Raw genomic sequence first — 115,343 nt, forward strand, 5'->3', positions numbered from 1 at the left:
ATGCGAGAACTCCTATTACGTAAGAAACAGAAAGAGCTAAGTGAATATAAAGCGATGTACATAATTAAGGATTATTTTTCACTTTTTTACCAAGCATTACACAAAAACACCCAAGAATTATCAAAGGTTCTCCTTCGTCTGTTTAACCTCCTACAGCACAACGGACGAAAATCTCATCGATACGAGAAAAAGACAGTCTTTGATATTTTGGGTGTTGTTTATGAGTATACCACTTCTACTCATCAGGTAGCATAGTAAAAAATTGAAACCCGTCAGGGTTTATTTGATATGCCCGCTTTTATAAAATCTACAAAAGATAATAAAAAACTATATGGAAAGACCGCATTTTGTTTAAAAATATACCTTAAGTTGATGGATGTGTGGTGCTATCCCATTGCTATTAAGGTAAGAATTTAAGTGTAATATCATTTAAGGTAATACTTAAGATACAAATAAAATATCTTTTCCATGTCGCACTGTTTTATTGAAGTCTATCCCGAGTTGTAGCTAGTTCAATGCGACTGTAAATTCGGAGTTCGGTGCGCCAGCAAATACAACGGTTCCGTTCTCTGGTAGTTTCACTTTGTTATTATCACTAACGACGGTAAAATTGACGCATACTCCATTCTCATCATACACCGCGAATGAACTTCCTGATGACAACTCCACATTCATCGTTTTCCCTGCTGCCTCTTGCGGGACCGTAAACCATTTCGCATGCCCATTTTTTTGCAATGTAACTTTCGATAATTGACCTGTATCAAGGGGTTTTACGTTAGATTCACTGACGTATAAAAAGCTGGACATCTCCATATATTCAGTACCATCCTCTGTATAGAAATGGGCTTCCTTTGTATCCCGCCCATTCATCACAGGAATTTGAATTTGATGCGTCGCCGTATTCGGACCTGTAATTTTTTTGCCGTCCCAATATCCATCCTTGATCGTAATTTGTGTGTTAAGAGGCATTAGTTGTCCTAGATAGTTCATAGAATTAAATTTTTCGTTAACGAGATAGAACTTGCCACCCTCGCGCTTCGCCCATGCAGCAGCTGTTTTCTTCGGTAACACATTGTTTTCTAATTTCTGGGCTAAATAGTGAGTCAGCACATTTTGCCCCAATCCCGGTGATAATTCATATGTGCTCTCTCTCAAATAAACTTTTCCATTCTTCTCTGTGACGAAATTAAGCTTGGAAGTACCCTTCTCATTTATAAAGCTCCCATCCGCCGTATATACATATTTTTCTTCCGGTTTAGTTGGTAAAAACAGTTCTCCCTTCTTCGTAATTTCTATTTTGAAATGGCTATAGCTATTTCCATAAAATCCTGCTTTTTTTACCACGTCTTGAGGCACTTTAGCCTTGTCGGGCTTGCCGAAGGATTTATCTGGCTTTATATCCTTAATTGTCCCTTTCTCTTTAAGCCTAGCTAGCAGTAATTTATTTGCCAACAGTTGATTTGTCATGCTGCTGCCGCCGGAGGACAATACAGCTGCTGCCATCTTCTGTTCTGGAAGCACGACCAATGTAGCATGTTGCAGTATCGTATCCCCACCCTTAGTCAACGCTTTTATCCCATATTCACTGAATGGGTATAGTTTCACACTATCCCAGCCAAGTCCATAGTTGAACACATTTCCGCTATCTTCCGGCCACATTCCTTTTTTATATTCTTCTTGTTCCATCGCCTTGACTGCTTTATTAGAGAGAATTTCTTTCCCCTGTCCCATAAATATTTGTGAGAATCGCACCACATCTTCTGCAGTAGAAGAGATTCCTCCCGTACCAATTAGATTCACCATTTCACTTGGTAGCTGTCCCTGGTATGTCGGAGAATACAGTCCAGCCCGCTTTTCGTCTTCCCATTTGTCTTGCGATGTTATCGTATGATTCAGTTTTAATGGCTCTGTAAACTTTTGATGTAGAAATTCAGTAAAACTCATACCGCTGACTCTTTCTACCAAGATCTCAGCCAGTGTAAAACCGTCATTACAGTATACTGAGAACGCACCAGGGTCTGCCTTCAAGTTTTGGTTGGACAATTGTTGCAACAAGATATCATGGGCATAAGCATCATTATCTTTAAATAAAAATGCATTATTGAACGTCGAACCTTGCAAACCCGAGGAGTGATTCAACAGCATACGCGGTGTAATACGCTTATATCGTTTATCTTTCATTTTGAAATCAGGAATATAGCGGGCAACAGGAGCATCCAAATCAACTTTTCCTTCGTCTACCAGTTTCATAACAGCCGCAGCTGTATATACTTTACTGGTTGAACCAATTCCGTATAGAGTATCTTTAGTTAGTGGCTCTTTCCCTTCTATGTCGTTCTTACCTGTCTGACCCGACAAAATAAATTTACCATTATCAATCAGCGCATACTGTACACTAGTCGTCTCATAGGACTTCGTGAGCAGTGCAGCGTTCTCTGCAGCAATCTTCTCCAAATCTTTGCTAGCAACTTCTTGGCTAGATACAACCGGAGTCTTACTGCTAGAAGACGCTATCGCTCCTGTTGGTAGACTCATCGTTAGAGCTAAGGTAGCGGCTAACACTCCAGATAATTTATTTTCCATAAGAAAAATTCCTCCTTAGATAAATGATCGATTTCATCTTTTATTTGTTCAATTACAAACATCACATAAACTACTATTCTGGCTTTATCCCTACTGTTGTAACAAACGGTAAAACCTCTCTTTTTCACATGTATGTTAGTACCATAAATGATTTTTTTATTTAGAATGCTCTTATTACTAGTTTGTTTTTCGTATAAATGTATCCTATTTACCCTCCCTCTTTTACGCTTCTCTATATTTGTATCCTACACAATAAAAATTTCTTTTTTCTTATCCATTTCTTACAATTTCCTTACGTTCAAATCACTTCTATAATTAGATAGGTTTTATTTTAAAATCTCCAGGATAATAAGTGCATATATAATCCCACGATTTTATAGAAGATGGATTAATAACCTTTCATGCACATCTCTGATATTCCCTTAGATTCCACCCTCAACCTTTACCACAGTTCCAACTGGCATCAACACTTCTTCACATTCTTATAAGTGGAAGTCATTATTTCATATTCATCATTGTAAAAAGATAAAACGAGAACTGAAACAGCCCCTAATATAATTGACGTTGTATGAGCTTAGATTGATAGCGACGGGGTACCGCCAGTATTTCGGAAAAAACCACACTAAGGGTATACAAGGTTTTATACAGTTTTTCAGTTAATCCAATAACAGACAAGAACCCTAAAACCGCACCAGGATAGGAAAGTATAAAAAATGCATAGATCCATAGAACAAAAAAAAGACGATTCCCTTGTAAAATTAGGGAACCGTCTTTTTCTTCGCTATCGATAACAAAAATCAAGTACGTAATATTTTATTTGTCGATATTTTTTCAATCTTCATTATCGATTTCTATTGTACCCGTTCTAGCACTAACCTTTAAAATATTTAACAGATTATTAGGTGTCTTAATTTCCACTTCATATTCAAATTTTGATTGTGCTAAGTTGTCATCTTCTAATTCAAATTCTTTTTTCACATTAATAATTTCTCCATTTGTATGAGCTAAAGAAATTTCACGAACTTGTTTCTCTGTGTAGTTTTCATTCTTTTTTGCATAATTGTAACCCATACCATAATATCCACCAATAATAGCAATACCACTTACTAAAATAGCAATTACACTTATAATTATTTTCTTTTTATGTTTTAACATTTTCATCCACTCCTTATTGATTAATCCTCTATTCCAAATCTTGCTTCAAGTGCCTTTTCTGCTTGTTCTAATTGATCTTCCAGTATATCGTATTCTTTTTCTTGCGCTTTATATTGTTCAATCGTTATCGTTCCAGCGTGATAATCTGCTTCTAGCCGATTATCAGATAGATCTATCTTGTCATCCAATTGGTCAATTTCTTTTTTTACTGCTAAGTACGTATTTAATTTTTCTTCTTTTGCTCCAACTGGTTTCGTGTTATTGGCCTTTTCTACAATAGATGTGACTTCGTTTTTGAAATCTTGTGTTTGCTTCGTATCATTCGTAGCGGGCCCTATTTTGTTTGGTTCTTGTTGTAGTTGAGCAACTTCTTTTTGTAATTTATCATTTTCCACTTTCAGTTGTTGCACTTCTGTATTGTTATCAGCTTGAGTAGAACAAGCTGTTAACAATACACAAGATATCGCTCCAATCAGCATCCATTTTCGCATTCTGTTTTCCTCCCTTTACATGTGCACCTTATCCTTGCCTTTATATTACTGAACAAACATTAAAGGAAGATTAATGTACAAAAAATAAAGTGAAGACTTTTACGGGTAGCCCGACTTCCCCTAACTCCCTCGCATTCGCCGAATTTTGAAGGAGGAGTCTTACTGTCCGTTAATGCTGGATAAAATGATATAATTAAATCGTTTCTAATCTTTCTTTAATGTTTTTGAATTATAGTGATACATATTAATAAGAAGAAAAGGAGAATGTTAATGCGAGTTCTTATTGTCGAAGATGAACAAGACTTACAAAATATATTGGTGAAACGATTAAATGCAGAACATTATAGTGTCGATGCATGTGGGAATGGAGAAGATGCCTTGGATTATATAAACATGGCTACCTACGATTTGATTGTCCTTGACATTATGATTCCCGGAATAGATGGTTTACGCGTATTACAAAGATTACGCGCGGACAATAATGCAACTCCTGTCTTGCTTCTTACAGCTAAAGATACAATTGATGATCGCGTAACAGGACTCGACTTAGGTGCGGATGATTATTTAGTAAAGCCGTTTGCTTTTGATGAACTGTTAGCAAGAATTCGAGTGTTAATGCGAAGAAAAACAGGAAATACATCTAATGTGTTTGAAATCGCTGACCTAGTGGTAGATTGCAATATGCATAAAGTAACAAGAGGAGACCAAGTTATCACTCTTTCCAGTAAAGAATTTGCTATTTTAGAATATATGATTCGTAATAAAGAAGTTGTGCTGACACGAGATAAAATTGAGCAACATGTGTGGAATTACGATTATGAAGGTGGCTCGAATATTATTGATGTTTACGTCCGCTATCTTCGTAAAAAAATTGATAGCCAGTTTGAAACGAAGTTAATTCATACAGTGCGAGGAACTGGTTACGTATTGCGAGTAGAATCATGAAAAGACTATCAATAAAAATGAGAGTAACCCTGTGGTATACGGGGCTAATTGTAATTATTATGGCACTCGTGTTAGCTTTTATTTTAACTTCTTCAGATAAAGTTTTGCTTTTTAATATGAAAGATAAATTGAAGAGCACAGTAAAAGAAAGCATGGAAGATATCGAATATAAGCATGGACACTTAAAGATGGACGATGATTTTGAAGCCTTAGAAGATGGCGTAAATATAAGTATTTATAATAAACAAGGTGAGCTGCTAGCAGGAAATAGTCCTACAAACTTTAATAAAAAGGTATCGCTTAAATCCGATGAAATACAAACCATTAAAGACGGTAATAAAGAATGGATTGTATATGATTTTCTCCATAATGGAGGCGACGATGAGCAAGTCTGGATTCGTGGAATAATGACCATGAGCCAATTATCTTCAACGATGAATACACTTATTGTCATAACACTCATCTCATTCCCATTACTTATTCTCATTGCGGCAGCGGGAGGATATTTTATTACGCAAAGAGCGTTTCGACCTGTGCAACAAATGAGTGATTCAGCTAGTAAAATTGGTGATGGTAAAGACCTTTCGAAAAGAATTCATTTACAAGGTTCACCAAAAGATGAAATGTATCATTTAGCCCAAACCTTTGACAAAATGTTCGAGCGATTGGAGACATCATTTGAAAGTGAAAAACAATTTACATCTGACGCATCTCATGAATTAAGAACACCAACATCTGTTATTATTTCGCAATGCGAATACGCTTTATCACAGAGGAATAATCCGAAAGAAATGGAAGAATCGTTAGAAGTCATTTTGAAGCAATCACGTAAAATGTCCGCTCTACTCTCCCAACTCTTATTATTAGCAAGAGCTGACCAAGGAAAACATAATACTTTCCAATTTGAATGTATCAATATGAGTGAATTAACGGAAATCGTCGTAGAAGAGCTCTCATTAATGGTGCAAGAGGCTTCGATTGATATAACAACTCATATAGAGGAAAACCTGTTTATAAAAGCAGATCAAACATTGATGATGCGTTTATTAATGAATTTACTAACGAATGCAATTGCATATAGCAAAGCGAGTGGAACTGTGAATATGCAACTATTCCGTGATGAAACCAACATAATAGGTAAAGTCTCTGATAATGGTATAGGCATCAGCGAGCAACATATTACTAAAATATGGGACCGCTTCTATCGAGTTGACGCAGCACGAACATCTTCAAACATCGGAAACACAGGTTTAGGATTGTCTATGGTAAAATGGATTGTCGAACTACATGGAGGAGAAATTACAGTTGAAAGTGAATTAGGAGAAGGCAGTACTTTTACATTTAAACTACCAATTGAAAAAAGAGCATAATTCATGCGCGTCTGTCGCTTCAAAATAAAGATTGATATTTAAAGGCTCTCTACAATCCTTATGTAAAAATAACTGACGCATTTTAAACATCATCGATTTTATCATTTTGGACAACCTATTCTGTTAAATTGATATACATGCGAAAAAACTATCGAAATAAAACCCCAGAAATCCAACGGTCTCTGGGGCTCCATTATATATTTAGCTCTTTTTGCTTTTTGTTTTGTTTATGTCTATACAGCAATTTTCGGCTTATTAGAGAAATCACTAATAAGGTCAGAATTAATAAAATAAGTTGCATAAATGATAGATCAAAATATTTAGCACCTGTAACGATTAAAAGTGTAGAAATTGTGCCTTTTACAACGAAAAAAATAATAACCCATAATCCGCCTTTTTTCCAGTTCATTTTATATTACCCTTTCCTACATTTAAATTCTTAAAAGATTTAATGATAGTTCTTAAATGTGACAACTTAATAGAAATCTATTATATTAACAAAAAATTCATGTCTAATTAAATGCGACGATTCTATATTAAGTGAAAATGATATTCATTGTCAATTTTATTGACTATTTGAATACTTATTCTTAACCTCTTCCTACTTTGTTTCTTATAAGCAATACACTCTTGTATTCAAACAAAAACACCTCCATTGCATTTGCACACTTAGTATGCGAATGCAAGAGGTGTTTTTTCATATACCATCAGGTAAGATTTCCTGCTTTGTTTATTTCTTGATACGTAGCTATTTTTTAGTACACGATAACTGGATCATAAGTGTTCAAACTATCATATACAGTTTTTGCAACATTAGGAAGAAGGTTCACACATCCACCTGATCCTCCTGTTAAATAAGCGTTATTTCCCCAGTCTTTTCGCCAGCCAGCATCGTGGAATCCTTGACCACTATTTGTGAATGGAACCCAGTAATCTACTTTAACCGCATAATCAGCTTTTCCTACTGCGCTACCTCTTAGCGTGTATGGTGTTCGTTTATATAGAACGTACCACACACCTGGTGATGTATCTTCACCAGTACTATGTTTACCAGTTACTACATTTGTTGTAACAACTAATTTTCCATCTTTGTAAATCCAAATTTGTTGCTCTGCAATTGAAACTTCTGCATACGTGTCTCCGATGCCATTATTCGATGTTGTTTTATAACCGATACCTTCCTTCTCCCAACCATTTCCGTGAATATTAGAAGCAGAAAGCGATTTTTCGCCTTTCTCAAAGGCTTGTTGAACTTGTTTAGTTTCTTTTTCAACATCTAGTGCCCAGCCGTATCCTTGTCCTTTTACTGATATGACTGAACCGGAATGAGTTTTAAATGAGAAATCTTTATTTAATGTTGATTTGGCATTATTAATTTCAGTAATTTTCTTCTTAATGTCACTCGCATCAATTGTAACTTTCATATCCTTTGACATAGAGGCATTTTGAATTAAATCTTTTGCTTTTAAAGGATAAACTTCATCCTGCACTTTATACTCAACAGACTGCCCAAGAAGATTCTGTAGTGCTTTCTCCTCTTTTTTGACAATCGGATCGTCTTCTTTAATAGGTTTTATGTATGCAGACTTCAGATGAATTTCGCTTTTATATTTTTGCTTATCATAATCTTTCAGTAGACTAGTAACATCATACTGTTTTCCTTCCACACTTTTCGAAATAACAATTTTCCCTTGTTCTAGCTTCGCCATAGCATCTTGAGGCGCTTTTAATTTCTCATTCATAGAGATGAGCTTTTCTTCCACAAGTTTTTTCATCGTTTCACTACGATACTGATCTGCCTTCTCTGGTAGCAATGAATAATTTTTCCCCTTTGAAGAAGGGAAAAATGTCCACTGGCTTTTTAATAGTTTCTTAATTTGAGGCAAATCTTTTTCCGTAAGTTCCGTTTTTGTATCTTTTTCATCTAAAATTTGTTGTTGATCAACATAGACTTTGTTTGCTAGTCCAGATGTCTTTAATTTTTGTATTGCTTGATCAGCGCTCAGACCACCAACTTTTGTGTCATTAATTGTAACATTCGAATTGAAGTGAGTTGCCTGGTAATAACTCATTCCCCCAATAAGAAGTGCAATTACACCAATACCCGCTGCGATAAACTTCCAATTTGTATAACGTTTGTTTGATCTTACTCGTTTTTGATCAATTTCTTCAACTGATTCATTTGTTGTATTGTTGTTCATCAATCTTTCCCCCGTATGTATTAACGTCAAACGATTTTCAATTAAAATCATAGACTAGTGTACCTTATTTTTCCTAAAATTTCATTATTTCCGACCACATTTTATCGCAATTTAATGATTAAATTTAGATTTTTTAATAGTACGATGCATTGCACAGCCCTTTACAAGTTATAAAATGAAATTTCAATCAACCGTTATACCAAGGGAATTAACTACATCTTCTTTGGAAAACTTTTTCTCTTTACGTAAAATACGAATTATATTATCCGTTTTATGAACATCACCTCCTAATTTTGTCAAAAAAAAAAAAAAACGATAGTCCTTCTATCTAAAATGTAGAAGGACTATCGTTTTTTCAGTTAGAGTATTTGTATAATCGTTTAACTTTTTATTTCCTGAAGGTCAAACTTGATGAAGATGATGAAATTTCATCTCATAGCCTTTAAATGAAAACATTATGTTTTTTATGGCAACCAAGTTTATTTTCTTAGCTTGATGTCCCCCACATATCCAGCAGCCTAAGATTAAGTAAGAGTCTGTTCAACTAGATTTTTTCTAATATTTTTAGGAGCATCTTATTTCACCTTGTCATATTTCACTAATTAAATTTAAAACACATCCATATGCTATTTAGTAAAATTTACGATTCGAGACGTAATTATTGCAGTAATCAAGATAATAATAGCGGTTATCAAGCCAGATTCTCCAATCCAAATCTCAGTTTGATATCCTGTACTTGCACGTGCGAAAGGTCCTTGGATAATGGCATTCCAAGTGGTATGGATGATAACCGAAGGCCAAACGCTACCTGTGATAAGTCGTAAATAAGCTGTAATATAACTGAATGGCACAATACATAAATAGATGCCAAGTACTGAGAGAAAGACAGATGATCCCTCTACATACAGACCAGCGATAACAATTGGAACATGCCACGTTGCCCAAATCAATCCACTAATAAGGATGGGGCGTGAAAACTCTGCATCGATTAGCCTTATAAGCATGTAACCTCGCCACCCCATTTCTTCTCCAAAAACTGGGATTAAGTTAAGCAAACTTCCTAAAATGCCGCTCAATACTACTAGATAAATGAAACTGAATGGTGCCGTTACATACTGAAGTCCAAGTATATTGTAGATTGGTTCTAACATACCACCTTCGGGATGCCGAAACCTCGCAATTCCGCTCAACCAGGCTATAGAATAAGTAATTCCACAAATAATCATAGGTATTAACAGAGCAAAACCAATCCCCTTCCATACCTTTAAGTTACCGAGACTAAAAGATACATCTTTAAACCCTTCTTTCAGTATTATGCGAGTCAAAATAGAAGAAAATGCTGGGGTAAACATATATACCACAATAAGCGGCATACTGTTAGTAACCATTACTACTACATTTAGGATAATGGAAGTAATGGTTAAGATACTTAGAAAGAGTTGAATTCCTATTTTAGCACGTTGGATTTTATCTTTATTATGGAATGCTTCTCCGTGTAACAACATTGTAATCCGCCCTTCCCCTTTTATTCATTTGTTTATTAAATTTACTTCCTGTCATTTCAACAGCTACAACTTAGAATAAAAATATTTTGGCATACAGATTCATTCATCTTTACAATCCCTCCCAAATTCATAATCTAATCTTACTTGCGGCTCAACAATGTAATTATTATTTATAAGGTGTCATAGCCGATAGTACAAAAGTGTAATGATTAGCCTATGACTTGTGTCAATTAACCTTATGACAATATGTAACTAGAAAATATGATATGGAATAAATAAGAATTGAATTAAGGCAATTAATTCGTGTAAGTACATGAATCAATCTTGCTTTTACAAATAATTCAATTGAGGTGAGCAAAAATGAATAAGAAAAAAATGATTGCAATGGTTAGTACAGCTTTATTAGTCACAGGATGTGGGGAAGTAGGAAACGCTCAAACTGTAGCAGTCGAAAACTCAGGTCAATCAATCCAAAAAAATATAGTTAAATCAATACAATCACAGGCTAACCCATTAAAAACGATAGAACCGTCAAAACCATTTGAAGATTTAAAACCACTTAAGAAAATGATTGGGAGCGCACAATATGTAGGATTAGGAGAGAATACTCATGGAAGCTCTGAAATTTTCACTATGAAGTTTCGCCTTGTGAAATATTTGGTTACTGAGATGGGCTTTACAAATTTCACAATGGAAGAAGATTGGGGAAACGGCTTAAAGCTAAATGAATATATCCAAACAGGAAAAGGAAACCCTAGGGAATTTTTAAATTTGTTATATCCTACTGATGAAATTATAGCCATGATTGAGTGGATGAAAGATTATAATGCTGATCCATCCAATAAAAAGAAGATCCAATTTATTGGAATCGACTTAAAAACGTTGGACCAAGGTAGCTTTAATAAAGTAATTGATTATGTAAGGGTACATCGACCAAATTTGCTTGCAGAAGTAGAAGAAAATTATAAAGAATTATCGTCTTTTACTGGAAGTATACAAGAATATATGAAACTTACTCCTGAATTGAAAGAGAAGTTCAAAGCAAACGCTGAGAGAGTAGCCCGATTACTAAATGATGAGAATGAGCAAGCCAACACAGAAATAGTTTCACCTGAGTACATGTGGGTAAAAGCAACGGCAAGTGCAATAGAGAAATTTACCACAATGCTACTTCCTAACGACTATCCAAGTATAATAAAGCTACATGAGCAATACTTGGCCGATCATGCAATGTGGGCACAAGAGACATTTGGTGGTAAAACGATGGTATGGGGACACAATATTCATATTGCTAAAGGAATTATCGATGAGAAATTATACCCTTATGTTGCGGGGAAATTTTTGAAGGAACGTTTAGACAATAATTATGTCACAATTGGTAGTACAACTACGAAGGGGAATTTCACCTTATACAGCGAATATGATCCTTCTACTGGAGGTAAGATTACAACGCGTGCGATTCCACAAAATGTAAATAGTTTTAACTATACCCTCGGAAAAGTACCATATAACATGTTTTTATTGGATAACCGTCACCTTAAAGGACAAGCAGAGAAATGGGTTAAAGCCAAAAGACCATTACTAAGTATAGGGGGACAAATATTCCCAAACGAATCGACATACTTTGATAAATCATTGCTTGAGCAATTTGATATTATTTTTCATATTCGAAAAACAAGTCCATCTCATATTAAATAAAAGTACAAAAAAACCGTTCTTGCAGATGCAAAAACGGTTTTTTTGTGGAGGATTAATAAAGTGAAACTTTAATCAGTCGGGATTTTATTCATCCCCCACCTAACTTATTTGCTTCCACTGAATTTTGAGGTGGGGGTCTTACTGCCCGGCAAATAGCGGGATAAAAGGATCTTTTTTAACTAGAAGTAAGCTGTTCTCCCCCCTTTTCAATCTCATTTAAAACTGTCATATGACACTTTTACACTAGTGAGAATGACAAAAAAAGCAGTATGATTCGGTTATTACATAGATAGGAGCGATGAACTTTATGAAATCAAGATTCATCCAGAATGGTTATTTTTTATTGCTAACTTTCGTTACAGGATTATTTTATTTTTGTTTTTATCTAATAGCTCTGCTATTCAGTTTTACCCTTTCATTTACGGTAATTGGGATTCCACTAGTTATACGCGTACTACAGACTACGACACCTTTTATCCAATTCGAGCGCATACAGACGAAAATTTATACTGATATTTCGACCGACTCTTACGATAAAAGTATAAAAATGGCTACATCAAACTGGACTCAGGTGAAATTAGTGCTTACAGATCGTCGCACTTGGTCTGCTGTCTTTTGGTTAATGCAGAAATTAGTGATTGGCATTTTCAGTCTCATTAGTGCAATCATTTTTTATGTAATGCCACTTATGTTCCTGTTGGCACCACTACTGTATCGATACATCGATATGAATATTATATTCATACAGATAGATACTTTTGCCAAATCACTCTTTGTAATGTTTATGGGTATAGTATTTACCGCCATAAGTATTAGAATAGTAGATGGTTTGACAAAGAAAATCGGGGGCTATACACGTAGTATGATTCGGCAACTAAATCAATAGAGGTTTACAGTCTGTGAGTAGTATCACAGTTTTAAATTAAAAAGTATAATAAGACATGAAAGATTAAATTATAATATAGGAAGTAAAAAGGCAGGCTATTTAGGGGGTAAATGACTTGTTAGATATGGTTAAGTATTGGTTTTGGTATGATTGGATTATGTTAGGGATTCGTCTACTTACTAGTGTATCTATCATCCTAGCTACATTAAATTTTCAAAATGGTTTAACATTACCACTTTGGATTATTATTCTTTGGGAAATTATTGCCTTCTCAATTCCATGGGTAGCCTTACTATTCAATTATAAATATTATTTGTTCACAGAAATACTGCTATATGGTGGACTATGTATATATTTAACCTCATTATTTCCGGAAGCTTACAACACATTTCTTATATCGGTGTTTCTAATTGCTGCAAATAGTAAGCATTTGTCCTATTATTGGACAGCTCCAATAACAGTTTTTATAACGACTGGAATTTTCTATGCGGTTGCGCCAAGTAATAGCTATTGGGTTATGGTCACCTATTATGGATTCGCATATGTAATGGGCTTCGCTTTTCATTTATTAATCGTCAATCATAAGCAAAATGAATCAATTCGTAAACAAAACGCGGTACTTGAGCAATATATGTCTCAGATTGAACGCATTACACTGGCGGAAGAACGAAACAGACTGTCGAGTGAGCTTCATGATACAGTTGGTCACGCTTATACTTCTATTATTATGGGAATGGAAACGTTGCGCACCGAACTTGCTACTGAAATGGGTATACAGAGGCTAGATTCTCTGCTTGAAATGGGACGTAAAAGCATCGAGGACGTGAGAGGTTACCTACATCAAATGGAGTCTCCGTGTCAATCGCCTTCCTTAATTCAATCTCTCCAAAATCTTGGAGTCGAATTTCAGGAGCACGCTCAAGTTAATGTAAGTTTTCGGGCATACGGAGAGGAATATGAATTGTCTCGGCAAGCGAAGATAGCGTTCATTCGTTGCTTACAAGAGTCCCTTACAAATGCAGTACGTCATGGTCAAGGAACTGAAATTATAGTTTCATTGCAGTTTGAACAACAATATACGAGATTAGAAGTTCAAGATAATGGAAAAGGAAATGTAGAATGGCAGGAAGGCTTCGGTATGAATGCGATGAAAGAACGAGCAATGAATTTGCAAGGTCAATTGTCTGTATATACAAAGCCGGATGAAGGAATGCTTGTTACATGTACCGTACCGCGACAAACTGAAATAAAAGATGGACTTATTCGTTTGTTAATTGTAGACGACCAGCCGTTTGTTCGAGAAAGTTTGAGGACACTACTCGATAGATATGAAGATTTAAATGTAGTGGGTTTGGCCGAGAATGGCAATCAAGCCATAGATTTGTGCGGGCGCCTTCAACCCCATGTTATCCTTATGGATTTAGATATGCAGCAAATGGATGGAGTCGAAGCAACCAAAAAGATTAAGCAACAATGGCCACATATCCGCATATTGATTTTTACAACGTTTCAAGATACCAAACAGGCGTTGGAATCGCTTCGCAACGGTGCGGATGGTTTTTTACTCAAATCTATTGAAACGTTGGAGCTAGCTAATACGATCCGACTTATTCACAAAGGTGGGACACTGATTGATCAGGGAATGTCTCAAAAAATATTTGAGAAGTTTGATAAGCAAAAAGAGACACCACAAGTAACCGCTTATGAGCTAACAGCTAGAGAGATAGAAATATTACAGCTAGTAGCAAAGGGACTTCGATACACTACCATAGCATCAAGGTTATATTTGTCAAATGGTACGGTCAGAAATTATGCTTCTACAGCTTATACAAAGCTAGGAGTCCGTAACAAAGAAGAAGCTGTTCAAAAGGCTCTAGAAATTGGAATTATTGAATAAGAAAAATGTTTTTTGTTTCTCTATAGCAAGGTAAAATGTAATTACAAGATACAGTAAAGGATAAAGTGAAACTTTAATCAGCCCTCACCAATCGGTTTTTTACGGGCAGCCCGCCCCCACCTAACTTCTTTGCTTCCGCTGAATTTTGAGGTGGGGGGCTTACTGTCCGGCAAATAGCATCATTACATTAATCTTTTTTCGGGAGTACTATTCCTTTATATAATTGAACTGTAGTTAAGTACTAAATCGAGTAAATTACTACAAAAATAACAAGTGGTAACCAAATGCGAGAGTACGGATCGATTAAAAGAGGGCTAAACATGTTCATACCAACTGATATATGAGTAATCCCTATAATTGCTGGGAATAAAAATATGAAGAATAACTCTTTATAGATTGATTTTGTTAATAATTCTCGGCGGACAACAATTTTACGAAGCATTTGATAACGAGCCACATCTTTTGATGCTCCCGACAGAACTTTAAACATTAAGCAACTTGCCATTATTGCTAAAAATGCAATTCCAACGAAGAACACCATAAACATTAATCCGCTAGCAAAATCATGACTCACAATATTGTGACGAAAAACCGGGAAAATAATAATAACTAGTTACTATTATTATTTATTTGTCACTTTTAAAGCATCTAACACTATCTTGGTTGCTTCTGCAATAAGCTTATCATCGTATTTAGCATCCTCTTTATCATGATTAGAAAGTATCGCAAGAACAATTGGCTTTTTATTTGGTGGCCAAATAATTGCGATATCATTTCTGGTTCCATAAGATCCCGAGCCCGTCTTATCAGCTACTTCCCATCCTCCTGGAACTCCAGCACGAATTAAGTTGTCTCCGGTAGTATTCCTTTTCATCCAATCTATTAATAAATCCCGTTTCTCAGTTGAAAGTACATCTCCTAACGCAAAAGCCTGAAGACTAGTAGCTAATGCCTTTGGGGTACTAGTATCATGTACGTCTCCTGGATGCACTTCGTTTAACTCTGGTTCAAAACGTTCAGGATTTGTAACGGTATCTCCTATTTCTCTCAGTGATTTTTTGAATTCACTAGGTCCACCTAATTGTTTAAGAATAAGATTTTGTGCAGTATTATCACTATATCGAAGGGAAGCATCTGCAAGCTCTTTCAGAGTCATGCCCCTATCAACATACTTTTCTGTAATTGGATTGTAATTAACAAGATCTTCACGAGTATACAAAACTCTTTGATTTAGATCTTCTATTGATTTCTTTTGTAAAAGTACTCCCACAGCTAAAGCTTTGTGGGTAGATGCGTATGCAAACCGTTTATCTGATTGATACGTAACGGTTTGATTCGTATCAGTGTCCAATGCATAAATACCAAGTTTAGCATCAAATTCTTTTTCAAGTTTAGCAAATGAATCATTACCAGTAGTTTCTTGTTTGATTTGATTTGTTTGTTTCGTTTGTTTAAGTGATTCAGATTGAGTATTACCATCGGAACAGCCTATAAGCGTTGCACATGAAAGAAATACTACAGGTACCATCTTTTTGTAATGTAAAATGTTAAAAAACTTGTTTAAGACTATCATACATTTTCAACCTCTTTCAAGAATATATAGTTTTTCTAGGTGTTATACATACCGACACAATGAAAAAGTCTATCGGATATCACTCTCTTGCATCTCACTTTTCATAAAATGAGTGAACTATCATGAACCCCTGTTTTATACGTATACTTAATAGACAACCTAAATAACAAGTTTGTTCCATTTTTATCAGTAGTCGTATCTAGAAACCTAAAAAAGTCCATTTAGAAAATCTAAATGGACTTTTTCACTCATATAATCCTATCTATAGTTAAACGAATAAGATTAAATAAATTTAATTTTTCTTATTTTATCTAATAAACTGTTTAGGCATTTCTTTAACGTGCTTATCATCATCACGCCAATCATAGGTTTCTTTCTGTGAAATATCTAAAGTTTGATCTCCAATTCTAACAATATTCTTATTTACCCATTCAATATATGGATCGGTATCTGGATAATTCCAATATATATTTTTCTCTGAATCTGTATCAAGGTTAACTAATTCACCCCTAACAGCATCCGCACTTAATGATCCTGCATTATGAAAATAAGTCTTGATGAGATATTTTCCATCTGGAGATTTCACTGTTCGAATGAATTCCCCTTTTGGAACACCTTGCAAACTAAAAAATTTCCAATATCCAAACCCAATTATAATTACTAACATAGTAATTATAGTTAGTAATACTTTTCTTTTTGTTTTTTTAATTTCACCTTTTGTATTTATAATACTCATTCAACTCCATTCCATAGAACTAATACCATATTATACCATTAAGTAAATGGTATAATATATCAAAAATAAAAATCCTCCCGTAATAGTATTATAAAAAGGGCATGTGATGGTCTCCCTATTTATAAAGTGAAACTTTAATCCCACTCACCAATCGGGCTACCCGTTAATGCGGGATAAACATGAAAATTCCCCTTTAAGAAAAATATAAAAAATCAGACAGTATACTTGAATTGCTCTTCGCAAGAGAATATACTAATAAAGCAGGCTATGACGTTCCTTCCTTCTAACTTCTTTGGCGAAATAGGGATGTTACTTTCCTGCTAAACACATAGGCTATGACAATTCTTCCTTCTTTTCCAGAAATTTCAAATTGTTTTAGAGTTGTCAATTTCCTATGAAAACAATTAGACTATAAAACCTCTTTCTTCTTTGGGATTGAATAAACTTTAGTTTATCAACCAACCATTGATGTAGAGGTTTTCTTTTCTTAATTAACAAATTACCACTTAACAACTAAATGTTATACCCCTAATTTTCCACTAAAAAATAGCTATGTACCCTCAGTGCATTTCTCTATAATTAGTGTGTTTATGCATGTAAAAATAAAAATCTACCACTGAAAGGAGGACAGTCAGACTATTCCCCTCTTTTATAAGGAGTGAATAGCTGGCGTTCTCATGAAAAATTCTATTTACATAAGAAGAAGTTTGAAAGTAATTATAAAAAGAGAAGAAAATAAACTACCGAACATTTATTTAGCCACTGTTTTAAAAAACTTGGAAAGTTTAGGATTTACTTTTTCCGAGCCTTTAATAGAAGAGTTGCAAACACTTTCGGTTGATACATTCACATCGTTTTACAAAGAGTTGGTAAAACATTTAAAAGAAATGGTTGGTGCACATATTCAGTTTACTCCTATGTATCCAAACTTTCCGCAACAAATGATGGATTTAAGTGACGCTGATTTATACATTAATGCTATTATTCATTATGTGACGTTGCGCCTACCTGTATCAAAAGTAGAAGAACGACTTCCTCTTTTAGATAGCGTTGATTTGAAAGTTATTAACTTAGGAAGTGAAGAAGATTTCAATCAAATGATTTCTCAATTGATTAGTGCAAACAGCTCTATTTCCTCAACTGATAAGACAGATGTAGAATGGGCTATTACACACACTGAAGATGTTTCCTGTTTTCTACCTAATGTAATTCCTCATAAGGAAAATATGTCTTTTATAATTGGAGTTTTATTAATAAACAGAAAAATATCAGCCGATGCTGCTGCAAAGTATTTTAAAACAGCAACTGATGTTCTTCGCCTTGCAGTTGCTTTATCTGAAGGCGATGTGAGTTTAGCATCTTCCGTTCGATTCAAGAAGTTTAACCGAGCAGAAAGACGCTTCCTTTTAGGATTGTTAGAGCAATGCGGAAACATTACCGAAGATATGCTTCGATACAAAAAACGTTGGATTCGTTTAGGTGAAATTCTTCATCCAGCAGAATATCATACTCGTTTCCCAAAAACCCACCGAGCATTTGAGATTCTTCGCAATAACATTAAAGTTGAAACATTTAATGGGAAAATAGAAGCAGCTTTGTTGAATCGTGATATCATGACAGCGAAAAATCTTTTAAAAACTCGCCCAGGGGAATTTGCCAGACGCTTGGATCATTTAATCCGTTTATGTAGTGATAAGTCAACAGATGTTTTCAATATTCTCGAAGATTTTCTAAGTATAATAGGAAACGTTTCTACTCCTGTATTACTTCAACTCACGGCTCATTTTAAGCATCGAAATGATAAAAATGAATTTCGCACCTTTTTTCCAAAGGGAAATGTAGCAAAAGCTATAGGTATTGAAAATACACTTCCATTTATCTCAGAGGATATTTGTTTAATGATTGTAAAAATGTGTGAAGATACTTTAAAAAATTGCTTCGCAGAACTTCCAAGTCTCGGAAAAGTATTTTTGGATGAACAGTTAAAAAATCACTTAGTTCCCTTCTCTCAACGTTCAGCCAGCAAAGCGCTTCGCACATTATCTCGAGGAAGTAAAATAGATTTGCCAGAAGGAGATACGATTCGTTTTTTCCTATGGTGGAAAGAAGGCTATGTGAATGGACAACATACAGGACGCGTTGACATTGATTTATCTGCTGCAATGTACGACGAAGATTGGCAATACAAAGAACATGTATCCTTCACGAACTTACGTTCAAAAAATTTCAAAGCCTACCATAGCGGAGATATTACTTCTGCACCAAAGGGCGCATCTGAATTCATTGATTTCGATATTCCGTCTGTGCTGAAATATGGTGCACGCTATGTAGTCATGACTTTGCTTTCTTACACAGACCAACCGTATAAAGATTTACCAGAATGCTTTACTGGTTGGATGGTTCGTCAATATCCTGGTTCAGGTGAAATATTTGAACCTTCTACTGTTCAAGATAAAGTGGATATTACTGCCGACACCCAAATCTCTATTCCAGTTATTTTAGACTTAAAGGAACGAAAATTGATTTGGACAGATTTGTCTCTTACAAGAGATCTAACTTATGATAATACCATCGAGGCTAATCAAAAAGGTATGATACTAGTTGGAAAGGCTTTAACTAATTTAGTTAAACCGAATTTATATGACTTGTTCCGATTACATATTGAAGCTAGAGGTGAACTCGTTCAAGACATCGAAGAAGCAGAAAGCATTTTTTCTTTGGATAAAGGAATTACTCCTTTCGATATCGAAAAAATAATATCTGATTTTATGGCTGATCCACAAGGCTAACTACATTACAAACATTGATAATGTGTGGAAAATATCCATGTATAATGTCTATGTGAAACAGGACCTGATAGATGCATATCAGGTCCTGTTTTTTATTTAGTAGATACTAAATAGTCCGGTTAATCACTATTCATCTAAATACACTATACTAATAAATTGAAATTTATTCGAAAGAATTTCATTAGTTAATATGTATCTAATTAAGAAACATTCATATACCAGCCCAAACATCTTTTCCATATCGCCCTTCATCTTGCACACGATCCAACCAATTTCTTGCTTCTTGTTCACTGACTTCATGAATTTCTTGATATGCTTGACAAAGGGTATCTTCTACATCCGGAGCCATTTTACTTCCATCACCACATATATAAAGGTGAGCTCCATTATCTAATAACGAAATTAAATTGATTCTATCTTGTTTTATTAAATGCTGTACATATGTTTTTGGATGTCCCTCTAGACGAGAAAAAGCTGTGTGTAAAGAGATTAATCCATCTCTTTCATCATTTTCTAGTTCTGTACGATAAAGATAATCTTTTTCAGGATGACGACAACCAAAATATAGATGCGCTTGTCCTAAGTTCATACCTTTTTGCTTTTGAACACGACGCGCTTGCAAGAATCCACAAAATGGTGCAATTCCAGTACCTGGCCCAACCATAATAATTGGTGTTTCTGGATCTTTAGGTAATTCAAAGTTTGATTGTGGCGTTCGAATGAAACAGATAATCTCATCTTTATTATGACGCTGAGCTAAGTAATTAGAAGCGACTCCTTCATATGTCCCTTCCCCACTCCATGCAGGCGCATTAACAACACCGACCGTAATGCTCAGACGATTGTGTGCAACGAGTGGAGAGCTTGAAATAGAATAGTAACGCGGTTTGAGCGCAGGAAGAAGTTCTAAAAAGCGTTCAAATCGGATTTCACAAGCCTCATACTTTTCAAGAAGGTCCAACATTGAAATCCGTTTCTTTAATATTTGTTCATGGTAAACTCCTTCTTCTAACAATGCTTCCAATTCTTTTTTATGAGGAGGACATGCTGTGAATGTTACCATTTCTCGTATTTGTGCACGAGTGGCTGCTTCTTGAACTTCGACACTATAACTAAGAAGGTCCAATAAACTAACAGGACTGTCTAAAGGTATGTGATTTATACTTCGTCCACTTGCACTCAGTATAACTTGATCCTTCCCATTTAATCCAAAGCGTCTTAAAATTCGGTTGATATTTTTCTCGCTATTAACTGGCAGCACTCCAAGGTGGTCTCCTTCTTTATATGTAGCGCCTTCTGGCAAGGATACCTCGATATGTCGTGTACTTCTATCACTGCTGGATGATTGGAGTTCACGATTTTCTAGTATAGACGCATAAACTGCTTCATATGTTCGCGCAAGAGGAGATCCTCCAAGACGACTGACAAATTGCAGACTCAACGTACTGCGCTCTTTTTCCATATTTTTGTTGAGCTCCAATCCAAATGCCTTCATCGCATCAGACCACATGCTTTGTTTCCATTGCTCGAGCTGTTCCTCGAAATCACCACTTGCATCTGCTTCTCCGCGTTTAGAAAATCTTGTTGCTCCTTTTTGAGCCATCTGCTCATCAATATATCTTGGAATCCGTTGATAGGTACTAGCCCAATTATGATCTCCACAACCAAAAACTGCGTATTGAACCCCTTTTAGCTCATCCGGTTTTAGTTCCTCCAACCATTGCACAAACTGCCCTGCATTACTTGGCGGTTTTCCATTATAAGAAGAAGTCACAATAAGTACCGCTCCTTCTTTTGGCAAACTTCCAATTCGATCGTTAAGAGCTACCACTTCCGTTTGAACTCCTTCTAAACTAGCTGTATCCGCTAATTCTCTTGCAATACCTTCTGCTACCCCTGTATCCGAGCCGTACAGAACAAGAAGTGAAAGATTATCGGCCCCAATAATAGAAGGTGTCTTCTGGACGTGCTGCTTAATTTCATGGTTTTTCAGCTTGTCCTCTGTAGGTGCAAGAGCAGTAGGATGGCTTATAGTTTGTTTTCGGGGTAGAATCCTAATCTTAAAATCACCGGGCTTTAGCGTTAATGTTTGTTTTACGTCCAGCTGATAGTTTTGATAATCGATTAATTCAAAATGTTGAAGAAGCATTCCCATTACAAGAGTGGCTTCATGAAGTGCAAATTGCATACCGATACATGCTCTCTGGCCATTTCCAAATGGCTTATAAGCATGATGAGGAACCTTATCCAGCTCTTCAAATCGTTCAGGTTGGAATTCTTCCACATTGTCTCCCCATGCATCTTTATCCCTATGTAGCTGTGGAATAAGAACAGAAATACGATCTTCTCCTTTCTTAATTGGGTATTTCCCGCCAATCACTGTATCTTCTTTTGCATAGAGACTGAATGCTGGAGCGGTAGGCCATAGACGTAGCGATTCATTTAAAATCATCCGTATATACTTCAGTTTCATAACTTGTTGGTATGTTGGAGTGGGATCTGTCAAAACACGGTCTACTTCTTTATAGGCTTTTTTCAACTTATCCGGATTCTTTAATAAAAAGTAAATTGCAAACGATAACAATCCACTTGTTGTCTCATGCCCAGCTATTAAAAAAGTGATAATTTGGAAACGAATGTTTTCATCATCTAATTTTTCACCAGTTTCCGGATCCTGAACATTTAACATACGGGAAAGTAAATCATTTTCTTCCTGATCTCCACTACTTTTACGTTCAGCAATAATATTATCTACTAAAGAAAACATAGATTGGATATCATGCTGAAATTGACGTTTCGTTCTCCACATGAGTTTGTCTTCTATATCCAGCCGCTGCAATTGGTGCATCGCCTCATCTAGAGCACGGCTCATGCTAGTGATAAAAGGATGAGGGGTCTCACGATAAAAGCTATTAAATCGGTAATTAAAACCACATAGACCAATTGTATCTAATGTAAGGCGAGTCATATCCTCCGGAACATCTACGTTTTCATTCGGGTTAAGCCGTGCCCATTTTTGAACGAGTTGTACAGCAAGATCGACCATCATGGCATGGTAATCTTTCATTGCCCGTTGGCTAAATGTAGGCATCAAAATATTATGAGCTTTTTTCCAGTTAGGCTCGTGAGTCTCGCTAGTAAATAATCCGTCTCCAGCAAAGGCACGAACCTTTGCCAAAGCACCCTCTATGCTTTTATCGAACCGCGTTTCGTCACAAACTTCTGCTACCAGTTCATGTCCAGAAACGACAATTATGGCATCACTTAAAGTTTGAATTCGAAAAATGGGACCATACTCTTCCGCCAGCTTAATAAACGATAGAGTCGGTTTATCTTTATTGATTAATGGGAGATTACCCAGCGGTCCATATGTTTTCGGCTGGGGAATGGCAGATACTTTTTTTTCCATTTAAAACACCCTTTCAAAAAAGCATGAAATAAAGTGAAACTTTAATCAGTGGGGATTTTGTTCATCCCCCACTGATTATTAGTTGAACCAATCGGGCTTTTACGGGCAGTTGGTCCCCCACCTAACTTCTTTGCTTCCGCTAAATTTTGAGGTGGGGGTCTTACTGCCCGTTAATGCGGGATAGCATATCCCATTTAATAAAGAGGAAATAGCAACTAATTGCCTGGGATACAGATATGTAATTGATTACCTTATTTTATCTTTTCCCTAACTATTCATGATTATGATATTGAGTATAAGCTTGGCAATTAGATTTATAACTTGTAGAAAAATACTAAATTAAAATGAAGCGAATAAATATAATTAGAGCCTTTTAATGTTGGTGTTAAAAGATAATCTAAAATTATAATGTTTATGAGAAATTGCAAACGGATCTCATCTCTTGTATTTGTTTATAAAAACGATTATTTTGATTCATTTTCTTATAAAACACCCCAAAATAGAAAAGTTGACGAGCTTAAGATTGTAATCAGTAGTCTAGTTAAACCAATATGATAAGCAAGTATACTGTGTTACTAATGAAAGAGGACCTGATATGAACATCAGGTCCTCTTTCACTATATAATTATTTCACTGCTTCTTTCAGCTCTTTTCCAGCTTTAAATATCGGCGCCTTAGCAGCAAAAAAACTTGTAGGAATCATTATCTAGCGTTTTATTCTTCTCTATCGATTTAACTTCTCGACAGCTTCCGCACTTGTATCTACACGTTTAACGAAAAAAACTAATAGTAGTGCAACAACATTCATGCCAAGCGCTACATAGAATGAATATTGAATTCCGGATAATAAAGCCTTCTGAGTTAACATTGCCTTCGTAGCCTCTGTGAAGGTTGTTGGATCTACATCAGCCATTAGACTTTCAGCTTTTGTTTTTGTTACAGAATTCATAATCGTAACAAGAATAGCAGTACCAATCGAACCGGACACTTGTTGAGCTGTATTATTAACAGCTGTACCGTGCGGATTTAAGCGCGTTGGCAATTGATTGAGGCCATTTGTCATAAGTGGCATCATCACCATCGCCATCCCAAACATCCGCAATGTGTAAATAAGAATAATATGTGTGTGACTAGAATCGATTTGCAGGTTTGCCAGCATATAAGTTGAAACAGCTGTAATGGAAAGTCCTACTATACCAAGAATCCGAGGGCCATATTTATCAAATAGTTTACCTGTAATTGGTGACATAACCCCCATTATTACCGCACCTGGAAGCATCATCAGCCCAGAGCTCAGCGGTGAAATACCGCGGACGTTTTGTACATAAGCTGGTGTTAAAATCATCCCCGAAAACATGGCCACTGCGTTGACAATTGCAATTACAGACGCAAGCGCAAACATTGGGTACTTGTAAACACGTAAATCCAATAACGGCTCATCCATTTTTAATTGTCGAATAATGAAAGCAATTAGGGCAATAGCGCCTATGATTAAGGCTGTTAAGACAACTTTATTCGTCCAACCATCGGAGCTTGCAGAACTGAATCCATATAACAAACCGCCAAAACCGACAGAAGATAATAGTAATGAGATATAATCAAGTTTTGCATTTTCATTTTGTCTCATGACATTCTCCGATTTCCAAATCCCTAACAGTAAGCTAATGATTGCTAACGGTAAAATCATTTCAAAAAGCAAACGCCAGTCATAATACTCTACAATATAACCTGATAGTGTCGGCCCAATTGCTGGAGCTGTAATCATAACTAGTCCAAAAATCCCCATTGCTGTTCCCCTTTTTTCTCTTGGAAAGCTTACTAGCATAATATTCATTAACAAAGGTCCCATAACTGAAGAGCCTGCCGCTTGAACCATCCGACCAGTAAGTAATAAACCAAAGTTAGGTGCTACAGCCGCTAAGGCAGTACCAAGAATAAAAATCACCATAGATGTAATAAATAGGCTCCTATTGGAGAAACGCGTTATTAAAAATGCTGAGGCCGGAATTAATATACCACTTACAAGCATATACCCTGTAGAAAGCCACTGGATCGTTGAATAATCTTGAATGTTTAAATCTTTCATTATTGATGGCAAGGCTACATTTAAAAGGGAGTTATTTAGAAATGAAACAAATGCCCCAATAAAAAGGATTACAAGCATTACATATGGTGGTTTTCTTTTATGTAATGTTTCACTCATATATTTAATTGCCCCTTCATTATAAATTTCATTGATTCGTTTAAATCGTTTACATATTTGCACAAGAAAATATTACCCTTGCAGTATTTTGCCAAACTCTTCGAATGGATATTCTTTTTTTAGCAATTCCACTTGCTCAACATACCATTTTAAAATCTTTTTGTTGATTAAACCTTTATAAAAATGTTTGTTAACGGAATTTAAATTAGGCTGAAATACACAAAATAAGCAACTGAAAATCCCCTTCTAAAATAAAGTGAAGCTTTAAATAAATGAGAATTTTACAGGGAGCGAGAAAAATCAAAAAGACCACGCACCCATTCCTTTAAATACAGGCTTGTAGATCTAGTTATGTAACCATCCATAAAAAGGAATATTACATAGGCTAAGTCTAACATTACATTTTTAAAGTGAGGAGAATAAGCGTATGGACCAATATTGGTATTTGAATTCAAAGGGAAATGGGCAACAATATAATAACCAAATTTCATTATATTCACAGCCCGAAATAACTACATCTGAGGTAATGAATGATTTGAAGATTCCTGAGAATTGGAGTTACCGAGTCGATCCAGTTAGTTGGGATTCATCAGCCAATTATACGGGGTTCAATCCCCACCCCCCTCTCTTCTCTTGGGGGCAGCCAATTAATTATGCAGGGATAATGCCCCAAGGTCAGCCTGCTAATTGGACTCCATTACCAAGTCATGCAGGTTTTAATTTTCAAAAACCTCCCTTCCCCTGGGCGCAACCATTCAGTCATACAGGGATGTTCGCACAAGGTCATCTTGCAGCTTTACTATCGCCGCCAGCTAAGCCTTTTCATTTCAATACCAATAACTCGGGTGTTTTTGGAAATCCTCCAGGATGGGGTGGTCCGTGGGCCCCAATGGGATGGGGAAATAACGGAGGTAACGGTCAGCTAGGAATGCTTGGAAACTTACTTACAGCAGGAAAAGGCACCATGAGTGGAATAGGAATGATCAGTAGTCTAATCGGGATGGGGAAGTTCTTCTTTTAGTTAATTAGAACAGGAGAATGTGGCTGTAGCTTTAATCAGCCACATTTAAGGACAGTAATCTCCCACCTAACTTCCTAGCATAGCATTCGCGGAAATTTTATGTAGATATGTATTGTTACAAGTTACTGTTTTACTTTGAGTGCTCCTTTACTTTCTTATCAAGTGCCTTACTATAAGCATCTTTGTTTTCCTGTGATAACTCATAAATTGCTTTTTTCCAATGCTCTCCGTCTACACCTGATAAAAATTCAGTACCTTTCATTGTAGCTTCTTGAATCTTCTGTTTATCTTCTTTACCAGCATCCTTAATTAACTTCGTTGCTTTTCTTGCCTCTGTTACCCCTTCTTGTATGGATTTGTGAATGTCTTTGTATGTATCAGGTACTTTTATGTGTTCCATATTGTCTAAAATTTTATCTATCTCGTTTGATGTTTTTAAAACAGCTTTTGCTTTTGCTTTTTCTTTGCCCTTTAAGGATTCTCCTAAGTTTAGTAATAGTTCATCCTTCTTAAATTGGAACTCTACCACTTGCTCACATATGTAGTACGGATACTGTTGTTCAGAAATTACTGTTTTCGTTATTACTTTACTAGTTTGCTCAGTCTTATGAGTAGAATCTTTATCTCCTACCTCGCATCCGACTAACAGCATAAATGGAACTGCTAACGTTACTAGTTTCTTTGCTCTCATTATGTATTCTCCTTGTAGAAAGTATTGTAAGTAATTAACATATCAAACTATAACATACATTACATTATGGTTCACTTCCATTACGCTTTTAAAATGTAAAATAAGAATACACCCCATAAGCCACAAATAAGATTAATAGAATAGAAATGCCGAGTACCGTATATATAATCCATTTTAAATTTGAATTCATATCATCCTCCTACCTCTCGATAATTCCAGTATATAACAAAAAAGCATTGGATACCCAATGCTTTTTACACTTACACAAATAAAGAAGTATTCGCATATAAAGCTGGTGAACCACCTGAATGTACGAATAAAATATTGTCTTCCTTATTAAATTTACCTTTTCTAATTAAGTCGATTAATCCCGCTACCGCCTTACCTGTATACACTGGATCAAGTAAAATACCTTCTGTTTTCGCAAGTAACTGAACTGCCTCTACCATTTCCGGCGTTGGTAACGCATAGCCGGGCCCTACATATTCATCAAAGCACGTAACAGCGTCGCGCGAGATAAAGTTTGGAATACCAACGTGTGCTGAAGTTTCATCTACAAGTTTTGCTACTTTCTCTTCTTGCTCAGCTTTTCCTCTACTTACGTTAATCCCGATTACAGGAATATGGTTTTGTGTTCCAGAAAAACCAGTAATTAAACCAGCATGCATACCGCCGCTACCACTTACACAAACAACTGAACTGAAATCAATTCCTTGCTCAAATGATTGCGCCATAATTTCTTGCGCACAAGCAACGTATCCCATTGCGCCCGTAGGATTTGATCCACCAACTGGAATTACATATGGTGTATTACCTTTTTCACTTACTTCTTGTGCTACTTTATGCATTTCTTCCATAAGATCTGCTCCGTTCGGTACAACAATTACATTTTCAGCACCTAATAAGTGATATAAGAAATAGTTCCCGTTAAAGTCTCTCTCCTCTTCTGTCTCAAGCCCTTCCTCTAATACAAGGATACATTTCATTTTTTCTTTTACCGCAGCAGCAAGTGTCAGGCGGCAATGATTTGACTGAATACCACCAGCTGTAATTAACGTATCTGCACCCTTTTCCTGTGCATCTGCAACTAGAAATTCTAACTTTCTCGTCTTATTGCCACCGGCTGTTAAACCAAGTAAATCATCTCTTTTAAAATAAATAGTCGGACCACCAAGTGCTTCAGAAAAATTGTTTAACTTTTCAATTGGTGTATATGATTCTGTATATTTTTTTCTCGGGAATTTAGCTAAATTCATTGTAACGCTCCTTTTGTACTTCTTTCACAATATATGTAACGTTACTATTATTACACGTAAAAATGGTGAAGTCATCTTTCTCGGTTAAAAATGTATTAGAATTTCGTTTTGATAAGTAAAACCGTATTAATGATTTTAACTTAATTACGGTACATGAAATTTATATCAACGATTTTTTAAATATATCGTTCATTCCTTACAATATATCAACGATTTTTCAAATATATCTATCGTAACTTGCAATATATCAACGATTTTCTTAATATATCGATCTATCGACAAAAAACGACAGACAGGCAACCCCTTTCTCATCAACAAAAAAAGAGCCCACACATTCAAATGTGGGCTCCCTCCAATCACTTATTTACCGAAAAACGAAGTAAGTGTGTTAATCCCGGCTCTAAATTCATTTCACCTTTATGGCGTACGTATACGACTTTATCTCCATCAAATTTCGGAGGATTTGCTTTACTATACGTATGCCACTCATTCGTTCCTTCTATAGAATACTCCATATATTCAGTTGCACCAACAATTATATTTTTACGATCATCTGCCGTTACATTTGGTGCCATCTGCGCAATTTTTGAATCACTAATTAATAACTTCTTTATATCCTTATCACGTTTGTAATCGTAAGCTGTCACAATTACATCGTTACCATATGCTTTCACTTGTAACCCTTGTTTAAATGAATAGCCATCTGGAGCAGTTTTCTCTCCTCCATTTGGCCCTGCTGACATCCAGCCTGTTTCAATACCGCCCGTATTTACAACAGTGAAACCTTTTTCATCTCCACCTTTAATTTTCTTTTTACCAGCCCAGTCAGGTAAGTTTAAATCCCAATGCGTATGGCTCGTGAAGAAAACAACTTGCGGATAGTCTTTTAATATATCGTACAATTTATCCACGTTTAAATAATCTTGTAAATATGGTGATTGTCTTGATCCAGATACTGTATCAGGTAAAACGTGATGAGAGAAAATGAAGATTGGCTTATTTTTATCTTTTTGACTGTACTCTTCTAAATTTTGTTTTAACCAACCTAATTGCTCATCACTCATATATACTTCATCCCACATTTTTGAATCGTGGTATTTCATATATTTTTCAGTTCCTAAAAATAGAAGCGGATAACCGTCTAATTCTTTTTTATGATATACCTTTTCTTGTCCACTAAATTTCAGATAGCGGTTAAATAAAGTTTCCTCAGTTACACCATTTGGCCATGTACTTTGAGAGAGTTTCCCATCTGCTGTCCATTTACCAGCATAAAACTCATGATTCCCAACAGTAGACCATATATTTTCTGGATGCTTATTTTTATTTAACACACGCATTACATCATCATATTGTGACTGTTGTCCAGTCGGCGTTATATCCCCATTCATAATAAGCGCTCTAGAAAGTGGCGTTACTTTATTCATATCTTTTAATACGTGATCAAAATCTCCTAAATCACCTTGAATGTCACTAATAACATTAAAAGTTGTAGCTGATTTTCGAACTTTCCCTTTCCCTTCCGCATGCACTGAAAAAGTCGGTAATAATGCCGCCATAACTGCTAACGAAGCAACTGTCTTTTTCATACAAATTCTCCCCCTAATAATAGAATGTACAAACTGACATGTTCTGCTCTGTCTTAGGTGCTTGTCCAATTCACATTATAGGAGGAGATTGTAAAGATTGATGGAATGAAAAATTAAGTGTTTTTTAAGAGATTTTGTCTTTTTTCACACTCCACAATTAGCAATTCGCGCCAATCTAGCTTTCTAGTCTTTAACATTACATAAATGTAAATGAATATGATGAATCTCTTAGTTTAATATGTTGTCTTTTTAATCTCTGTTATATAACCGCCACAAAATATGCTATCTTTTCAAGTTCTTTTTCTTTAATAAACGTTACTCCTCTTTTAATTAGCCTTAAAATTGTAAAGTGGCTTAATAATATGTTTAATATCAATTGTTTCTTTTGTATTCTCAATAATTTCATCCATTGGCTTATATACCATTGGTGCTTCATCTAAAGTACTTTCTGCAACAGATGTAGTCCAAACCTCTGTCATTGTATTTTGAAAATCCTCTAAGTTAAGTACTTCTTTCGCCTTCTTACGGCTCATAATACGCCCTGCTCCATGAGGGCCAGAAAAGTTCCAATCTGGATTTCCTTTACCAAATGCAATGATTGAACCATCTCTCATATTGATTGGAATGATTACTCGTTCATCTTTCTGAGCTGAAATAGCACCTTTTCTTAGAATCATATTGTCCATATCGATGTAGTTATGGATTGTAGTGAATTGATCTGTTACTTTCCAATCCATTGTAGTGACGATTTCATCAATCATTGCTTTACGATTTAACTCCGCATATTTTTGTGCAATTTTCATATCATTCATGTAATCTTTAAATCCTTGTCCTTCTAAATAAGCTAATTCTATACGAATCACCGGTTTCTTAATTTCACGTAAAGCTTCATGTATTTCTTGTTGTCTGCCTTCTTTCGTTAAACGCTCAATCATTTCTTCTTTAATAGATTTAACGTTTATAAGTTGCTCGTAAGCAAAGTTTTGATAATACTCTGCTACTTGTTTCCCTAAATTACGCGAACCACTATGAATAACAATGTATACATTTCCTTCATCATCCTCATTCAGTTCGACAAAATGATTCCCCCCGCCAAGTGTACCAATACTTTTTTGAGCACGTTGCAATGTAAACGGGGCTCTTACACTATCAAAATCAATCATTTTTGAAAATCTATGTTCCTTATCTCGAATACGAAAACCACTTGGGACAAATTTACGTATCGTTTCGTCTAAGTAATCGAAGTTGATTTCCTCTTTTTTCTTATTAATTATAACAACCTCCATGCCACAACCAATATCGTACTTACCTCCCAGTTTCCTGAAAGTGTGGACTATACCTTCTCTACAGTCATCGAGATATGCAGTCTCTACTGTAGGCTCACCGTATTAATTATTCCTCTTCAACTCAAAATGGATGAGGAATAATTCTGTACCTTAGTCTGCTAACATGGTACAAGTCTCTGAACCATTCGATTATGTCACCATAACCACTGGCTGCTGATTGCCCTCGCCTTTTATCGTTAGGGTTCCCAGTCAATTGAGTGAGTAGTTTAAAGTCTGAGCCGATTAGTTAACCCCGACTAAATTAGGAACAATCTTATCTTGAATTGTCATTGTTGTCCCAATCGTGCAACCTGCACCCGCATGTGTATCTGGCATAATACGAATCTTGCTATCCTTTACGAATTCTTGGTTACAAAGATCAATAATTTGACCTGCTGCCGTTTCTTCTACATTCGTAGTATATACTTTTGCTTCATTGTATTTTCCTCGTAATTTCAACATCTTCTATTTCCCCTTTCCTTTAGTTTCTACAAAACATTAATTTATATATATTTATAATTATATTTTCCACCACTACAGCTCATTTCCTTTTTTATAAAAAAAGACACAGAGATTCCTCCCCATGCCTACTAATTTCCTACCTCTTCACCGCATGCACATAATGCACCGTCTCAAAAGCTTCTAAATAATCATTTCTTCCTTCAAAATACAATGTATTTATATCCTCTGGTGATAAATGCTCATAAATAAGTAAGCCCGCCTTCTCTAACAGTGCTTCCATTTCGGCATAAGAATAACATGATTTCATCGGTTCTCCGCCTACCGCAGCCATTTTCACCATGTTTTCAACTCGATTGGATAGTCCTTTTTTCGTAAATAAGTTTTCATCGGGATAATCGAAAACGATAGAACTCCCTACTGGAACTATCTCGAACAAGCACTCTATTAAACTAGCAAGCTCCTTTTTCGTTAAATAGTACGTAACACCTAAAAGGCTAAAGAAAGTCTTTTTATGTTCAAATCCTTCAGTCTGTAACTGTTCATAGGAAATTCCTTTCGTAAAATCCATCGAAACAAAATGAAGGTGATTTGGAACTTCAAGTTCTACTTCTTTTATTCTTTCCTTCTTAAACGCCTGCGTAGAAGGATGATCCACTTCAAATATTTCTATTTTATTTTCTAATTCTCGGTGTCTAAAACTGAACGTATCTAAGCCTGCACCGAGTATGACGTATTGTTTCGCTCCTAATGTAATTTCACGTAGTAATACTCTTTCACAATATGCGGCACGTACTAAAGGTGTTGGTGATAACTGAACTTGCGTAATCCATTTTAATATTTCTTTTGGATTGTCTTGAAACTGCTCTGCAATGTCTGTATTGAAAAAGTGAATCCCTTGAACCATGTTCGTTTCAATATTGTTACGTTCTTTTTGTGAAATGAAATCTTTAGCTACATAATCATCAAAGATTTTAGGATTATCAAATTCACTATGATACGCCCTTCCGAAAGCTGATACTAACGACGTTACACTTGCTTCACCTTGTTTCACGCACATACACTCTCCTTCATTTTCACAACAAAAATAGGGTTCCCCTGGCCAGGAGAACCCTATTATACACCATATTTTTAAATTGTTGAATTATAGCATAAATAAGTTTTTTTGTCAAGTTTTCACCCTACTAATGCTCCAACAATTTGTGTAATCTCTAGCAGGAAGATTTCGATCTACACCGAATATTCCAGTTCATAACAATACAAATGGAGGGCGTCATGAAAAGATTAGTCATCATTAGAGTTGGAAAAACACACAGTGGAAAAACTACATTTGCAAGAGCATTAGAAAAAGAGTTACCCCACTCTTTCGTTATGGATCAAGATAATCAAGCTGAATTTATTAACACGCATTACGAAAAATTACAGCCGGCTAAAGGCCCTAATACATTTAAGCACGGTCTTTCAAAATTCATTGTTGATTATGCGAAAGAACATTCAAATTTACACCTTATTATTAGTAACTCCAATCGCAGTAAAAATGGAAGGTTATATTTACTAAACGAATTATTTCCACAGAATGAATATGTACGCATACTCGTTCATTTTGATATTCCAGATGATGTCCTTTACGAAAGAGTAGCTCGAAGCACACGAAGTACGAATATTTTTAGAGGTGGTTATTCTAATTTCAAAGAAGTACTCGATCGACAACGGGCTGAATCGCAACATGAAGATGTTGTCGATCCGATAGAAAACGAGGCTGATTATTTGTTCGTTATTCGTAATAGTAAGGATGTAAACTCTACTATAAAAGAAATTGTTCATCTAGCTAAAGTTTTGTCCCCTACTCCAAAATAAGAGACTATAAGAATTCCATAATGATAGATTATTATGCAAATACTTCCTCTAGACATCGTACATGGTATATAATGATAAGATAATCTACTTCTATATGCTCAATTTTACACAAAACAGCTCATGCATATGAAAGAAAAGAGGTACAAAAATATGAAAACAAAACAAACAATCGCTGCGTCTACACTAGCTTTAGCAATGATTGCTGGCGCAAACTCTGCTCATGCGGAAGTAAATGATGCTACTCCTCAGCAAAGTACGGGAGATCGATTAGCTGAAATTAAGCAACATAAACAAGAGTTAGATGCGAAATTGCAGCAACACAAAGAAAACGTGGATCAAACATTCAATGAACTTAACAAGGTTAAGGAAAATGTTGATACGAAGGTGAATGAACTACATGAACGTAAACAAGTTGCTGATGAAAAAATTAACGAGATTAAACAACATAAACAAGAGTTAGATGCAAAACTTCAGCAAGACAAACAAATCGCCGAAGATAAAATCGCGGAAATAAAAGAGCATAAAAAACAAGTAGAAGATAAAGTTGCTGAAGTAAAAGAACATAAGCAAAATATCGATAATAAGGTTAATGAGATTAAAGAACATAAACAAACTGTCGATGAAAAAGTGAATAAAATGAAGCAACATAAAGAGAACATCGATCAAAAGGTTAATGAACTTAAGGAAGTAAAAAAACAAGTAGATGAAAAATTAGCTGAGTTAAAGAAAGCGAAACAAACTGCTGAGGACAAACTTGCTGAGTTAAAAGAAAACAAGCCGAATACTGGTAACACGTTAGAGGAACTTAAGAAAATTAAAGGCAATTTAGACAGTCTTTCCGCTAACTTAGAACTAGCTAAACAAGATGTGAAAAACAAACTAGCTGCATTACAAGAAGCTAGACAAGATTTAATCAATAAAATTAACGAAATTAAACAATCAAAACAAACTGTTTCAGACGATTTATCAAAGAAAAAACAAGACTTAGATATTAAAATCAACGACTTTAAACACACTGAGAAAAAAATTGATGACAAATTAGCTGAGATACATACAACGAAGCAAAATGTTGATAACAAGATTAATGAAGTATCACAGTCTAAACAAACGCAAGCAGATAATGGTACTAAAAACAATAACGCTAAAGAACTTCCTAACGCTGGTAGCGAGCAATCAAACAATATGGCTCTAGGAATGCTATCTGTATTAGGCGGTGTTTTATTACTTACTCGTAATAAAATTAAAACGTTATTCTCTAAATAAATCCATTAAAAAAAAAGGAAACCCGCACATACATGTACGGTTTTCCTTTTTTATATTAACTGTCCATCTCTTAGCGTCAATATACGATCACATACATCAAGCATTCTTTCATCGTGCGTAATCATAATGGCTGCTTTTTGGCTCTCTTTCACTTCACGTTTCATCATTTCTACAACTTCACGTGCACGTTTTGAATCTAAGCTAGCCGTTGGTTCATCCGCTAATATTAAATCCGGATTGTTCATAAACGCGCGAGCGATTGCTACCCTTTGTTTTTCTCCGCCAGACAGTTGATTTGGATAATGATTTTTTCTTTCCCCTAATCCAAATGCTGCTAATAAATGATCCGCACGCTTTTCCGATTCTCGTTTGTTTTCTTTTTTTAGCTTTGCAATGTAAAGCAATTGTTCTTTTACATTTAAATATGGAACAAGATTTGCGAACTGGAAAATGAAGCCGATTTTTTTCAAACGAATGTCTGTCATTTCCTTTTCTGATAGCTTCGTAATATTTTGCTCACGAATGTAAATATCCCCTTTTGACGGTGATAATAAAGCTCCCGCGATTGATAATAACGTACTTTTCCCCGATCCAGAAGGACCGACGATTCCGATAAATTCTCCAGCTTTCACATCAAGCGATATCGGATGAAGGGCTATTACTTCCGTATTCCCTTCTCCGTACACTTTACTTACTTTGTCTAATTTTAATAATGAAGTCATTACATCCCGCCTCCAATTGCTTCTAGCGCATCAACTTTTAATACTTGATATAATGAAATAAGTGTTCCTAAAATACTAATGACGATAAAGATTGCTGCATATTGTGTAATCATCGGTGCTGTTAATAAGAACGGCATACCTGCTGGTAAAATTTTCTCTAACCCTTGTACAAGAACGATGCTAATTATCATCGCAACGACTGATAAGAATAACGCCTGCACGACTAAGCTATTTGCTAAATATGAGTCCTTTGTACCAATCGCTTTTAATACGCCTAATTGCTGTGTTTTTTGCAATGTAATGACGTAGAAGAATACACCGATTAATAACGCAGCGATTACAAGTAAGAATGCAATGATCATCGTTAACGTTCCTTGCTCTTCTTTAAACCCTGGAATACTTTGTAGTACTTCTTTTTTATCAATAACGTGAGCATTTTTAATTTCTTTATCTGTATTCAGCGCAATTGCACTATAATCTTTTTGGTTTGGTTGGGAAATAGCACCCCATACGTCTTCATTTACATAAACGACTGGTGTATGGCTAAACATTTGGTCTTTCGTAAATCCAACGATTTTAAATTCTTTTTTTGAAACAGGATCGATAATTGTATCTCCAATATCGATTCCCTTCTCTTTAATCGATTCGTCAGCAACCATTTCGTTATTTGCTGTGCCTAATTTCTCACCTTTTACAATGTTCGGCTCTAAAAATGAATCGCGCTCACTTGAGAAAATAGCGATATCAACCTTTTTCGAACTATCTTTCTTTTCATACGTTGAAACTTTTACACGAAACGGAACAGCCTCTTTCTCGCCTACTTGATTTACTACGTTATCAACATCGTCTTTCTTAATTTGTGAACGAAGTAATTTATTTTCCGCATCATCTGCTAAAACGAACTTATTTGCCTCCATATTTTGAATCGATGAAGCATTATCATATGATAGTCCATTTGCCAATCCTGAAATAACAAGAACTAAAAATGATAATAACACCATAATAAGTCCGATTAATCCATATCTTAATTTTGATTGTTTTAATTCACGCAGAGCTAAAAACATTTCGCTCGCTCCTTCCTCTTTCTTTCTATGCACTTATCATAAAAAAGAATTATGAACGGAATATGAACAGAAGATTACAGAGGATAAGATTTAATTTTCAGAAAGTATTGAAAATAATTGAAATCCTTGATACAATTCAGTCAAATAATCTTGACCGAGTAATTTCATTTAAGGAGTTGATCATTTTGAAGCCCATGTTCACACTAACTACTTATAGCCAACTAAAAGCAATGAGCGATCCACTACGTGTCGAAATGATGATGCGTCTATGCGAACGTCCTTATACAGGACAATTACTATCTGAGAAATTCGGCATTTCAAGGGCGAAAATTCATTATCATTTAAAAGAATTAGAAAAGAACGGTTTTATAGAAATCGTTTATACAGAAGAGAAAAATGGCATCGTTCAAAAGTTTTATCAATCTGTCGCGAAAGGCTTCACCCCTGCCTCAGAACTATTACCTCATTTAGAAATATTAAGCGAATCAGGTCGCCAAATCTTTTTACAAATGACGGAAAGAACGAAAAGCCATATTCTCGCTGCACCAGAAGAAGCCTTTACATTACGAAAAGAAAGCGAAGATCCAGCTGAGTGGAATTACGTTTCATCTTGCTGGGAGTTTGATGCCACGCCAGAACAATTTCAAGTGTGGGTGAAAAAGTTTTATGAATTGATGGGTGAATTAAACGAGATCACAAAAGACGCGGATAAAGATCCAAATAGTAAATCTTACTACATTTCTACTACTGCCCTACAAATCGAAGAACGAGCAATGCAGCGATTTGTGAAAAAAGAAGAAAAATCGTAATACGATTTTTTTTATACAAACGGTCAAATTTATTTTACCGAATAAATTTATTATAAAGGAGTAGATTAAATGGACGTATTAAAAAACCGGAATTTCCTCTTATTGTTTTTAGGGAGAATTTTTACAAACATAGGAGATAGCTTATACTATGTAGCCGCGATGTGGCTCGTATATAAGCTAAGTGGTAATCCTTTCTATTCTGGATTGGCTGGTTTTCTTACGTTATTACCTTCTGCACTTCAATTTCTTACCGGTCCATTCGTCGATAGATGGTCAATCAAAAACACCCTCGTCATCACACAAGTTCTGCAATGCATTCTTATATTAATCATTCCTATTACACACTACTTCGATCTATTAACAGTTCAACTACTACTCATCATCATGCCCATCGTAGCCTTTATCGAACAATTCGCCTATCCCGCACAATCAAAAGCTTTACCACTTCTACTGCATAAAACACAATTATTAAAAGGAAATTCACTCTTTTCATTTGCATATCAAGGCATCGATTTAATTTGTACGACGCTTTCTGGCATATTAGTAGCACTATTTGGCGCAATCACTTTATATGTAATCGACTCTTTTACATTCGCGATTACTGCCCTTTTGTTCTTTTCACTAAAAATGCCAAAGCAAACAGAAACCAATACATCGCTATCAACTAAACAATATTTCACTGATTTAAAAGAAGGTTTTTCGATCGTCTTTCGTTCATTAATGGGCGTATTCTTAATCGGTTCAGTAGTCGCTAATTTTTCAATCGGTATGACGATGGCGATACTCCCTTCTTTCGCTGATTCTTTAGGAGGTGTGAAATCATATGGGTTCTTCTTAGCTGCTATATCAGCAGGTAGTCTTATCGGTGCATTATTCAGTTCATGGGTTGGCAAACGTAATGTTGGCCGTGTCTCCATTATTAGCTTTGCGACCGGCGCTATCTTTTGGTTTCTCTCTACGATTGTACCGTTTCAATGGCTATCTATTTTCTTATTCAGCCTAGCCTGGATTCCAATTGGTGCGACCAACATATTATTTGCGACAATTAGTCAAATTTTAATTCCAAATCAATATATCGGGCGCATCAATTCAGTCATGCGAAGTATGGGCACAATTGCTATGCCGTTCGGTTCTTTAATTGGTGGATATGCTGCAAATGTATTTAGTAGCCAACTCATTTTCGCGCTCGCTAGCATCGGAATTTTATTTATTTCTCTCGTATGGCTGCTTCATCCGAAATTACGAGCATTGCCAAAAGCTGATGAAATTACTGCGGATACTTTTGGGGTTCGGTTTAAAGTAGAACGTGGGAAAGGTGCGGCTTTATAGCTGCAGTGAGAGGGTACGTGAAATTTATATCGGCGATTTTTCGATTATATCGACTTACCGACAAAAAAAGAGGCCGTTCCGAAAACAGCCTCTTTCATCTATTTAGGAAGCTCAACCCGAACGGTCGTCCCTTCTCCCTTCGTACTATACACTGAAACGTTTCCATGATGCAGTTCAACAATCTTCTGCACGATCGATAACCCTAAACCGCTACCTTCTACATTTCTTGCCCTTGCTGTATCTACCTTATAAAAACGATCAAAAATACGCTCCATTTCTTCTTTTTCCATGCCGATTCCGTTATCGGATATAGAGATTATAACGCTAGACTCTAACTCTTCGACAAAAAACTCAATGGTCCCACCATCGTTTGAAAACTTAATACTATTCGTAAAGATATTACTCCATACTTGATGAAGTAAGTTTTCATCACCTTTTATAGTGATATCCGGCACATCAAATTCAACGGCAATATCTTTCTCGCGCCATTTCCACTCAAGCATAAAAATGACGTCTTTAATTTGCTTCTGCAGATTGAATTCTCTTATTTGTAGAACCTTTTCCTCTTTATCTAATGAAGCGAGCGTAAGTAACTGTTTACATAAACTAGACATTCGCTTGCTTTCACCCTCAATAATTTGTAAGTAATGATTTCTTTCTTCCTCACTCATCTTTTCTGTTTGCAACGTTTTTGAAAAACCTTGTATGGAAGAAAGTGGCGACTGAAATTCATGTGAAACGTTCGAAACGAATTCTTGTCTCATTTCATCTAGTTCTTTAATACTCTTCGTCATCTTTTGGAAGCTTGTAGATAACGTTCCTATTTCATCTTTTCGTTTTACATCTAATTCAATTTCATATTCCCCACTCGCAATTTTTTGCGTAGCCTTCGTAAATTTACGGATTGGGCGAACGATATAACCTGCTGCAATCGCTATAAAGATAATACTTAATAGTACGATAAACCCAAGTAATACCGCTAAGAAAATTCGCATCTCGCCAAATTGGTTCTGAATGTCAGGACGAATAAATAACGCGTACTGTTTATCACCGTGCTTTACCGGTACACCAACACTATTTATTAATTCATTATCGAAAAATCCTGTAATAAAAAGACGCGTTGGATACGTAGAAACACCATTAAACGTTTCTCCTTGCAATACTTTATGAACAGTAGCATCGCTAATAGACGTCTTACGAAACGCATTACCAATACGCTTCCCATTCTTTTGATCATCGACAATATAAATTTCATACCCTAACTTTGCAATAGAATGCAAATACGTCTCTTGATTTTCTTCACTTTGCTTTTCATATAACGATTTAACTTCTTCCGCATACTTTAAAATCTTTTCACTATTATACGGTTTTAACTTCACTTGATAATATACGTTCGTTAATAAAAAGCCGATAATACTACTAAGTAGCATAATGCCGACCGTCATAAATACAAATCTAGAATATAGTGATTTCATCTTATTTCAACTCCAACTTATACCCGAGGCCGCGCACTGTCGTAATTTGAAAATCATCCGTTCGTTTTGAGAAACGATCTCGGAGCCTTTTCACATGAACATCAACTGTTCGTTCATCTCCTTCAAAATCCATTCCCCATACTAATTCAATTAATTCTTCTCTTGAAAATGTTCTTCCAGGATAACTAGCTAATTGTGATAATAACTCAAATTCCTTTAAAGGAAGTAAAATTGTTTGACCGTTACACTTTACTTCTACACCTTTTCGATCAATTGTCGTTCCGTGCAACGTAATAATATCTGCACTCAGCATTTGATAACGGCGTAATAAAGCTTTCATACGGAAAATCACTTCAGCTGGTTCAAATGGTTTTACGATATAATCATCTGTACCAGAAATGAATCCTTTTTCTTTATCCACTAACTGGTCTTTCGCAGTTAATAAAATAACCGGTATATCATGATACTTCCGGATTTCTTCACATAACGTATAGCCATCAACGAACGGCATCATAATGTCTACGATCGCAAGATGAATATTTTCCTTCTCTAAAACGTCTTGCGCTACCTTTCCATCTTCTGCTTCAAAAACTTTAAACCCCTCTTTTTGCAAATGGTAATGCAACAACTCTCTAATATGCTTATCATCATCAGCTAATAAAATATGTATCATCTTCATTAAACCCTCTCTTGTTCATCCTTCTACATCCTTACCTTAAGAAACAATTGAATTTTTTGCAAGAAAAAGAAAAAGAATCTATTTTGAAAAAAGATGATTCAAAATAGATTCTTACGTTTTAGTATTAAGATTATTTTAATAAAAAATAAGTTCTAAGCTTTAGAAATATCAACGAATCCTTCTCCAAATACGTCACGAACATCATGTATAGCGATGAATGCAGCCGGATCTGTAGTTTGAACAATCCTCTTTAGCTTCACTACTTCTTGCTTATTGATAACAACATAAAGAATTTCCTTCGGAGTTTTCGTGTAATAGCCATGACCTGAATACACGGTAACCCCTCTGCCCATTAACGTAGTTACCTTCCCGGCAATTTCATTCGGGTTATCAGAAATAATTGTAATGGCTTTCTTCGGATTTAAACCTTCAATTACAAACTCCATCACTTTCGTTGCTACATATAGCATAATAATTGTTATCATCAGTTTTTCTGCACCAATGATGAAATAAGATGAAAACGCAACGATTAAATCGAAGAACAGTAGACCGTAGCTAATGCTCCATCCTAAATACTTATGCGTCATCCTTGCTAAGATGGTAGTACCTGCAGTTGTTCCGCCAACGCGAATGATAAGACCAATCCCGCATCCAATAAATATTCCTCCGAAAATGGCATTTACGAGCATTTCATCCGAAGCAATCGTCCATCCTTCTGTCAAATGAAGGAATAGCGAGTTCGTAACTACAGCGATAATCGTATAAATTGTTGTTATCTTATTTAAAAATTTATAACCGGCTATTAACAAAATTGCATTTAAAATTAAGTTAACTAAGCCCGGTGACCATTCAAATAAATAGTACGTAATAATCGTGATACCTGTTACCCCACCCTCACCAAACTCGTTCGGGATAACAAACAAATTGACACCTAACGCAAAAAGAAATGCACCAATAATAATAAAAATAATGTCTGTCGTTCTTTTTTTCATACAGTACCTCACTTCTTATGTAAATATTTATTCTGCCATAAACTCTCACCATTATATCGTGGAATATTCAAATCGAACAGTGGTTTGTTTTTATTTTAATATAAGATAAAAAATCAACATTATTTATTATGTACTGCAAATAAAGTTTTGATTTCAACCGTAATTTACTCTTAAAAAGAAATGCTAAACATTGACTTACACAAATTTCAAATAAAAAAGTACCCATCTAATTGTCATACGCAATGAGAATTAGATGGGTACTGCATGATACATTTAGTTTTTACATGTATTGTTTAGAGAAAATTGCAAATAACGACCTATACTCGCCTTATTAAGACCAAATCCATACATCATCATTATTTTCAGCGTTCGTCTTTGCTTCATGAACTTTTTCAATATGATCAACTGTGTTCCAGTTAATAGAAATACCGCCCCAGCCTACATACTTCATATCAATTTTTACTTTCTCACCCACATTAAATACTTGTCCCTTTGTTAAGAAAACATCAATAATCACTTTCTTCCCGTTTAGCGATGGATACTCCACTACGACATATTTAGTAGCACCGTCTCCCTCATCTTCCATCGTTCCTACTTTTGATACTTCCCCAATCACATAATCAGGAGAGCCATCTTCTTTCTTGTGCATGCCTAACTTGTTTGTTGTATTTTCAATTGCAGTTGCAACCATATATTCTGTAAAATTACGCATCATAGATCCAGTAGCTTTAACCTCATCTCCTACTTTCACATTTGAGAAAGTATCCATGTATACACTAACAGGCTCCTCATATTGCTTAGATTTTACGACAATTACACCGTTATCTACTTCTACTACTCGTCCTTCTAACGTCGAGAAATTCGATTCAATAGAAGCGGCACTCGCTTTTGTTAGTTCTAACCCTGGTACATTTGTTCCTGATAATGCTGCGATACCTAAAGCACCTGCTAAAATTATTTTTTTCATACCCATATGTAACATCTCCATTCATGATGATTGTATTTGTTTGATTGGTATCGACCAACCTGTAATCATTATAGTTACAAGCCATAAAAATAACAACCGTTTTCCTCATGCAATGTTGCATACTGTAATTTTCAAATGTAAATTGATTATTCCTATATTCAACACTAAGACTGAATTCTTGAATCCCAGCAGGTAAACGGATTAATGATGAAGAAACTAATTTCATACATCATGTTTTTCAATGATACAGTTTGTATAATCGTAGTCCATTACATTATGTAGCAGCGGAGTTAACATGTTAATAAAACCAAAGAGGTTACAAGCAGGAGATATCCTGGCGACAGTAAGTCCTTCATGAGGAGGCGCAGGTGATTCTGAGATAAGATAACGATATGACAGGGCTCAAATAAATAAAAACACCCCTATAAGATATGACTGTGAATTAGTACTTTTCAAATGATAAAGGGGGATTTACATGTATGGAAGTAACATTTACAGTAAGTAAATGGGATGAAAAACCAATCGATGATACTAAAAAAGATTTCCCTATTAATATTGCACATGTCGAATATGATATTGATGGTGAATTAAAAGGAAAAGCTTTTATTGAATACTTCTTATATTATTTAGACTCAAATATAAATGATGGTCACTTAGCTACTTCTAAAATTTCTGGATTTTTACACTTTGAAGGAATTTATAAGGGGCAACAAGGGACATTTACAGCTATAGAGCAAGAAATATTTGATAAAGAAAATTTAGATTCCCCAGGAACAATTATTAAAGCTACCGGTAACTTAGAAAATCTAAAAGGATCCTATAATTATCAATTTACAGGTCAAACCAGTAAACTAATTTTAGAGTTTGAATGTTAGCAAAATATCCTATAATTTAGTGGAAAGGACACTTCTTGTAATACTAGGAATGTCCTTTTTGTTGACGAGCTTATTCAAGTTAAAAATGAACAGAGTATATTATCAATATACAGCAATGCATATCATTTTCGTTATGGTGGAATTAAAAACCTAAGCCCGAGTGACGTGGCCCCCACCTATTCATTACTTTTTCTACTAACTAAAGAATAATCCCAGAAAAACTCCCCTTCATAACTTCCTTTTCAAGTTTATTCCTACATATAAACATCGCAGTAATATTTGTACGATTTTTTTCATCGGGTTCAAATTGTTCAATGGTTACGTCACAACGAATTGTGTCACCACTAAACACAGGACGTAAAAATTCAAAATCTATCTTGCAAGCTAGTACGTTATAATCACCGCCAATTTTTGTAGGTAGTGTTGATGTTAAAAGCCCTTGTACAACAAATCTCCCCTGCTCATCTGGTGTAACATGATGAACACCTTCATCTTTCGATACTTCCGTAAATAACGCAACATCTTCTTTTGTAAACGTTCGTTCAAAGGTGATTTTTTCGCCTACTTGTAATTTCATCCCATGCCCCTCCTCAAAAACTCTTTTAAAATAAGAAAAACCGAAACTATAATCATTTCGGTTTTTCAAAACTGTAGAAGTCTATATTTACTTTAAAGAATGTACAAACAACCCGCTGCGCAGTTTCGGTTCAAACCACGTTGATTTTGGCGGCATAACTTCTCCAGCGCCTGCGATTGCTAATAACGATTCCATTGATGTCGGATATAGTGAGAACGCTGCTTTATATTCACCGCTATTTACAAGGCGTTCTAGTTCTTCTAACCCGCGGATTCCTCCGACAAAATCAACGCGTGAATCAGATCGCGGATCGTGTATTTCAAGTACTTGGCTTAATAAATGATCTTGCAGAATAGATACATCCAAACCTTTCACGAGATCATTCGCATCAAACGTTTCCTCTTTCACTGTAAGCTTATACCACTTCTCATTTACATACATTCCAAATGTTTTTGGCTCATTTGGTTTATACGGAGAAACAGCCGCTTCTTCTACATAAAAGTATTGCGCTATTTGTTTTAAAAACTGTTCTTCTGATAAACCATTTAAATCTTTTACAACTCGGTTATAGTCCCAAATGGATAACTCATCGTGTGGGAATAAAACAGATAAGAAGAAATTAAATTCCTCTTCTCCTGTGTAATTCGGATATTGTTCTCTTCGCATGATCCCTACTTTTGCAGCTGATGCAGAGCGGTGATGTCCATCTGCAATGTACAGGTTAGGAATATCTTCAAATAAGTTTACTAAACTTGCAATTACTTCTTCATCAGCTATTTTCCAAGCAACGTGCCTAACGCCGTCTTCTGCTGTAAATGTATAGATTGGCGCATGTTCTTCTTTCCAGCTGGCAATGAAATGCTTTATCTCTTCTTTTGTACGATACGTTAAAAAGATAGGACCCGTATTTGCATCACACACATCTACGTGACGAATACGATCTAGCTCTTTTTCATGACGCGTTCTCTCATGTTTTTTAATTGTATCATCTTCATACTCATCAATAGATGTACAAACGACAAGGCCTGACTGCGTTCTTCCCTGCATCGTCAGTTCATAAATGTATAACGCTGGCTCTTCGTCTTGAATGAACACTTCTTCTCGTATAAATCGATTTAAATTTTCACCCGCTTTTTCATATACACGATCATCGTACGGTGAAAGTGCCGGGTCTAAATCAATTTCTGCTTTATCAACATGCAAGAAAGAATATGGATTCCCTTTTACAACTTCCCTTGCCTCTTCACTATTTAATACGTCATACGGTAAAGCTGCCACTTGTGCCGCTTTTTCCTCTACTGGACGAATGGCCCGAAACGGTCGTATTTTTGCCACATTCCTCTCTCCTTTACACAATCATTCGAACGGCTACAACACCTGTAATTTTGCTTATATTTTCTACAATATTCTCTTTTATTATATCATCAATTCCGTTATCGATATCAATCATTGTGTATGCCCAAGAATGTTTACTACGATTAATCATATCGGCAATATTAATATGATGTTCCGCTAAGCATCCTGTAATTTGCCCTACCATATTCGGGACGTTTTGATGCATAATTGTAATTCGTTTCTTTCCGATATACGGTAATTCTACGTTTGGATAGTTTACTGAATTACGAATATTTCCTGTCTCTAAATATTCACGTAATTGGCGCGCTGCCATTACTGCACAATTTTCTTCTGATTCAGACGTAGATGCACCGAGGTGAGGCGTCGCTGTTACGTTTTTCATTTTAATCACATTTTCATTCGGGAAGTCAGTTACGTAATGCGCAATAACATCTTCTTCTAACGCTTTTTGAAGAACTTTTTCATCTACAAGTTCTCCTCTTGAGAAATTGAATAAACGCATTCCTTTTTTCATCTTCTCTATAGCGTGTTCACCAATAAGCCCCTTCGTTTGATTGGTAAGAGGAATATGCAGTGTAATATAATCACACGTTGCAAAAATTTCATCAAGGCTAAATGCTCTTTGCACATGTGTAGAAAGGCGCCAAGCTGTTTCAACTGAAATATAAGGATCATATCCAATAACGTCCATCCCTAACGCTAACGCATCGTTCGCAACTAAAGCACCGATTGCGCCAAGGCCAATTACACCTAGACGTTTTCCTGCAATTTCTGATCCAACGAATTGTTTTTTTCCTGATTCAACAAGCTGCGGTACTTCTTCACCCTCTAAATTTTTCGTCCAGCTTACACCGTTAATAATGTTACGTGAAGACATAATAAGGCTGGCGATAATAAGTTCCTTTACTGCATTGGCATTCGCTCCTGGTGTATTAAATACTACAATCCCTTTTTCTGTACATCGCTCGACAGGAATATTATTTACACCAGCACCAGCTCTTGCAATCGCCTTTAAGTCTTTTAAAAAATCTTCTTGATGTAAAGAATAGCTGCGAAGTAAAATACCATCTGGGTGATCCATTCTCTCCCCTACTTCATAACGCTCTCCGCTAAGAACTTGTAAACCTTTTTCCGCAATTTGATTTAACGTTTGAACACGAAACATATCCCCATCTCCCTATCTATTCTCAAGCTCAAATTCCTTCATATAATTTACTAATTGCTGTACGCCTTGTACTGGCATCGCATTGTAAATACTAGCTCGCATACCACCGACTGAGCGATGTCCTTTTAGCGTAACAAGACCGCGTTCTTTCGCTTTTTGTAAAAACTCATTGTTCAGATCTTCTGACGGTGTTGTAAACGGAATGTTCATAAGTGATCGATACGTAGGATCAACTGGTGAAGTAAACAATGTTGATTCATCTAAGAAATTGTAAAGAAGTGAAGATTTCATTCTATTCTGTTCTTCAATCGCAGATACCCCGCCCTGTTCTTTCAGCCACTCTAGTACAAGTTTCGTTACGTAAATACTAAAGGACGGCGGTGTATTATATAAGGAGTTATTTTTGCTGTAAGTTTCATAGTTTAACATCGTAGGACAAGAGCGATCTGCTCCTCCAATTAAATCTCTTTTTATAATTGCAATCGTTAAGCCCGCTGGCCCTAAATTCTTTTGCGCTCCCGCATATATAAGGCCAAACTTCGTAACATCATATTGTTCTGATAAAATATTTGAGGACATATCCGCAACGAGCGGTACTTTATCTAAATGTGGAACTTCTACATATTTCGTCCCCTCAATTGTATTATTCGTTGTAATATGTACATAATCTAGTTTTTCATCGCTCAGTAAACCATCCAATTTAGGAATTGTAGTAAACTTCTCTTTTTCAGAAGAAGCAATCACTTGTACTTCCCCTACTTTTTCAGCTTCTTGCATCGCCTTTTTTGACCATGAGCCAGTCAATACGTACCCTGCTTTTTTATACGTATTCATTACATTTAACGGTATCATAGAGAATTGTAATGACGCACCGCCTTGTAAAAACAATACATCATATTCATTAGGAATGTTCATTAATTCACGAAGTAGGTTACTCGCTTCATCTATAATACTTTGAAAATATGAAGATCGATGACTCATTTCCATAATAGACATGCCTGTCCCGTTATAATTTACAAGCTCCTTTTGCACTTTTTCTAAAACTGGCAAAGGGAGTATTGATGGTCCTGCTGAAAAATTATACACTCTCTCCATCACCATGATAACCCCCCTATTTCTCATTTTTATTAATTTTTAAACTTTCTGAATTATAACCTAAAATATAATATACGGTCAATTTGTTTTCCACTATTATGGCGTAAGACGCAATGGAATCGCTTGCAAGTGCAAACCTTTTTTTTATAAACATACAAAAAAGTGTTAAGTACATAATCGTACTTAACACTCTAGTAATGAAAGAATAATAGCTAATTGTCCGTAAAGAACCGATCAAAAATTTGATAAATTGCAGAAAGACCAATGAGCCAATAAATAGTGTCCACAAGCGCCGGCATAGAACCAAACCATTTCTCAACTACATTGTAATCTAACGCTACAAACAACCAATTCAAACCGCCGAGAATCACCAAAATTACTGTAAGGTAAGACAAAAATTTCATTATGATTGCCCCCTAGGTGATAAGATGGTGAAAGGCCTTTCACTAGAAATATATGTAGTAAACTTTAAAACTTACCTATTTTATAAAATTTATTTTCGGTACCACCCGCTAATAACTGCCTCTGCTTCTTTACTATGTATTTGATACGCATGTGTACTATCATTAGAGCCAATAAACCAAATTGAAAAACCTTTAAAATATGGTTTCGGTTCTAATACATCGCGGTAAGCACGCCATCCGTTTAATTGTACGTCTTTTGAAAACACATTAGAAACATCTGGATTCCACGGATTTTGCAGTCCAAGTTCACGCGCTGGAACGTTAAATCCACCAAAATAAACAGGCTTTCCTGTTGCTTTATGTAATTGTTCTAGTTGCTGAACAACATTTTGCCCACGATTATATACTGTCGTCGCAAATAAACTTTGCTTCACTTCTTCGTATGATGGATTTCTTTTTCCTGAAACTTCAAACCAACTGTCTATGCTAACAATATCCACCTTTTTTAAATACGGGCGATTGATTTTCTCTTTAAACTTCGCTTCATAAGAAGGGTCCCAGCTTGCTGTTAACCACCAGTTCATTTGATACAAAATATTTCCTTTATACTGATTACGAACAAAATCAATTGTATCGCTCCAGTATCCTTCTGCATACTCCATATTCACGAAATTAGAAGCAATCTTTAGTCCATACACATTGTATTTACTTGTAATGGAATTAAAAATATCTTGCAGAATAACCGTCTTCCAATTCCAGAAGAAATCATTAATGTTACTTGGGTTCCATTCTGTCTCTCCAACATTCCCCTGCTGAATATACGGGAACGGTTCCACTATAACTTGAATATTACGCTTTAATAATTCTTGAATTAAAATAATAGCTTGTTGCTTTTGCGCTTGATTAATTACCATGTTAGTAGAAGTCACATTTGGGATATCTACTTGAATCGGTACATTTACTGTATTTAAATTTAAGCGCTCCACATCCGCTAATACTTTCGCTACATTTCCAACTTCCCATACTGTTACGTTTCCTGATTTGATTTTTCCAGATTGAACAGTATTTACATCTGCCTGTACATTTCCTTGAAAACAAAAAGAAAACAACATAATAAACACTCCTAAAAAACTTATTAAACTCTTATTTTTCTTCACAACTTTCCCCCTATAATTTTTGGCTTTCTTGATTATTTTATACAACGTTTCATATATATTCCACAAAAAATCCAATAAATTTTTATTGATAAAAATGCTATTCATCCTTTATTCACATCTTACTCATACTAAGCTCCTAAAAATATTAAGATAAATAAAAAAGGAACGGATTTCCGCTCCTTTTTTATCTTTTTACAATTATCAATCCATTTCCCTTTTAGGCTCTACCAACATGATATGAGATTCCTTTTCAGTGAAAGGTTTATGCTCAACGCCTCTCGGGACAATAAACATCTCGCCTTTAGAAATTTTCACCTGTCCATCACGAAAATCGATGAACATCTCCCCTTCAAGCACAATAAATAGCTTATCCGTATTAGGGTGCTCATGCCATATAAAATCTCCATTAGCTTTAAAAAGCTGAATTTGATCGTCATTCATTTCACCAATCACTTGTGGATACCAATAATCGTTAATTTTAGATAACTCGTCATTTAGTTTAATAGGTTGGTAATGGATAATAATCCCTCCTCACTTTCAAATTCCACCATATTACAGTAATATAAGTAAAAAAGTCGTTATTACGCTTAAAAAGAAAATGCTCCGGCCAGAACTTTTCATTCAGATAGTACAAAGGAGTGATTTCAATGAAAGTACTTTCAATCCAATGTTTCCTTTAACTCTCCATAAGTATAGAACAGTGATTTTCAAATAAGAATGGACCCCTGTTGACATTAGTATGGATTATTGATGAACTTCTCGCGATATTTAGTAGGCGAAATGCCAACTCGCTTCTTGAAAACTCTACTAAAATAAAAAGGGTCTGCGATTCCAACAGCCTGCGCAATTTGTTGTACAGGCACATCACTTGTACATAACATTTTTTGAGCCATCTTTATACGATAGTTCAATAAATATTCTGTTGCCCCCATACCTGCATGCTTTCTAAACACGTAAGAAAGACGATTTCGATTAACATTATTTTGTTCTGTAAGCGTATGAATTGTAATATCTTTATAATAATATTTACGAACGTAACTAGATATTCGTTCGAATAAAGTATGCGACTCATAATTGCTTTCTCTATTGAAAACACTTAATAAAGCTTCATTCAACGCTTCGCGAAACAGCATTTCGGTCTGAAACATCGAAATGCCTCCACGCTGATTATATACATCCCAAAGACGCATAAGTAATTCGACAAGACGAGGAGATTGTCCTGTTAATAATTCAAAATGCTGATGAGTAAAGCCAGAGTCTTCTCGTTCTGAATTGCTTATCTGATATAAAACAAGAATATATTCCCAGTTCATTTCACCAAGCATTTTATGGGCTAATGTCATTTTTGCACCCCCATGTATAACTTTTCCTGGGGAAAGAGTATACGGCGTACCATTAAATTGAAATTGCGTCTTCCCTGTAATTGGAAATACAAATCCTGGGAAAGAATCTGTAGACTCAGCAAAAGGCACACCTGGATTTTTAGCATAACGATATACTCCTTCTACTCGGAAAGGAGTATTGGCAAGATACTCTGCTAACTCATTCACGTCCAACTTCACAATACACGCCTCATTTCAATAATAGTTTTCTTGTAATTCGCGAGATTAATTGGTGTACATTCTGGGAAACGCTAAACTAAAAATAGTACATACAACTTAACAAGATCTGGTTATTAACCTATAAATATATTATTTTTCATTTATTGACCAAAGTATCCTCCCTATATTATTGATAATGATTTTCATTGTAGTTTGATAAAAAAACATTTGTCAAGTTGGCTGGCCTAGAAAAATGATGAAACAAGGGGGATAGAGGAACAGTTCTGTTGCAAATAATACCTAGTCTTTGTTAACTAATTCCCCTCAAAACTGGAATGATCATGTTAATAGTTGTAATGACTTTATTAGTTACAGCACTTGCAGCATGTGGAAATAATCGTAATCCTGAAGAAGTTGCTACAGCGTATTTCGAAGATGGAAACAGCCTACTATCAAATTAAATGATAGTAGGCTGGCTGTTAAAATTATTTAAGAACTGGGTTATGTTCTAAATGATAAGCTTTCATTATCAAAAAGAGTATTACTAGTTCCCTCCACAAACAAAAACACCCTATCACTTCGGTTCTAAATTTAGCACCTTCCCCTCTATCCCCTCCGTATTCAATGTAGTCGTATGATACGTACCATTTACCCAATCATCTATTTGATCATGATACCAATCGCTTCTAAAATGTCCCGACTGTCCTGGTCCTACGATATGATAACCGTTTGACATATCTTTCGTATCAATAATGAATCTCCAAGACGCTCCATGATTGACAATGCCGTTCTCGCCGTAACTCGCTGCTTGGACGGTAACTTGACTTCCTCCAATTGGAACTGGTTTCTCACGATTAAAAGCGAGTAATGCTAACATACTCGATGATTTCGAAATTGGATGTGTAAAAGCGAGTTGATGATAATCGCCCCACTTCCAGCCCCCAACATCGGGTCCATATTCCTTCTGCAATTTCTTCATTACATTCTCGTACGATGTATGTACAACTTTTGTTAACCCTCCGTACTTCGTAAACCAAGCGCTATTTTCTCCCGCTACTTCTTTTCGAATCAATTCATCAACAACTTGTGACTTCCCTTCAAATAACTCCATTACATCTTTCGGTATTTCTTTTGAAAATAACGTATTTGAAATCTCTTTCATTAACAAATGGAATATTAATGGTGCCGCTTCATCTTTACTATCGTAAAAATTCCACTTTGTTAATTGGTTTACGCCTTCTTCCTCTACCTCATTTAAAGATGCTTTATTTAACTCTTTTAAAAATATAGGAGTAAACTCTTTCCCGTATAAATTCTTTTGATCCATCTGTAACTCTTCTAAATCTTTCACCGTATACTTTTCCTTCTCGTGCAAAAATTCTTGAATACGCATTTGCCTATATGGCTGCGCCCACGTATTGCTAATATGATACGGATAATCATCATCAACAATTTTATTATTCGCAGTTGAAATAAACCCTTGTTTTGGATTGATTACTTTTGGAAGTTGATCAAACGGGATATACCCTTCCCATTCATATTCATCTGTCCATCCTGGAACAGGTAAGCTACCATCACCTTTTTTACGCACTGGTATATTTCCATTCGCTTTATAAGCAATTGTGCCGTCGTTTGATGCAAACACAAAGTTTTGGGTTGGTGTATGAAAATCTTGAAGAGCGGTTTCAAACTCATTCCAGTCTTTCGCTTTGTTCATATTTAATACAGCTTTTAACTCAGCTGACGGTTCTAAAGCTGTCCACTTTAAAGAGAATACTGTTTTCGTTTTCTCCTTCCCCTTATCCGCAAACTCTGAAATTACTGGTCCATGCCTCGTAATCGTAACGTTATAAGGAATTGTCTTCCTGCCTTTTACTTTAATCGACTCGTCTACAACGGTAGCTTTCTCCCATTTATCGTTATACAGAAATTCATTTTCATTATTAGGATTTCTCTTCTCAATATATAAATCTTGCACATCAGGCCCCGTATTCGTAACGCCCCACGCTATTTTGTCATTGTGTCCTAATATAACACCTGGTACTCCGGCAAAAATAACGCCACTCACATTCAAACCTTTCATTTCAAGTCTCGTTTGATACCAAATAGAAGGCGTCGCAAGAGATAAATGAGGATCATCTGCTAAAATTGGCTTACCTGACGCACTCTTCTCACCGCTCACAACCCAGTTATTACTACCGTTAAACTCCGGCGGAATTATCGTTTTTGAAAAACTTTGTGCTACGTCCACATTTGTATTTTTCAGTTCAGTTAGCAATCTAGGGGCATCTTTCGGATATGCAGGAAATAGCTCATTCGCTTGCTCTTTCGGAAGATTTTTCAGCGCCCAATATCGAAATGCCTGTCCGTGCCAATGTCCTCCTAAGTCAAACGCCATATACTTCCCGATTGTTAAAGTATCAACAATTGACCACTCAGCAGGTTCATAACCTAATATAGTAAACTCAACTGGTAATTTCTTTTCCTTTTTCGCCTCACGTATAAAAGCGTTCACCCCATCAGCAAATGACTGGAGGGCATATTTCGCTTCTCCATCATATTGACCAACTGAAGCTTCGGCCGCTCGCCGTAAACCGAGTGTTCGAAACAATTTATCTCGATCAACAGCTGCTTCCCCAACGACTTCACTTAACATACCAGACGCTTGTCTTCTACTTAAATCCATTTGAAACAAACGATCTTGCGCTTGCACATATCCTTGTGAAAAATATAAATCATGTGCATTTTCCGATTTAATATGCGGTACACCTTTACTATCACGCTTCACCGTAACAGCCTGTTGTAAACCCTCTAGCTTTATCGTTCCATCTATCTTTGGCATAGATTTCAGCGTATATATGTTCAAAAAAATCACAGCGGAAATAACTAACAAAAGAACGATACTACTAGCCCAAATAAAAATTCTTTTTCCCTTTTTTCGTTTCTTCTTTATAACGACTTCCATATAACCACCCCTTTCTCACACAATTCGCTTCTTTTTGAGAAAGAACCTTTTAAAGACATTGAAAAACCCCCTTCATTTTCCTACCAATGAAGGGGGTTTTTCTTATCGTTCGCTACGCCAACTTTCATTATGCCCAAGATTTGAATCTGTCGCTACTTGCACATCATATAACATTTCACTAAAGAAGCGTTTATCTACTTCTTTTGGTACAATGCGTCTTTCATCATCAATCTCATCGTATTCATATGAACCACGATTCACTGTACCTGCTTTATAAAATTGAATGTCAAATACACATACATCTTCTTCATCTTCATAACCAATCGGCGCTCCGCTAAATGACAATTGCACGCCTAATCCGGTACGAGTATCTTCTTTGTAAAATGTATAATACACACCGCCATCTTGAACAGACCCACGGATCCATCCAAGCTTCGTCATCTTACCGAATAACGAACGACCATTTAGTAAAATACCGCCAAATCTCTCAATAGCACTCTCATCATTCTCTTCTACTACAAACACTGGACGCTCAATTTGTAGGAACGGCTGAACAATTCCCGCACTTTCTAATTGCTCTTTCCATAATTCCTTCTCCGCCTCAGGCAATTCTAACGGATGAACGAAACCAATAACAGTGCCAGATGAAAGTTCATAACTCTTCCCGTCAATTGTACAGAACACGCCACCTTCTGCATAACGGAATGCCTTCAGCAACTTCCCTTCCTTATACTCACCCCAAATGAGTGAAATAGAAAATTGCTTCATAATTGGATTATCCATAAATACAGACTTCCATGCATTATGTGACCAATAACGCTTTAATGAAAGTGCCGTTTCCAATCGTTGTTTTTGCATGGAAAGAGTATTTCGGAGTTCCTTCTTTAAAGAGGCTAATTCTTTTTTAGCCTCTTCAGCCTTTTCTACATCATCTTTTGCATTCGGCTTTGGAAGTGACTTCATACGTTTTCCTTCTTCTGTCTCTAATTCAATTTTTGACTCTGTAGTTAAAATGGCAGTAAAACTTCGATTCCCGAAATCAATTATTTTTTCACCATGTATAGTAAAGCCGAGGTCCGGCACCAATTGATCTTCCAGCTCTTCCTCTGTTATACCACGTGTTTTCGCAGCAAGACTTAGCGCTTCTTTTGCTGCATTACGTACTTGCTTATGTTTATATTTAAATGCTATTGCATGAATAGACATAAGTGCAAGCTTAGATGAAGACAAACCTAAAGCACGAACGGCATCCGCTGCTATCTTTCCTCTCATTTGAAGCACCCATTCATCAATTTGCTTTATAAGTATGTCGACCATTTTGTCGTCACTATACATTCCGTATAACGAAAGAATTCCACGCTTCTTCACATCTGCGTCTTGAGAAATCCATATTTGATATATTGTTTGCACACATTCTTTTAAGTCCTCTTCATTTAAAGCTCTACCAATTACTTCTGCCGTTTCTTTCTTCTCAATAACAGCATCTGAAATATACTGTTGTAAATAGGCTAACGGAATTGCAGCATCAGCAATTTCATCCGAGTCACGTAAACGGATTTGTGGCTCATCCCCAATCAATTGCAGAAGTGAATTTCTTGTTTGTTCAGTTAAAATACGTGCACATAGTTCTTCTATTTTTTCTTCCTCCGTTTGGAATAATAATGAGAATTTTCCTGCGAAAGATTCATTTTTACTTTCTTGCAAAGCTTCCTGTACAAGTTTCGTATATTTTTCAATCTTATACTCTATAAGTATTTTCATCACATTTTCACGAACAACTTTCTTTTTATTATGAAGTTCAACTGCTACATCTGCTGCAGCTTCCACATCTTTTGAAAGCAGTTTAACTACAGACTCACGCATTTTTTTAGATGAATCTCCTAAGCTTTTAATTAAAATTGGACGCATTTTAATCATGTTATCCTTTGCTAACTCTTCTAAAATATATGCTTTGGCCACAGCAGAATACTCATCAAATCTTTCAATGATGTACGCTTGTTCTTTTACAATTACACAAACAAGCGCTTCCTTCGCCTTATTTCTCTCTTCACTGTAGCATGCAGCTTCTTCAACTGCATAAGCGATAAGCTTTTCCTTACTTAACCCATACGAAAGCAGATCTTCTAATACTTGTTTCGGTTCTACTCCTCTGACAGAACATTCGTAAAGAAGTTCGTATAAATTAACACTATCATCATCTCCAAACTGTAGTGTAAGTACAGCTTCCCTCTTCGCTACATCATCTATATCCCAAAGAAGCGCAACCTCTAACACCGGCATACCCCAATACATACTCCTATATTTCGGATTTTTAAGTATTTGCTTCATATCCTCAAGTGACAATTTCCCTTGTAAATAATCACGATATGTATCCCGCACTGTAGACAATTTTATTTGCAAAGCAGCAACAAAAAATTCTTCTCGCATTTTCCCTATATTTAGCTCATATCCTTTTTCAGCTAACGTTCGTGCGATGATGAGATAATTCATTTTACTTACATATTGCAAAGTATTTTGAATAAATTCAGGATCTTCCTCCAACATAAAGCATAGCAATTCATATTCATACGTCTTACAAAAATCCTCACTATTTAAATCATGTTGCCTTAGACGATGCGCAAAAAATCTTTCCTTAGAAATCCAAAACTGTGTACAAAAACTTTGAATTTCTTCATATGTTTCTCTATTTACACTACCAGTTTTTTTGTAGTTTTGAGACTGACCGAGAGTGTGACACATATAACGTGTTGCATAGTTTATAAAACCCCAAACATTTTTCTTCGCCAATATTTCAATATATCGCCTCGCAACATTCGAATATTTATGAACACAAAATAATAGCCGCCAAATATGTTCCGGTAAATTCCCACCTATAAATACTTCACTATCATCTTCACCTTTTAAATACCGTTTAACTGCTTCAACCTTTTCCTTTTCCCCTAGCAGTTTCAATATAAATTCTGTATGTTCTTCTAACCTTTCATTCAATAAAGAACTATATGTACGAAACTTTTCATAATCTACATCAAACATTATGAGAAGTAATGGTACTTGCTGCTTAGTTGGTAAAGTATGTAATTGTCCCTCTATATAGTTCAGACTCTCTTTTGTTAACTCTCTAAGAAAAACATCTGCTTCATTTACATAACTTGAAATACTGGATAAATATTTACATGCGATTGCTACAAGTTTGTCCAAAGGAAGTGCACTTTTTTCTAAATAAATCTTCATTTTAGAAAAACTGACATGCGCAAAACGGACTACTAGAACATTTAATAAATGCTCCTCGAGTATATGGTAAAATAATCGAAAAAAATCCGGATCTTGTTTATGCACTTTCCTAAAATCGTTTATAAATCGCTCCGCAAAATCACTTCTTTTTTGATCGCGAATTGTCGTTAGTTGAATATTTTTTAAAATCTCTTCTTCTTTTGTCTGTAAATATCGTTGTGATAATTGTTTCTGTTCTTCTGTCATAATAATATATTGAAACAACTCAGATGTACTAGTAGTCAAACTTTGTACCCCCCGCATCTTTTTATCTATTATAAAAATACCCTTATTTAATGGTAGTATAGCATAAAACCCACGAAAACGAACATACATTCTATATTAAATTAATGTAAATTAAAATACACTACTCAACATACATGTCCTTCTCTCTAAACTTCCCATTACAGACTTCTCCCCACTAAAATCCTTTAACTTTTTGCTACACCAATTCCTCAAAATCCCCTTCACATAAGCTAACGTTTTCTTATTATTTTCAAACGCAATTTTAAGTGCCTCTAACACTTTCTCTCCAGAAAGTCTTTGTATCCAATTCTTCAATTCCTTCACAATATATGGGGATAAACTACTAATATTTTGTTCATAAAACTTATAAACTTCACTATTTGGAACGTCCTCTTCTATGGTTTCCACCTCTATCTCTTCCGCTTCTTCTTTCTCTTCAATAACTACTTGTGAACTACTATTATCCTCTTCTTTTGGCATACCAAAATGCTGCAATAATAATGGAATCTTGTATTCTTCTTCAAGGCATTTACGTAAAAATATATGTATGGACTCATTACTTTTTATAGTCTTTAACTCACGTAATACGCACTTCTCCACATTCGTATTTGAAATAGGGTTATAGTGTAACCAGTTTATTATGAATACCTCTTTCGTTTCCGTATCATATAGAATCTTTCCATACTCAACAAACCTGTTTAGCAACTTCTCAACAGTCTCCATACTATAACCTGTTTCAAGCTCTGCCACACGCTTCGGTAATATATAAATACCACATTGCTTCGTTTTCGTACCAGTTAACAAATATATGTAAAAATAACGCTCCTCTGGCGTTAAATCTAATATGAATTCATCTTGCCAAAAGTTCACCTGCACATTACGGTATACTGCCATATGTTTCCCTCCACTCTTTGCTAGTAAATAGGAAAATTTTAATTCTTCATTATAAAGATAGGACTGCGGGAATGGTTTTGGCATTCGAATTACAATTTTTTTACTACTACAACGCCGGTTTCATTTTTTCGCGCTTGTTTTGTTCTTGTAGTTGTTTTTGTTTTTGTTTTTTCTTAGTGATTTATTACTTGGTAGGGGCTTATGAGGGGCTTGGAAGGGCATTCTACATTACAATCTATCAAATACAATTGTTCTTCCTACTAAATAGGAGCTATTCCAAATTATTATTTTGGATAGCTCCTTTCAAATTCTTCTTATTTTTTTACTTCTACCAATGTCAGCTTCTACATACAATTTCTTCTGCTATTTGTGGGCAGTAACACTCTCATTTCAAAATTTGGTGAATAAACTGCTTGATTGCAATGCGAGTGGCCCTCACTGATTAAAGTTTCATTTTATTTTTGCATTGAATCTAACATCTTCACAATAAAGGCAGCCGCCTGACCACGAGTTGCTGTGCCTCGAGGATCAAACTCATTATTTCCAATACCATTAACTACCTTTAGACTGTATAATCGTTGAACCGATTCTTTGTATGTTATTAAATGCTTATCTGTAAATGGTAATGCTACTAACTCACCTGTAATTCCTTTATATCGTAATGCTTTGTCAATCATAATAGATACTTCTTCACGAGTAATTGGTGAGTTAGGATCAAAAATCCCTTCACCACGACCATTAATAATTCCTGCACTTGCACAACGTTTAATACCGTCATGAAGTGATGGATGTGCCTCATTGATATCTACAAATGACTTATTTCCCTCTGGTAGTTTAAGAGCATTCGAGATTAATTTCGCAAACTCCGCTCTCGTTACATTTCGATATGGAGCAAATACACCATTGCCTTCGCCTTGCATAATACCTAGACTGTTTAATTTACGAATATGCCCTTCAAACCATCCACCTGTAATATCATCTTTTGGTTTTTGTACTTCTTCCTTAGGTACATTGTAGTTAATTTTAATCCAACTTGGGTCATAGAAAATCCATTCTCCATTACCTACTTTATACCAACCATTTTTAACCGCTAATACTTTGTAACGATCTCCGTTTGAAGCTTTACGTACAACACGATGTTCAATACCCGCATCACTACGTACATTGATGCCACTACCATTTACCACTAGTTCCATGCTAGGTTCAGCTGGATTATTTTCATTTGGATTAAATGAGTCATTTTTATCTTGTAAAGGCGTATCAATCTGCGCATTTATATTTGCATACCACTGAATTCCTTGTACGAAACCAGCCCAATTACCACGTGAAATTAAAATGTCAGGACATTTTTTCCCGCTCCATTGTTGATGCTTGTAAATATGATCTGCACCAATTCCTTCTTTGTTCATTAAATAACCTGCAAGTCGTTTTGCATTTTCTAATGCTTTATTGTAATCACCATCTTGGTTAACCGCGATCTCGATACCGATAGATTCCCTGTTTCCTGATCCATCTCCATCTCCTGCATGCCAACCATTTTCGTTTGTTGGTAAGTGTTGATAAATTTGTTTATCGTCTACAGTAAAATGCCATGAAGCTATTCGGAAAGTGCCTTCAGTTGCTTGCTTGTATAAATATTTCGCATGATTTTCAGCATTAGCACCAGCGGCTGTATTTGCGGTCTCATGAATTGTAATGTAACGTGCTTTCATCGGATTTGCAGGACGAATATCAGGATTTCCTGCTGGAACAATCCACTCCACAAATGGAACTCCTGCAAGTGTTCCATATTTCTTCGTACTCTGTGCGCTATATTGAATACCTCTTGGCTTTGCAACAGGTTTCATTTGACGATCAGACCCATCATTTCGACCATCTACAGATTCAAATGCCTTTTCAATGTTTGAAATAGCTTCCTTTTCTGCTACTTGTCCCTTCTTAGCATCTTGCATTTTGTTTAATTCTTCTGTTTCATCATGTTTATGCTTATATTCTTCTAAAAGCATTTTTTCATTTTCAGATACTTCTGCTTCGTTAATTTGTACATGATTAGGAACTTCCAACTTGAAATTAGAATAATTTAATCCGCTCGATCCGTGTTCTCCTTGGGCAATATTAAGTTGATCAGTTTGAGAGTTGTTTATCTCTTCTGCTGATACTGATAAAGGTACGCTCCCTAAAATCACTAGACTTGTTGATAGTGCGATTACTTGTTGTTTGATTGTCTTATTCATTATTATAATAGATACATACACATTCCCGCCGTGTATGTATCTCAACCTCCCTTTATTGTCACATTAATTTTTTAAAATATGAATCTACTATGTACTTCTAATACATTTTCTTTTTATTTATATATTTAAATTATTATATTTTATACCCATTAAGAAAATATTTATATGTCATCCCTACAGATGAATTTCATCTAACATACTTTTTACAAATTTCGTCAACAAACATTATTTTACAACTAATTACAAATACCGTCAAAATAATCAATTTAAACTTAGGCAAATAACTGACATACAATTTCATAATAAGAGATCCTATACTATCGAAATACATCTATTACAAATTCCCTTTAACGTTTTCAACAATTTCGTTTATCGTATTTCGATCAAACTTATCACTAATTTCGTATGGCTCACGATCTCCTACGAATTGCACGCCTACGATATCATTGCGATCCTTACCGTATTGCACTTCAATAATAAATCCACGCTCTATTTGTTTCCAAATGAGGCCTGCTTCATCTTTATTATCTAAAATAATGCAGTCTTCAATATTTTCGTCAATCCCAATTAACTTATTATCATCCATATATCCAATCTCGTATTGTTGCCGTTCTTTCGCTTTGCCACTTACTAATATACCTTTGCTACCATATGAATAATCCATATAGTCCTTTTTCTCCGTTTGTACCGCTTTCGGCTTTTGTGCTTCAGTTTTTTCAGTAGTCCCACAACCTGTAATAAGACTGATTGGCATAACCACTATTAATACTAACCTAGTGAATTTCTTTATCATTTGTAACCAACCTCATATATTTAATGTAAAACTCCATTTATTACTCTATTAAAGAATAACATGATACTAAGTAAACAGAACGAAAGATAACATATTATTTACATACCCACACTTTAATGAAGGAACAGGCCATTTAAACCTAGTCCTCCATAACTTTAACTTTGCTTCACATACTTAATTGTATGAAATGACGTCTCATTAAATAATTGCAAGTTTTCCCCATCATAATCTTGAACTTTATATGCTATTTTCTTTTTTTGAATTGTATCTTCTACACCGTCTACTAAACGTTTATTGAGATGTAAATAGATTGTAAAAGCTTCCTTATCATATTCCCAAGTGCCTTCAATATAATTCTTTTTATTTGGATACTCACCTTTACCATACGTTTCAAATGTCTTATCACCTTTTAAAATAAGTGACATAATGAAACCGTCTGTTCCTTTGAATCCCCAATTACCAATTAATTCCGTACCATCCTTCACATTCTTCATAACGTTATCCGTATTAATTCCAGCTTTCTTATCTAACTCTTTCAAATCTTTCACAGATACTGTACCGTCACCGATTTTAATATCCCCTTCAAGGTCTTTGAATGCCTTAAGCCAGTAAATATCTCCTTCTTTCACTAACTTTTCGGATTTCTCCATTAACTCTTTATCAGTCTTATCGCCTTTTTCTCTTTTTTCTTTTCGGGTGAATACTTCATTGATTAAAGAAAAAGACTCTCTAAAATAACTAATTGCTTTTTCAAAATCCTTTTGTTGATTTACATACTCTGCAGGGGGATCTATCGACTCGAATTTATCTAACGTTTTATTTAATTCTTTCACACTATCTACTATATCTGATTTCTTTTTCTTACCGTCAAAAACCTCTCTTGTAATATTGTTATGCTCCGCAAACAACTTATCAAACTCTATCCCTAATTTATACACTTTATTAGGATAGTCTTCCTTTGAAACTTTTTCTTTCTTACTATTAGACTTCGATTCTTTTACTTTAGACTCTTCTGTTTTCTCCTGTTTAGAAGTGTTCGTTTTCTCAGAAACTCCACAACCAAATAACAACATGACCGGAACTGCTACCCCTAGTAGTTTCTTTGTATTCATGACTGATTTCTCCTTTTACTTGAATAGATTACTCTTGCTATACCCATCCTCTTTTTTTATCTTGTAATTAAAGTTACAATCGCAATAACTCCTAGAATCGGTCCCCAATATTCCATTTTTATAAAAAATAATGAGTGCTTTTTGTTAAACATAACTTTTTCACCAGTTTCGGTATCTATATAAACTTTCCCATCTGGCTTATTAATATATTTACCTAAATACCAAGACATAACCCCTGATATAATAAACATTACCGCCATTGGCCAACTATGATCTTGAAAATATGTAGCGTCCCCCGTTATAGATCCAAAGATAGCCTTACCCAAAAGAGTATTAATAATTACAATAATTGCGACTAAAAAACCCCAACCAGACCAAATAATCATTTATTTCTCCTCCTAAAGCGTACAACTTTGTACTTTATGTTAATTTGAACTGCAAACGAAAATGTTTAAAAAACCGAATATTCAGACGTTAATAATTATATTTAGCTTACATTCGATTCTAACTTTAATGTTCTAAATGCAAATGAACCAGATATAATTTGTAAAATTGTCGGAATAAGTAAAAAGAATAATGACATAAATAACATAACTATAGGAATCACAATCATTCAAACTCCATAAACTTTATTATTAACCTTGTTTACTAAACACGATAAAATGAACAACCCTATTTGAACCGTTAAAATAATAGAGTAATAAGCTAAAAGTTCGTAATCAACCCCTTCCATAATATTAAACGCTACAACTATTAATATTATGGAAATAATAATTCCCAAAATGCCACCAATTAAACCTAATACAAATTCAGGCGTTCTTTTCAATTCAATCCCCCTTTTATGAACCACTAACTGCTTGTATATTTTTTCCATTCACCATCATACCAAATATTCATTGGAAAAACTATACATACTTTTCATTCTTCCTTACCTTACAGTGACCTTCTTACCATTATAGATAGCTTGTAGCAGTCACAAAATCAAAACCTTCAAAATTACTAACCGGTTTCGATACTTTTAGAAAGTAGACATACCCCTTGAATACAATTAGTATTAACACATGAAATACGAAAGGCTTAAAAAGGCTTTCACATGAAGAAAGGAAGTTGCACAACTATGGATTTTAAAACAGTTATGCAAGAACTTGAATCTCTAGGTAAGGAACGAACGAAAAAAATATACATATCTAACGGTGCGCATGAGCCAGTATTCGGAGTAGCTACAGGTGCTATGAAACCAATCGCTAAAAAAATAAAATTAAATCAAGAATTAGCTGAAGAACTTTATGCCACAGGCAACTACGATGCTATGTACTTTGCAGGTATTATTGCCGATCCAAAAGCTATGAGTGAGTCTGATTTTGATCGCTGGATAGACGGGGCATATTTTTATATGCTATCCGATTATGTAGTGGCAGTAACTTTATCAGAGTCAAATATCGCACAAGATGTTGCTGATAAATGGATTGCAAGTGGGGACGAGCTTAAAATGTCTGCAGGCTGGAGTTGCTACTGTTGGCTTTTAGGAAATCGCAAAGACAATGAATTTTCCGAAAGTAAAATTTCCGATATGCTTGAAATGGTGAAAGATACAATTCATCATTCTCCAGAACGAACAAAATCCGCTATGAATAATTTCCTAAACACTGTGGCAATCTCATATGTACCACTACATGAAAAAGCAGTCGAGACTGCAAAAGAAGTTGGTATAGTTGAAGTCAAACGTGATAATAAAAAAAGCAATTTGTTAAATGCTTCTGAAAGTATTCAGAAAGAACTTGATAGAGGAAGACTTGGTTTCAAGCGTAAGTATGTAAGGTGTTAAAAGTATGAAGGTGTCAATGTAGGAGAGATTGACACCTTTTTTGTGGACATTACTAGACTAACGGAGCTGCAAGTTAAAGGGAACCAATCATTCATCTCCCGCTATACATCTCAAACTTCTTCTTTCAATTTATATACCCTATCTCTTTTCTCATCATCTTTGATAAAAATAAGTTTTCCTTCTGTAACAAAACCTTCTAATAGTAAACATACTTGTCCATATGCTTTAGGCTTATTCGTAGTAAATCTTTCATCGGGTATTTTACCAGATCGTATTAATCGTTCACATAGCTCAAGCGCACTTATTTCTTCAGAATCAATTAATTCTAAAATATCTTTTTGTAATGGTGATAAAGGGGCTGGTACCTTACATACCTCAGCTACCTCCACCTTTTCTTTTTCTTCTTCAAATAAATCTTCAAATGAAATTTGATTCATTACATCTGTTCCTTTCTAACGATTGATTTGTATAATATGAACTGAATCCTATAGCGTATTTATTATTATGTATTACTTACCTTTTTTCATAAATCTCAAACTCATGTACATCGTTTCATATAGTATGTTTTGATTATACCAAATATACGTTCTGTTTTCTATTGTAGAATTTTCATAACAGAAATGAAAGTAATAGTAAACATTTCTCTTCTCGTTAGTTATATAGAAAACTATGTAAAAAGTTTACATAATAAAATTATAGTGATCTGTTAAATTTCTATGCAAAAAAGAAGCACTTGTTGCCTCAAGTAGACAATCAAGTGCTTTAAGTTCATATGTTTTTAAGTAGCATTAATCTTGTAAGTTTTGTAGTAACAGTATGACACCTTTTATACGTCATGACAACTACTACGTTAAAACTTACGAGTTTGTACGAGTTCGTTAGTTTTATCTCCATTCCATGTCTTTATATTCGTCGCACATTAAAATGTCATCTCGCCTAAGCTCGTACCTTATTTTCTATTCTATCATTGCACACAGTACTCCATGACGGTACAACCATCATGAAGTGCGTACTTCAAAATGACCTTTTCTTTTTTGTACACTTCAACTATCCCTTAATTCTATCAGCCCATATATTCCGAATGAATAAAAAAACAATTTTATTGTCTCTATAAAAATAAACTTCGAAGTTTAAAGTACAACGTCCTGATAACCTACCTCAGTTACTTCACCTTTCACAAAACAAAGGCCTAATCCATTTTCCATATCCCATGTACAGTCAAACGTAAGTCCGATATCAAGAAAGTCGATAAGGTCATTATCTGGAACAAAAATTCCAACTAAGGTTATTTTTTCAAGAATTTGAGTAGCTGTTTCTATTAAAGGATAATTTTCGTTAAATTCAACATCGTAACCAAGTTCATATCTTTTTTGTTTATAATAATCTAATATAGGCTCCAAAATACTTTGTTGTAATTGTTGCCATCTTTCTATTAAAAAATTATATGCCATATATTGTTCTTCCTCAAACTGACCATCATCTTCTCCCCTGACTATTAATGCCACCTTAACTTCGTTCCCAAAAAACTCAATGTTTTTATATCCAATCCAATCATAATTATTAAACTCAAGTTCGCCAAAAACTGCATCATTTATTTTCATTATATATCTCTCCTTTATTGTTTACTAGCAAATCCATCTGGCATAAACGCTCCTGCATTGATTTCACCTACTCCACCAAGATGTCCAAATTTACTGTTTATCTCTGTCGGTACAAGTTGCACTGTCTTTACATCATTTAATTCATGCCAAGTTAACTTGTGTGCACGTCGATATTTCTCTATTTGCTTCCATGTAATTTCACCAGATTCCATCCCAAACTTACGTGCTAATTCAGGAGAATTATTCAATTGCTCAGCCAATTTTTCATCTGCTTGAGTGAAATTAAGACGTCTTGCTGCTGATCCATTTCCACCAGTGCCGCCTACCATATGATTGATTTCTACCTGTGCTTTTGATACTGGTGAAAAATCAGGAACTCCATTTTTATATTGAATACCCTTTATACCAGCCTCATCTAATATGCTTTTCAATTTAGGGTCTGGTGGCGGTTTAAGCGTACTTAAAGATTCTCCCCTAATTCCTTCAAATTCAATCTTTGGATTAATCTGTGCAGGTGTTTGATTAATCCTTGATTCATACGAACTAGCAAAATCAGTTTGTCTAAAAGCAGGTGGAACTTCAACCTCTCTATTACCCGTACCCTTAGCCACACTACCTTCCTTACTAACTCCTGAACCACCACTACCCTTAGCAAGTTGATAAGCGTCATCCTTAGCTGCCGTACTTGCCTTTGAAAACTTTCCGGCTACTTCACCAACAGTTGAAGATTCTATATAAGGAAGCTTCATTCCTATTCCAGTATCCACCGTCCTAACTGCTACTGGAATAGGAGTATTTTTCATAGCATCTAGTGCATTCTTTAAAGTCTTATTTTCCCTAGGCGATTGTACCACATTATTTCTACACTAAAACAAAAAAAGCACTTGTTGCCTGTAATCGACAATCAAGTACTTTAAGTTAATATATTTTTAAGTATCGCTAATTTTGTAAGTTTTGTAGTACAGTTTGACACCTTTTATATATCGTGGCAACTACTACGTTAAAACTTACGAGTTTGTACGAGTTCGTTAGTTTTATGTCCATCTCATGTTTTTATATTCACCACCATGTAAAATGTCATATCGCCTAAGCTCGTACTTCGTTTTCTATTCTATCATTGCACACAATACTCCATGATGGTACAACCATCATGAAGTATTTACTTTTTAACAGCTTATTCTTATTCTTTCCACTTCAAAAATAAATTCTTTTTCGTTTACTTGTCTTATGTGAATTCTTTAATTTCTAACCCTAATTGTCTATACCTTTCAATACTAATTAACCCTCAAATTATAGATTTCCTGCTAACATTAAAAGGATCTACGTTATTTTCCTCTAACAAATCTTCAAATTTTTCTGTTCCGTATTTTACAAAACATTCATATTCCGACTGGGAAATAAAGAATGCTAACAAAATTTTACCATCTTGATCTTCACTTCCAGTACGTACATCACCATATTCTTCTGGAAAAGCGAATGGTTCAGTAAAGTAAACTGCACTTTTATTATATTTTTGAACAAATGATTTATCAATACTTTCAATACCACTAATTGCTGTTCCTCGTCCTATTTCTATTCCATTACCTATACAATAAAATAAAGCACTTGCAAGGATATACCCTGTACTATTAAATGCCCCATCAACTACCATTGAAATTTCAACATTATCCCCTACTATTTCTTCATATTTACTGAGTCCAAGTGTATTAAAAACTAAACATTCTTCAAATACATTTTCATATTTTAAAATTTGCATACTCGGAAGCTCTTCATTATTTTTAAAAACCTCTCGGTCTATTGGATCACCTAAATATTTACTATAATGGTCATAATAAAGCTCTCCGTAATTTATCATTCTTTTATCTCCCCTTTATATGTTCCTTCTATTCCTTCAAATTTATGACTTATATTACATTCATGACATTGAACCCTTAGTCGAGCATTATATTCATCCAATACTTCTTTTCGTGTTGGTTTTACTTCACCTGTTTTCATACTTACAACTCTTTCTGCCCAAGTATCTGGATAATGATCTAAGTCATATCCAATTCTTTTTACTGGTCCATTTTTAGTATTAATGGTAATACTATCTGGAATATCTTTTCCGCACGTAGGACAAATCATTTTTCCTGTTGCATTTTTTGGTGCTTCACTTTCTGCTTTAACACGAGTACCTTTTCTAAAACTACTTCTCTTATACAAACTATCAGTTTTTTTAACTTTTGTACTACCTTCACCCGTACCCTTACTAGCAAGAGAAGCCTCTACACCCTTAATCTTATCATCTATAATCTTATTACTTTCTGTATGATGCTTATTCACCCAGCTTTGGAAATCTGTACCACCTTGCTTAGATATTAGTAAGCCATTTCCATCAACTTCAAAACTTGCCGATTTGGCTGTCCTATCATCTATGCTTTTGGCTATTTTTTCGCCAAATTGATACATCTTTTCATTTCCGGATTTCTCCATTTTAAGGCTCGCTAGTTTCAAACGGTCAAGCATAATAGCTTTATTATCACGCAATGATTGTACCACATTTTTACCCAAATTTGGATTAAAACCAGGCATTCCTTCTTTGAATTTTAATAATTTGGCTAAATCTGCTAATTCACTCGTGCCTTTGAATGCTTTTACTCCTTTTCCTACTGCTCCAACAACTGGGATTGCGTCTAATCCACCAAAAATGATGTTTCCTACCCGCTCTTCTTGGCTCAATTTCCTATGTGTTCCCCAGTCTTCTCCGTCGATACCGCTTTTTATTTGTACAGCGCCGTATACAACTGCGGCAGCGGCCCCGAGTGGTGGACAAAGGATTGTTGTGATGATGATTCCTACGCCTATTCCTATGTCTCGCACCATTTCTAGTTTTTTCTGTTCATCTTCTATCGATTTGTATTCAAATCCTCGTGTGGATGGGACTACTTTCTTATATTCTTCATAATTTAGTTTTGCATCTGGATTTTGTTTTTTTAGTTCTTTGTATTCCCCTCTCAGTACGTTATCAAATGCAGGTGAATCTCTAAAAATATCTTCTACTGTTATTTTATCTTTCTTCTTCTGTATTGTTTGTGGTACACTTCCGTAGCCTGCATGCGCACCTGGTAATACTGTCGTTGTTGTAGAGCCAATTCGGTTATTTGTTTCAAAACTGAGAATAGATGTATCTCTCATTTTTTGAGCGAATTTATCCATTTCTACTAAAAAAGGTTTATCTATATGTTCAGAGACTAATCGCCCTGCTTCTCCGCAATATTTTTGTAATGTCGAATAGCTATCAAGTAATTCCCCGATTTTTTGCGATTGATCTTTTGGGTTAAAGTGTATACTGCCATCTGAGTCTAAATCTCGTATTCTCCCATCAATTTTTTTTAATAGTTCATTTGCGTCCCCTAATTTTATGAGTGCATCTTTTGTAATTCGATTCATACCATCCCCCATGTTTTGCCATGGTTCAGGTCTATATTTCACATCCATCTCGTTTTCATCCCCCCAGCCGTATGGTAATTTCTACAACTTACTTAATATTTCACGTAATTGTTCGTCCTTTTCAAGCATTTCTACACATACATTTCCTACAACTGTCGCTGACCTAGAATAGTGTTCAGCCAATTCTAGTGTTTTGTGTAATATATCAGGATATTTTTCAATTACTCTCATCGCTTCACCTTTTTGATAAAAATCACAGCTTAATAAACTCTCAATATTCGTTCCAATGACGTCTACATGGATTTTATATATATTTTCTAACTTCATTACTATATCAAGTAGTTCTTGAAAATTAACTAATACTTCTTCTCCACCACCAGAACCACTATCTCCCATTGATACTTGCATTATTGAATACCTCCTAACGAGAATTGTCTCGGGTCAATTAACTTTTTATATGGCATTTTTAACACGTCATACAATTTCTTATTAATCGCATAGAGGCTCACCCAGTCATATCGATTACGATCTACATCGATTTGAACGAAATCTTCTCCTTCAGTAAAATATAAGAAACATTCCCATTTTCCTCCTCTATTACTTCGAGGCCTCGTATACGTTTCTATCGCTATAACGTCTTTATTTGATAAATCTTTTTCCTCAAATGTTTGTTGTTCTGCCTCTGTCATTCTCTTTGAGAAAAATGTATCTTCTATTTCCCTCGGTTCTCTCAATAAGAAGGGAATGCGTGTTAATAATGAAAAATATACGTCCGGTTTTGGTATGTAGTCGATCTCGTATTTTTTATTTGGTTCTATTTCTGTTAATACAGCCACTCGGTCTTTATCCTCTTTTAAAAAGCCAATTAATACATTATTCATTCTCGTGTATTCATGACAATTTTCATATTCCTTTAATAGTTCAATTATTTGAAAAGCTGCAGGGGTAATTCCATTTTCACTTGTAAGTAGGCCTTTTTCTTTTAAACTCGTAGTTGCTTTCGTGACACATTCTGCATCAAGTAAAATAATTGCGTCACGGTTTGGCAATCCAAATATATCGGTAACCCCAGCTGCACCTGCGAGAACATATAATTCAGCAGGTGCAAAACTCATTTCTTTCCCCATTCTTTTATCCCTCGTTTCTCCATCACAATTGTTTTATCGCCCTTACTTCCGATTTATCTCCGTACGTTTGAATGCTTTTATCTAACTCTTTCAAAGCTTTCGTATGTCCTTCAAATGCCTCTACCATTTCTGAATTATATTGAATGATCAAATCAAGATAACTTAAAAATGCATCTCTCGTTTTTCCATTCCATTTCGCACCTGTGACATATGCTTTTAAGTCTTTCGCTTGGTTTAAAGAATCCTTCATACCATTTTCAATGTTTTGTGCGTAAGAAATGGCACTTGCAGTGTTACTTCCTATAATTTCAACCTCTTTACCACTCATGTTCGTTCCCTCCATTCTTTGTATACTTAATGGATAAGTTTTTCAATTTCCTTTTTCTTTTCTTCAAAAGCCTTGGTCGCTGCGGCGTATGCTGACGCTTTCTCCGATTCTGCTTTCGCTTTATATTCCAAATACTTTGCATAAGCTGTACTTTTTGCAGATCCAATATCGCTTAATGCACTTTTAAAATAGGATAATACTGTATTTAAGTCTTCATCCTTTTCATGACGTTTTTGTTCAAATTCAACTGCCGGAATTTTATTAGCTTCTAAGCCATTACTTTTACTCTCATACTCTCTCTTCGCTGATTCAGCCTCTTGAATGAATTGCTTTAACTCTCTTTCTTTATCTTTTAAATAATCATGTAAATCATCATACCGATCTCGTTTCCTCGCACTTTCTGTAAAACCAGACGCATTTAAAAAAGCATTATACAATTCATCTAACATCTTTCTCCCCCTTTAGCACAATAACTATGTAGTTAAATCCGTATATTTAAACATGAATATTCATTACATTAAGAATTAACAAATAATTTTTTTACATATTGCTATTTTATCAAAGGGATTTTAACATTTCCATATTTTATGAATGGCTTTCGCATTTTTCTTCAATAAAGTGAAACTTTAATCAATATGACTATGTATTTATTATTTCCTTTTATCCAATTCATTCATATTAAATCCTTGCTTGAGAGTAAGACCAGTTCTTTCTTATTTTCATCAACAACTATTTCTGGATAATCCCAATGAAGCGTACGAGTAGACTCCCTGATTCGTTTTACTATTCCTTTGGCTGTTTTATTTCTATATTCATTCCAATATTTTGGCTCAGTCGCTCTTAAAAGAACGATAGAAAAAGGATCTGATATGAATATCAGATCCTTAACTTTAATTTCTTAATACATACATCTTTTTACACGATAACTGGTTCGTACGTGCTCAAATTATCATACTCAGTTTTTACAATACTAGGCGGAAGGTTAACAAATCCTCAGATTCACCTTTTCTTGTAGCAGTGCATAATGTTTAATAAAATTAAAGCATATTTTTACTTACCAGACTTAATTTTTTCGTTATATTCTTCTAAAGTTAACCCTTTTTCTTTTAGATAAACAGCAACTTCTTTCCCTACATAACGATAGTGCCATGGCTCATACTTAATGCCAGTAATATTCTCTTTATCTTTTGGATAGCGGAGAGTAAATCCATATTCTGCAGCGTTCTTATCTAACCATTTGAATGCATCGGTAGTTTCAAATTTTGCATTTAAATCTTCTACAGTATTCTGCCATTCAATTGAAATAATGTCTAACGCTAATCCAGTATGATGTTCACTTGCACCAGGATACTGAAGATATTCCAACGCCTTAGCACTAGCCTCTTTATCCGACAAACCTTGAGATTTATAGCTTTTAACTGACGCATCATAATAAGTTTGTTGTAATTTTATAGCTCGATAACCTGATCTTAAATAAAGATTGATTCCCTCTTTTTTTGCAGCTGCTACCATATCCTGATAGGAAGTTGCAATTCTACTATCTATTTTCATATTTGGCTTCGCATTTTGGGTGATACTTGTTAATTCAATTCCTAGTTCCTTTGATAACATATGCTCTCTATTTACAAGGATAATTCTCCAATCATTAACATCAGAAATAGGTAAAACATCTTTTTTCTTCGCATGTATTTCATTTTTATTTTTATCGTTATTATTAGTAGTTTCCTGAGATGTTTGCTTTCCACTACAAGCAGCAAGACTCCATCCCATTGCCAATACCAATGCTAAAATTATAAATTTTTTAATTGTATCTCATTCCCTTTTTGTTTATTAGTCTTTATACCAATTTCCCAACACGTCTCTAGGAATTTCCTTGAAATCCTTCAAAGAAACGGGGCCGACAAACTTTTTAATTCCATGTTTTTTAGAATTTTCATCCGAGTAATCTTTTAAGAATTGAATTTTAAATTGTTTCTTACCATCAGCATAGTCGGTTACTGTCGGTACGATTGCCGCTTGTCGTATACCAAAAGTTTTATCTTCATACTTAACAAATTGTACATAAGATAATCCTCCAACCAATGTTTCTAATTTTTCTTGCGCAGAAATAAGATTTCCAAGAGAATAATAGATTAGCGTTTCATGTCCATCTTTATTTTGTTTCCACTCAATTGGTTGAATTACATGCGGATGATTTCCAATTACTACATCTACACCTAAATCTGTTAAATATTGAGCAACTTCTTTTTGTTGCTTTGAAGGTGTTGAGGTATATTCTACTCCCCAATGCACCATAACAATCACCATATCAGAGCTACTCTTTGCCTTTTCCACATCATTTTGTATCGCTTTTTTATCAATTAAATTTAAAGCCCAAGACTTATCAGCTGGAATTTTAATTCCATTCGTACCATATGTATAATTTAGTAATGCAAAACGAATACCATTTTTTGTAATCGTTTTTATTTCATTACGCTCGTTTTTACTCTCATTAATACCTACCGGGATAACATCTAGATATTCCTTCCAGTATTCTCTTGTATTCGCAACACCTTTAATACCCATATCCATAGCGTGATTTGTCGCTTGCGTCACTATATTGAATCCAGTGTCCACTAAAGATTGGCCTACTTCTTCAGGTGTATTGAAAGTCGGATATCCTTGTACTTTTAAATTATTTCCGGCAATCGGAGTCTCCTGGTTCACTATAGCAAGATCACTTGATTTAACAGCTTTTTTGATATTTTCATAAATATAATTATAATCATATGAACCGTCTTTTTGTTTGCCATCTTTAATTACTGCGTCATGATATAAATTATCACCCGTAGCTATTAAATTCACAACCGATTGTACTTTTTTATCTTCCGTAAAATTAGGAGACTGTTGGATAGGACTTTTCTCTACCCAATTTGGTGCTTTTAACGATGTATCTATATTGGATTCAGCCGGTGGTAATGAAGCTTTAGATGTCTTAACATCAGTATTACCACAAGCGGTTAAAAGCACTAAAAAAATAAGACATACTAAAAAAAACTTTTTACTTCTCTGTAAAGTATCTAACATGTGATCCTCTTTTCTGTTTTATTCCTTATAACCTGTTCTAACAAATCATTCTTTAAAAAAACGTATTTTGGTTTTACCCTTAATTATGGAAGGACACTCTGTTACACCTGCTTCGGAATATACTAATAATTGTTTTCCGCTTTCTAGCAATCTATCGATTCCATCAGAAGTAATAGATTACTAGAAAAACATAATCCATCAGGATGTCGACTAGTTTGATATACCTATTCCAATTGCAATAACTCGTTTAATATTTAAACAAGATAGGAGAATCGTTCATATAGCCTCTTCTCTCGCTTTATGTTTAAGGTGCCTCCAAAAAAGGGATCGTTGCTGTACCCCTTTGCATAGTGCGAAATTTTTGTAACTAATTTCTTTCATTCAAGCGACAAACATTATACCGATAACAATAAGTAAGACCCAAGAACTTATTTTACCAATATACGAAAAAAGTAGCAATCTTTTGCCCCATATAAAGAAGCCAATTAGGAGAAATGAACGAGAGATTCATTCTATTCAATTCCTTCATTGATTAATAAAAAAACAAGCCACCCAACTATTGGATGGCTCTATACTATAAAGAGAATTTGTTATTGGATTACTTCAATTTCCCTTCAAAAACAATCTTCCTACCGCACGGCTCAACTACTGTTTTGCCGTCTTTCTTTACTTCATGAAAGATTGGCTCTTCCATACGACGAGACGGAGCGTAGCCTTCTTGTTCCATACGTGCTAAGCAGTCTGTAATTGTTTCATTTTCAAGTACTTCAAATTTCTTTTTATTAGGTTGTTTTGTCATGCCCTAACCTACTTTCTATTTTTCTTGATGCGAATTGATTTTTCATGTAGACCATATATAACATTGCGAGAATTCCCATTATAATCATAACCGCAATAAAAAAGCTTGTATACTGTATTTTTTCTATAAATACGCCGCCTAATACAGGTCCCATAATACTTCCTAAACTAAAAGCGATTCCGGATAATATATTACCTGCTGGTAGTAAGTGTCTCGGTAATAAATCAGTCATAAATCCAAGCCCTAAAGAGAAGCACGATCCAATAACCATACCCGCTAAAAGCATGCAGGCAAAGACGATCCAGTAATATTGATCAAATACGGCGGCAAGTAGAAAAATGCCCGTACTTATGCTAAACGTCCACGTTAATATACGGTCCCTTCCGTATTTGTCACTTAATATACCGAGCGGAATTTGTGTAATAATACCCCCAACTGCAAATGCTGGTAATAAGAAGGATACATCTGAAACAGACCACCCTTTACGAAGTGCGTATACTGGTAAGTTACTGTTTAACATCGCTTCAAGTACGCCATATGCAAGTGGACCTAGCAATGCAATCCATCCTAATCCAACAACTTGTTTATAACGAGAAAATGATGATTCACTCTTCACTTCTCTTTCATCTTGCGCTGGGAATGCATTTTTTGTTGGAAGTAGTAAAAGCCAACCTATTAGACAAAGTATAGTAGATATAATAAATGGTGTTGCAAGACCGTACTGCACAGTGCTTGCTAAATACGGACCAACGGCAAAACCAATTCCGAAGAATACACCATATATCGATACTTGTCTCCCTATTTTACTTGGGTCTGATGTTGTCGTGATCCATGTTTGTGTTCCGACATGAAGCATATGATCTCCGACTCCAACTAGAAATCTAAGGATAAACCATACCCAAAACGAAAATGTTTGTGTAAAAAAGAATAATGAAATAATAACGAGAAACCCACCTATAACAATAATCGGCTTCATTCCAAACCTTTGCATCGGTTTTTCAAGAAACGGCGAAATGACTAATATCCCAATGTACAATGCCGTCGCATGAATACCATTAATACTTGAACTAACCCCTTCTTGTTCAAAAATCATTGCAATGGCAGGTAAGAGCATTCCTTGTGACAAACCCGAGATTGCTACAATCCCAACCATAATCCAAAAAGTAAAACGCATTGACATCCCTTTCCCTCTCCTTCTCACGCTTCCACTTTTCATTATAAACTGTTTCTGCAAATGCGTGTACGAATATTCATAATAAAAAAGAAGCTAAAAGAATGAACCTTTTAGCTTCCTATCCTTCCCAAACTTGCGCTTTCACATTGTAATGAAAGTGTTTAAAATATGGATTTTCATAAAATGAAGGTCCATATAAGTAATGTTGCATATGAGCTGTTAGTGGCTGCTGCATCTGTAAAGGAACTACAGCTGGTGAAACTTGCATATACATCGGATCTATCATTATTTTTGTATAGATATGATGATTATATGGCGAATAAGCGATTAAGGATGGTTTATGCATTGATAATCTCCCCTTATACATACAAATGTTATAGTATATGCAACACTTCTCATTTCGGGGATTATTTCTGTTCTAACCAATCCTCTACATGTTTTATAAATACATCTAAACAATCAATAAACGGCGAGTGTCCGCAATCTTCTAATACCTTCAACTCTGCATTTGGCAAATGTTTCGCTAATTCCTCACCGACTACTTGCGGTACGACATAATCTCTATCACCTTGTATGACGAGTGTTGGCGCTTTAATACGATGAATTTGCTTACTTCCCCCTACAACCCCGTTATGTTCATCTGAAATATTAAATGTAATGAGCGCATAATTCACATCTACGAAATTACGTTGCGTTAACATATCATCTAAATACTTTTCATAACGGTCCGGTTCAGGTTGATTATGTGTATATATTAATAGATTCCATACTGTACGGTAATATAGTTTGTTCATATTTTTTATCGCGTCTAATACTGGAGCGATTTGTACTGGATCTTGCGCAATTTCTTCTTTCGTCTTTACTAAACTTGATACAATCGGCTGCCCATTCGTATCTTTTTTAAAGATTGGGTATCCTTTCATTCCTACTGATTCTACTAAAATTAACTTTTCTACAAAAGTTGGGTGGTTCGCTGTAAATTGCATCGCAACGCCACCGCCCATTGACCAGCCCATTAATGAGAATTTCTCTAGCTTTAACTCGTCGATAAATAATTTTATATCTTCTACAAAGTCTTGTAATGAATCTATGGACTGATTATACGTTGATTGTCCAAACCCTCTTAAATCAAGAGCGTAAATATGGTATTGATCTTGCAACTTTTCAATAACTAAATCCCAATGTTGTGACGATGTCATGTTCCCGTGAATGAGTAAAAGAATATCTGTATTTCGCCTTCCAACTTCCTGATATGCAATCGTTTCTCCGTTCGATAGTGAAACAAACTCCATTGTTGCAGGCTTAATCATCACAAGTTCCCCCATTCTATTTAATAGAAAGAAAATTCTTTACTTAATTAAAGAATAGCACGTAGAATGTACGTTCGCAACATAAAACCTATAAGAATTTTTTACATAAATCAACATGTCTATTACTAGACAATTATTATAAAAAAGTATATAGTTAGCTAGGTAACTAATTTGAAAGGATCAAAATACATGGACGAAAAACAACATTTTTTTCACATCGTCAGCCAGACTTCTCGAAAGTTTACGAAGAAATTTAATGAACGTGTATCTCCAACAGGGTTATTTAGTGCGCAATGGGCTGTTATTTTCCGCATTAATCAAACTGGTTCTTGTACGCAAACAGAATTGTGCCAGTATTTAAATGTTGAATCACCAACGATGACTCGTACGTTAACACGTATGGAAACGATGGGATGGATTATTCGTACAGAAGGTAAAGATCGCCGTGAGAAGCTCATTTCTTTATCCGAAACAGCGATAAAGATGATTCCAATATGGCAAGAAGAAGTTGATACTTTCGAAGAAAAAACGCTAGAAGGTATTAACGAAGATGATTTACATCAAGCATTTCAAGTGTTACAACAAATTATTAAAAATTTAGATTAAATTGGAGGGATGACGATGCAAAGTGAGAAACTTTGGACGAAGGATTTCCTCGGAACTTGTTTTAGTAGTCTATTTCTCTTCTTAACGTTTTACATGCTTATGACTACTCTGCCTGTCTATGTAATAGACGGCCTAAAAGGAAAACCTGAGGAAATTGGTTTAGTTGCAACTGTGTTTCTTATTTCTTCTGTTTTATGTAGACCATTCACAGGAAAATGGCTCGATGATTTAGGAAGAAAGAAAATATTATTTATTTCACTTTCATTATTTTTAGCCGCTACTGTTATGTATTTCGGTGCGCAAAGTTTATTCTTATTACTTGCCCTTCGCTTCTTACACGGTATTGGGTTCGGGATGGCAACGACAGCTACTGGTACGATCGTAACTGATGTTGCGCCAGCTCATCGACGAGGCGAAGCACTTGCATATTTCGGCGTATTTATGAGTCTACCGATGGTAATTGGTCCTTTTTTAGGTTTAACAATTATTTCTCATTTTTCGTTTACTGTGTTATTTATCGTTTGTTCCGTATTTTCATTACTTGCATTTTTATTAGGGCTACTTGTCGATATTCCTCACGAAGCACCTGTTAGCAAACAAAAACGTGAAAAAATGAAATGGAAAGACTTAATCGAACCATCTTCTATTCCAATTGCACTTACAGGATTTGTTTTAGCCTTTTCTTATAGTGGTATTTTATCCTTTATTCCTATTTATGCGAAAGAACTCGGTTTAAGTGAAATTGCAAGTTACTTCTTTATTTTATACGCACTTGTTGTTGTCATTTCTCGTCCATTTACAGGAAAGATTTTTGATCGCTTCGGTGAAAATGTACTCGTTTACCCTGCTATCATTATTTTCACAATCGGAATGTTCATATTAAGCCAAGCACAAACTTCATTTTGGTTCCTTGGCGCAGGTATGCTAATCGGTTTAGGTTACGGGACATTAATTCCGAGTTTCCAAACGATTGCGATTTCTGCCGCTCCAAACCATAGACGTGGTTCTGCGACAGCTACGTATTTCTCATTCTTTGATAGTGGTATTGGTTTTGGTTCTTTCATTTTAGGTATTGTCGCAGCGAAATCCAGTTATCATAATATGTATTTTATCGCAGCTATTATCGTTGCGTTCACTTTACTTTTATATTATGGATTACACGGACGAAAACAAAAATTCAAGAAACAACCTACAGACGGAAAAATTTCCGCTTAACGTTAATAAGGAAAGTAAACTTCCCCGTTTACTTTCCTTATTTTGTATTTCTTTCAAGACGAGCGTATACTTATAGTAGAAATAAAAAGGAGGGCCATATATGAAACTAAAAAGATCTCCCCTACTCTTACTTATACTAACATTCATATTTGTAATTACAGGGCTTGGGTTTACTTACTTCAAACAAAATAAAACGACCCCATCAAAACATAATGTGACAAAAGAAAACTGGTTAAATGACCCTTACTTACGTTGGTCATATACCCATATGAAAGAATTCACTTTAGTTAATAACGTAAAAAACAATCCTGACCAAATTGCTCACTTCCCTTCCGCATTGCAAAACTTAGACGATTTTGCTGTGGAGCGTAGATTCGGAAATACAACTCCTCTAAAAAAACTTTTAGACGATAACAAAACAGATGCTTTTGTCGTTGTACATAATGGACAACTTGTTTACGAACGATATTTCAATGGGTATAAACAGAATGAACCTCATGGTATGGCATCATTAGCAAAAGTCTTTACCGGGGCAATTATACAATCTCTCGCTGAAGAAAAACGTATTGACTTAGAAAAAACAGCTGACACTTACATAAAAGAATTAAAAAACACACCGTTCGGTAATGCCACACTTCAGCAATTAATGGACATGCAAGTTTCAGCTGAATATCCTACTCATGGATATGAGCAACCTGGGCTAGAAAATCAAGATGCACAATTATATTTAGCTAGCAATATTTTACCCCGCGGCAAAAATTACGACGGTCCCATGAAAATTTATGATATGTTACGGGAAGCCGAAGAAACTGCACCGCCTGGTTCTTCCTTTTCTTACAATAACGGATCAACAGAAACGCTCGCTTGGATTATTAGAACTATTACTGGTAAATCACTAGCTGAAAATGTAAGTGAACGAATTTGGTCTCAAATTGGTATGGAAGAAAACGCGTATTACGTTACAGATGAAACAAAAGTAGAACAAGCTAGTGCTGGATTAAATGCAACTGCTAGAGATATGGCGAGATTTGGGCAATTACTATTAAACAACGGGGAATATAACGGAAAACAAATTCTCCCTTCTTCTATTACAGAAAGTGTAAAAAATGTACAAGAAGGTGAACTTGAAATTAGTAGTGGCGCTTCTATTTCTTATCATAATCAATGGTGGATTCCCCACAATGAACAAGGTGCTTTCGAAGTGTTAGGTAGTTACGGACAAACACTTTACATCGATCCGAAAGCCAATATGGTAATCGTTCATTTCTCTTCTAACGCAACGCCAAGTAATGAAATACATTCGGTTTATTCAAATATGTATATTGATATTGCACATCATTTAGAAAAGCTTCCACAGTAGTGGAAGCAGGAGTTTAAACCTTGCACAGTTATGACTATTCAATTGAACACTCGATCTGTTGTGCTAAAACGTCAATATAGTAAAAAAGGATCTCTCTTGATATAGAGAGATCCTTTTTTTTATTTCTTCTTCTTTTCTGTCGGTTGGCTTTGTTTAGCGAAATTAGATGAATCATCGAAATTTGGTTGCTTTTTACCTGCATTATTACTTCTACCTTTTCCCATATGTAATGCACCTCCCCTCATCCTTACTATTCCCAATAAAAAACTCCTCTTGCGTTCAGGAAAAAATTTTTATTGTCGCTTATTAATAATGTCCAACAGTTCTCGTAGTACTTCCAACACTCTCGGTTCTGCCATACCATATTGTATACTTTCAACCATAATGTTAATGGTGATCATCATGCTGAGCTTGATAAAGAACAGCTTGTGGATAAAAAACCGTACATTCCATACATGTGAAAGAAGTTTTAGTGGTATTTTGACTCATCCAAGCATATAAAGTAACTAAATACTTGCTTGGTACCTATCTGTTTGTTGCACAAAACCAACATCCCTAGTAATCTCTCGTAAGATATTTGGAGATAACAATCTTTAAAATTCTTAAGCAAATAATTGTAATTCATCAGATACAAGAATAGACATAAAAAAACGCTATCCTTTCCTATATATTTATAGAAAGAATAGGTTTTTTCATTTTAATAGTATTACTTGATAGTATTGGCATTCCTATTAAAGCTAATATACAAATAACATCAATAAACTTGTAACTATGCCAACCCAAATGCAAAGAATGAAACAATAACCCATAATGTCTTTAATTTTCAATCCCAGCACACCTAAAAGAGGTAATGCCCAGAACGGCTGAATCAAATTTGTCCATGCGTCCCCCCAACCTACCGCCATAGCGATAGTAGCCGGATCTACACCTAACTTCAATCCTACCGGGACCTGCAGTGGTCCTTGTAAAGCCCATTGCCCCCCGCCAGATGGCGCCAATAAGTTTACCAACCCGGCTGACCAATATGTAAATATATCAAATGTATCCTTTGACGCAATGGATGCCATCCATTCAATGATTGAGCTTCCCAAACCTGAACTACCTAAAACAGCAATAATCCCTGCATAAAATGGAAACTGTAAGATAATTGGAGAAATGGATTGCGCAGATTCTTTGAATCCTTGTGCAAAGTTACCAAGAGAACCATGTAGGAGCAAACCAAGTGACAAGAAAAACAAATTAATGATATTTAATTCTAAACTATGACCGTTCATGAATTCATAAACACAATACAACGTGCCGATTGCGCCTAATATTATTCCTAAAACTGGTGTCCATTCCAGTTTTTCCGCAGGAGTTAAACTTTTTTGAGGAGGTTTTACAAAAGAATTTGTATCAGTTTCGATTGCTTTATAGCTGATAATCCCACTTTTAGGAGCCATAAGTACAATAATAATTGGCATCGTGATGAATAGAGTGAAAAAAATAATTAAAGTAGAGTAACTAAAGATTGTTTGTGAGGTAGGAATAATTCCAATCATATCTACAAGAAAATGATCCTTTGTGGCAATTGTCAGGCCAATAGAACTGGAGAGACCTGCGCTATATAAGGCTGTCGGAGCATAAGCAGCTGCTACAAGTAATGGAAAATGTGCATTCGCATTCTTTTTTGCTACTTCCTTTGCAATGATAGCTCCCACAACTACGGCTAGACCCCAATTGATATAGTATGCAATTGCACTGATCAAAAATGTCATCGTATAGGCCTTTTGAGGTGTATCGGCTAACTTTGCAACAGACTGCAAGGCTCTATTAATAAACGGGACAGAAGCTAACGTCATCCCTGTAACCATTAGCAATACCATTTGCATTGTAAACGTTAAATAAGTCCAAAACCCATCCCCCCAAGATTTTACGATTTTGTACGGATTTGAGGGATTCATCAACAAAGCTATAATGAAAGTAAATAAAGTGAGCAGCACTGCAATAACAAAGGCATCCGGGACATATTTCTGAGACCATCTCGAAAATATATTTGCACATCGTGTAAGCAACGATTCTTTCTTTTCTGGTTCTGAATTTGTCTCCATTAAGGAATGTTTCATAAATATTCTCCTTTCTAAATTTTAATAAGGTAAATATAAATAACATTCCACAAAAGAAAATAAAATCCTTTTGCACTTGCTGCATATTAATCAACTAGATCAATATTCAAATACCGTTCCTTTCAACCTTTCTGGGCATTACCAGCATTAGCGATAGCTGGTTTAGGTGCTCGTGACATTATGGGATTTTGTGTTGTGAACTTACTATATGCGGGTTTTATCATTTAGTCTATACTTCTTATTTATTTAAACGAAAAGCTAGTTTTATACTAGTTTTTTTACATAATAAATCATTTATTTCCCATGCAATTTATAACTGTATTCCACTCTACGTCCTTAAGATGTAATGCCTCAAACGCAAAAAAATCTTCACACACTCTTTCAATTAGATATGGATTTTCCCTCAAAAAATTCCACTGTAATACTTTAGGAAGAAAATGCATTTCATATTCTTTACTTCCCCGTACTACCTCATCAACTTCTCTTTCACAAATTCCTCTTATCAAGTAGTCATTTCTTAACTCAATTTGAATTTGTTGAAATGTATCGCTGCATTTTTTCAATTGAAGTAAACGCGTAACATACTTCCGAAAAAGTTCGCCATCATACTGAACACAGTTTATAATACGGTCGACTTCATTCATAATGTACGAGCCTTTTCTTCTATTTGTAATAACCATTTTTCACGCTTTGATACTTTACTCGTTTTCACAGATTGAAACACTGACCGTTTTATATCGCGAATGCCACAAAAACGTAAAACACCTCTCTTCATCATAATCCAATCTGCTGATCGATATAACAATGCGACGTACCATAGAGGCGAGTCTAACGTATTAATAACCCACGCTTTTTTCCCTTGCAATAATCCTTTCGGCAGAACCCCTTCATATTTATAAGCAAATCCAGCTACGAAAATACGATCGATAAATCCTTTTAAAATTGCTGGCATCCCCCACCACCATATTGGATAGATGAATAAAAGTGTATCTGCTTCTTCTACTAACGTTCTGTACCGAGCTGTTTCTTCTTCATTTACTAAATCACGTCTTTTCTTCTCTTCATGAAATACGAGGACTGGATCAAATTGTTCTTTGTATAAATCAAGTACGGTAACTGAATGATTTGTTTCCTGTAGTCCTTTTTGCACATGATTTAAAATCGCCGCGTTAAAACTTGAAGGATTAGGATGAGCGTATACAATTAGTACATTCACTACATAACAACTCCCTCTATAAGTTAAAGTTTCCCCTTCTTTAACAACTTCTCTACAATTTGCACGTTTTTCGAACTTTGTAATAAACGGTTTAATACAGTAAGTAACTCTTCCTTTTCTAAATCTTTCAGTTTCTCTTTAACTGCACTCTCACCAGTGCCTTGAATATCATAAACAACTGCCGCCATATGTTTACAATAATTTTCATAGGGACACTCACAGTTACTTTCTGAAAAATCTTTGAGGTCGATAACGACTTCATAATTTCCTGCATTACCATTCACAAAAGCAAATACTTTATTATCATGTACTTCAACATCTTCTACATGTCCATCTTCATAATATTCATATCCTCTATCAATAATATATTTCGGAATATGCCTATATAGTTCTTTTATTAAATAAGCATACATAACAACACCTCTTCCTTTAATTCCCTTTTGACTTCTAGAGCCCCTGCATGTTATTCTAATAACTGTCAAATAGCAAGTCTATATGACAAAATGACTGACACCTATTCGGCGAAGGTGTCTCTTTTCATTTGCAGCCGATATGAATTGCCTCTTTCAGGCACATTCAATTTTTGACACTACACACTCAACACCATTCCCTGTATCAGGCTGCTTTAGCAGTCTTTTACTCTACATACTCCGTTATTTTAAGAAAAAAAGAGAGCTTAGCTCCCTTTTCTCGCCTTATACAATACCCCTTTTTCAGCATAGAGATATTCATCAGCTAATGTAATTTTCCCATCCAGTTTTAGTTCGTCTAATAATCTTGATAAATAAAATTGATGCAACATCTTTTTCGTGAATTTTCCTTCATGATGCGAAACGATATGTTCTTGAATATCTAATAATGATATCGGCTTATCTTGCTCTATCATATATTCATAAACTGTACTACGCAGTTTTACGTATTTTTCGAGTGTCACAGTAATGCGCAACCCCTTTCTTCTTAATATAAATTTTCGTAATCGGTTTTTTTGCAATAAAAAAACCTCTCCGATAAGAAGAAGTTACGTATATATCTTCGTCTTATCTCCCAGAACAAATATGTTCTGCTGGAATTAGCACCTGCATCGCGGTTGCTGGGTTTCATCGGGCCAGTCCCTCCACCTCTCTGGATAAGAAAATATTCACTTAATTCTTACTATACGTAATTCCACTTTAATTGTCAAACAAATATAATAAATATAACAAATTATATTTTCTTCCTTACTGTTCATACTACCCATATACGAACATGCAAGGAGGATTATGAAATGCATCAAAATGCTCGCGGATATGTACAAGATTCTTTTCAATCATTACAAGAAGCTAAAAATTGTTTAGAAGAAGCGCTCGAAACAGTTGAAAAAGATTTTAATCGCGCTCGTATTGAACAATCACTTTATGCTGTTGAACAAGCTATTCAACGTTGCGAGTACACCGTTCACATTTTAGAAAAAGATTAAAAACTTCCCATCTATTGATGGGAAGTTTTTTCAAATGGCATACTTCATAATTATTGCCGTTATGATTAAAAAATATACAGAATTAGCAATTTCTAAAATTCCTACTTTTATAATAGAAATTTTTTTGCCATACAACACAATTGCTCGAATGACACTTGGTATAAAAATAAGAGAACACCACGGATTAATCGCAAATACAATTATCGTTAATAAGATATGATATCCCCAAGATATAAGACGATACTTCGGGTTATTTTTTTCACGAATCATCGTTTTCACATAGAACGTACTACCTAAAAAGTATAAAAATGAAATAAGTGCAATGAATAAAGCTGTATGATCGATTTGCTTCATTGAAAAGGAATAACTAATTAACCCACCGATACAAAACACAATGATTGCACAAATATCATTTAATAGTGCTCTTTCATTTTTTTGACGGGCGTAATACATATTCACTATAAATAATGGAATCATTACTATTACGAATAAAAGAATTCGCCACTCATATAATAAAGAAATCATCCCAAATAGGAACGCAATAATGAAATAAACAATGGCAGCTTGTAAAAACTCTTTTTTTCGTCTTTGCTTTATGTACGTAAGAAATGGATACGTGGCTAAATAGATAAAAAACCACGCTAAAAACAATGGAATATGATAAATAGTAGGTTTCCCAAGTATGACACTTAATAAAAAAGGAATAACAAGCATGGCCCATGCACCATGTTGCTTCGGAATAACTAACTTCATTAACTATACACCTCACTTTTGAAAAAAGTTCTCACCTACCATTATACAAATAATTTTATATAATAACGGATGCATATTAAATCAATTTTTTGACAAAAAAATGCTCCTTACAATATGTAAGAAGCATGAAAGAGGCAAACGAATATGTAAGTCGCGACCCTACCTTATATGAGTATGCTTTTCTATGTCACGTTATGCTCATCTAATATACCGTATTTCTTTTTAAATCTTGTAAGAATCGTAATCCAAGATGTACTAAATAGTAGTAAGAAAATAACATTCGAAATCGCATGGCTCAAATCAAAGTAAAAACTTGCGATATAATACGAAATGACAGTTTCCCACGTTGCTTCTCGTATAAAACCGAGAAGGCCCCAGAAATTCATAATCCAGCCAAATAAAAAGCCAACAATTACTCCGTAAAGAAGTCTTCCCCATAGCTTTTTCATAAAAAATGTATTACGAAGTAGACCTGCTATAAAACCAATCATGCCCCACGAAAACATTTGCCACGGTGTCCACGGACCTTGTCCTAAAAAAATATTAGATACAATTGCTGCTGTAGCACCAATCATAAAACCAGTTTCACTTCCAAATACAATTGCAGAAACGATAATGACAAAAGAAGTTGGTTGTACACTTGGTAAAATAGAAAATGGCACCCGGCTTACTGCTGCAATTGCCGCTAATACAGCAACGAGAACAATTTCACGTGAAACAAACGCCTTTCTTTCAAAACGGATATAGAAAGGTAACATAATAACCGCTAATATAAACAAACTACTTAACATGTAATAACCGTCCATGACAAGTGTCGTAAGAAGTAATGTGCCGATTATTACTGCAAAGATACATATTATGAATGCAACATATCTTTTGGACAAGCTTCGTACACATCCTCCCACGTTAATGCATATGGCAATTCTTTTCGAATGAATCGGTTAATAGATGTTGTATAAAAGAAGTTGCCGCTAAAAAATTCTTTCGGTGCATCATTCATAATGACTGTTCCATCAAATAACATCATACATTGATCAACGTATTTCGCTGCAAACTCAATATCATGCGTTGCCATTACAATTGTTGTACCTTCTTTTTGTAGCTTCCTAAATAGCTCTCCTACTCTTTCTTTCTTCCATGGATCCAACCCCTTTGTCGGTTCATCAAGTAATAATAGCGTTGGCTTTGATAATAACGTCGTACATAACGCAAGTAATTGTTGCTCTCCTCCGCTACAATCGTGCGGATGGCGTTCTTTAAGCGAATACAACCAAAACTGTTTTAGCGTATCTTCTGCTATTTCTTTTCCTTGTTCTCCGTATAATTCACGTGCACGTTCATACACTTCTTCCCACACTGTATCAAATGTAAAATGATAATACGGATGCTGCGATACATACCCAATACTTTTAAATCGTTCTTTCGAATCAATTTTATGTATTACTTTTCCGTTCCACTTTACTTTCCCTCTTCTCGCTTTTTGTAATCCTGCTAAAATCGTTAACAGTGTAGACTTACCTGTACCGTTCTTCCCAACGAGCGCTACCCATTTTCCTTTTTCAATCGAAACTGATAAATCACGTAAAATAAGCGGACTATTTTTTTCATATTGGAACGAAATATGCTCTGCGCTTAAAATTACCTCTTGCTTTTCACTTTGTGCTATTGGCTCATTTACATATGATATCGCTGCAAAATCATTCATTTTCATTTGCGCCTCTCGCACTGTAAATGGAATATCTCTCACATTCCACTCTAAAAATAGCCTTGGAATTTGCGGAATAAATGGACGGAATGTTTCTACTCCCCACATATCCGTAATAACAAATTTAGGACTACCATCATACATAATACGGCCATTATCCATACAAACAACGCGTGTTGCAAGCGGGATAACTTCATCTAAACGATGTTCACTTAAAATAATCGTAATTCCAAGTTCTTCATTAATCCGTTTTAATAATCCTAAAAACTCTTTTGCAGCGATTGGATCTAACTGCGCTGTCGGTTCATCTAATAATAGCAATTTCGGCTGCATAACTAATACCGCAGCTAAATTGACAAGCTGCTTCTGCCCACCAGATAACGTATGAACAGATTGATGCAATAAATCTTGAAATCCTAAAAAGCTAATAAGCTCTGCTATTCTTTTTTGAATAATATGTGATGGTAATCCGATATTTTCTAAAGAAAATGCTAATTCTTGAATCACTGTATCCATAACAATCTGGTTTTCTGGGTTTTGAAATACCATCCCAATTTCTTGGGCAGATAACAAATCAGCTACTTCCTCTATTAAAACACCCTCATAAAATATCTCTCCAGAACGCGTACCAATTGGAAGTAACTGCTTTTTAAAATGTTTTAATAACGTCGTCTTCCCAGATCCCGATCCTCCAGCAAGTGCAATAAACTCACCTTTTTGAACAGAAAGAGAAATATGCTGTAACGCTTTTTCATTTTCATCAGCATATACAAATGATAAATTGTTTATTTCTGCATGCGCCACCATATCCATTCTCTCCCTTCCATTATGATTGGTAAACTAATAAACATCGTAAATACGACAAACATCATCCCATCGTATTGCTGAAATAGAATCGATTCGACTTTCGGATAAATAATCAATTTCCCCCCGTCATAATTACTACATATAATAGCAGCTATAAATAAAATGATTAAATAATTGAGCGTATACCAATCGCGCCTTTCCATTCTATAGCGAATATACGTCGTACGCTTCGTTACACCAAATCCACGAGCTTGCATAGAATCTGCCGTTTGCAGTGCATCTTCTAATGAACAAATTAATAATACTTGCAGTAATTGCATACCATTTTTGACGCGTTCTATTATCGAACCTGAATCTACCTGCACACCTTTCGTTTTTTGGACGAGTGTGATTTTCTTTAATCGCCTTATAAACAAAGGAACAAATCTCACTGTAATCATCGTTAACAATGTAACTTTCGGTGAAATTCTTGAAAACAAATATAAAAATTTATGACTGGAAATAATATTATTGTATGACGCAAACGTAAACATAACTGCAACTAGTAATAACCCCATTACTATTCCAAACATAATCGCCTCAAGCTTAATACGGCTATCACCTAACCAAAATAACGTAGTTCGACCTCTATGCGTTAATAACGAATTAAATAAAATTACCATCAAAAAGAAAACAATTGTGCCCGGTAGCATCTTTCTTATCTTTTCGCTATTTCCTTGCATCACATTTAACATAATAATTAATACTATTGCTCCAATTAAAAAAAGAGGATGAAGACACATCATACATAGTATCATCACCCCGATATAATAGAAAAAATTCACAAAAGGATGTAAAGAAGAAAAACTTATTTTCATAGCCCTTTACCGAATGCCTTTCTTATTGTAATACGTATACCCACTCAATTGTATCGCCTGGTTTTACCGCAGCTACACCAGCACTATGGTTTGGAAAAGCACCGTTCACACGATATTTCCAACCACTAGTATCCGAAATATCTTTTTCATATAAATCATTAATACCTTTTACATAAATACTATCTCTAGATCCGCTTGCATCAACATCTAATCCTGTACGTTGCAATACTTTATACACTGTATCGCCTTCTTGTACATCCATCTTTTTCGCACCCATTATATATCCGTTATTTCCTTTTACCGAGATTGTTACTTGTTTTGCTTGCGGTTTCGGTACTGGTACTGGATCTGGTTTTGGTGGTTCAGGTTTTGGTACTGCCGGAGTCGGTATCGTTTTCTCCGCTTTATTCGGATCAACTTTTTGCTCCTGCTTCGGTGTTTCTTTCGGCTGATTCACAACCTTTGCTTCTTCTTTTACTTCTGGTGCTTTCGGTTGTTGTTTCTCTTCTTGTGCTGGTTGCTGCTCTGGTTGCTTATTTACAGCCGGCTGTTCTTTCGGTTGTTCCTGTTGTTTCTCTTCTTTCTTTACCTCTGGTTGTGCCTGCGGCTTTTCCTCTTTCGGCTTCTCTTCTACTTTTTGTTCTTGTTTCTCTTTCTGCTCTTCTTGCTGCTTTTGCTCTGATTCAGCTTGCTTTTCTTCTGTTTTTTCTTCCGGCTTCGCTTCATCTTTTTGTTCTTCTTGTTTCGCTACCTCTTCTTGCTTCGGTTCTACCTTCTTCTCAGGCTTTACAGCTGCCTCTTCACATCCGGCAAGTAGCCCGAGCGAAAGCAGTAAAGAAATGAACCATTTCACCTTACTCATCATATCTCTCACCTTTCATACGAAAATTAGGAGCAAATAATTGCTCCTAATTTTTTGTTAAGCTGCTTTACGTCTCCATAATACATATGCAGAAGCAATACATAATACACCCATACCTACTTCTGTTGCTGCACTATGAGAAGATGCTCCTGTTTTTGGTAGACTGTTACCGTTTCCGATTTTTTTATTCTTAACCGGTTCGTTATCTACAACTACTTTTAGATTTTCATCTTTTGTTTCTTGTTGTACTTGGTCTTGTTCTTTCGGTTCTTCAGTAACTTCTTTTTCTACTACATTATTTTCTAGTTCAACGACCTTTTCTGGCTCTTCAATCGGTTTTGGCTTAATTACATCACCAACGTCTACATTAGACCAATCATAAATAGATTTTCCCATTTCCTTAAATTGAAGTAATGCTAAAAGAGCCTGTTCTGTAGCCATTCCGTTACCATTTTGATCACTTGGTAACCATTTAAATTCACCATTTGAAAGTTGATATGATAATAGGTTTTGTATTGCCTTATGAAGACGGTTTTGATCTACATCTTTAACAAGCGATAATCCAATAATTGCTTGCGCAGTACTATTTGAATTTTCTTGTCCATCAGCTGAAAAACCACCATTTTGCAGCTGTTCGTTATATAAATACGCAACAGCTTTTTGTATAGCTGGTTTCACATCTGATCGCTCTTGATAAGGAGCTAATGCTGATAAAACCATACCTGTTACATCAACGCTACTAGCACTATCTTTACTACCTGAACTATTATAAGTCCATCCACCGTCTGTATGCTGATTATTTAACAGTGCTTCCACTAGAGCAACTCTGTTCCATTTTGATTCAACTGGAATCTCATACTTCTTCGTATCAAATGCAAGTAAAGCAAATGCATAACCTGTAACAGAATTCACTTTATCTGACTCATACAATTTTTGAACTAAATTATGTCCACCTACATTTTTAGGGTCTGCATTCATTGCATTCATCATAATAATTGTTCTAGCTAAATCTGTCGCTGAAAAACGGTTAATACGCTTTTCTACTTTTTCAGTTACTGACTTAACATAATTTAATTTTGCCTCAATTGGCACATTCTTTCCAGAACGAGAAAGCGCTACAGCTACCCAGTCACTTTCAATTCCATCTTGTAACATCTTATCTGATGTTTTAGAAATGGCTTCGTTTAATTGTGCACTTGGATCTTGAATGTTCTCTTGCTGTGGTTGTTCTGTTTTTTTCCCATCTGGCGTTTTACCGTCTTGATCACCTTGGTTTTTCTCATCTGGCGTTTTACCGTCTTGGTCACCTTGGTTTTTTCCATCTGGTTTTTCACCGTCTTGGTCACCTTGATTTTTCCCATCTGGCGTTTTACCGTCTTGGTCGCCTTGGTTTTTCCCATCTGGCGTTTTATCATCTTGACCTTCTGATTTTGGTTCTTCTGTTTTGCCACCGTTAGGTTCTTCTGTTTTACAAGTCCCGAACTTATCTAACGTTTCTTTCAATGTTTCCTGGCTCATATTGCTCCAGTCTGAAACAAAACGGAATACAACAACATCACCAGACTCTAATTTATAACTATCTGCCCCAACTTGTGCAGATGTATCATTTACATCGTATGTCCAACCACTTGTAGCCCCGGCCATTAAGCCATCGATGCCTTTTACATATGTTCCAAACGACATCGTTTCAGATTCTACCTTGTCCCCCATGACCTTTTGCAGCAAACTTAAAGCTGTTTCCCCATCTTTAATTTGCTCTTCTTTCGGACATAACATAATGCCTTTTTGTGATTCCCCAATAATTGCAAGTTTTGCTGTATTTTCTTCAGCAAACGTAATATGTACTGTATTCGCAAAAGAAACAAATACAAGTGTCACTGCCATTAACGACGTAAGCAGCCACTTTTTCAACATTGCCATCCCAAAATTTCCTCCCTTACTACCATTTACACAAAAAAAGGCCCTTCAAGGGCGTGCGATTGACACTCTCTTTTTGTAAGTGTCGAACAAAAATGTACAACACCTCCTACCCGCATTATTCGCGGCTATATTTGTATAGGAAAAATAATTTTGTTTATGAACGTATCATTGTGATAACATTCACTTTTCTCGGCACAACTTACTTCCATTTAAGTTATCGTAAAACGATAAACCTATACATTCTGTAAATTTTAAATTTCTGTATTATTTTACTATTGACAAAGAATTTTGTCCATGCTTTATCGGATTTATTTTCTAAGAATAATAACTTATTAACTCTTAACTATGTAAACTCCTTTCACTAATAATGACGCCATCTTCATCCGCATAGACATATTCATTTGGATTCCAATCCACTTGTCCAAAGTGCAATGAAATATTCCGTTCTCCTTTTCCTTCTTTCACACTTCTATTTGGCATCGTTCCTAACGCTAAAATACCAATATTAATATTCTTTAGTTCACTAGAATCACGAACATACCCATTCACAATAATTCCTGCTAGCTTTCTTTCTTCCGCAATAGCTGCCAAATTATCACCGAGTAACGCACAGTTAGTAGACGCTCCGCCATCAACAACTAATACTGTTTCTTCTGGTAATGTTTGCAATCCTTCCTTCACTAGTACATTATCATCTTTCACTTTTACAGTTGCAATTTTTCCGTGGAATTGTTCTTTCTTCCCAAAAGATTGAAAAGACTGGCGACATATTTGTAATTCCTTTTCAAATTCATCACATAGATCTGTAGTTTTCCACATCTTGTTCCCTCTTTTCCTTTTTCTTTCTACATAACATATTCTTGGCTTATTTTCGTTTCCCTGTCTAATATTGCAATAATTTGTATGTACGGGAAAGGATACAAAAACTATTGCCTTAAGAAGCTACCTTTATTATAATCTATTCCACGGATTAAATTCAGAATATTAAAAATTAACCAAGTGAAGAAGGAGGGATTTTATGCAAATACAAACTGAGACAAAAAAACAATCTAGTAAACAAAAGTTTAAAATGCCTGATGCTTACGTACTACTATTTTTTATTGCCTTACTTTGCGCCATTGCTACGTATTTCGTTCCTGCTGGAGAATTTAAAAGGGTTACAAACGGGACCGTTACAACAACAATACCAGGTAGCTACCATTCTGTTCCGCAATCACCCGTAGGATTTGTTTCTTTTTTTACCGCTATTGAAAAAGGAATGACACTTGCTGCTCCTATTATCTTTCTAATTTTATTTACGGGCGGGGCTATTGCAATTCTTGAAAAAACAGGTGCCCTTGACGGTTTAATCTATCATGTTATTAACAAATTTCGTAATCAGCAATTACTTTTCATTTGTATAGTTGCCGCACTTTTTTCTATTCTTGGAACGACTGGCATTATCGTTAATTCAGTTATCGGTTTTATCCCCATCGGCATCATCGTTGCACGCACATTAAAATGGGACGCTATCGTCGGTGTAGCAATTATTTATTTAGGTACTTATGCTGGCTTTAATGCTACTATTTTATCTCCCTCACCTTTAGGCATTTCACAAAAGATTGCAGAACTTCCGATGTTTTCCGGAATTGGTTTACGCACCGCAATCTATATATCTTTTTTACTTGCCACTATCCTTTATATAAATTGGTATGTAAAGCGCTTGAAAAAATCGAATAAAGGAAGCATTCTTGGCGATAACTGGTTTCCAAGTAACGCTCTTTCAAGCGAAAAAGAAACAGAGAAAAAACAAGTTCCTTGGACGATACGTCATAAATTAATTTTAATCGTTTCAGCTTTATCATTAATTGCATTTTTAATAGGCGCTTTTCGTCTACATTGGACGGACGCAGAAATGACTGCTACTTTTATTTTCATAGCAATTATAGCGGGAATAATAGGTGGTATGAAAGCAAACGATATCGCTTCTACTTTTCTAGCAGGTTGCCAAAATCTCATATACGGTGCTTTAATCGTTGGAATGGCTCGTTGTATTTCAGTCATTTTAGAACAAGGAAAATTGCTTGATACGATTGTTAACCAACTCGCACAAACTCTCGAAGGACAAAGCCCTGTATTTGGTGTTATCGGCATGTATGTGAGTAGTGCCGCATTACATTTCCTTATTTCATCCGGGACAGGAGAATCGGTTATTTTTATTCCGATATTAGCTCCATTAGCTGATTTCATGCACATTACACGCCAAGTTACAGTACAGGCTGTTATGCTTGGAGAAGGTGTAGTCAACTGCTTAAATCCAACTTCCGGTGTTTTAATGGGCGTTCTCGCAGCAAGCGGCATTTCTTACGGCAAATGGATTCGATTCATGGCTCCACTTGCATTCATTTGGTTTATCATTGGACTTGTTTTTCTTATTATTGGGGTGAATATTGAGTGGGGACCGTACTAAAATACCCATATATACTTAACTTGATAAAATATCTATCCTATTCTCCTCTTCAATCCTATAAAAATCATTTATTCTAGTAAACATATAAGAAGGGATTGATCATAATGATCAATCCCTTTTATCAAAATATAATACCTTTAAAAATCTTAGTTCCAAATTTTATTTACCCATTCAGGATGATCAATAAAAGGATTGCGGTTATGTTGATATTTTGTAAAAATCACTTCATTACGCTTTCGCTCTAAATCATCGACCGGGTCTTGTTCATTCCATTTTAATAAAACAGATAGTTTCCCCATGTATGCATCTTTATTGTTATTCACTTTTTCATTTAGTTCTAAATCTATTTCGCCGTTGTCCCCCTCGTAACGAACAGCCATATAAAACAGCATTCTAGCAATATCTCCTTTTACACTATCACGAGGTTCCCAAGAATCACTATCATATTTACATTCTGTCGCTTCAGAATGATTTACACCACCGTTATCAAAATCCAGATTTCCACGTGAACTATTTACAGATACATCCGTCGCTCTTAAATGATGTAGATCTGTTCCAGGTCCTGCAGTCGTTCCAAAGTCACCGTGAGATTTTGCCCAAACATGCTCACGGTTCCAGTTATTTACTCCTGATCCATTCGTAAGCTTCCCTTGCGAACGACCAGTATATAAGAGTATCACATTATTTTTATTATTTGGATCTTCATCAGTATCTCTTAGTGCTTCCCAAACCGCACTGTATGATAACTTTGTATGATTATCAATAATATTATGCAGTTCCTTCTTTAATTCTAAGCCCGTTTTTCCTATTGCGTTATTATAATATGTATCGTCATAACTTTTTACAATAATCTCTTGTGCTGATGCAGGAGCTACTTCACCGTGTATAGTATCTGTGAATGATAGAGATGCAGAACCTAAAATAAAAAATGAAGATAGTGTAATCATAGCAATCTTTGTATTTCGAAACTTCATATACCCATTCCCCTTTAAAATATAATTTGAAGCTATTAACTAAAAAGCGCTTTCTAACCCCCGAAACCTTTTAGAAACCCATACCCCTTTTCTGTTTATTTAATACAAGACTCTATCCAGTCTGTATCACTTCTAAACTTTTTGTTTATTCACATTCCAAACAATTTCACTTTTTACAAGGAATATCCTTCTCTTATAAAGATTATTAAAATATTCTTTACAATTTAAAAGTAGTTTAATATTAACTTATAAATTGTAATTTATTTATGCAATAATACATATTTGATAATTTGTTCAAAAGCATTTAAAGAAAACTGTGCTCAAATATATAAAATTTAATATAGAAATTAAAAATCCGATGCTAATATGAATTCTTTTCTCTACAAATAAAAAAAGAATGTGTCTCACACATCCCTTTTTTCATTCCCATTTGTAAAAGGATTCTATATCCCTTCAAGTCTTACTATTTATTTCGTTATCTCACCAAACTGCGCTCTCGTCACTTTCACCAAGTCATCAACTTTAAGCTCAATTTGTATACCGATTTTCCCGCCGCTTACTATCATCGTTTCAAGTGATTGGGCGCTTTCATCGATACATGTAGAAAATAGCTTTTTCATTCCGACTGGCGAACAACCACCGCGAATATACCCTGACACTTTCGTAATATCTTTAACAGGAATCATTTCAATCTTTTTTTCACTTACTGATTTTGCCGCAGCTTTTAAATTTAGTTCCTCATCTACCGGGATGATAAACACATGATAATTTTTACTATTCCCTTGAGCGATTAACGTTTTATATACTTCTTTCACTTCTCTTCCAATTTTCTCGGCTACTGATACGCCATCAATTTTCCCATCATCTGGATCATATGACATCATCGAATATTCAATTTTCTCTTTATCTAATATTCGCATCGCATTTGTTTTATCTTTTTTCATGGGTTTCTCCTTAAAAAGTCATTTCATAACATTAATTTTGCTTTTATTATACACCCTTTTCCATTTCTCCTACATAACTTCACGTATTTTTCAAAACTAAAAATATTGATAATTGAAAAATCATCTGATATAATTTGGAAAAACTTATGTTAAGGAGAGATTTGTAATGAGAAATTTTAATACTTCTTTCCAACTTCATCATCATACGTAACGCCGTGTATCCGAAGAAAAATTTTTCTTCGTGGGTACAGGGCTTTTCCTGTTGACCCACGAAGCGTTCATAAAGCTATGTGGGTATTTTTATACCTGCATAGCTTTTTTTAATTTAAAAAGGAGTGATTATAATGGAAATGAAAAATGTAAAAGGAACGAAAGACTATTTACCAGAGGAACAAGTGTTACGAAATAAAATTAAAAGAGCTTGTGAAGATACATTTGAACGATACGGATGTAAACCGTTAGAAACACCAACGTTAAATATGTATGAGCTTATGTCTTACAAGTACGGTGGTGGTGATGAAATTTTAAAAGAAATATATACGCTTCAGGATCAAGGAAAACGTGACCTTGCCTTACGCTATGATTTAACAATTCCATTCGCAAAAGTCGTTGCAATGAATCCGAACATCCGCCTTCCTTTTAAACGGTATGAAATTGGAAAAGTCTTTCGAGATGGACCAATTAAACAAGGAAGATTTCGTGAGTTCATTCAATGTGACGTTGATATAGTTGGTGTAGAATCAGTCATGGCAGAAGCGGAACTTATGAGTATGGCGTTTGAACTGTTCCGAACGTTAAACTTAGAAGTAACGATCCAATATAATAACAGAAAATTGTTAAACGGTATTCTGGAGTCCATAAACATTCCTACTGAACGAACGAGTGACGTCATTTTATCATTAGATAAAATCGAAAAGATTGGGATTGATGGTGTACGAAAAGATGTACTTGAGCGCGGAATTTCTGAAGAAATGGCTGATACGATATGTAATACCGTTTTATCTTGTCTAAAGCTTTCAATTGCTGACTTTAAAGAAACGTTCAATACTCCACTCGTTGCCGAAGGAGTAAACGAATTACAACAATTACAGCAATATTTAATCGCTCTCGGAATAAATGAAAATGCTATATTCAACCCATTTTTAGCACGAGGACTCACAATGTACACAGGTACCGTATATGAAATCTTTCTAAAAGATGGCTCGATTACATCCAGCATCGGTAGCGGTGGTCGATACGATAATATTATTGGGGCATTCCGTGGCGATAATATGAGCTATCCAACAGTCGGTATTTCATTCGGTTTAGACGTTATTTACACAGCACTGTCGCAGAAAGAAACGATATCATCTACAGCGGATGTATTTATCATCCCACTCGGGACAGAATTACACTGTTTACAAATTGCCCAGCAATTACGTTCTACCACTACCTTAAAAGTCGAACTCGAACTAGCAGGACGCAAATTAAAACGTGCCCTTAATTATGCCAATAAAGAAAACATCCCTTATGTGCTTATTATTGGGGAAGAAGAACTTAGTACAGACACCGTTATGCTGCGGAATATGAAGGAAGGTAGTGAGGTGAAAGTCTCCCTTTCTTCTTTAAGTAGTTATTTATAATACGAACCACCCTCGTTTGGGTGGTTTTTCTATTTTAAAGATAACGAAACCATTAGTTAACATAAAATAATTATATTCTACTAAAAACCATAAGTATTTAATATCCAATCACCTATTAATTTTGGTAATATATAGATATGAATGATTTTAGGAGGATTTACTTTGAAAACCTACATACAAGCACTAAAGTGGACTACAGGGATCTATCACCTTTTATTACTTCCTTGTTATTATGTATTTCCAAGTCTTGTTAACCTAAATGGGATACCTTTGCTACTATTAATTGCTTTACATATCACTACTATTTTATTAGCTAAAAAAGCAGGCATGAATGCGTACCCTCATTATATCGGTATTATCGTTACTCTAGTTGCCTTCTTTCCTTATATAGAAATGGTTCTACATTTTATAGCAGCCTTTTTCCTTTTATTAGATGCTGCTTCTACGAATGCAAAAGAAGTGTATAATTCATAGCTGGATAAAATGAAACTTTAATCAGTAGAGTTTTGAAGTCGGTTAGCAAATTGCAAAATTTACACACTAACTTTATTGTTAACACCCAAAAAGGATTTACTTTTTAAGTAAATCCTTTTTTAATTTCAAATTACTTTCCCTACTCCAGACTAATAAAAGAATATTCTGTTTTATTTTTATAAAATTCTAAATATTTACAATACAACTTAATTATCATACATTTTAGTTATGTAAAAAATCTAAGTTTAAAGGAGATGAATTCATGCTTAAAAAATTAGTAGTAGGTGCATTATTAACTGTTTCATCGTTAACTGGAGGACTAGGATCAGTATCAGCTAGTACCGAAAAAGATTATACGATTTCCTCTTTCGAATATGTAACTGTAGATGAAAAGACTGTTGATTCGTTTAACAAATTGAGTGCTCCATCAAAGGAAGACGTAAAAATAACGCTAGTTCTACCGAAACAAAATCAAAATGGAGACTGGTTATCTTATGGATTTTCGAGCAAAGAAAGTTTAGAGGCTTTTATTGAAAAAGATAAACAAAGGTTGAATAATACAATCACTCCCCTTGGTGTTGAAGGAAGCGGACCTGGTAGTACAGACTTCTATAAACGTACAAATCAAGGTAGCGAGTATTTTTCTCTAAGTAGCGGTTATAAAAACTTGTCTCCTAGTTGGCAAAATCAAATTTCTTCTGTAAGTACAGCATCCCCTACTGCTAGCTATTCAACAACGCTATGGGAACGTACTTCAACTGAAGGATATGGAAAAGGTGTTGTTTTTAAACATGCTGATTGGTATGGTAAAACTGCAAACTTGGCTGCCATTCCAACTTCAGCAGTTGAAGTTAAAAAGTAAAAATACAGAAATAAAAGGTGTCTTCACGTATGGAAAACACCTTTTATTTCTACAACTCTTAACTATTATTTTTCGTATTTCTACTCTCCAAAACTTTCTCCATATTATGAGTTGCCCATTCCATCATTAATAGAATTACTGGACGAAGTGATTCACCAAGCTCGGTTAACGAATATTCTACTTTCGGAGGCACTTCCCGGTATACTTCACGATGTATAATGCCATCTGCTTCGAGTTCTCTCAGCTGCAGTGTTAACATTCTTTGCGTGATATTTGGTTTTAATCTTTTTAATTCATTAAACCGCTTTGTACCATCTAATAAATGATACAAAATAACCCCTTTCCATTTCCCTCCAATGACCTCAACCATCGCTTCAACTGGACAAGAATATTTATTTAAAAATGGGTAATTTATATTATTTTCGTTTGAACAATCCATCATAAGTCCCTTCCCTTACCAATAGTATCTTTTTTGATACTATACCACATAAATGTGCGTACTTGTATCTATGTTACTTTAAAAATATAATTTACTTACAAAATACATTAATGAAAAGAGGAACTTTTATGACAAATACAAAAGAAATTACAAAAGAGAAAATTATGGAGGCATTTCATTTCAGACATGCATGTAAAGAGTTCGATCCTATGCACAAAATTTCAGAAGAGGATTTTCATTTCATTTTAGAAACAGGAAGATTATCTCCTTCTTCTTTTGGATATGAACCTTGGAAATTTATTGTCGTACAAAATAAAGAATTAAGAGAAAAACTACAACCGCATTCATGGGGCGCTGGTGGGCAACTTGCAACAGCTAGTCACTTTGTCATTGTTCTTTCAAGAAACATTAAAGATATGCATTATGATGCAGAGTATATTAAACATATGATGAACGATATTATTGGATTACCTGAAGACACTCAAAAAATTAGATATGAATTCTTCAAAAAGTTCCAGGAAACAGATTTTAACTTATTACAATCCGATCGTGCTGTATTTGATTGGGCATCTAAGCAAACTTATATTGCTTTAGGTAATATGATGACGAGCGCAGCTCAAATCGGTATTGATTCTTGTCCAATAGAAGGATTTGATAAAGAGAAAGTAGCTTCTTTACTTCGACAAGAAGGCATAATCAATGGCGATAACTTTGAAGTATCTGTTATGGTTGCCTTTGGTTACCGTAAAGAAGAGCCAAAACGTGATAAAACAAGACAGACTATGGATACAATTGTTGAATGGATTTAGTAAGATAACACGCGCTCCTTATAGCTGTATACGCATACTAAAGAAGTAGAATTTGATTTTTCCTATGTATGAAATTGATTTTTCATGGAAAACTATATTAGTATGTATGCAGTTTAAACACTCTATTTATTAGAGTTGGACAGGAGGAGAATGAATATGTCTGATATTGAAGTTGGCGAAGTGTTTACTCTTAGTGATGAGAATAACGAAGAGCAAGAAGTAGAAGTACTTGGAGCGATGGATGTCGATGGCGCAGAATATATTGCCGTTGCCTTTGTAGAAGATATCCAAACAGAAACTGAGGAAGACATTGATATTTTCTTTTTAAAAGTAGAAGAAGATAGTGAATTCTCATACATTGAGAATGATGAAGAGTTCGAAAAAGTATCTGCTGCGTTTGAAAAGATTTTGGATGAGCAAGAGCAAGAAGAATAGGAATGAAACACAAGAGGACGGATGCATATCCGCCCTCTTTTTATTTATCCCGCTATTCGCCGGGCAGTAAGAGCCCGATTGGTGAGGGCTGATAATCAGTGGGGGATGGACACCCCCACTGATTAAAGTTTCACTTTATCACGCATCCAAAGACTTATGTAGCAATTTCAGTACATCTTTCATCACAAAAGGACCGTCTTTTTTCACATGTTCCGCAAATTCAGAAACGAGACGTAATGTTTTTACACTTTCAATCGGATGCTCACCTGACGCACTTTCAGCAGAAAGCATAACAGCGTTCGTTCCGTCCAGTACAGCTTGGAACACATCAGTTACTTCAGCTCTTGTTGGAATAGAATGATCTACCATAGATTGAAGCATTTGTGTCGCTATAATAACATATGTATTCGTTCGATTACATTCTTGAATCATCATTTTCTGCAAGAGCGGAATAAATTGATACGGCAACTCTACTCCTAAATCGCCCCTTGCAATCATAATTCCGTCTACTTCTTTACATATATCTTGAAAATTCTCAATCGCTTCCATCGTTTCTATTTTTGCAATTATATTAGGTGACGTTTCTTTATATTGTTGTATATAGTCTCGTATTTCTTTTATATGACTAGGTTTTCGCACGAAAGAACATGCGATATAATCAACATCCTCTTCTAAAAGAAACTGAATGTCTTTTTTGTCTTTCTCTGTAATAGCCGGTAAACTAACGATTGCCCCTGGTAAGTTCACCCCTTTATGTGAGGAGATATTACCACCTGTGTTGACCTTTGTTTCTATTTTATCCGCACTTACCGTTTCAACGATCAACTCAACTTCGCCATCATTAATTAAAATTCTACTTCCCACTTTCACATCATTCGCAATTCCTGCATAATCCACACTTGCTTCTCTATTGCTCCCTGTAACTGCTTGCGTATGTAAAAGAAAAGAATCTCCCGCCTGAAGTGTAATTTGTTCTCCTTTTATTTCACCTAACCTTATTTTAGGACCTTGTACATCGCCTAAAATTTTAATAGTATCATCTAGCGATTTGACTAGACGAATAATATCTTTATGACTTTCATGTGTGCCATGTGATAAATTCAACCGCACTATTTTCATACCATTTCTTATTAATTGCGCTAACGTTTCTTTATTATTACTTGCTGGGCCAATTGTACAAACTCGATCAATTGTCATATTTATTACCCTCCTTTTTCGTTAGAATTCCCATAAACTTTCATTACACTCTCAACATAAAAAAGCCTACTCACAAGTAGGCTTTTAAAACTACGAAAGTTTCGTTAATAACTGAGTTAAATCTTTTTTCGTTTTCATCGTTAATGACTTCATTTTAGCAATATCTATCTTTTCTTTCTCCGCTCCTACAATTAACGGGTACATACTTTGCCCAATTGTTTTATATTCAGCTGGGTGTGATGCTTCTAGCTCTTTCTCAATCACATCCCACTTTTCATTAATTTGTTTTCCAAGTTTATTTACTGTTTCTAATTTCGGATTGGCAGCTAATTGCTTGTCTAAGCTATCAACTAATGCAGCAACTTCTTTGACACTTGTTTTCACAGCTACACTTTTCTTCGGATCTTTCGTTGTTTTTCCGTCTGAGTTTGTACTTGTGCTTTGATCTGCTGTTTTCCCGCTAGTCGTTTGGTCATTCGTTTTTCCTGTCGTTTCTTTTTCTTTTGTTTTCACATTCTCATTTTGAGTTGATGTTTTACCGTTACTTTCTGTTCCTGATGATTCTTTCGTATTTTTTGCATCTTTATCTGTTTTTTCATTTGAAGAAGTATTTGTTTCTTTTTCAGTATCTTTCGTTGTTTTGGACGCTTCATCTGCACTTGTCGTTTTTGCTTCTCCTTCATTTTGCGCTGTTACTTGCTCTTTCTTTTCTGCCTCTTTATCTGCTGATGGACTACAAGCTGCCATAGTAAGCATTGTACCAATTGTTATCGATGCGATAGCGACCTTTTTCATTTTCATATAAATCCCCCTATGTTTACTTTATTTATCCTCCCCTTTACGATTCGATTTCCCCTTAAAAAATCCCTTTTCATACGAATTACCATCTTTCCGACAGTAATCTTCATAATAATACGTACAAAAACTGATAAATCAATTCGAATATTCGAGTTTCTTCTACTTCATTTTTCTGCTCGTAAGTAAAAGAAAAAGAGTATATTGTCACATTAAGAATTACTATCTTCATATGACGATATACTCTTCTATCAAATTTTTATCTTTCTTGACATTTTATTTATACAAAAAAATAAAATTTTCTTTCGTTTTTTGTTTCTCAACATTTGTTAACATAATATTTTTATGAATAACCACCATTCGAGTGAATGACTTGCCCAGTAACCCATTTCGCTTCTTCACTTACTAAAAAAGAAATTAAGCGCGCAGCATCCATTGTTTCTCCAACTCTACCTTGCGGGAACTTCCATACTAAATGATGCTTCAGCTCCTCTGTAATCCATCCTGTATTCGTCGGTCCTGGATCTACAGCATTCACTGTAATCCCCTTCTCCATCGCAACTGGTGCTACTGACTTTGTAAATGCTTCAATTGCCCCTTTCGTTGCTGCATATGCTAGTTCATCTGGCATTGGACCTACTGACTGTCCTGAAGTAAGATTAATAATACTCCCGCCCGTTTTAAGTGAATAATGTTTTATAAACAATGAGCTTAATAACATAGTAGCCCGAACATTAACTGTATAATGTTTATCCAACTGCTCTACATCTAATTCCTCAATTCTCGTATGAATAGAATATACTGCATTATTAACTAGAATAGATGGATCACCTAACCGTTCTGATACCATATAAAACAAACGATTTGGCGAATAAGACTGCGATAAATTGATTTCTGCCATTTCACATCGAACATCGTAACTTTCAATTTCCTCTTTCAGCAAAAAGGGTTCTTGATCACTCATTCCCCATGGCATCGCTTTATCATACTTTGGCCAGTACGTGAAAAAAATGTCTATCCCCTTTTGAGCAAGCACCTTGCATACAGCTGCACCAATTCCATTCAGACGAGTTGCCCCTGTTACAATTGCTATTTTCTTCACCTTTTTCTCCTCCATCTATACACAGATCCCCTGCATGAATACAGAGGATCTATCTTCTTATTGAATATTTGACAGTATACGTTCAGCACCTAATTTTAACATTTTAATAAAAATATAATTTACAATCGTAAACATTACAAATAAAACGATAAACATAACCCACAGTCCGACATGAAGGAAGAAGTATAATACACTTACTCCCCCCACAATAATTAAAGCTATTAAAATATTAACTAAAAAATTCCACAAAGTTGTATATCGACTTTTAAATAATTTCTGCTCTGTATCCCAATGAATATCTGCAGTTTGTGCGTCCCAGCGTGTTCCGATTAAATTAATTAACAATAAACCGTTCGCACTTAATAAGAACCAAAGAACCATAAATACTGGAGAAATTCCCGCTACAACTGCCATCGTAATACCGAATACTGCTAAAATAATTACATTAATTAACCAAGCAGTGATTGCTTTCGCAAAAAAGATATCCGAAGCCTTTACTGGTAAATAACGATTCACAAACCAAGAGCTTCCATCTCGCGAAAATGACGTTGTTGCAATGACGTTACTACCCATTAAAAATAAAGATGCACAAAGGCCAACACCAATTGCAAATCCCGTTGTCTCTGGATTGTTAATATACTCTGTAATAAACTTTAAATTTCCATCTTGCACAAATAAAATAAAGAACAACATAATTGGCATAACGAAAGTTTGTACAATGCAATTTAAGAAAAATTGTGGTGTACGGAATAACGTTTTAAATTCTTTTTTCACATACGCTTTTAAATGCGAACTTTGTACTGTTGATTTCTGTAAACCTTCCGCGGAAATAACTTGTTTCTTTGCTGTACTCGTTGAAAGTCCAATAACCCCTTTTAAATATGTACGCTCTGCAATGTAATAAAACAACACAAAGAAGACAAATGAAATAACTGCAAAGATTATTACATATAAAGGTCCCTTCCAATTTGCATTTTCTACTAATGCCACTGCTCCAAAATATGTAGTTGGAAAATAATTTGTCATTTGTACTAAAAGAGAAGATTGATTATTTACAAGATATTCCGCAGCCCCGTCTCCAGAAAACGCACTTTTATTTCTCCACTGCATAAATACGTTAATTCCTACAATAAATAATATACTTACGATTCCAATAAATATATTTCCTCGATCTTTATTTTTCGCTATATTTGTATACCTCATAATAATTGTCATCAGTAACGAAGCTAATACTAACGGCACGATTGGGAAGAGTAAGTAAATAAAAATCATATATATGTAATATGTAATAAATGCGCCACTTTTTAAACCGTATGTAATGAAGATTGGTAATAAAATAAATGAACTCATTACGTATTGTGTAATTAATACCGTTAAAAATTTTGCCGAAATAATTTGCGCTGGTTTTAATGGTAACGGAAGTAACATTTCAATGTCATTGCTGTAGTAAAATACAGTTAAAATGTTCGTAATACTCATTAAAAATACCCATATACTCGCAATCGCAAGTCCCATTGCGATAATCATTCCTGGATCTTGCCCTAAATGTATCATTCCCTCATACATTGCATGCGTGATAGAACCAAACAGTAAAAAGCCGACAAATAAAATAGCTGCAAATGAAAATACATACGCCCATCGCTTCTTCTTATCTGTTATAAAATCTGCATAATTTAATTTCAATAATACTTTCGTTAACGTCCAAATTTTACTCATTGCCCGTCATCTCCAAGAACATTTTTTCAAGTGATTCATTGGATTTAAAATGATCTCTCATTTCATCTAAATTCCCTTTGAACTGCAAATTCCCCTTATTAATAATCGCGACGCGGTCACATAATTTTTCTGCCACTTCTAATACGTGTGTAGAGAAAAATACAATCTTTCCTTTATCCGCATGCTCTCTCATCATTTCTTTTAAAATATATGCAGATTTCGGATCAAGTCCTGTTAATGGTTCATCTAAAATCCATACATCTGGCTCATGCACGAGCACACCAATAATAACGATTTTTTGTCTCATACCGTGCGAATAACTTTGAATTTGATCAGATAAAGCATTATAAAGATCAAACTTCTTTGCTAAAGATTCTATTCGTTCTTGTCTTACTTCTTTCGGCACTTCATACATATCAGCCATAAAGTTTAAATATTCAATTCCTTTTAAACGTAAAAACATATCTGGACTATCCGGCACATAACCAAACGTCTTCTTCGCTTCCATCGGCTCTTCCATAATATTTTTTCCGTTAATCGTAATAGTCCCTTTGTCCACCCCATGAATACCAGTAATCATCTTAATTGTCGTTGATTTACCGGCACCATTCGGTCCTAAAAATCCAAAGATTTCTCCGCTAGGCACAGATAAACTTAAATCTTTTACTGCATAGGTAGAACCATTATAACTTTTTGACACATTCGTAATTTCAATCATCCCATCCAATCCTTTCCTTAATTACCAAATAACTATATTAACATTATAGCATACTTATATTTTTAGATTTTTGTATTTTTCAGTTTTTAACCTTTAAAATAAATATACAGACCTAACCCAACGATTAAAACGACAGCTAGTATAATATAAATCATCGTAAGTCTTCTAATATTCCCCTTTGTAGATTTACTATAATTTGCATCACCCTTTCGCCCAATTAACACCGTCGCGACTACAGTAATCACTACAAGTAATACAACGATCATAATCCAATTTAGCATACCTTCCTCCCCCTCCTTACAACCATTTTACAATATTATCCTCTTTATTTCGCAGCCTATTTCCTCTTTTTACTATTATTATGAAGCAAACTGGAAAACTATTATTACCATTCCTATTCATATGTGATATATTTATAACATAACGTGATTTATTTCTAACATGATAAGGAGGAACTATCATGAAAACAACTTGGATAAAATATTTAGGATTTCTTGGTTTCTTCGGTTTTCTTGGCTTTTTTTATGGAAAAGGATTGTTTACTATGTTTTGTTTCTTCTCCTTTTTCACCTCATATAGAACGGTTCAACACGATGAACTGTTTGAACAAATCGTTAATAAATCGTGCCGCAATGCCTTTATCGTTACGTTACTAACTACCGCTATCATTATGTTCATTGAAATGTTATTTCCAAACCCGGTGCTACAAGAAATTGATATCGCTCTTATTTTCGGCACACTTATTCTTACGTTCGGATTCTCTATGTTCTTTTACGATAAACCAGTTGATGAAATGGAAGATGCACCATGGCGTTCGTAGCGAAAATAAAAGAATACCGCGCCAAATTGAACATGACGCAAGAAGATTTAGCGAAACAAGTTGGTGTACGTCGTGAAACAATTAGCCATCTCGAAAAAGGTAAATACAATCCTTCCTTACAACTTGCTCACGATATAGCGAAGGCACTACATAGTACGATTGATGAGATTTTTATTTTTGAGGATTGATTAAAGGCATCCAGTCACAAGAATCACATAAAAAATACCGTCATTCTTTCCAAGACGAATGACGGTATTTCTCATTGATTATCCATATAAAACCGCATGAAATATGCCTAATAGTAAGTATTGATCCTGCATGTAATCTTCATCATATACTTTCATCTCAATGTAATACATATCTTCCTCAAGACGAATATTCCAATCTGCAATTACATAGCCTTTTCGTAATAACTTTCCCATTCCAAATGAAGTTTTATGAACAACATATTCTTCTGCCTTATATGTAAAGGTAAATAAGAAATTTGCATCCAATAACTTTCCGTCACATACAAGTATTTCATGCTCTACATCATTATTATCTTTGTACGTTACTAAAATCCTTCTTTGGCGCTGCCTACTTACATCCTTTGCAATGACGCGAATATTTCCCTTACTATCCTTTATTTCATAAATGATATTACTACCAATTTTCGGAATAAAATCCAGCACTCTCATCAACGTATTTTTATAATAGCCCCGTACTACGCCTACTTGCTCGCTTCCATTATAAACCTCTATCGGCGTCGTATCTGCTTTGCTGTCACACGGTCGTTTGTAAGAGAGCTGCATCATTTGCTCTCCTCTTAAGTACTGATCAAATGTCACAGGATATTCTATCATGCGCAGTTCTTTATTTAGCTCATACAAATAGCGTTGAACACTCTCTATTAATGTTGTAGTAGCTATACGCTCTTGCAGTTCAAATTCTTGCCAGCTGGAAGAAACATTCCATTGATTATGATCCTCTTCATAGAAGAAACCAAGAATTACCTCTTCACGGTTAGCCGTTTCATATTTCATAGGCACGTTCTGCCCATGTTGAACTTGTTCCATCCACTGACCTAAATAAATGCCCAGCTCTGCAACCTTTATACATGATTTTTGAAAAAATACGCTGTCACTCGCGCAAATCGTTACATCTCCTTCGATAAAACCCTTTGAATAAGCATCATACCGTGACTCATCCTTCTGCGGGAGATTCTTGTCTAACTCAAATAAAAACGTTAACATCCTTTATTCACCTCTAGTTGTTACACTAATCATACATGACATCGCATCACTCTGAGAAACTATTTATATACGTATATTTAATTCACGCATTATAACACGTGAATGACCTTGTATAGTAGCGTTATTTTTTGTTCTATATCTTAGTATATGAACTTATATCATCGATTTTTCAAATATATCTATCACAACTCACAATATATCAACGATTTTTTCAATATATCTATCACAACTCACAATATATCAACGATTTTTTCAATATATCTATCACAACTCACAATATATCAACGATTTTTTCAATATATCGATTTTTCGACAAATATCAGCACAATTAAAATGAAACTACCTTTTCTTCCGCCATTTCTACAATTTCTAAAATTTGTAGCAGACTCTCCACTTCATAAGTCGGATTAACACTCGTCTTATTCTCTTTCAAACTCGGATTATACCAACACGTATCAATGCCGTAATCTTCTCCGCCTTTCATATCAGAAGTTAACGAATCTCCAACTATTAGTACACTTGATTTATCAGTAATCCCAAACTTTTCAAACGCATAATCAAAAATCTCACGCGCTGGTTTTTGATGACCAACTTCTTCAGAAATAATAATGTGATCAAAGAAATTACATAAAGGTGAATTTCCGATTCTTGATTGTTGCACCTTCGTATATCCATTCGTAATAATACCTAACTTGCAATCTTGTAGATTTTCACATAATTGCACTGCACCTTCTATAAGATGTACTTCTTTTCCTAAGTTTTCAAGATATGCATCACTAAATTGCTGTGCATCTACTTTTATATTATGAAGGGCAAATAATTGTCTAAATCGATCTACCGCTAATTCACTTAGCGTAATCATTTTATTTTCTAAATCTCTCCATAATCCATTACTAATCTCTTTATAACTTGCAAGATAATCAGTATACCCTGTAGGCATACCGAACTGTACAAACGCATTATGTAATGCGTATTTTTCCGTTTCAGGGAAATCTAATAATGTATCGTCTACGTCGAATAATATAACTTTATATTTCATTATGCTCTCCTCAACTAGTACGTTATTTACAACTTGTATTTTCTCATTAATCAACTCTTAAGTCGAATTTTTTCTTTTACGAACAGCTACTATCCAAAGATCTTACAGCTGTTTAAAACACATGAGTCATGTTATTCAAAAATAATTAATTGTGAAAATACTATAAATTTGAGATAATTTGGATAATAGATTCAAATTATAAACTGGCAATCCAGAAACTGTATTACTCTAGTTCTTATAGGAAGGGAGCGGAAAAATATAGTAAATTCATGGGAAAGACCTAAAATAAAAATCCCAAAAACAAAAAGTGAATGGGGTGGAGATATTATTGGATATTCATTGTTCTTTGGATCCATCATTTTTTTGATTATCATTTGGGGAAGATTACCTGAGGAAGTACCCGCACATTATAACGCATATGGGGCTGTAGATCGTTGGGGATCAAAGTGGGAGCTTTTACTTCTACCAGGAATAGGAGCATTCATACTCCTTCTCATGCAGACTTTAGAAAAGTTTCCAGAAGTTCATAACTACCCAAAAAGATTTAATGAATCAAATGCGAAGCAGTTTTATTTAAACAGCAGAAAAATGCTTAATCAATTAAAAAATGTCTGTTTACTTATTTTTGCTTTCATCCAATTTGAAACAATTTCAATAGCGCTAGATTGGAGCGGCGGTTTTGGAAAATGATTTTTACCGATATTATTAATTGGGACAGCTATTCCAATTATTATAGGCATAATAAGGCAACGAAAAATTTCATAATGCGGACAACGATATTCGGTTATCCATCATTTTATGGAATAACATGATATCAACAATAAGAAAAGGAGGCTAATCCAATCAGCCTCCCGAATTCTTATTTATCCTCTAACAATAACACTTTCATTTCCTCTAACGACTCTTTCGTAAAGCCAAGTGCTTTTTCAGCATACGCTTCAACTGAACCATATTGCTTTTTCACTTCATCAATCGCAGCTTGTAAATACTCAGCACGAGCTTCGAACATCGCACCTAATATCGCTCTACTCTCATCGTTTTGTAGTTTTGCACCTAAAAAGGCCATCATTTTCTCGTTTAACTTTTCACGGAAACCGTTACTTAGTAAATAATCTTCCATTACTGTTTTCTCTGGTACACCTAGTAAAAGTAATAATAATGCTGATCCAAATCCAGTACGGTCTTTTCCAGCTGTACAGTGGTTTACTAACGGTAAGTTTTCCGGGTTTTGCGCTAAGTTTAAGAAGCTTACGAACGCCTCGTTACCACTTACGAAATCTTGATTCATTTTTACAAGGTATTCGCCTGGTTTCCCTAACATAGAAAGGTCACCAACTTGGAAAAACTCATTTATATTCAAGTCTTTCGCTAAATCTTGCATAACTGGTAAGCACACTTGACGAGCTCCTGTAATCTCAGGGTTTGGCTTATGCTTCACTTCGAAGTCTGTACGGTAATCACAAATTAACTTTAAGCCAGACTTTTGTAAATACTCAATATCCCACTCTGTTAATCCTGCTAACTCTTCAGAACGGTACAACTTGCCCCATTTTACTTTACGGCCTTCAAGCGTTTCATACCCTCCCATATCACGGAAGTTAAACGCGCCTTGTAATGGCAGTCTACGCTCAGCTACTGTCACTGCTTGTCCATTACTACCTATTAGTCTAAAATATGGACGCTCATTTTCACTTAAATTTCCAATTGTATATGATGATTCTCCATTTACCATTGCAAGTAACTCCCCATTTTCTTCAATATGATCTGGTGAAGTACTCCAATAAATGCGAACTTCTTCTATATTATCTTCCCACTTTATATGTAACGTATTCGTTTCATTTCTTTCTACAGTTGCTTGTAGCCCATGTCTTTGCTGCTCCATTCTTTCACCAACGCTTTCTTCGTATAGTCTAATCCTTCTCTATTTTATTATAGGAATATCTACTTTGTCGTTCTCATTTTTCTTTTTATCTTACAAAGAGACAAAAAGTTCTTTTACTTGTTCAAAATTTGTACATGGATTCCCTCGAAATACGTATGCGATTTGTTCATTACCGAGATTTTCATATACAACTGTTCCGCGATCAGGGTGCGAATAAAACTCTAACCCGTTTATAATTTGTTTTGGGCCATAGTTCATTATCCATGAAGAAACAGGATAATACGCTTTGTTTTTATGTCTACAAACCCAAAGTGCATATAGTTTATTAACTTCGTCCCAGTATACATACTGCGTTTCGTCATTTCCAAAACCGACCGATTCAAGTTTCCAACTCAGCTTTTTATGAATTGATAACTTTACATAGCGTATGTTATCTGGATCATTCCACTCACGACATCTTCCTATCTCACCCATTTCACCTCTCTTAGCTTGAAAGCTTAATAAGTAAAATGGTGTATGTAATATCGTTTTCGCAAACTCTGTATGTACCGGTTGTAATCCGAGTAGAAACCTTTCCATTTCGCCTAGGTTTACATATCCATGATCAACAGAAATTTCAACTTGTGTTTTCCATGTAGATGTAACGTAACTTTCTTTTCCTTTATAATTTACACCTTTTTAATACACAAGCTTTTTATATTGAAAACAATCCCCTTTTGCTTGAGAAATACAGGTATCTGGAAATACTGGCTCCATTATATCGAGAAAAAACTCCTTTACTCGAAACATTCCAGTTGGAGTATCAATCTGAAACCAAACAGTTTCCCACTTTTCACCTTCAAAACGTTCTGAAACTTTTTCAATCCTCCACCCTTCTAACAACACATTTGGATACAGTAAAACGAATGAATGCATGGATTGTTTTAACATATATACCCCTCCCACTAAATGAGTTCGAGAGAGTACATCATTCACCCTCCTAAAACTCCCTCACATACCGCTCAGTACAACTCAGCAACTGACATCCATTCTTTTCAAAAACATCCTTCATCCACTCATTTTTCATATTTGTCTCACCAATATAATAAGATGCACCTATTTCCTTTAAGACAAACAACGCACCTGCAAATAATGCAGCTTCATATCCCTTATTACGCATATTTGGAGTAACTGCGAAGTACATAAGTTTCCCTTCTTCTAACGTACCTCTTTCAATATGCGGGATTACAATTCCTATCGGCTTTTCATCGACATTCGCTGTTAAGCAATGTTCTTTCCATTGCTCACCAATTTCTTGTAGCATCATATGCACAAATTGATCATGAACGACTGGTTCTCCCGTCGCTTCATTCCACAGTGAATAAAAAGCCTCTTCCCCTACTTCTTCAATTAACTTAAAATCAACTTCACTTTCTATATCTTCTACTTCGTATATATCTTTAAATACAATCATGCTTTCCGTAACATATTCAAATGAATACGTTTCAAAACATTTTTTATACACATCATAATTTGGGCTTTTTGAAGAAATTTCAAAATGTAATTTTTCTAATCCATCTTTTTCAGCTTCGGCAACGCAATACTGCATCATTCCCTCTAATTGCTCTTCTGTAAAAACCTCTGCATTATTTTCTTTTATCATAATAGAAGAAGCACTTCTTCTTATTTTAAAATGTTTTTCTAACTGTTCTATCGTCGTCATATTCTTCCCTCATCTATATCATACTCGAATTTCTAATCGTTCTCCTTGCATGAGCAGGATTGTCCTTGAATATATAGAATACTAGAAAAGATCGCATCTTTAAAGTGCGGAGGAGGTTCTCCAGTGGATATTACAGCATTGCAACAACAATTAGAGCTTATACAACAAAATGACTATACGCAACTACAGCATATAGATGTAAATGAGTTAACTTTGAACATGCTTCAGTATATCGGAACGACTGATAGCTACGTTCGTTACCAACTTATATATAAATGTTTTGCGCATTTCATTCATCATGAATTCCTTATGGACGATCAGCTGAAATTACTTCTGCAAACTTGTTTAAGTGATGAGTATTTATATTGTGACATTTACTCCCCACATACAGATGGGGTTTTCACACGTTCTTACACTGTTTCGTTAATTGCGTTAATACTCCAATTCGCTAATTCGCACTACTTTTGTACAGAGGAGGATATCGAAGAAATAAAAAATAAACTCATTACATACACAAACTTAGAAACGGATTTTCGGGGCTATATCGAAAATAAAGGATGGGCTCATTGTCTTGCTCATGTATCTGATGCCTTTACTGAAATTGTTCATAATACGTATACAACTTTTGAATGGTACGAAGAATTAATTCATTGTTTATTAAATAAAATCTTTATTCCATCTGACCTTTTTCATAATAACGAAGATGAGCGCATTGTTACGCCATTACTAGCAATGCTGTATCATGATTTTCCTCAAAACGAGTTAATTTCTATTATTCATAAAAAAATAAAAAGGCTTCCTCAAATTAGAAAACGCCTTTCGCTTAATGAGTATTGTATTTTATGTGCCAATATTAAAACCTTTTTACGCACATTATTTTTCAGAACAAAAGATGACCATAACTTAGCCTTTACAGCACGTAAAACAGAAAGAATGTTAAAAGAACTTCCTAACTATTATTAAATACAAGGAGCAATGACATGGGTTATATTGAAGATATGAGAAATCTAGTAGGAAATCATCCACTTATTTTAATAGGATCACACGCCATTATATTAAATGAAAAAGATGAAGTATTGCTGCAACTCCGTACAGATTTTAAACGCTGGGGCATTATTGGTGGTGCCCTAGAATATAACGAAACGTTAGAAGATGCTTTAAAACGAGAAGTGTTTGAAGAAACTGGACTTATTATTAAAAATCCAGAACTATTCCGTACATACTCAGGGCCAGACTTCTTTCAAATCTATCCAAACGGCGATCAAGTACACGGTGTACTCGTTGTTTATATTTGCCGAGAATTTCATGGTGAACTTGTATGCGATCAAAGTGAATCAAAAGAACTACGCTTCTTTTCACTTGATAAATTACCTAATAATCTTCCTCCTGTTATTGAGAGGATTATTACAGATTATCTAAAAAAATAAGGGAACGCTTAACGTTCCCTCTCAAATCCAATCTGCTTTTTAATTTCCGCTAAATTTACCTTCGCAATAGCACGTGCCCGCTCAGCACCTTTTTCTAACGCTTCATATAATAAATTTGGCTCATTCATATACATTGCGTATTTCTCCCGAGGTCCAGCTAACTCACGATCTACAACGCGAAATAACTCTTTTTTAACATCGCCCCATCCGATTCCAGTCTCATATTTTTCACGTAATGACTGTACTTCGTCTTCTGTCGCAAATTCTTTATAAATTGTAAATAAGGTTTCTAGTTCTTTCGGTTCATTTGGAAGTGAAGAATCTGTTTTGATTTTAAATATTAATTTTCGTAGTTTTTCTTGCTCTGCAAATAATGGGATCACATTTCCGTAACTTTTACTCATCTTCCTTCCGTCAAGACCAGGTAAAATAGCTCCTTCTTCTTGTATGACATACTCTGGAAGTGTAAATGTCGTGCCAAATGTATGATTAAAATACGTCGCAATATCACGAGCAATTTCAATATGCTGAATTTGGTCTTTTCCAACTGGTACATGAGTA

General features: G+C 35.1%; 105 protein-coding genes, 8 pseudogenes and 1 riboswitch (1 of these 114 cut by a window edge). Of the genes and pseudogenes, 30 read left to right on the top strand and 83 right to left on the bottom strand.

Annotation, left to right across the window (positions count from 1 at the left end; genetic code table 11):
- Positions 1–255 (top strand): annotated as a pseudogene (locus BAQ53_RS15075) (IS4 family transposase); the annotation flags it as partial.
- A 252-nt stretch (positions 256–507) separates the two neighbouring features.
- Here BAQ53_RS15075 and BAQ53_RS15080 read toward each other — a convergent pair.
- From BAQ53_RS15080 to BAQ53_RS15090, 3 genes are all read right to left on the bottom strand, one after another.
- Positions 508–2,583: a serine hydrolase domain-containing protein gene (locus BAQ53_RS15080; RefSeq protein WP_208905683.1), complete on the bottom strand. Its 2,076-nt coding sequence runs from the start codon at positions 2,581–2,583 to the stop codon at positions 508–510.
- An 831-nt stretch (positions 2,584–3,414) separates the two neighbouring features.
- Positions 3,415–3,738: a PepSY domain-containing protein gene (locus tag BAQ53_RS15085; protein WP_061884368.1), complete on the bottom strand. Its 324-nt coding sequence runs from the start codon at positions 3,736–3,738 to the stop codon at positions 3,415–3,417.
- Between the two features lie 20 nt (positions 3,739–3,758).
- Complete coding sequence (locus BAQ53_RS15090) at positions 3,759–4,229, bottom strand: SadB/YajI family lipoprotein (protein WP_001233661.1); 471 nt, start codon at positions 4,227–4,229, stop codon at positions 3,759–3,761.
- A gap of 270 nt (positions 4,230–4,499) precedes the next feature.
- Between BAQ53_RS15090 and BAQ53_RS15095 the strand changes: the two genes are divergently transcribed.
- Entirely contained in the window at positions 4,500–5,174 is a 675-nt protein-coding gene (locus tag BAQ53_RS15095) for a response regulator transcription factor (protein ID WP_001264528.1), read from the top strand.
- Positions 5,171–6,544, top strand: coding sequence for a sensor histidine kinase (locus tag BAQ53_RS15100; RefSeq protein WP_089149271.1), 1,374 nt, complete (start codon positions 5,171–5,173; stop codon positions 6,542–6,544). Before BAQ53_RS15095 ends, BAQ53_RS15100 begins: the two co-directional genes overlap by 4 nt.
- Positions 6,545–6,737: 193 nt before the next feature.
- Here the strand turns inward: BAQ53_RS15100 and BAQ53_RS15105 are convergent, their stop codons facing one another.
- The 3 genes from BAQ53_RS15105 to BAQ53_RS15115 all read right to left on the bottom strand — a co-directional run bounded on the left by BAQ53_RS15105 (position 6,738) and on the right by BAQ53_RS15115 (position 10,250).
- Positions 6,738–6,953, bottom strand: a complete 216-nt coding sequence (locus tag BAQ53_RS15105) for a hypothetical protein (protein ID WP_001104104.1) — start codon at positions 6,951–6,953, stop codon at positions 6,738–6,740.
- Positions 6,954–7,299: 346 nt separating this feature from the next.
- On the bottom strand, positions 7,300–8,745 hold the full coding sequence (locus BAQ53_RS15110) for a L,D-transpeptidase family protein (RefSeq protein ID WP_001064078.1): 1,446 nt from the start codon (positions 8,743–8,745) through the stop codon (positions 7,300–7,302).
- A gap of 626 nt (positions 8,746–9,371) precedes the next feature.
- Positions 9,372–10,250, bottom strand: coding sequence for a CPBP family intramembrane glutamic endopeptidase (locus tag BAQ53_RS15115; protein ID WP_208905685.1), 879 nt, complete (start codon positions 10,248–10,250; stop codon positions 9,372–9,374).
- Between the two features lie 360 nt (positions 10,251–10,610).
- Here BAQ53_RS15115 and BAQ53_RS15120 point away from each other — a divergent pair, with 360 nt between their 5' ends.
- The 3 genes from BAQ53_RS15120 to BAQ53_RS15130 all read left to right on the top strand — a co-directional run bounded on the left by BAQ53_RS15120 (position 10,611) and on the right by BAQ53_RS15130 (position 14,731).
- Complete coding sequence (locus tag BAQ53_RS15120) at positions 10,611–11,948, top strand: erythromycin esterase family protein (RefSeq protein ID WP_208905687.1); 1,338 nt, start codon at positions 10,611–10,613, stop codon at positions 11,946–11,948.
- Positions 11,949–12,255: 307 nt separating this feature from the next.
- Positions 12,256–12,834, top strand: coding sequence for a sensor domain-containing protein (locus BAQ53_RS15125; RefSeq protein WP_002181390.1), 579 nt, complete (start codon positions 12,256–12,258; stop codon positions 12,832–12,834).
- Between the two features lie 115 nt (positions 12,835–12,949).
- The gene (locus tag BAQ53_RS15130) at positions 12,950–14,731 is read left to right on the top strand and encodes a helix-turn-helix transcriptional regulator (protein WP_208905689.1); all 1,782 of its coding nucleotides are present in this window, start codon (positions 12,950–12,952) and stop codon (positions 14,729–14,731) included.
- Between the two features lie 241 nt (positions 14,732–14,972).
- Here the strand turns inward: BAQ53_RS15130 and BAQ53_RS15135 are convergent.
- The 3 genes and pseudogenes from BAQ53_RS15135 to BAQ53_RS15145 form a co-directional block, all read right to left on the bottom strand.
- A pseudogene (locus BAQ53_RS15135) lies at positions 14,973–15,308 on the bottom strand (ABC transporter permease); the annotation flags it as partial.
- A 45-nt stretch (positions 15,309–15,353) separates the two neighbouring features.
- A complete protein-coding gene (bla, locus tag BAQ53_RS15140; RefSeq protein ID WP_061884372.1) occupies positions 15,354–16,304 on the bottom strand; it encodes a class A beta-lactamase in 951 nt (316 codons plus the stop codon).
- Positions 16,305–16,611: 307 nt separating this feature from the next.
- Positions 16,612–17,040 (bottom strand): DUF5412 domain-containing protein, encoded by a 429-nt coding sequence (locus BAQ53_RS15145; protein ID WP_208905691.1) that lies wholly within the window; start codon positions 17,038–17,040, stop codon positions 16,612–16,614.
- Between the two features lie 677 nt (positions 17,041–17,717).
- On the opposite strand from BAQ53_RS15145, the gene BAQ53_RS15150 reads away from it, so the two are divergent.
- On the top strand, positions 17,718–19,829 hold the full coding sequence (locus BAQ53_RS15150) for a TerD family protein (RefSeq protein WP_208905693.1): 2,112 nt from the start codon (positions 17,718–17,720) through the stop codon (positions 19,827–19,829).
- A gap of 211 nt (positions 19,830–20,040) precedes the next feature.
- Here the strand turns inward: BAQ53_RS15150 and cypD are convergent, their stop codons facing one another.
- Both cypD and BAQ53_RS15160 read right to left on the bottom strand, forming a co-directional pair.
- Complete coding sequence (gene cypD / locus BAQ53_RS15155; RefSeq protein ID WP_151522540.1) at positions 20,041–23,238, bottom strand: bifunctional P-450/NADPH--P450 reductase; 3,198 nt, start codon at positions 23,236–23,238, stop codon at positions 20,041–20,043.
- A gap of 724 nt (positions 23,239–23,962) precedes the next feature.
- Positions 23,963–25,441, bottom strand: coding sequence for a DHA2 family efflux MFS transporter permease subunit (locus BAQ53_RS15160; protein WP_000005139.1), 1,479 nt, complete (start codon positions 25,439–25,441; stop codon positions 23,963–23,965).
- 427 nt (positions 25,442–25,868) lie between these two features.
- Between BAQ53_RS15160 and BAQ53_RS15165 the strand changes: the two genes are divergently transcribed.
- Positions 25,869–26,462 carry a hypothetical protein gene (locus tag BAQ53_RS15165; RefSeq protein WP_131250137.1) on the top strand — a complete coding sequence of 198 codons (594 nt, stop codon included), beginning with the start codon at positions 25,869–25,871 and terminating at the stop codon, positions 26,460–26,462.
- 130 nt (positions 26,463–26,592) lie between these two features.
- Here the strand turns inward: BAQ53_RS15165 and BAQ53_RS15170 are convergent, their stop codons facing one another.
- The 6 genes from BAQ53_RS15170 to BAQ53_RS15195 all read right to left on the bottom strand — a co-directional run bounded on the left by BAQ53_RS15170 (position 26,593) and on the right by BAQ53_RS15195 (position 32,842).
- Positions 26,593–27,153 (bottom strand): hypothetical protein, encoded by a 561-nt coding sequence (locus BAQ53_RS15170; protein ID WP_089149265.1) that lies wholly within the window; start codon positions 27,151–27,153, stop codon positions 26,593–26,595.
- A 260-nt stretch (positions 27,154–27,413) separates the two neighbouring features.
- Complete coding sequence (gene cuyA / locus BAQ53_RS15175) at positions 27,414–28,409, bottom strand: D-cysteate sulfo-lyase (protein ID WP_208905695.1); 996 nt, start codon at positions 28,407–28,409, stop codon at positions 27,414–27,416.
- A 356-nt stretch (positions 28,410–28,765) separates the two neighbouring features.
- Complete coding sequence (locus BAQ53_RS15180) at positions 28,766–29,998, bottom strand: DUF4073 domain-containing protein (protein WP_208905697.1); 1,233 nt, start codon at positions 29,996–29,998, stop codon at positions 28,766–28,768.
- A gap of 326 nt (positions 29,999–30,324) precedes the next feature.
- On the bottom strand, positions 30,325–31,284 hold the full coding sequence (locus BAQ53_RS15185; protein ID WP_208905713.1) for an RtcB family protein: 960 nt from the start codon (positions 31,282–31,284) through the stop codon (positions 30,325–30,327).
- A gap of 282 nt (positions 31,285–31,566) precedes the next feature.
- Positions 31,567–31,785, bottom strand: a complete 219-nt coding sequence (locus BAQ53_RS15190; RefSeq protein ID WP_000916247.1) for an RtcB family protein — start codon at positions 31,783–31,785, stop codon at positions 31,567–31,569.
- A gap of 136 nt (positions 31,786–31,921) precedes the next feature.
- Entirely contained in the window at positions 31,922–32,842 is a 921-nt protein-coding gene (locus BAQ53_RS15195; protein WP_208905715.1) for a class I SAM-dependent methyltransferase, read from the bottom strand.
- Between the two features lie 215 nt (positions 32,843–33,057).
- Between BAQ53_RS15195 and BAQ53_RS15200 the strand changes: the two genes are divergently transcribed.
- Together BAQ53_RS15200 and BAQ53_RS15205 are read left to right on the top strand one after the other, a co-directional pair.
- Entirely contained in the window at positions 33,058–33,639 is a 582-nt protein-coding gene (locus BAQ53_RS15200; RefSeq protein ID WP_151522543.1) for an ATP-binding protein, read from the top strand.
- Positions 33,640–33,789: 150 nt separating this feature from the next.
- Positions 33,790–34,902: an LPXTG cell wall anchor domain-containing protein gene (locus BAQ53_RS15205; protein WP_208905717.1), complete on the top strand. Its 1,113-nt coding sequence runs from the start codon at positions 33,790–33,792 to the stop codon at positions 34,900–34,902.
- Positions 34,903–34,952: 50 nt separating this feature from the next.
- On the opposite strand, the gene BAQ53_RS15210 is transcribed toward BAQ53_RS15205, so the two are convergent.
- On the bottom strand, positions 34,953–35,624 hold the full coding sequence (locus BAQ53_RS15210) for an ABC transporter ATP-binding protein (RefSeq protein WP_089149260.1): 672 nt from the start codon (positions 35,622–35,624) through the stop codon (positions 34,953–34,955).
- Positions 35,624–36,688, bottom strand: a complete 1,065-nt coding sequence (locus BAQ53_RS15215) for an ABC transporter permease (RefSeq protein ID WP_151522545.1) — start codon at positions 36,686–36,688, stop codon at positions 35,624–35,626. Before BAQ53_RS15215 ends, BAQ53_RS15210 begins: the two co-directional genes overlap by 1 nt.
- A 185-nt stretch (positions 36,689–36,873) precedes the next feature.
- On the opposite strand from BAQ53_RS15215, the gene BAQ53_RS15220 reads away from it, so the two are divergent.
- Together BAQ53_RS15220 and BAQ53_RS15225 are read left to right on the top strand one after the other, a co-directional pair.
- The gene (locus tag BAQ53_RS15220; RefSeq protein ID WP_151522546.1) at positions 36,874–37,497 is read left to right on the top strand and encodes an ArsR/SmtB family transcription factor; all 624 of its coding nucleotides are present in this window, start codon (positions 36,874–36,876) and stop codon (positions 37,495–37,497) included.
- A 69-nt stretch (positions 37,498–37,566) separates the two neighbouring features.
- Positions 37,567–38,826, top strand: a complete 1,260-nt coding sequence (locus BAQ53_RS15225) for an MFS transporter (protein WP_208905719.1) — start codon at positions 37,567–37,569, stop codon at positions 38,824–38,826.
- A gap of 98 nt (positions 38,827–38,924) precedes the next feature.
- Here BAQ53_RS15225 and BAQ53_RS15230 read toward each other — a convergent pair whose 3' ends face one another.
- The 4 genes from BAQ53_RS15230 to BAQ53_RS15245 form a co-directional block, all read right to left on the bottom strand.
- The gene (locus tag BAQ53_RS15230; protein ID WP_000839516.1) at positions 38,925–40,301 is read right to left on the bottom strand and encodes a sensor histidine kinase; all 1,377 of its coding nucleotides are present in this window, start codon (positions 40,299–40,301) and stop codon (positions 38,925–38,927) included.
- Between the two features lies 1 nt (position 40,302).
- Positions 40,303–40,980 (bottom strand): response regulator transcription factor, encoded by a 678-nt coding sequence (locus tag BAQ53_RS15235; protein ID WP_000781961.1) that lies wholly within the window; start codon positions 40,978–40,980, stop codon positions 40,303–40,305.
- Between the two features lie 152 nt (positions 40,981–41,132).
- The gene (locus BAQ53_RS15240) at positions 41,133–41,972 is read right to left on the bottom strand and encodes a YitT family protein (RefSeq protein WP_000747488.1); all 840 of its coding nucleotides are present in this window, start codon (positions 41,970–41,972) and stop codon (positions 41,133–41,135) included.
- 331 nt (positions 41,973–42,303) lie between these two features.
- Positions 42,304–42,945 carry an ATP F0F1 synthase subunit alpha gene (locus tag BAQ53_RS15245; protein WP_074594140.1) on the bottom strand — a complete coding sequence of 214 codons (642 nt, stop codon included), beginning with the start codon at positions 42,943–42,945 and terminating at the stop codon, positions 42,304–42,306.
- A 473-nt stretch (positions 42,946–43,418) separates the two neighbouring features.
- Here BAQ53_RS15245 and BAQ53_RS15250 point away from each other — a divergent pair, with 473 nt between their 5' ends.
- Positions 43,419–43,814 carry a DUF3224 domain-containing protein gene (locus BAQ53_RS15250; protein WP_000454095.1) on the top strand — a complete coding sequence of 132 codons (396 nt, stop codon included), beginning with the start codon at positions 43,419–43,421 and terminating at the stop codon, positions 43,812–43,814.
- 199 nt (positions 43,815–44,013) lie between these two features.
- Here BAQ53_RS15250 and BAQ53_RS15255 read toward each other — a convergent pair whose 3' ends face one another.
- The 16 genes and pseudogenes from BAQ53_RS15255 to BAQ53_RS15330 form a co-directional block, all read right to left on the bottom strand.
- On the bottom strand, positions 44,014–44,391 hold the full coding sequence (locus BAQ53_RS15255) for a hotdog family protein (protein ID WP_208905721.1): 378 nt from the start codon (positions 44,389–44,391) through the stop codon (positions 44,014–44,016).
- An 87-nt stretch (positions 44,392–44,478) separates the two neighbouring features.
- Positions 44,479–45,726 (bottom strand): DUF1015 domain-containing protein, encoded by a 1,248-nt coding sequence (locus BAQ53_RS15260; RefSeq protein WP_208905723.1) that lies wholly within the window; start codon positions 45,724–45,726, stop codon positions 44,479–44,481.
- A 13-nt stretch (positions 45,727–45,739) separates the two neighbouring features.
- Positions 45,740–46,912 carry a 3-phosphoglycerate dehydrogenase family protein gene (locus BAQ53_RS15265; protein ID WP_208905726.1) on the bottom strand — a complete coding sequence of 391 codons (1,173 nt, stop codon included), beginning with the start codon at positions 46,910–46,912 and terminating at the stop codon, positions 45,740–45,742.
- Positions 46,913–46,924: 12 nt separating this feature from the next.
- Positions 46,925–48,007, bottom strand: coding sequence for a 3-phosphoserine/phosphohydroxythreonine transaminase (gene serC, locus BAQ53_RS15270; RefSeq protein WP_061884855.1), 1,083 nt, complete (start codon positions 48,005–48,007; stop codon positions 46,925–46,927).
- A 212-nt stretch (positions 48,008–48,219) separates the two neighbouring features.
- Complete coding sequence (locus BAQ53_RS15275) at positions 48,220–48,411, bottom strand: DUF378 domain-containing protein (RefSeq protein ID WP_000670803.1); 192 nt, start codon at positions 48,409–48,411, stop codon at positions 48,220–48,222.
- Positions 48,412–48,500: 89 nt separating this feature from the next.
- Entirely contained in the window at positions 48,501–49,568 is a 1,068-nt protein-coding gene (locus tag BAQ53_RS15280) for a glycoside hydrolase family 113 (protein WP_208905727.1), read from the bottom strand.
- A gap of 201 nt (positions 49,569–49,769) precedes the next feature.
- Positions 49,770–50,009 carry a cupin domain-containing protein gene (locus BAQ53_RS15285; protein ID WP_000997182.1) on the bottom strand — a complete coding sequence of 80 codons (240 nt, stop codon included), beginning with the start codon at positions 50,007–50,009 and terminating at the stop codon, positions 49,770–49,772.
- A 293-nt stretch (positions 50,010–50,302) separates the two neighbouring features.
- A complete protein-coding gene (locus BAQ53_RS15290) occupies positions 50,303–51,130 on the bottom strand; it encodes a helix-turn-helix transcriptional regulator (protein ID WP_000762816.1) in 828 nt (275 codons plus the stop codon).
- A 553-nt stretch (positions 51,131–51,683) separates the two neighbouring features.
- Positions 51,684–54,074 (bottom strand): penicillin acylase family protein, encoded by a 2,391-nt coding sequence (locus BAQ53_RS15295; RefSeq protein WP_208905729.1) that lies wholly within the window; start codon positions 54,072–54,074, stop codon positions 51,684–51,686.
- 102 nt (positions 54,075–54,176) lie between these two features.
- Positions 54,177–57,590, bottom strand: a complete 3,414-nt coding sequence (locus BAQ53_RS15300; protein WP_208905732.1) for a DUF4132 domain-containing protein — start codon at positions 57,588–57,590, stop codon at positions 54,177–54,179.
- Between the two features lie 111 nt (positions 57,591–57,701).
- Complete coding sequence (locus BAQ53_RS15305; protein ID WP_208905734.1) at positions 57,702–58,484, bottom strand: DnaD domain-containing protein; 783 nt, start codon at positions 58,482–58,484, stop codon at positions 57,702–57,704.
- A gap of 455 nt (positions 58,485–58,939) precedes the next feature.
- The gene (locus BAQ53_RS15310; protein WP_208906955.1) at positions 58,940–60,718 is read right to left on the bottom strand and encodes an S-layer homology domain-containing protein; all 1,779 of its coding nucleotides are present in this window, start codon (positions 60,716–60,718) and stop codon (positions 58,940–58,942) included.
- 334 nt (positions 60,719–61,052) lie between these two features.
- Positions 61,053–61,511 carry a hypothetical protein gene (locus BAQ53_RS15315; RefSeq protein ID WP_208905736.1) on the bottom strand — a complete coding sequence of 153 codons (459 nt, stop codon included), beginning with the start codon at positions 61,509–61,511 and terminating at the stop codon, positions 61,053–61,055.
- A 155-nt stretch (positions 61,512–61,666) separates the two neighbouring features.
- A complete protein-coding gene (locus tag BAQ53_RS15320) occupies positions 61,667–62,623 on the bottom strand; it encodes a DUF3994 domain-containing protein (RefSeq protein WP_001093044.1) in 957 nt (318 codons plus the stop codon).
- 56 nt (positions 62,624–62,679) lie between these two features.
- Positions 62,680–63,009, bottom strand: a complete 330-nt coding sequence (locus BAQ53_RS15325) for a hypothetical protein (protein WP_000587855.1) — start codon at positions 63,007–63,009, stop codon at positions 62,680–62,682.
- Positions 63,010–63,110: 101 nt separating this feature from the next.
- A pseudogene (locus BAQ53_RS15330) lies at positions 63,111–63,449 on the bottom strand (DUF4064 domain-containing protein).
- Positions 63,450–63,740: 291 nt separating this feature from the next.
- On the opposite strand from BAQ53_RS15330, the gene BAQ53_RS15335 reads away from it, so the two are divergent.
- On the top strand, positions 63,741–64,448 hold the full coding sequence (locus BAQ53_RS15335; protein WP_208905738.1) for a DNA alkylation repair protein: 708 nt from the start codon (positions 63,741–63,743) through the stop codon (positions 64,446–64,448).
- 110 nt (positions 64,449–64,558) lie between these two features.
- Here the strand turns inward: BAQ53_RS15335 and BAQ53_RS15340 are convergent, their stop codons facing one another.
- From BAQ53_RS15340 to phaZ, 16 genes and pseudogenes are all read right to left on the bottom strand, one after another.
- Entirely contained in the window at positions 64,559–64,885 is a 327-nt protein-coding gene (locus BAQ53_RS15340) for a DUF3895 domain-containing protein (RefSeq protein WP_001071909.1), read from the bottom strand.
- 243 nt (positions 64,886–65,128) lie between these two features.
- Positions 65,129–65,336, bottom strand: a pseudogene (locus BAQ53_RS26640) (hypothetical protein).
- A gap of 242 nt (positions 65,337–65,578) precedes the next feature.
- Positions 65,579–66,049, bottom strand: coding sequence for a DUF6985 domain-containing protein (locus BAQ53_RS15345; protein WP_071759431.1), 471 nt, complete (start codon positions 66,047–66,049; stop codon positions 65,579–65,581).
- Positions 66,050–66,063: 14 nt separating this feature from the next.
- Entirely contained in the window at positions 66,064–66,903 is an 840-nt protein-coding gene (locus BAQ53_RS15350; RefSeq protein WP_074594132.1) for an HNH endonuclease, read from the bottom strand.
- Between the two features lie 431 nt (positions 66,904–67,334).
- On the bottom strand, positions 67,335–67,904 hold the full coding sequence (locus BAQ53_RS15355) for a suppressor of fused domain protein (RefSeq protein ID WP_000611567.1): 570 nt from the start codon (positions 67,902–67,904) through the stop codon (positions 67,335–67,337).
- A complete protein-coding gene (locus BAQ53_RS15360; protein ID WP_208905740.1) occupies positions 67,901–69,526 on the bottom strand; it encodes a GH-E family nuclease in 1,626 nt (541 codons plus the stop codon). The genes BAQ53_RS15355 and BAQ53_RS15360 overlap by 4 nt, the downstream gene beginning before the upstream one ends.
- 33 nt (positions 69,527–69,559) lie before the next feature.
- A complete protein-coding gene (locus BAQ53_RS15365) occupies positions 69,560–69,886 on the bottom strand; it encodes a hypothetical protein (protein WP_001198201.1) in 327 nt (108 codons plus the stop codon).
- Positions 69,886–70,605, bottom strand: coding sequence for a DUF5081 family protein (locus tag BAQ53_RS15370; protein ID WP_000514120.1), 720 nt, complete (start codon positions 70,603–70,605; stop codon positions 69,886–69,888). The genes BAQ53_RS15365 and BAQ53_RS15370 overlap by 1 nt, the downstream gene beginning before the upstream one ends.
- Before the next feature lie 22 nt (positions 70,606–70,627).
- The gene (locus BAQ53_RS15375; RefSeq protein WP_000014535.1) at positions 70,628–70,933 is read right to left on the bottom strand and encodes a WXG100 family type VII secretion target; all 306 of its coding nucleotides are present in this window, start codon (positions 70,931–70,933) and stop codon (positions 70,628–70,630) included.
- Positions 70,934–70,959: 26 nt separating this feature from the next.
- Positions 70,960–71,382 (bottom strand): hypothetical protein, encoded by a 423-nt coding sequence (locus tag BAQ53_RS15380; protein ID WP_000883464.1) that lies wholly within the window; start codon positions 71,380–71,382, stop codon positions 70,960–70,962.
- 601 nt (positions 71,383–71,983) lie between these two features.
- Positions 71,984–72,715, bottom strand: coding sequence for a M15 family metallopeptidase (locus tag BAQ53_RS15385; protein WP_279615925.1), 732 nt, complete (start codon positions 72,713–72,715; stop codon positions 71,984–71,986).
- A gap of 48 nt (positions 72,716–72,763) precedes the next feature.
- Positions 72,764–73,999, bottom strand: a complete 1,236-nt coding sequence (locus BAQ53_RS15390; RefSeq protein WP_208905744.1) for a CapA family protein — start codon at positions 73,997–73,999, stop codon at positions 72,764–72,766.
- Between the two features lie 598 nt (positions 74,000–74,597).
- On the bottom strand, positions 74,598–74,798 hold the full coding sequence (locus BAQ53_RS15395) for an NETI motif-containing protein (RefSeq protein WP_000166303.1): 201 nt from the start codon (positions 74,796–74,798) through the stop codon (positions 74,598–74,600).
- On the bottom strand, positions 74,782–75,978 hold the full coding sequence (locus BAQ53_RS15400) for an MFS transporter (protein WP_000062798.1): 1,197 nt from the start codon (positions 75,976–75,978) through the stop codon (positions 74,782–74,784). The genes BAQ53_RS15395 and BAQ53_RS15400 overlap by 17 nt, the downstream gene beginning before the upstream one ends.
- 112 nt (positions 75,979–76,090) lie before the next feature.
- The gene (locus BAQ53_RS15405) at positions 76,091–76,318 is read right to left on the bottom strand and encodes a hypothetical protein (protein ID WP_000549500.1); all 228 of its coding nucleotides are present in this window, start codon (positions 76,316–76,318) and stop codon (positions 76,091–76,093) included.
- 61 nt (positions 76,319–76,379) lie between these two features.
- Positions 76,380–77,282: an intracellular short-chain-length polyhydroxyalkanoate depolymerase gene (gene phaZ / locus BAQ53_RS15410; protein ID WP_000594872.1), complete on the bottom strand. Its 903-nt coding sequence runs from the start codon at positions 77,280–77,282 to the stop codon at positions 76,380–76,382.
- A gap of 189 nt (positions 77,283–77,471) precedes the next feature.
- Here phaZ and BAQ53_RS15415 point away from each other — a divergent pair, with 189 nt between their 5' ends.
- The 3 genes from BAQ53_RS15415 (at position 77,472) to BAQ53_RS15425 (ending at position 80,463) form a co-directional block, all read left to right on the top strand.
- Complete coding sequence (locus tag BAQ53_RS15415; protein ID WP_000343675.1) at positions 77,472–77,888, top strand: MarR family winged helix-turn-helix transcriptional regulator; 417 nt, start codon at positions 77,472–77,474, stop codon at positions 77,886–77,888.
- A 15-nt stretch (positions 77,889–77,903) separates the two neighbouring features.
- Positions 77,904–79,103: an MFS transporter gene (locus BAQ53_RS15420; protein WP_001190318.1), complete on the top strand. Its 1,200-nt coding sequence runs from the start codon at positions 77,904–77,906 to the stop codon at positions 79,101–79,103.
- A 100-nt stretch (positions 79,104–79,203) separates the two neighbouring features.
- Positions 79,204–80,463, top strand: coding sequence for a serine hydrolase domain-containing protein (locus BAQ53_RS15425; RefSeq protein WP_000769542.1), 1,260 nt, complete (start codon positions 79,204–79,206; stop codon positions 80,461–80,463).
- A 441-nt stretch (positions 80,464–80,904) separates the two neighbouring features.
- Here the strand turns inward: BAQ53_RS15425 and BAQ53_RS26645 are convergent.
- A pseudogene (locus BAQ53_RS26645) lies at positions 80,905–81,053 on the bottom strand (IS4 family transposase); the annotation flags it as partial.
- 147 nt (positions 81,054–81,200) lie between these two features.
- Complete coding sequence (locus BAQ53_RS15430) at positions 81,201–82,568, bottom strand: short-chain fatty acid transporter (protein WP_208905746.1); 1,368 nt, start codon at positions 82,566–82,568, stop codon at positions 81,201–81,203.
- Positions 82,569–82,691: 123 nt separating this feature from the next.
- Between BAQ53_RS15430 and BAQ53_RS15435 the strand changes: the two are divergent.
- A pseudogene (locus BAQ53_RS15435) lies at positions 82,692–82,818 on the top strand (TIGR00366 family protein); the annotation flags it as partial.
- A 40-nt stretch (positions 82,819–82,858) separates the two neighbouring features.
- Here BAQ53_RS15435 and BAQ53_RS15440 read toward each other — a convergent pair.
- The 4 genes from BAQ53_RS15440 to BAQ53_RS15455 form a co-directional block, all read right to left on the bottom strand.
- Positions 82,859–83,212, bottom strand: a complete 354-nt coding sequence (locus BAQ53_RS15440) for a group-specific protein (protein WP_208905748.1) — start codon at positions 83,210–83,212, stop codon at positions 82,859–82,861.
- Positions 83,209–83,784, bottom strand: coding sequence for an NAD(P)H-dependent oxidoreductase (locus BAQ53_RS15445; RefSeq protein ID WP_001101654.1), 576 nt, complete (start codon positions 83,782–83,784; stop codon positions 83,209–83,211). The genes BAQ53_RS15440 and BAQ53_RS15445 overlap by 4 nt, the downstream gene beginning before the upstream one ends.
- 23 nt (positions 83,785–83,807) lie before the next feature.
- Positions 83,808–84,197 (bottom strand): SWIM zinc finger family protein, encoded by a 390-nt coding sequence (locus tag BAQ53_RS15450; protein ID WP_000271475.1) that lies wholly within the window; start codon positions 84,195–84,197, stop codon positions 83,808–83,810.
- A 263-nt stretch (positions 84,198–84,460) separates the two neighbouring features.
- Positions 84,461–84,718, bottom strand: a complete 258-nt coding sequence (locus BAQ53_RS15455) for a hypothetical protein (RefSeq protein WP_000171476.1) — start codon at positions 84,716–84,718, stop codon at positions 84,461–84,463.
- A gap of 100 nt (positions 84,719–84,818) precedes the next feature.
- A riboswitch (SAM riboswitch) is annotated at positions 84,819–84,917 on the bottom strand.
- A 131-nt stretch (positions 84,918–85,048) separates the two neighbouring features.
- On the opposite strand from BAQ53_RS15455, the gene BAQ53_RS15460 reads away from it, so the two are divergent.
- Entirely contained in the window at positions 85,049–85,240 is a 192-nt protein-coding gene (locus BAQ53_RS15460) for a hypothetical protein (RefSeq protein WP_000554032.1), read from the top strand.
- A gap of 30 nt (positions 85,241–85,270) precedes the next feature.
- Here the strand turns inward: BAQ53_RS15460 and BAQ53_RS15465 are convergent, their stop codons facing one another.
- The 7 genes from BAQ53_RS15465 to rraA form a co-directional block, all read right to left on the bottom strand.
- Positions 85,271–85,993 (bottom strand): YwiC-like family protein, encoded by a 723-nt coding sequence (locus tag BAQ53_RS15465; protein ID WP_151522572.1) that lies wholly within the window; start codon positions 85,991–85,993, stop codon positions 85,271–85,273.
- Between the two features lie 182 nt (positions 85,994–86,175).
- Entirely contained in the window at positions 86,176–86,877 is a 702-nt protein-coding gene (locus BAQ53_RS15470) for an ECF transporter S component (protein ID WP_000044907.1), read from the bottom strand.
- The gene (locus BAQ53_RS15475; protein ID WP_208905750.1) at positions 86,850–88,511 is read right to left on the bottom strand and encodes an ABC transporter ATP-binding protein; all 1,662 of its coding nucleotides are present in this window, start codon (positions 88,509–88,511) and stop codon (positions 86,850–86,852) included. Before BAQ53_RS15475 ends, BAQ53_RS15470 begins: the two co-directional genes overlap by 28 nt.
- Positions 88,484–89,362, bottom strand: coding sequence for an energy-coupling factor transporter transmembrane component T (locus BAQ53_RS15480; protein WP_208905752.1), 879 nt, complete (start codon positions 89,360–89,362; stop codon positions 88,484–88,486). The genes BAQ53_RS15475 and BAQ53_RS15480 overlap by 28 nt, the downstream gene beginning before the upstream one ends.
- 22 nt (positions 89,363–89,384) lie before the next feature.
- The gene (locus BAQ53_RS15485; protein WP_089149243.1) at positions 89,385–90,224 is read right to left on the bottom strand and encodes a DUF4430 domain-containing protein; all 840 of its coding nucleotides are present in this window, start codon (positions 90,222–90,224) and stop codon (positions 89,385–89,387) included.
- 57 nt (positions 90,225–90,281) lie between these two features.
- Positions 90,282–92,144 (bottom strand): DUF4430 domain-containing protein, encoded by a 1,863-nt coding sequence (locus BAQ53_RS15490; protein ID WP_001241067.1) that lies wholly within the window; start codon positions 92,142–92,144, stop codon positions 90,282–90,284.
- A gap of 339 nt (positions 92,145–92,483) precedes the next feature.
- A complete protein-coding gene (gene rraA / locus BAQ53_RS15495; protein WP_061884406.1) occupies positions 92,484–92,963 on the bottom strand; it encodes a ribonuclease E activity regulator RraA in 480 nt (159 codons plus the stop codon).
- A 199-nt stretch (positions 92,964–93,162) separates the two neighbouring features.
- Here rraA and BAQ53_RS15500 point away from each other — a divergent pair, with 199 nt between their 5' ends.
- A complete protein-coding gene (locus BAQ53_RS15500) occupies positions 93,163–94,593 on the top strand; it encodes a YfcC family protein (RefSeq protein WP_208905754.1) in 1,431 nt (476 codons plus the stop codon).
- Between the two features lie 146 nt (positions 94,594–94,739).
- Here the strand turns inward: BAQ53_RS15500 and BAQ53_RS15505 are convergent, their stop codons facing one another.
- Complete coding sequence (locus BAQ53_RS15505; RefSeq protein WP_000672179.1) at positions 94,740–95,567, bottom strand: endonuclease I family protein; 828 nt, start codon at positions 95,565–95,567, stop codon at positions 94,740–94,742.
- 467 nt (positions 95,568–96,034) lie between these two features.
- The gene (ybaK, locus tag BAQ53_RS15510) at positions 96,035–96,511 is read right to left on the bottom strand and encodes a Cys-tRNA(Pro) deacylase (RefSeq protein WP_000710851.1); all 477 of its coding nucleotides are present in this window, start codon (positions 96,509–96,511) and stop codon (positions 96,035–96,037) included.
- Positions 96,512–96,855: 344 nt separating this feature from the next.
- On the opposite strand from ybaK, the gene BAQ53_RS15515 reads away from it, so the two are divergent.
- From BAQ53_RS15515 to BAQ53_RS15525, 3 genes are all read left to right on the top strand, one after another.
- The gene (locus BAQ53_RS15515) at positions 96,856–98,133 is read left to right on the top strand and encodes a histidine--tRNA ligase (protein ID WP_208905756.1); all 1,278 of its coding nucleotides are present in this window, start codon (positions 96,856–96,858) and stop codon (positions 98,131–98,133) included.
- 162 nt (positions 98,134–98,295) lie between these two features.
- Positions 98,296–98,607 carry a hypothetical protein gene (locus BAQ53_RS15520; RefSeq protein WP_208905758.1) on the top strand — a complete coding sequence of 104 codons (312 nt, stop codon included), beginning with the start codon at positions 98,296–98,298 and terminating at the stop codon, positions 98,605–98,607.
- Between the two features lie 262 nt (positions 98,608–98,869).
- On the top strand, positions 98,870–99,469 hold the full coding sequence (locus BAQ53_RS15525; RefSeq protein WP_087984158.1) for a hypothetical protein: 600 nt from the start codon (positions 98,870–98,872) through the stop codon (positions 99,467–99,469).
- 58 nt (positions 99,470–99,527) lie between these two features.
- Here the strand turns inward: BAQ53_RS15525 and BAQ53_RS15530 are convergent, their stop codons facing one another.
- Positions 99,528–99,908, bottom strand: coding sequence for a winged helix-turn-helix transcriptional regulator (locus BAQ53_RS15530; protein ID WP_016080914.1), 381 nt, complete (start codon positions 99,906–99,908; stop codon positions 99,528–99,530).
- Between the two features lie 128 nt (positions 99,909–100,036).
- Between BAQ53_RS15530 and BAQ53_RS15535 the strand changes: the two genes are divergently transcribed.
- Both BAQ53_RS15535 and BAQ53_RS15540 read left to right on the top strand, forming a co-directional pair.
- A complete protein-coding gene (locus BAQ53_RS15535) occupies positions 100,037–100,717 on the top strand; it encodes an NAD(P)H-dependent oxidoreductase (RefSeq protein WP_208905760.1) in 681 nt (226 codons plus the stop codon).
- A 150-nt stretch (positions 100,718–100,867) separates the two neighbouring features.
- The gene (locus tag BAQ53_RS15540; protein ID WP_166703313.1) at positions 100,868–101,152 is read left to right on the top strand and encodes a DUF1292 domain-containing protein; all 285 of its coding nucleotides are present in this window, start codon (positions 100,868–100,870) and stop codon (positions 101,150–101,152) included.
- Between the two features lie 138 nt (positions 101,153–101,290).
- Here BAQ53_RS15540 and BAQ53_RS15545 read toward each other — a convergent pair whose 3' ends face one another.
- The 6 genes from BAQ53_RS15545 to BAQ53_RS15570 form a co-directional block, all read right to left on the bottom strand.
- Entirely contained in the window at positions 101,291–102,349 is a 1,059-nt protein-coding gene (locus tag BAQ53_RS15545) for a pyruvate kinase (RefSeq protein WP_208905762.1), read from the bottom strand.
- A 90-nt stretch (positions 102,350–102,439) separates the two neighbouring features.
- Complete coding sequence (locus BAQ53_RS15550; protein WP_208905764.1) at positions 102,440–103,150, bottom strand: hypothetical protein; 711 nt, start codon at positions 103,148–103,150, stop codon at positions 102,440–102,442.
- Between the two features lie 337 nt (positions 103,151–103,487).
- Entirely contained in the window at positions 103,488–104,246 is a 759-nt protein-coding gene (locus BAQ53_RS15555; protein WP_002164101.1) for an SDR family oxidoreductase, read from the bottom strand.
- A 57-nt stretch (positions 104,247–104,303) separates the two neighbouring features.
- Positions 104,304–105,962 carry a putative ABC transporter permease subunit gene (locus BAQ53_RS15560; RefSeq protein WP_000036868.1) on the bottom strand — a complete coding sequence of 553 codons (1,659 nt, stop codon included), beginning with the start codon at positions 105,960–105,962 and terminating at the stop codon, positions 104,304–104,306.
- Complete coding sequence (locus tag BAQ53_RS15565; protein WP_000570206.1) at positions 105,955–106,680, bottom strand: ABC transporter ATP-binding protein; 726 nt, start codon at positions 106,678–106,680, stop codon at positions 105,955–105,957. The genes BAQ53_RS15560 and BAQ53_RS15565 overlap by 8 nt, the downstream gene beginning before the upstream one ends.
- 86 nt (positions 106,681–106,766) lie before the next feature.
- Entirely contained in the window at positions 106,767–106,961 is a 195-nt protein-coding gene (locus BAQ53_RS15570; protein WP_000935864.1) for a hypothetical protein, read from the bottom strand.
- Between the two features lie 179 nt (positions 106,962–107,140).
- On the opposite strand from BAQ53_RS15570, the gene BAQ53_RS15575 reads away from it, so the two are divergent.
- Both BAQ53_RS15575 and BAQ53_RS15580 read left to right on the top strand, forming a co-directional pair.
- A complete protein-coding gene (locus tag BAQ53_RS15575) occupies positions 107,141–107,500 on the top strand; it encodes a DUF3796 domain-containing protein (protein WP_074593369.1) in 360 nt (119 codons plus the stop codon).
- The gene (locus BAQ53_RS15580) at positions 107,488–107,688 is read left to right on the top strand and encodes a helix-turn-helix transcriptional regulator (RefSeq protein ID WP_208905767.1); all 201 of its coding nucleotides are present in this window, start codon (positions 107,488–107,490) and stop codon (positions 107,686–107,688) included. Before BAQ53_RS15575 ends, BAQ53_RS15580 begins: the two co-directional genes overlap by 13 nt.
- A gap of 78 nt (positions 107,689–107,766) precedes the next feature.
- Here BAQ53_RS15580 and BAQ53_RS15585 read toward each other — a convergent pair whose 3' ends face one another.
- Together BAQ53_RS15585 and BAQ53_RS15590 are read right to left on the bottom strand one after the other, a co-directional pair.
- Positions 107,767–108,732: a tubby C-terminal domain-like protein gene (locus BAQ53_RS15585; RefSeq protein ID WP_208905769.1), complete on the bottom strand. Its 966-nt coding sequence runs from the start codon at positions 108,730–108,732 to the stop codon at positions 107,767–107,769.
- A gap of 328 nt (positions 108,733–109,060) precedes the next feature.
- Positions 109,061–109,771, bottom strand: a complete 711-nt coding sequence (locus tag BAQ53_RS15590) for a YjjG family noncanonical pyrimidine nucleotidase (protein WP_208905770.1) — start codon at positions 109,769–109,771, stop codon at positions 109,061–109,063.
- Between the two features lie 339 nt (positions 109,772–110,110).
- Here BAQ53_RS15590 and BAQ53_RS15595 point away from each other — a divergent pair.
- Positions 110,111–110,536 (top strand): annotated as a pseudogene (locus BAQ53_RS15595) (DUF1648 domain-containing protein).
- Between the two features lie 94 nt (positions 110,537–110,630).
- Here BAQ53_RS15595 and BAQ53_RS15600 read toward each other — a convergent pair.
- The 3 genes and pseudogenes from BAQ53_RS15600 to BAQ53_RS15610 form a co-directional block, all read right to left on the bottom strand.
- Complete coding sequence (locus tag BAQ53_RS15600) at positions 110,631–111,653, bottom strand: tyrosine-protein phosphatase (RefSeq protein ID WP_208905772.1); 1,023 nt, start codon at positions 111,651–111,653, stop codon at positions 110,631–110,633.
- A 90-nt stretch (positions 111,654–111,743) separates the two neighbouring features.
- Positions 111,744–112,583: pseudogene (locus tag BAQ53_RS15605) on the bottom strand (hypothetical protein).
- 49 nt (positions 112,584–112,632) lie between these two features.
- Positions 112,633–113,355 (bottom strand): GNAT family N-acetyltransferase, encoded by a 723-nt coding sequence (locus BAQ53_RS15610; RefSeq protein ID WP_000207421.1) that lies wholly within the window; start codon positions 113,353–113,355, stop codon positions 112,633–112,635.
- Positions 113,356–113,478: 123 nt separating this feature from the next.
- Here BAQ53_RS15610 and BAQ53_RS15615 point away from each other — a divergent pair, with 123 nt between their 5' ends.
- Both BAQ53_RS15615 and BAQ53_RS15620 read left to right on the top strand, forming a co-directional pair.
- A complete protein-coding gene (locus tag BAQ53_RS15615) occupies positions 113,479–114,318 on the top strand; it encodes a DUF2785 domain-containing protein (protein WP_000355454.1) in 840 nt (279 codons plus the stop codon).
- Between the two features lie 17 nt (positions 114,319–114,335).
- Positions 114,336–114,782 (top strand): NUDIX hydrolase, encoded by a 447-nt coding sequence (locus BAQ53_RS15620; protein ID WP_000540455.1) that lies wholly within the window; start codon positions 114,336–114,338, stop codon positions 114,780–114,782.
- Between the two features lie 8 nt (positions 114,783–114,790).
- On the opposite strand, the gene BAQ53_RS15625 is transcribed toward BAQ53_RS15620, so the two are convergent.
- A protein-coding gene (locus BAQ53_RS15625; RefSeq protein ID WP_208905774.1) for a tryptophan--tRNA ligase crosses the window boundary here: on the bottom strand, positions 114,791–115,343 show its 3' portion. 446 nt of this gene lie beyond the right edge of the window; the window shows 553 of its 999 coding nt (coding positions 447–999); the start codon falls outside the window, past its right edge — the gene reads right to left on this strand; its stop codon occupies positions 114,791–114,793.

Origin of the sequence: Bacillus sp. B25(2016b) (genome assembly GCF_001679765.1) — a bacterium.
GTDB classification, from domain to species: Bacteria; Bacillota; Bacilli; order Bacillales; family Bacillaceae_G; genus Bacillus_A; species Bacillus_A thuringiensis_K.

What these genes read in the sequence shown, in the direction of transcription:
- BAQ53_RS15105 (WP_001104104.1), bottom strand. Translation starts at nt 6,953, where the DNA reads ATGAACTGGAAAAAAGGCGGATTATGGGTTATTATTTTTTTCGTTGTA.
- BAQ53_RS15205 (WP_208905717.1), top strand. Translation starts at nt 33,790, where the DNA reads ATGAAAACAAAACAAACAATCGCTGCGTCTACACTAGCTTTAGCAATG.
- BAQ53_RS15120 (WP_208905687.1), top strand. Translation starts at nt 10,611, where the DNA reads ATGAATAAGAAAAAAATGATTGCAATGGTTAGTACAGCTTTATTAGTC.
- BAQ53_RS15245 (WP_074594140.1), bottom strand. Translation starts at nt 42,945, where the DNA reads ATGGGTATGAAAAAAATAATTTTAGCAGGTGCTTTAGGTATCGCAGCA.
- BAQ53_RS15355 (WP_000611567.1), bottom strand. Translation starts at nt 67,904, where the DNA reads ATGATAAATTACGGAGAGCTTTATTATGACCATTATAGTAAATATTTA.
- BAQ53_RS15335 (WP_208905738.1), top strand. Translation starts at nt 63,741, where the DNA reads ATGGATTTTAAAACAGTTATGCAAGAACTTGAATCTCTAGGTAAGGAA.
- cuyA (WP_208905695.1), bottom strand. Translation starts at nt 28,409, where the DNA reads ATGAATTTAGCTAAATTCCCGAGAAAAAAATATACAGAATCATATACA.
- BAQ53_RS15285 (WP_000997182.1), bottom strand. Translation starts at nt 50,009, where the DNA reads ATGAATGACGATCAAATTCAGCTTTTTAAAGCTAATGGAGATTTTATA.
- BAQ53_RS15620 (WP_000540455.1), top strand. Translation starts at nt 114,336, where the DNA reads ATGGGTTATATTGAAGATATGAGAAATCTAGTAGGAAATCATCCACTT.
- BAQ53_RS15485 (WP_089149243.1), bottom strand. Translation starts at nt 90,224, where the DNA reads ATGAGTAAGGTGAAATGGTTCATTTCTTTACTGCTTTCGCTCGGGCTA.
- BAQ53_RS15145 (WP_208905691.1), bottom strand. Translation starts at nt 17,040, where the DNA reads ATGAGTATTATAAATACAAAAGGTGAAATTAAAAAAACAAAAAGAAAA.
- BAQ53_RS15195 (WP_208905715.1), bottom strand. Translation starts at nt 32,842, where the DNA reads ATGTGCGTGAAACAAGGTGAAGCAAGTGTAACGTCGTTAGTATCAGCT.
- BAQ53_RS15190 (WP_000916247.1), bottom strand. Translation starts at nt 31,785, where the DNA reads ATGTTGAAATTACGAGGAAAATACAATGAAGCAAAAGTATATACTACG.
- BAQ53_RS15450 (WP_000271475.1), bottom strand. Translation starts at nt 84,197, where the DNA reads ATGTATGCTTATTTAATAAAAGAACTATATAGGCATATTCCGAAATAT.
- BAQ53_RS15325 (WP_000587855.1), bottom strand. Translation starts at nt 63,009, where the DNA reads ATGATTATTTGGTCTGGTTGGGGTTTTTTAGTCGCAATTATTGTAATT.
- BAQ53_RS15610 (WP_000207421.1), bottom strand. Translation starts at nt 113,355, where the DNA reads ATGACGACGATAGAACAGTTAGAAAAACATTTTAAAATAAGAAGAAGT.
- BAQ53_RS15215 (WP_151522545.1), bottom strand. Translation starts at nt 36,688, where the DNA reads ATGTTTTTAGCTCTGCGTGAATTAAAACAATCAAAATTAAGATATGGA.
- BAQ53_RS15125 (WP_002181390.1), top strand. Translation starts at nt 12,256, where the DNA reads ATGAAATCAAGATTCATCCAGAATGGTTATTTTTTATTGCTAACTTTC.
- BAQ53_RS15250 (WP_000454095.1), top strand. Translation starts at nt 43,419, where the DNA reads ATGGAAGTAACATTTACAGTAAGTAAATGGGATGAAAAACCAATCGAT.
- BAQ53_RS15440 (WP_208905748.1), bottom strand. Translation starts at nt 83,212, where the DNA reads ATGAATGAAGTCGACCGTATTATAAACTGTGTTCAGTATGATGGCGAA.
- BAQ53_RS15530 (WP_016080914.1), bottom strand. Translation starts at nt 99,908, where the DNA reads ATGGATTGTTCAAACGAAAATAATATAAATTACCCATTTTTAAATAAA.
- BAQ53_RS15425 (WP_000769542.1), top strand. Translation starts at nt 79,204, where the DNA reads ATGAAACTAAAAAGATCTCCCCTACTCTTACTTATACTAACATTCATA.
- BAQ53_RS15515 (WP_208905756.1), top strand. Translation starts at nt 96,856, where the DNA reads ATGGAAATGAAAAATGTAAAAGGAACGAAAGACTATTTACCAGAGGAA.
- BAQ53_RS15265 (WP_208905726.1), bottom strand. Translation starts at nt 46,912, where the DNA reads ATGTTTCGTGTTCAAACGTTAAATCAAATTGCGGAAAAAGGTTTACAA.
- BAQ53_RS15200 (WP_151522543.1), top strand. Translation starts at nt 33,058, where the DNA reads ATGAAAAGATTAGTCATCATTAGAGTTGGAAAAACACACAGTGGAAAA.
- BAQ53_RS15150 (WP_208905693.1), top strand. Translation starts at nt 17,718, where the DNA reads ATGAAAAATTCTATTTACATAAGAAGAAGTTTGAAAGTAATTATAAAA.
- BAQ53_RS15170 (WP_089149265.1), bottom strand. Translation starts at nt 27,153, where the DNA reads ATGAGAGCAAAGAAACTAGTAACGTTAGCAGTTCCATTTATGCTGTTA.
- BAQ53_RS15395 (WP_000166303.1), bottom strand. Translation starts at nt 74,798, where the DNA reads ATGACAAAACAACCTAATAAAAAGAAATTTGAAGTACTTGAAAATGAA.
- BAQ53_RS15415 (WP_000343675.1), top strand. Translation starts at nt 77,472, where the DNA reads ATGGACGAAAAACAACATTTTTTTCACATCGTCAGCCAGACTTCTCGA.
- BAQ53_RS15490 (WP_001241067.1), bottom strand. Translation starts at nt 92,144, where the DNA reads ATGGCAATGTTGAAAAAGTGGCTGCTTACGTCGTTAATGGCAGTGACA.
- BAQ53_RS15565 (WP_000570206.1), bottom strand. Translation starts at nt 106,680, where the DNA reads ATGATTGAAATTACGAATGTGTCAAAAAGTTATAATGGTTCTACCTAT.
- BAQ53_RS15370 (WP_000514120.1), bottom strand. Translation starts at nt 70,605, where the DNA reads ATGGGGAAAGAAATGAGTTTTGCACCTGCTGAATTATATGTTCTCGCA.
- BAQ53_RS15310 (WP_208906955.1), bottom strand. Translation starts at nt 60,718, where the DNA reads ATGAATAAGACAATCAAACAACAAGTAATCGCACTATCAACAAGTCTA.
- BAQ53_RS15585 (WP_208905769.1), bottom strand. Translation starts at nt 108,732, where the DNA reads ATGTTAACGTTTTTATTTGAGTTAGACAAGAATCTCCCGCAGAAGGAT.
- BAQ53_RS15115 (WP_208905685.1), bottom strand. Translation starts at nt 10,250, where the DNA reads ATGTTGTTACACGGAGAAGCATTCCATAATAAAGATAAAATCCAACGT.
- BAQ53_RS15505 (WP_000672179.1), bottom strand. Translation starts at nt 95,567, where the DNA reads ATGAAGTTTCGAAATACAAAGATTGCTATGATTACACTATCTTCATTT.
- BAQ53_RS15225 (WP_208905719.1), top strand. Translation starts at nt 37,567, where the DNA reads ATGGACGTATTAAAAAACCGGAATTTCCTCTTATTGTTTTTAGGGAGA.
- rraA (WP_061884406.1), bottom strand. Translation starts at nt 92,963, where the DNA reads ATGTGGAAAACTACAGATCTATGTGATGAATTTGAAAAGGAATTACAA.
- BAQ53_RS15180 (WP_208905697.1), bottom strand. Translation starts at nt 29,998, where the DNA reads ATGAAAAAGACAGTTGCTTCGTTAGCAGTTATGGCGGCATTATTACCG.
- BAQ53_RS15465 (WP_151522572.1), bottom strand. Translation starts at nt 85,993, where the DNA reads ATGAAGTTAGTTATTCCGAAGCAACATGGTGCATGGGCCATGCTTGTT.
- BAQ53_RS15365 (WP_001198201.1), bottom strand. Translation starts at nt 69,886, where the DNA reads ATGCAAGTATCAATGGGAGATAGTGGTTCTGGTGGTGGAGAAGAAGTA.
- BAQ53_RS15095 (WP_001264528.1), top strand. Translation starts at nt 4,500, where the DNA reads ATGCGAGTTCTTATTGTCGAAGATGAACAAGACTTACAAAATATATTG.
- BAQ53_RS15080 (WP_208905683.1), bottom strand. Translation starts at nt 2,583, where the DNA reads ATGGAAAATAAATTATCTGGAGTGTTAGCCGCTACCTTAGCTCTAACG.
- BAQ53_RS15390 (WP_208905744.1), bottom strand. Translation starts at nt 73,999, where the DNA reads ATGTTAGATACTTTACAGAGAAGTAAAAAGTTTTTTTTAGTATGTCTT.
- BAQ53_RS15315 (WP_208905736.1), bottom strand. Translation starts at nt 61,511, where the DNA reads ATGATAAAGAAATTCACTAGGTTAGTATTAATAGTGGTTATGCCAATC.
- BAQ53_RS15405 (WP_000549500.1), bottom strand. Translation starts at nt 76,318, where the DNA reads ATGCATAAACCATCCTTAATCGCTTATTCGCCATATAATCATCATATC.
- BAQ53_RS15380 (WP_000883464.1), bottom strand. Translation starts at nt 71,382, where the DNA reads ATGTTAGATGAATTGTATAATGCTTTTTTAAATGCGTCTGGTTTTACA.
- BAQ53_RS15320 (WP_001093044.1), bottom strand. Translation starts at nt 62,623, where the DNA reads ATGAATACAAAGAAACTACTAGGGGTAGCAGTTCCGGTCATGTTGTTA.
- BAQ53_RS15475 (WP_208905750.1), bottom strand. Translation starts at nt 88,511, where the DNA reads ATGGATATGGTGGCGCATGCAGAAATAAACAATTTATCATTTGTATAT.
- BAQ53_RS15535 (WP_208905760.1), top strand. Translation starts at nt 100,037, where the DNA reads ATGACAAATACAAAAGAAATTACAAAAGAGAAAATTATGGAGGCATTT.
- BAQ53_RS15550 (WP_208905764.1), bottom strand. Translation starts at nt 103,150, where the DNA reads ATGAAAATGAAAAAGGTCGCTATCGCATCGATAACAATTGGTACAATG.
- BAQ53_RS15540 (WP_166703313.1), top strand. Translation starts at nt 100,868, where the DNA reads ATGAATATGTCTGATATTGAAGTTGGCGAAGTGTTTACTCTTAGTGAT.
- BAQ53_RS15165 (WP_131250137.1), top strand. Translation starts at nt 25,869, where the DNA reads ATGGACCAATATTGGTATTTGAATTCAAAGGGAAATGGGCAACAATAT.
- BAQ53_RS15185 (WP_208905713.1), bottom strand. Translation starts at nt 31,284, where the DNA reads ATGGAGGTTGTTATAATTAATAAGAAAAAAGAGGAAATCAACTTCGAT.
- BAQ53_RS15480 (WP_208905752.1), bottom strand. Translation starts at nt 89,362, where the DNA reads ATGAAAATAAGTTTTTCTTCTTTACATCCTTTTGTGAATTTTTTCTAT.
- BAQ53_RS15430 (WP_208905746.1), bottom strand. Translation starts at nt 82,568, where the DNA reads ATGAAACATTCCTTAATGGAGACAAATTCAGAACCAGAAAAGAAAGAA.
- BAQ53_RS15580 (WP_208905767.1), top strand. Translation starts at nt 107,488, where the DNA reads ATGGCGTTCGTAGCGAAAATAAAAGAATACCGCGCCAAATTGAACATG.
- bla (WP_061884372.1), bottom strand. Translation starts at nt 16,304, where the DNA reads ATGATAGTCTTAAACAAGTTTTTTAACATTTTACATTACAAAAAGATG.
- BAQ53_RS15085 (WP_061884368.1), bottom strand. Translation starts at nt 3,738, where the DNA reads ATGTTAAAACATAAAAAGAAAATAATTATAAGTGTAATTGCTATTTTA.
- phaZ (WP_000594872.1), bottom strand. Translation starts at nt 77,282, where the DNA reads ATGATTAAGCCTGCAACAATGGAGTTTGTTTCACTATCGAACGGAGAA.
- cypD (WP_151522540.1), bottom strand. Translation starts at nt 23,238, where the DNA reads ATGGAAAAAAAAGTATCTGCCATTCCCCAGCCGAAAACATATGGACCG.
- BAQ53_RS15590 (WP_208905770.1), bottom strand. Translation starts at nt 109,771, where the DNA reads ATGAAATATAAAGTTATATTATTCGACGTAGACGATACATTATTAGAT.
- BAQ53_RS15400 (WP_000062798.1), bottom strand. Translation starts at nt 75,978, where the DNA reads ATGTCAATGCGTTTTACTTTTTGGATTATGGTTGGGATTGTAGCAATC.
- BAQ53_RS15460 (WP_000554032.1), top strand. Translation starts at nt 85,049, where the DNA reads ATGCATCAAAATGCTCGCGGATATGTACAAGATTCTTTTCAATCATTA.
- BAQ53_RS15240 (WP_000747488.1), bottom strand. Translation starts at nt 41,972, where the DNA reads ATGAAAAAAAGAACGACAGACATTATTTTTATTATTATTGGTGCATTT.
- BAQ53_RS15255 (WP_208905721.1), bottom strand. Translation starts at nt 44,391, where the DNA reads ATGAAATTACAAGTAGGCGAAAAAATCACCTTTGAACGAACGTTTACA.
- BAQ53_RS15305 (WP_208905734.1), bottom strand. Translation starts at nt 58,484, where the DNA reads ATGGCAGTATACCGTAATGTGCAGGTGAACTTTTGGCAAGATGAATTC.
- BAQ53_RS15235 (WP_000781961.1), bottom strand. Translation starts at nt 40,980, where the DNA reads ATGAAGATGATACATATTTTATTAGCTGATGATGATAAGCATATTAGA.
- BAQ53_RS15500 (WP_208905754.1), top strand. Translation starts at nt 93,163, where the DNA reads ATGCAAATACAAACTGAGACAAAAAAACAATCTAGTAAACAAAAGTTT.
- BAQ53_RS15340 (WP_001071909.1), bottom strand. Translation starts at nt 64,885, where the DNA reads ATGAATCAAATTTCATTTGAAGATTTATTTGAAGAAGAAAAAGAAAAG.
- BAQ53_RS15090 (WP_001233661.1), bottom strand. Translation starts at nt 4,229, where the DNA reads ATGCGAAAATGGATGCTGATTGGAGCGATATCTTGTGTATTGTTAACA.
- BAQ53_RS15100 (WP_089149271.1), top strand. Translation starts at nt 5,171, where the DNA reads ATGAAAAGACTATCAATAAAAATGAGAGTAACCCTGTGGTATACGGGG.
- BAQ53_RS15360 (WP_208905740.1), bottom strand. Translation starts at nt 69,526, where the DNA reads ATGGATGTGAAATATAGACCTGAACCATGGCAAAACATGGGGGATGGT.
- BAQ53_RS15160 (WP_000005139.1), bottom strand. Translation starts at nt 25,441, where the DNA reads ATGAGTGAAACATTACATAAAAGAAAACCACCATATGTAATGCTTGTA.
- BAQ53_RS15295 (WP_208905729.1), bottom strand. Translation starts at nt 54,074, where the DNA reads ATGGAAGTCGTTATAAAGAAGAAACGAAAAAAGGGAAAAAGAATTTTT.
- BAQ53_RS15570 (WP_000935864.1), bottom strand. Translation starts at nt 106,961, where the DNA reads ATGCTAAATTGGATTATGATCGTTGTATTACTTGTAGTGATTACTGTA.
- BAQ53_RS15210 (WP_089149260.1), bottom strand. Translation starts at nt 35,624, where the DNA reads ATGACTTCATTATTAAAATTAGACAAAGTAAGTAAAGTGTACGGAGAA.
- BAQ53_RS15575 (WP_074593369.1), top strand. Translation starts at nt 107,141, where the DNA reads ATGAAAACAACTTGGATAAAATATTTAGGATTTCTTGGTTTCTTCGGT.
- serC (WP_061884855.1), bottom strand. Translation starts at nt 48,007, where the DNA reads ATGGAGAGAGTGTATAATTTTTCAGCAGGACCATCAATACTCCCTTTG.
- BAQ53_RS15275 (WP_000670803.1), bottom strand. Translation starts at nt 48,411, where the DNA reads ATGAAATTTTTGTCTTACCTTACAGTAATTTTGGTGATTCTCGGCGGT.
- ybaK (WP_000710851.1), bottom strand. Translation starts at nt 96,511, where the DNA reads ATGAAAAAAGATAAAACAAATGCGATGCGAATATTAGATAAAGAGAAA.
- BAQ53_RS15375 (WP_000014535.1), bottom strand. Translation starts at nt 70,933, where the DNA reads ATGAGTGGTAAAGAGGTTGAAATTATAGGAAGTAACACTGCAAGTGCC.
- BAQ53_RS15545 (WP_208905762.1), bottom strand. Translation starts at nt 102,349, where the DNA reads ATGACAATTGATCGAGTTTGTACAATTGGCCCAGCAAGTAATAATAAA.
- BAQ53_RS15560 (WP_000036868.1), bottom strand. Translation starts at nt 105,962, where the DNA reads ATGAGTAAAATTTGGACGTTAACGAAAGTATTATTGAAATTAAATTAT.
- BAQ53_RS15600 (WP_208905772.1), bottom strand. Translation starts at nt 111,653, where the DNA reads ATGGAGCAGCAAAGACATGGGCTACAAGCAACTGTAGAAAGAAATGAA.
- BAQ53_RS15230 (WP_000839516.1), bottom strand. Translation starts at nt 40,301, where the DNA reads ATGAAATCACTATATTCTAGATTTGTATTTATGACGGTCGGCATTATG.
- BAQ53_RS15525 (WP_087984158.1), top strand. Translation starts at nt 98,870, where the DNA reads ATGCTTAAAAAATTAGTAGTAGGTGCATTATTAACTGTTTCATCGTTA.
- BAQ53_RS15110 (WP_001064078.1), bottom strand. Translation starts at nt 8,745, where the DNA reads ATGAACAACAATACAACAAATGAATCAGTTGAAGAAATTGATCAAAAA.
- BAQ53_RS15420 (WP_001190318.1), top strand. Translation starts at nt 77,904, where the DNA reads ATGCAAAGTGAGAAACTTTGGACGAAGGATTTCCTCGGAACTTGTTTT.
- BAQ53_RS15345 (WP_071759431.1), bottom strand. Translation starts at nt 66,049, where the DNA reads ATGAAAATAAATGATGCAGTTTTTGGCGAACTTGAGTTTAATAATTAT.